Origin of the sequence: Actinomadura sp. SCN-SB, from assembly GCF_043906805.1 — a bacterium.
Classification (GTDB): Bacteria; Actinomycetota; Actinomycetes; order Streptosporangiales; family Streptosporangiaceae; genus Spirillospora.
In genome coordinates this window covers 1-111720 of sequence record NZ_JBIMPP010000017.1, presented here as the reverse complement: position 1 = coordinate 111720, position 111720 = coordinate 1, and the positions used below count along the sequence as shown (strand labels likewise).

The 111720-nt window shown below is 72.9% G+C and carries 109 protein-coding genes (1 of these 109 only partly in view); 68 read left to right on the top strand and 41 right to left on the bottom strand.

The features are described 5' to 3' along the window. From murJ to ACGWYJ_RS14185, 4 genes are all read left to right on the top strand, one after another. Nucleotides 1-117, top strand: the 3' end of a protein-coding gene (murJ, locus tag ACGWYJ_RS14200; protein ID WP_395106391.1) for a murein biosynthesis integral membrane protein MurJ. Its footprint begins 1587 nt before the window's first position; only the last 117 of its 1704 coding nucleotides appear in the window; the start codon falls outside the window, past its left edge; the stop codon is at nucleotides 115-117. Next, complete coding sequence (locus ACGWYJ_RS14195) at nucleotides 114-1319, top strand: glycosyltransferase family 4 protein (protein ID WP_395106390.1); 1206 nt, start codon at nucleotides 114-116, stop codon at nucleotides 1317-1319. Before murJ ends, ACGWYJ_RS14195 begins: the two co-directional genes overlap by 4 nt. A gap of 188 nt (nucleotides 1320-1507) precedes the next feature. After that, nucleotides 1508-2485, top strand: a complete 978-nt coding sequence (locus ACGWYJ_RS14190; RefSeq protein ID WP_395106409.1) for a TerC/Alx family metal homeostasis membrane protein — start codon at nucleotides 1508-1510, stop codon at nucleotides 2483-2485. A gap of 84 nt (nucleotides 2486-2569) precedes the next feature. Beyond that, nucleotides 2570-4768: an acyl-CoA dehydrogenase gene (locus tag ACGWYJ_RS14185; RefSeq protein WP_395106389.1), complete on the top strand. Its 2199-nt coding sequence runs from the start codon at nucleotides 2570-2572 to the stop codon at nucleotides 4766-4768. Nucleotides 4769-4790: 22 nt separating this feature from the next. Here ACGWYJ_RS14185 and ACGWYJ_RS14180 read toward each other — a convergent pair whose 3' ends face one another. Then, complete coding sequence (locus ACGWYJ_RS14180) at nucleotides 4791-5138, bottom strand: hypothetical protein (protein ID WP_395106388.1); 348 nt, start codon at nucleotides 5136-5138, stop codon at nucleotides 4791-4793. 212 nt (nucleotides 5139-5350) lie between these two features. Here ACGWYJ_RS14180 and ACGWYJ_RS14175 point away from each other — a divergent pair, with 212 nt between their 5' ends. Further along, complete coding sequence (locus tag ACGWYJ_RS14175; RefSeq protein ID WP_395106387.1) at nucleotides 5351-6253, top strand: AAA family ATPase; 903 nt, start codon at nucleotides 5351-5353, stop codon at nucleotides 6251-6253. A 2-nt stretch (nucleotides 6254-6255) separates the two neighbouring features. Further along, the gene (locus ACGWYJ_RS14170; RefSeq protein WP_395106386.1) at nucleotides 6256-7701 is read left to right on the top strand and encodes a VWA domain-containing protein; all 1446 of its coding nucleotides are present in this window, start codon (nucleotides 6256-6258) and stop codon (nucleotides 7699-7701) included. On the opposite strand, the gene ACGWYJ_RS14165 is transcribed toward ACGWYJ_RS14170, so the two are convergent. Beyond that, a complete protein-coding gene (locus ACGWYJ_RS14165; RefSeq protein WP_395106385.1) occupies nucleotides 7682-9100 on the bottom strand; it encodes an MFS transporter in 1419 nt (472 codons plus the stop codon). The two genes, ACGWYJ_RS14170 and ACGWYJ_RS14165, sit on opposite strands and share 20 nt — an antisense overlap. Before the next feature lie 106 nt (nucleotides 9101-9206). Here ACGWYJ_RS14165 and ACGWYJ_RS14160 point away from each other — a divergent pair, with 106 nt between their 5' ends. After that, entirely contained in the window at nucleotides 9207-9707 is a 501-nt protein-coding gene (locus tag ACGWYJ_RS14160) for a winged helix-turn-helix transcriptional regulator (RefSeq protein WP_395106384.1), read from the top strand. Between the two features lie 45 nt (nucleotides 9708-9752). Continuing rightward, nucleotides 9753-11360: an adenylate/guanylate cyclase domain-containing protein gene (locus tag ACGWYJ_RS14155; RefSeq protein WP_395106383.1), complete on the top strand. Its 1608-nt coding sequence runs from the start codon at nucleotides 9753-9755 to the stop codon at nucleotides 11358-11360. Between the two features lie 7 nt (nucleotides 11361-11367). On the opposite strand, the gene ACGWYJ_RS14150 is transcribed toward ACGWYJ_RS14155, so the two are convergent. Beyond that, nucleotides 11368-11892, bottom strand: a complete 525-nt coding sequence (locus ACGWYJ_RS14150) for an AAA family ATPase (protein ID WP_395106382.1) — start codon at nucleotides 11890-11892, stop codon at nucleotides 11368-11370. 168 nt (nucleotides 11893-12060) lie between these two features. Then, nucleotides 12061-12726, bottom strand: coding sequence for an MBL fold metallo-hydrolase (locus ACGWYJ_RS14145; protein WP_285698197.1), 666 nt, complete (start codon nucleotides 12724-12726; stop codon nucleotides 12061-12063). A gap of 200 nt (nucleotides 12727-12926) precedes the next feature. Between ACGWYJ_RS14145 and ACGWYJ_RS14140 the strand changes: the two genes are divergently transcribed. From ACGWYJ_RS14140 to ACGWYJ_RS14110, 7 genes are all read left to right on the top strand, one after another. Continuing rightward, nucleotides 12927-13454: a hypothetical protein gene (locus tag ACGWYJ_RS14140; RefSeq protein ID WP_395106381.1), complete on the top strand. Its 528-nt coding sequence runs from the start codon at nucleotides 12927-12929 to the stop codon at nucleotides 13452-13454. A 42-nt stretch (nucleotides 13455-13496) separates the two neighbouring features. Next, nucleotides 13497-14309 carry an MBL fold metallo-hydrolase gene (locus ACGWYJ_RS14135; RefSeq protein ID WP_395106380.1) on the top strand — a complete coding sequence of 271 codons (813 nt, stop codon included), beginning with the start codon at nucleotides 13497-13499 and terminating at the stop codon, nucleotides 14307-14309. A gap of 237 nt (nucleotides 14310-14546) precedes the next feature. Beyond that, complete coding sequence (uvrA, locus tag ACGWYJ_RS14130; RefSeq protein ID WP_395106379.1) at nucleotides 14547-17411, top strand: excinuclease ABC subunit UvrA; 2865 nt, start codon at nucleotides 14547-14549, stop codon at nucleotides 17409-17411. Between the two features lie 127 nt (nucleotides 17412-17538). After that, the gene (locus ACGWYJ_RS14125) at nucleotides 17539-17979 is read left to right on the top strand and encodes a T3SS (YopN, CesT) and YbjN peptide-binding chaperone 1 (protein WP_395106378.1); all 441 of its coding nucleotides are present in this window, start codon (nucleotides 17539-17541) and stop codon (nucleotides 17977-17979) included. A gap of 9 nt (nucleotides 17980-17988) precedes the next feature. After that, entirely contained in the window at nucleotides 17989-18444 is a 456-nt protein-coding gene (locus tag ACGWYJ_RS14120; RefSeq protein ID WP_395106377.1) for a trypsin-like peptidase domain-containing protein, read from the top strand. 95 nt (nucleotides 18445-18539) lie between these two features. Continuing rightward, nucleotides 18540-18959, top strand: a complete 420-nt coding sequence (locus tag ACGWYJ_RS14115; protein WP_395106376.1) for a sarcosine oxidase subunit gamma family protein — start codon at nucleotides 18540-18542, stop codon at nucleotides 18957-18959. Nucleotides 18960-19026: 67 nt separating this feature from the next. Next, nucleotides 19027-19509, top strand: a complete 483-nt coding sequence (locus ACGWYJ_RS14110) for a Rieske (2Fe-2S) protein (protein WP_395106375.1) — start codon at nucleotides 19027-19029, stop codon at nucleotides 19507-19509. Here the strand turns inward: ACGWYJ_RS14110 and ACGWYJ_RS14105 are convergent. Continuing rightward, entirely contained in the window at nucleotides 19496-20698 is a 1203-nt protein-coding gene (locus tag ACGWYJ_RS14105) for a mechanosensitive ion channel family protein (RefSeq protein ID WP_395106374.1), read from the bottom strand. The two genes, ACGWYJ_RS14110 and ACGWYJ_RS14105, sit on opposite strands and share 14 nt — an antisense overlap. A 41-nt stretch (nucleotides 20699-20739) precedes the next feature. Between ACGWYJ_RS14105 and uvrC the strand changes: the two genes are divergently transcribed. The 10 genes from uvrC (at nucleotide 20740) to ACGWYJ_RS14055 (ending at nucleotide 31821) form a co-directional block, all read left to right on the top strand. Then, nucleotides 20740-22737 carry an excinuclease ABC subunit UvrC gene (uvrC, locus tag ACGWYJ_RS14100; RefSeq protein ID WP_395106373.1) on the top strand — a complete coding sequence of 666 codons (1998 nt, stop codon included), beginning with the start codon at nucleotides 20740-20742 and terminating at the stop codon, nucleotides 22735-22737. Between the two features lie 41 nt (nucleotides 22738-22778). Beyond that, entirely contained in the window at nucleotides 22779-23612 is an 834-nt protein-coding gene (gene rapZ, locus ACGWYJ_RS14095; RefSeq protein WP_395106408.1) for an RNase adapter RapZ, read from the top strand. 70 nt (nucleotides 23613-23682) lie between these two features. After that, complete coding sequence (gene yvcK / locus ACGWYJ_RS14090; RefSeq protein ID WP_395106407.1) at nucleotides 23683-24645, top strand: uridine diphosphate-N-acetylglucosamine-binding protein YvcK; 963 nt, start codon at nucleotides 23683-23685, stop codon at nucleotides 24643-24645. Nucleotides 24646-24710: 65 nt separating this feature from the next. Then, the gene (whiA, locus tag ACGWYJ_RS14085) at nucleotides 24711-25691 is read left to right on the top strand and encodes a DNA-binding protein WhiA (RefSeq protein WP_285698185.1); all 981 of its coding nucleotides are present in this window, start codon (nucleotides 24711-24713) and stop codon (nucleotides 25689-25691) included. 122 nt (nucleotides 25692-25813) lie between these two features. Further along, nucleotides 25814-27622, top strand: a complete 1809-nt coding sequence (locus ACGWYJ_RS14080; RefSeq protein ID WP_395106372.1) for a hypothetical protein — start codon at nucleotides 25814-25816, stop codon at nucleotides 27620-27622. A 153-nt stretch (nucleotides 27623-27775) separates the two neighbouring features. Further along, complete coding sequence (gene gap / locus ACGWYJ_RS14075) at nucleotides 27776-28783, top strand: type I glyceraldehyde-3-phosphate dehydrogenase (protein WP_395106371.1); 1008 nt, start codon at nucleotides 27776-27778, stop codon at nucleotides 28781-28783. 73 nt (nucleotides 28784-28856) lie between these two features. After that, nucleotides 28857-30044: a phosphoglycerate kinase gene (locus ACGWYJ_RS14070; RefSeq protein WP_395106370.1), complete on the top strand. Its 1188-nt coding sequence runs from the start codon at nucleotides 28857-28859 to the stop codon at nucleotides 30042-30044. 3 nt (nucleotides 30045-30047) lie between these two features. Further along, nucleotides 30048-30842, top strand: coding sequence for a triose-phosphate isomerase (tpiA, locus tag ACGWYJ_RS14065; protein WP_395106369.1), 795 nt, complete (start codon nucleotides 30048-30050; stop codon nucleotides 30840-30842). Nucleotides 30843-31082: 240 nt separating this feature from the next. Beyond that, on the top strand, nucleotides 31083-31325 hold the full coding sequence (gene secG / locus ACGWYJ_RS14060; RefSeq protein WP_285698176.1) for a preprotein translocase subunit SecG: 243 nt from the start codon (nucleotides 31083-31085) through the stop codon (nucleotides 31323-31325). A gap of 121 nt (nucleotides 31326-31446) precedes the next feature. Further along, nucleotides 31447-31821, top strand: a complete 375-nt coding sequence (locus ACGWYJ_RS14055; RefSeq protein WP_395106368.1) for an RNA polymerase-binding protein RbpA — start codon at nucleotides 31447-31449, stop codon at nucleotides 31819-31821. Between the two features lie 10 nt (nucleotides 31822-31831). On the opposite strand, the gene ACGWYJ_RS14050 is transcribed toward ACGWYJ_RS14055, so the two are convergent. Then, nucleotides 31832-33139 carry an acyltransferase family protein gene (locus tag ACGWYJ_RS14050; protein WP_395106367.1) on the bottom strand — a complete coding sequence of 436 codons (1308 nt, stop codon included), beginning with the start codon at nucleotides 33137-33139 and terminating at the stop codon, nucleotides 31832-31834. A 274-nt stretch (nucleotides 33140-33413) separates the two neighbouring features. Between ACGWYJ_RS14050 and glyA the strand changes: the two genes are divergently transcribed. Continuing rightward, entirely contained in the window at nucleotides 33414-34694 is a 1281-nt protein-coding gene (gene glyA, locus ACGWYJ_RS14045) for a serine hydroxymethyltransferase (RefSeq protein WP_395106366.1), read from the top strand. On the opposite strand, the gene ACGWYJ_RS14040 is transcribed toward glyA, so the two are convergent. Then, entirely contained in the window at nucleotides 34661-35491 is an 831-nt protein-coding gene (locus tag ACGWYJ_RS14040) for a class I SAM-dependent methyltransferase (RefSeq protein WP_395106365.1), read from the bottom strand. The genes glyA and ACGWYJ_RS14040 overlap by 34 nt on opposite strands. 69 nt (nucleotides 35492-35560) lie before the next feature. Here ACGWYJ_RS14040 and ACGWYJ_RS14035 point away from each other — a divergent pair, with 69 nt between their 5' ends. Continuing rightward, nucleotides 35561-36259: a carboxymuconolactone decarboxylase family protein gene (locus ACGWYJ_RS14035; protein ID WP_395106364.1), complete on the top strand. Its 699-nt coding sequence runs from the start codon at nucleotides 35561-35563 to the stop codon at nucleotides 36257-36259. 38 nt (nucleotides 36260-36297) lie between these two features. After that, nucleotides 36298-37716 carry an NAD(P)/FAD-dependent oxidoreductase gene (locus ACGWYJ_RS14030; RefSeq protein WP_395106363.1) on the top strand — a complete coding sequence of 473 codons (1419 nt, stop codon included), beginning with the start codon at nucleotides 36298-36300 and terminating at the stop codon, nucleotides 37714-37716. On the opposite strand, the gene ACGWYJ_RS14025 is transcribed toward ACGWYJ_RS14030, so the two are convergent. Continuing rightward, a complete protein-coding gene (locus ACGWYJ_RS14025; RefSeq protein WP_395106362.1) occupies nucleotides 37703-38026 on the bottom strand; it encodes a winged helix-turn-helix transcriptional regulator in 324 nt (107 codons plus the stop codon). The two genes, ACGWYJ_RS14030 and ACGWYJ_RS14025, sit on opposite strands and share 14 nt — an antisense overlap. A gap of 92 nt (nucleotides 38027-38118) precedes the next feature. On the opposite strand from ACGWYJ_RS14025, the gene ACGWYJ_RS14020 reads away from it, so the two are divergent. From ACGWYJ_RS14020 to ACGWYJ_RS14000, 5 genes are all read left to right on the top strand, one after another. Further along, the gene (locus ACGWYJ_RS14020; RefSeq protein WP_395106361.1) at nucleotides 38119-38994 is read left to right on the top strand and encodes an NAD(P)-dependent oxidoreductase; all 876 of its coding nucleotides are present in this window, start codon (nucleotides 38119-38121) and stop codon (nucleotides 38992-38994) included. Between the two features lie 101 nt (nucleotides 38995-39095). Then, complete coding sequence (locus ACGWYJ_RS14015; RefSeq protein ID WP_395106360.1) at nucleotides 39096-39599, top strand: DUF1992 domain-containing protein; 504 nt, start codon at nucleotides 39096-39098, stop codon at nucleotides 39597-39599. Nucleotides 39600-39624: 25 nt separating this feature from the next. Continuing rightward, nucleotides 39625-39951, top strand: a complete 327-nt coding sequence (locus ACGWYJ_RS14010) for a MerR family DNA-binding protein (RefSeq protein WP_395106406.1) — start codon at nucleotides 39625-39627, stop codon at nucleotides 39949-39951. Between the two features lie 139 nt (nucleotides 39952-40090). Next, entirely contained in the window at nucleotides 40091-41797 is a 1707-nt protein-coding gene (locus ACGWYJ_RS14005; protein WP_395106359.1) for a formate--tetrahydrofolate ligase, read from the top strand. Beyond that, nucleotides 41794-42387, top strand: a complete 594-nt coding sequence (locus tag ACGWYJ_RS14000) for a cyclodeaminase/cyclohydrolase family protein (RefSeq protein WP_395106358.1) — start codon at nucleotides 41794-41796, stop codon at nucleotides 42385-42387. Before ACGWYJ_RS14005 ends, ACGWYJ_RS14000 begins: the two co-directional genes overlap by 4 nt. On the opposite strand, the gene ACGWYJ_RS13995 is transcribed toward ACGWYJ_RS14000, so the two are convergent. After that, the gene (locus ACGWYJ_RS13995; RefSeq protein WP_395106357.1) at nucleotides 42388-42792 is read right to left on the bottom strand and encodes a cupin domain-containing protein; all 405 of its coding nucleotides are present in this window, start codon (nucleotides 42790-42792) and stop codon (nucleotides 42388-42390) included. A 356-nt stretch (nucleotides 42793-43148) separates the two neighbouring features. Here ACGWYJ_RS13995 and ACGWYJ_RS13990 point away from each other — a divergent pair, with 356 nt between their 5' ends. Next, entirely contained in the window at nucleotides 43149-43937 is a 789-nt protein-coding gene (locus ACGWYJ_RS13990; RefSeq protein ID WP_395106356.1) for an NAD(P)-binding domain-containing protein, read from the top strand. A gap of 113 nt (nucleotides 43938-44050) precedes the next feature. Here ACGWYJ_RS13990 and ACGWYJ_RS13985 read toward each other — a convergent pair whose 3' ends face one another. The 13 genes from ACGWYJ_RS13985 to tkt all read right to left on the bottom strand — a co-directional run bounded on the left by ACGWYJ_RS13985 (nucleotide 44051) and on the right by tkt (nucleotide 60284). Then, entirely contained in the window at nucleotides 44051-44650 is a 600-nt protein-coding gene (locus ACGWYJ_RS13985) for a HEAT repeat domain-containing protein (RefSeq protein WP_395106355.1), read from the bottom strand. A gap of 221 nt (nucleotides 44651-44871) precedes the next feature. Then, nucleotides 44872-45666: an ABC transporter permease gene (locus ACGWYJ_RS13980; protein WP_395106354.1), complete on the bottom strand. Its 795-nt coding sequence runs from the start codon at nucleotides 45664-45666 to the stop codon at nucleotides 44872-44874. Next, nucleotides 45663-46595: an ABC transporter ATP-binding protein gene (locus ACGWYJ_RS13975; protein WP_395106353.1), complete on the bottom strand. Its 933-nt coding sequence runs from the start codon at nucleotides 46593-46595 to the stop codon at nucleotides 45663-45665. Before ACGWYJ_RS13975 ends, ACGWYJ_RS13980 begins: the two co-directional genes overlap by 4 nt. A gap of 89 nt (nucleotides 46596-46684) precedes the next feature. Continuing rightward, nucleotides 46685-47392: a response regulator gene (locus ACGWYJ_RS13970; protein WP_395106352.1), complete on the bottom strand. Its 708-nt coding sequence runs from the start codon at nucleotides 47390-47392 to the stop codon at nucleotides 46685-46687. Between the two features lie 10 nt (nucleotides 47393-47402). Then, on the bottom strand, nucleotides 47403-48596 hold the full coding sequence (locus tag ACGWYJ_RS13965) for a sensor histidine kinase (protein ID WP_395106351.1): 1194 nt from the start codon (nucleotides 48594-48596) through the stop codon (nucleotides 47403-47405). A 69-nt stretch (nucleotides 48597-48665) separates the two neighbouring features. After that, entirely contained in the window at nucleotides 48666-49862 is a 1197-nt protein-coding gene (locus tag ACGWYJ_RS13960; protein ID WP_395106350.1) for an Ig-like domain-containing protein, read from the bottom strand. A 102-nt stretch (nucleotides 49863-49964) separates the two neighbouring features. Next, nucleotides 49965-50747, bottom strand: coding sequence for a 6-phosphogluconolactonase (gene pgl, locus ACGWYJ_RS13955; protein WP_395106349.1), 783 nt, complete (start codon nucleotides 50745-50747; stop codon nucleotides 49965-49967). Next, on the bottom strand, nucleotides 50744-51772 hold the full coding sequence (locus ACGWYJ_RS13950) for a glucose-6-phosphate dehydrogenase assembly protein OpcA (protein WP_395106348.1): 1029 nt from the start codon (nucleotides 51770-51772) through the stop codon (nucleotides 50744-50746). The genes pgl and ACGWYJ_RS13950 overlap by 4 nt, the downstream gene beginning before the upstream one ends. Before the next feature lie 12 nt (nucleotides 51773-51784). After that, nucleotides 51785-53311 (bottom strand): glucose-6-phosphate dehydrogenase, encoded by a 1527-nt coding sequence (zwf, locus tag ACGWYJ_RS13945; RefSeq protein WP_395106347.1) that lies wholly within the window; start codon nucleotides 53309-53311, stop codon nucleotides 51785-51787. 236 nt (nucleotides 53312-53547) lie between these two features. Beyond that, nucleotides 53548-55191 carry a phosphoheptose isomerase gene (locus ACGWYJ_RS13940; protein ID WP_395106346.1) on the bottom strand — a complete coding sequence of 548 codons (1644 nt, stop codon included), beginning with the start codon at nucleotides 55189-55191 and terminating at the stop codon, nucleotides 53548-53550. 167 nt (nucleotides 55192-55358) lie between these two features. Next, nucleotides 55359-57077, bottom strand: coding sequence for a glucose-6-phosphate isomerase (locus ACGWYJ_RS13935; protein WP_395106345.1), 1719 nt, complete (start codon nucleotides 57075-57077; stop codon nucleotides 55359-55361). 28 nt (nucleotides 57078-57105) lie between these two features. Next, a complete protein-coding gene (gene tal, locus ACGWYJ_RS13930) occupies nucleotides 57106-58215 on the bottom strand; it encodes a transaldolase (protein WP_395106344.1) in 1110 nt (369 codons plus the stop codon). A 17-nt stretch (nucleotides 58216-58232) separates the two neighbouring features. Further along, the gene (tkt, locus tag ACGWYJ_RS13925) at nucleotides 58233-60284 is read right to left on the bottom strand and encodes a transketolase (protein WP_395106405.1); all 2052 of its coding nucleotides are present in this window, start codon (nucleotides 60282-60284) and stop codon (nucleotides 58233-58235) included. A gap of 563 nt (nucleotides 60285-60847) precedes the next feature. Here tkt and ACGWYJ_RS13920 point away from each other — a divergent pair. The 3 genes from ACGWYJ_RS13920 to ACGWYJ_RS13910 all read left to right on the top strand — a co-directional run bounded on the left by ACGWYJ_RS13920 (nucleotide 60848) and on the right by ACGWYJ_RS13910 (nucleotide 64198). Further along, nucleotides 60848-61873, top strand: coding sequence for a heme o synthase (locus ACGWYJ_RS13920; protein WP_395106343.1), 1026 nt, complete (start codon nucleotides 60848-60850; stop codon nucleotides 61871-61873). 72 nt (nucleotides 61874-61945) lie between these two features. Further along, entirely contained in the window at nucleotides 61946-63136 is a 1191-nt protein-coding gene (locus tag ACGWYJ_RS13915) for a PrsW family intramembrane metalloprotease (RefSeq protein WP_395106342.1), read from the top strand. A gap of 66 nt (nucleotides 63137-63202) precedes the next feature. Further along, complete coding sequence (locus tag ACGWYJ_RS13910) at nucleotides 63203-64198, top strand: heme A synthase (RefSeq protein ID WP_395106341.1); 996 nt, start codon at nucleotides 63203-63205, stop codon at nucleotides 64196-64198. A gap of 30 nt (nucleotides 64199-64228) precedes the next feature. Here the strand turns inward: ACGWYJ_RS13910 and polX are convergent, their stop codons facing one another. The 5 genes from polX to ACGWYJ_RS13885 all read right to left on the bottom strand — a co-directional run bounded on the left by polX (nucleotide 64229) and on the right by ACGWYJ_RS13885 (nucleotide 69567). After that, a complete protein-coding gene (polX, locus tag ACGWYJ_RS13905; RefSeq protein WP_395106340.1) occupies nucleotides 64229-65953 on the bottom strand; it encodes a DNA polymerase/3'-5' exonuclease PolX in 1725 nt (574 codons plus the stop codon). Nucleotides 65954-66017: 64 nt separating this feature from the next. After that, nucleotides 66018-66857, bottom strand: coding sequence for a proteasome subunit beta (prcB, locus tag ACGWYJ_RS13900; RefSeq protein WP_395106339.1), 840 nt, complete (start codon nucleotides 66855-66857; stop codon nucleotides 66018-66020). A gap of 105 nt (nucleotides 66858-66962) precedes the next feature. Further along, nucleotides 66963-67856: an EamA family transporter gene (locus ACGWYJ_RS13895; RefSeq protein ID WP_395106338.1), complete on the bottom strand. Its 894-nt coding sequence runs from the start codon at nucleotides 67854-67856 to the stop codon at nucleotides 66963-66965. After that, a complete protein-coding gene (locus tag ACGWYJ_RS13890) occupies nucleotides 67853-68629 on the bottom strand; it encodes an ABC transporter permease (protein WP_395106337.1) in 777 nt (258 codons plus the stop codon). The genes ACGWYJ_RS13895 and ACGWYJ_RS13890 overlap by 4 nt, the downstream gene beginning before the upstream one ends. Next, entirely contained in the window at nucleotides 68626-69567 is a 942-nt protein-coding gene (locus ACGWYJ_RS13885) for an ABC transporter ATP-binding protein (RefSeq protein ID WP_395106336.1), read from the bottom strand. Before ACGWYJ_RS13885 ends, ACGWYJ_RS13890 begins: the two co-directional genes overlap by 4 nt. Before the next feature lie 517 nt (nucleotides 69568-70084). On the opposite strand from ACGWYJ_RS13885, the gene ACGWYJ_RS13880 reads away from it, so the two are divergent. The 9 genes from ACGWYJ_RS13880 to ACGWYJ_RS13840 all read left to right on the top strand — a co-directional run bounded on the left by ACGWYJ_RS13880 (nucleotide 70085) and on the right by ACGWYJ_RS13840 (nucleotide 77657). Beyond that, a complete protein-coding gene (locus tag ACGWYJ_RS13880) occupies nucleotides 70085-70882 on the top strand; it encodes a helix-turn-helix transcriptional regulator (protein WP_395106335.1) in 798 nt (265 codons plus the stop codon). Continuing rightward, nucleotides 70879-72291 (top strand): Fe-S cluster assembly protein SufB, encoded by a 1413-nt coding sequence (sufB, locus tag ACGWYJ_RS13875; protein WP_395106334.1) that lies wholly within the window; start codon nucleotides 70879-70881, stop codon nucleotides 72289-72291. Before ACGWYJ_RS13880 ends, sufB begins: the two co-directional genes overlap by 4 nt. Continuing rightward, nucleotides 72291-73514 (top strand): Fe-S cluster assembly protein SufD, encoded by a 1224-nt coding sequence (sufD, locus tag ACGWYJ_RS13870; RefSeq protein WP_395106333.1) that lies wholly within the window; start codon nucleotides 72291-72293, stop codon nucleotides 73512-73514. The genes sufB and sufD overlap by 1 nt, the downstream gene beginning before the upstream one ends. Beyond that, the gene (locus tag ACGWYJ_RS13865; RefSeq protein WP_395106332.1) at nucleotides 73511-73873 is read left to right on the top strand and encodes a non-heme iron oxygenase ferredoxin subunit; all 363 of its coding nucleotides are present in this window, start codon (nucleotides 73511-73513) and stop codon (nucleotides 73871-73873) included. The genes sufD and ACGWYJ_RS13865 overlap by 4 nt, the downstream gene beginning before the upstream one ends. Nucleotides 73874-73903: 30 nt before the next feature. After that, the gene (sufC, locus tag ACGWYJ_RS13860) at nucleotides 73904-74668 is read left to right on the top strand and encodes a Fe-S cluster assembly ATPase SufC (protein ID WP_395106331.1); all 765 of its coding nucleotides are present in this window, start codon (nucleotides 73904-73906) and stop codon (nucleotides 74666-74668) included. Further along, entirely contained in the window at nucleotides 74665-75945 is a 1281-nt protein-coding gene (locus tag ACGWYJ_RS13855; RefSeq protein WP_395106330.1) for a cysteine desulfurase, read from the top strand. Before sufC ends, ACGWYJ_RS13855 begins: the two co-directional genes overlap by 4 nt. Before the next feature lie 96 nt (nucleotides 75946-76041). Then, nucleotides 76042-76497 carry a Fe-S cluster assembly sulfur transfer protein SufU gene (gene sufU, locus ACGWYJ_RS13850; RefSeq protein WP_395106329.1) on the top strand — a complete coding sequence of 152 codons (456 nt, stop codon included), beginning with the start codon at nucleotides 76042-76044 and terminating at the stop codon, nucleotides 76495-76497. Next, nucleotides 76494-76883 carry a metal-sulfur cluster assembly factor gene (locus ACGWYJ_RS13845; protein WP_395106328.1) on the top strand — a complete coding sequence of 130 codons (390 nt, stop codon included), beginning with the start codon at nucleotides 76494-76496 and terminating at the stop codon, nucleotides 76881-76883. Before sufU ends, ACGWYJ_RS13845 begins: the two co-directional genes overlap by 4 nt. A gap of 3 nt (nucleotides 76884-76886) precedes the next feature. Beyond that, the gene (locus ACGWYJ_RS13840; protein WP_395106327.1) at nucleotides 76887-77657 is read left to right on the top strand and encodes a class I SAM-dependent methyltransferase; all 771 of its coding nucleotides are present in this window, start codon (nucleotides 76887-76889) and stop codon (nucleotides 77655-77657) included. Here ACGWYJ_RS13840 and ACGWYJ_RS13835 read toward each other — a convergent pair. Then, entirely contained in the window at nucleotides 77632-78255 is a 624-nt protein-coding gene (locus ACGWYJ_RS13835) for a hypothetical protein (RefSeq protein WP_395106326.1), read from the bottom strand. The genes ACGWYJ_RS13840 and ACGWYJ_RS13835 overlap by 26 nt on opposite strands. 151 nt (nucleotides 78256-78406) lie before the next feature. Here ACGWYJ_RS13835 and ACGWYJ_RS13830 point away from each other — a divergent pair, with 151 nt between their 5' ends. Together ACGWYJ_RS13830 and ACGWYJ_RS13825 are read left to right on the top strand one after the other, a co-directional pair. After that, nucleotides 78407-79597 (top strand): sensor histidine kinase, encoded by a 1191-nt coding sequence (locus ACGWYJ_RS13830; protein WP_395106325.1) that lies wholly within the window; start codon nucleotides 78407-78409, stop codon nucleotides 79595-79597. After that, nucleotides 79594-80226 (top strand): response regulator, encoded by a 633-nt coding sequence (locus ACGWYJ_RS13825; RefSeq protein ID WP_395106324.1) that lies wholly within the window; start codon nucleotides 79594-79596, stop codon nucleotides 80224-80226. Before ACGWYJ_RS13830 ends, ACGWYJ_RS13825 begins: the two co-directional genes overlap by 4 nt. Here the strand turns inward: ACGWYJ_RS13825 and ACGWYJ_RS13820 are convergent. Together ACGWYJ_RS13820 and ACGWYJ_RS13815 are read right to left on the bottom strand one after the other, a co-directional pair. Further along, entirely contained in the window at nucleotides 80218-80601 is a 384-nt protein-coding gene (locus ACGWYJ_RS13820) for a hypothetical protein (RefSeq protein WP_395106323.1), read from the bottom strand. The genes ACGWYJ_RS13825 and ACGWYJ_RS13820 overlap by 9 nt on opposite strands. After that, nucleotides 80574-81341: an AIM24 family protein gene (locus ACGWYJ_RS13815; RefSeq protein WP_395106322.1), complete on the bottom strand. Its 768-nt coding sequence runs from the start codon at nucleotides 81339-81341 to the stop codon at nucleotides 80574-80576. Before ACGWYJ_RS13815 ends, ACGWYJ_RS13820 begins: the two co-directional genes overlap by 28 nt. A 109-nt stretch (nucleotides 81342-81450) precedes the next feature. On the opposite strand from ACGWYJ_RS13815, the gene ACGWYJ_RS13810 reads away from it, so the two are divergent. The 7 genes from ACGWYJ_RS13810 (at nucleotide 81451) to ACGWYJ_RS13780 (ending at nucleotide 87195) form a co-directional block, all read left to right on the top strand. Beyond that, nucleotides 81451-81846 carry an ABC transporter permease gene (locus tag ACGWYJ_RS13810; protein ID WP_395106321.1) on the top strand — a complete coding sequence of 132 codons (396 nt, stop codon included), beginning with the start codon at nucleotides 81451-81453 and terminating at the stop codon, nucleotides 81844-81846. Between the two features lie 112 nt (nucleotides 81847-81958). Further along, nucleotides 81959-82624: an EAL domain-containing protein gene (locus ACGWYJ_RS13805; RefSeq protein WP_395106320.1), complete on the top strand. Its 666-nt coding sequence runs from the start codon at nucleotides 81959-81961 to the stop codon at nucleotides 82622-82624. Continuing rightward, the gene (locus tag ACGWYJ_RS13800; RefSeq protein WP_395106319.1) at nucleotides 82624-83277 is read left to right on the top strand and encodes an AIM24 family protein; all 654 of its coding nucleotides are present in this window, start codon (nucleotides 82624-82626) and stop codon (nucleotides 83275-83277) included. Before ACGWYJ_RS13805 ends, ACGWYJ_RS13800 begins: the two co-directional genes overlap by 1 nt. A 5-nt stretch (nucleotides 83278-83282) precedes the next feature. Next, the gene (locus ACGWYJ_RS13795; RefSeq protein WP_395106318.1) at nucleotides 83283-84044 is read left to right on the top strand and encodes an AIM24 family protein; all 762 of its coding nucleotides are present in this window, start codon (nucleotides 83283-83285) and stop codon (nucleotides 84042-84044) included. Between the two features lie 142 nt (nucleotides 84045-84186). Further along, the gene (locus ACGWYJ_RS13790) at nucleotides 84187-85785 is read left to right on the top strand and encodes an ABC-F family ATP-binding cassette domain-containing protein (RefSeq protein ID WP_395106317.1); all 1599 of its coding nucleotides are present in this window, start codon (nucleotides 84187-84189) and stop codon (nucleotides 85783-85785) included. Between the two features lie 116 nt (nucleotides 85786-85901). Further along, entirely contained in the window at nucleotides 85902-86114 is a 213-nt protein-coding gene (locus ACGWYJ_RS13785; RefSeq protein ID WP_021596738.1) for a helix-turn-helix domain-containing protein, read from the top strand. A gap of 175 nt (nucleotides 86115-86289) precedes the next feature. Further along, nucleotides 86290-87195 carry an enoyl-CoA hydratase/isomerase family protein gene (locus ACGWYJ_RS13780; protein ID WP_395106316.1) on the top strand — a complete coding sequence of 302 codons (906 nt, stop codon included), beginning with the start codon at nucleotides 86290-86292 and terminating at the stop codon, nucleotides 87193-87195. Nucleotides 87196-87204: 9 nt separating this feature from the next. Here the strand turns inward: ACGWYJ_RS13780 and ACGWYJ_RS13775 are convergent, their stop codons facing one another. Further along, nucleotides 87205-89115, bottom strand: coding sequence for a Xaa-Pro dipeptidyl-peptidase (locus ACGWYJ_RS13775; protein ID WP_395106315.1), 1911 nt, complete (start codon nucleotides 89113-89115; stop codon nucleotides 87205-87207). Nucleotides 89116-89366: 251 nt separating this feature from the next. Between ACGWYJ_RS13775 and ACGWYJ_RS13770 the strand changes: the two genes are divergently transcribed. Together ACGWYJ_RS13770 and ACGWYJ_RS13765 are read left to right on the top strand one after the other, a co-directional pair. Beyond that, complete coding sequence (locus ACGWYJ_RS13770) at nucleotides 89367-91274, top strand: ABC transporter ATP-binding protein (RefSeq protein ID WP_395106404.1); 1908 nt, start codon at nucleotides 89367-89369, stop codon at nucleotides 91272-91274. Between the two features lie 187 nt (nucleotides 91275-91461). Then, nucleotides 91462-91635 (top strand): hypothetical protein, encoded by a 174-nt coding sequence (locus ACGWYJ_RS13765; RefSeq protein WP_285698055.1) that lies wholly within the window; start codon nucleotides 91462-91464, stop codon nucleotides 91633-91635. On the opposite strand, the gene ACGWYJ_RS13760 is transcribed toward ACGWYJ_RS13765, so the two are convergent. After that, nucleotides 91619-92563, bottom strand: a complete 945-nt coding sequence (locus ACGWYJ_RS13760; protein WP_395106314.1) for a sulfotransferase family protein — start codon at nucleotides 92561-92563, stop codon at nucleotides 91619-91621. The two genes, ACGWYJ_RS13765 and ACGWYJ_RS13760, sit on opposite strands and share 17 nt — an antisense overlap. A 132-nt stretch (nucleotides 92564-92695) precedes the next feature. Between ACGWYJ_RS13760 and ACGWYJ_RS13755 the strand changes: the two genes are divergently transcribed. From ACGWYJ_RS13755 to ACGWYJ_RS13740, 4 genes are all read left to right on the top strand, one after another. Then, nucleotides 92696-93460 carry an NAD-dependent deacetylase gene (locus ACGWYJ_RS13755; RefSeq protein WP_395106313.1) on the top strand — a complete coding sequence of 255 codons (765 nt, stop codon included), beginning with the start codon at nucleotides 92696-92698 and terminating at the stop codon, nucleotides 93458-93460. 173 nt (nucleotides 93461-93633) lie between these two features. Continuing rightward, the gene (locus ACGWYJ_RS13750) at nucleotides 93634-94788 is read left to right on the top strand and encodes an LD-carboxypeptidase (protein ID WP_395106312.1); all 1155 of its coding nucleotides are present in this window, start codon (nucleotides 93634-93636) and stop codon (nucleotides 94786-94788) included. Continuing rightward, nucleotides 94785-95678, top strand: coding sequence for a hypothetical protein (locus ACGWYJ_RS13745; RefSeq protein WP_285698049.1), 894 nt, complete (start codon nucleotides 94785-94787; stop codon nucleotides 95676-95678). Before ACGWYJ_RS13750 ends, ACGWYJ_RS13745 begins: the two co-directional genes overlap by 4 nt. Nucleotides 95679-95692: 14 nt before the next feature. Beyond that, nucleotides 95693-96859, top strand: a complete 1167-nt coding sequence (locus tag ACGWYJ_RS13740; protein ID WP_395106311.1) for a glycerate kinase — start codon at nucleotides 95693-95695, stop codon at nucleotides 96857-96859. Nucleotides 96860-96862: 3 nt separating this feature from the next. On the opposite strand, the gene ACGWYJ_RS13735 is transcribed toward ACGWYJ_RS13740, so the two are convergent. After that, nucleotides 96863-97516: a YitT family protein gene (locus tag ACGWYJ_RS13735; protein ID WP_395106310.1), complete on the bottom strand. Its 654-nt coding sequence runs from the start codon at nucleotides 97514-97516 to the stop codon at nucleotides 96863-96865. Between the two features lie 105 nt (nucleotides 97517-97621). Here ACGWYJ_RS13735 and ACGWYJ_RS13730 point away from each other — a divergent pair, with 105 nt between their 5' ends. After that, a complete protein-coding gene (locus ACGWYJ_RS13730; protein ID WP_395106309.1) occupies nucleotides 97622-99112 on the top strand; it encodes a PLP-dependent aminotransferase family protein in 1491 nt (496 codons plus the stop codon). 32 nt (nucleotides 99113-99144) lie between these two features. Here the strand turns inward: ACGWYJ_RS13730 and ACGWYJ_RS13725 are convergent, their stop codons facing one another. The 5 genes from ACGWYJ_RS13725 to ACGWYJ_RS13705 form a co-directional block, all read right to left on the bottom strand. Beyond that, nucleotides 99145-99579 carry a CBS domain-containing protein gene (locus ACGWYJ_RS13725; protein ID WP_395106308.1) on the bottom strand — a complete coding sequence of 145 codons (435 nt, stop codon included), beginning with the start codon at nucleotides 99577-99579 and terminating at the stop codon, nucleotides 99145-99147. A gap of 142 nt (nucleotides 99580-99721) precedes the next feature. Continuing rightward, entirely contained in the window at nucleotides 99722-100639 is a 918-nt protein-coding gene (locus ACGWYJ_RS13720; protein ID WP_395106307.1) for an alpha/beta fold hydrolase, read from the bottom strand. A gap of 72 nt (nucleotides 100640-100711) precedes the next feature. Beyond that, a complete protein-coding gene (gene fdhD, locus ACGWYJ_RS13715) occupies nucleotides 100712-101539 on the bottom strand; it encodes a formate dehydrogenase accessory sulfurtransferase FdhD (RefSeq protein WP_395106306.1) in 828 nt (275 codons plus the stop codon). A gap of 60 nt (nucleotides 101540-101599) precedes the next feature. After that, nucleotides 101600-101782, bottom strand: coding sequence for a DUF3099 domain-containing protein (locus ACGWYJ_RS13710; RefSeq protein ID WP_395106305.1), 183 nt, complete (start codon nucleotides 101780-101782; stop codon nucleotides 101600-101602). Nucleotides 101783-101840: 58 nt separating this feature from the next. Continuing rightward, a complete protein-coding gene (locus ACGWYJ_RS13705) occupies nucleotides 101841-102641 on the bottom strand; it encodes an AMP-binding protein (RefSeq protein WP_395106304.1) in 801 nt (266 codons plus the stop codon). 194 nt (nucleotides 102642-102835) lie between these two features. Here ACGWYJ_RS13705 and ACGWYJ_RS13700 point away from each other — a divergent pair, with 194 nt between their 5' ends. Next, on the top strand, nucleotides 102836-103120 hold the full coding sequence (locus ACGWYJ_RS13700; protein ID WP_395106303.1) for a GlsB/YeaQ/YmgE family stress response membrane protein: 285 nt from the start codon (nucleotides 102836-102838) through the stop codon (nucleotides 103118-103120). Between the two features lie 37 nt (nucleotides 103121-103157). On the opposite strand, the gene ACGWYJ_RS13695 is transcribed toward ACGWYJ_RS13700, so the two are convergent. Together ACGWYJ_RS13695 and ACGWYJ_RS13690 are read right to left on the bottom strand one after the other, a co-directional pair. After that, a complete protein-coding gene (locus ACGWYJ_RS13695) occupies nucleotides 103158-105038 on the bottom strand; it encodes a propionyl-CoA synthetase (RefSeq protein WP_395106302.1) in 1881 nt (626 codons plus the stop codon). Between the two features lie 121 nt (nucleotides 105039-105159). After that, on the bottom strand, nucleotides 105160-106608 hold the full coding sequence (locus ACGWYJ_RS13690; protein ID WP_395106301.1) for an MFS transporter: 1449 nt from the start codon (nucleotides 106606-106608) through the stop codon (nucleotides 105160-105162). A gap of 254 nt (nucleotides 106609-106862) precedes the next feature. Between ACGWYJ_RS13690 and ACGWYJ_RS13685 the strand changes: the two genes are divergently transcribed. The 4 genes from ACGWYJ_RS13685 (at nucleotide 106863) to ACGWYJ_RS13670 (ending at nucleotide 110956) form a co-directional block, all read left to right on the top strand. Further along, entirely contained in the window at nucleotides 106863-108251 is a 1389-nt protein-coding gene (locus ACGWYJ_RS13685; RefSeq protein ID WP_395106300.1) for a GTP-binding protein, read from the top strand. A gap of 114 nt (nucleotides 108252-108365) precedes the next feature. Next, on the top strand, nucleotides 108366-109559 hold the full coding sequence (locus ACGWYJ_RS13680) for an RtcB family protein (protein ID WP_395106299.1): 1194 nt from the start codon (nucleotides 108366-108368) through the stop codon (nucleotides 109557-109559). 96 nt (nucleotides 109560-109655) lie between these two features. After that, nucleotides 109656-110645, top strand: coding sequence for a GTP 3',8-cyclase MoaA (moaA, locus tag ACGWYJ_RS13675; RefSeq protein WP_395106298.1), 990 nt, complete (start codon nucleotides 109656-109658; stop codon nucleotides 110643-110645). Nucleotides 110646-110695: 50 nt separating this feature from the next. Further along, nucleotides 110696-110956 (top strand): DUF6457 domain-containing protein, encoded by a 261-nt coding sequence (locus tag ACGWYJ_RS13670; protein WP_395106297.1) that lies wholly within the window; start codon nucleotides 110696-110698, stop codon nucleotides 110954-110956. Between the two features lie 37 nt (nucleotides 110957-110993). Here ACGWYJ_RS13670 and ACGWYJ_RS13665 read toward each other — a convergent pair whose 3' ends face one another. Then, nucleotides 110994-111230 carry a hypothetical protein gene (locus tag ACGWYJ_RS13665; protein WP_395106296.1) on the bottom strand — a complete coding sequence of 79 codons (237 nt, stop codon included), beginning with the start codon at nucleotides 111228-111230 and terminating at the stop codon, nucleotides 110994-110996. Nucleotides 111231-111364: 134 nt separating this feature from the next. Between ACGWYJ_RS13665 and ACGWYJ_RS13660 the strand changes: the two genes are divergently transcribed. Continuing rightward, nucleotides 111365-111720: MFS transporter (locus tag ACGWYJ_RS13660; RefSeq protein WP_395106295.1), on the top strand; the 356-nt coding region annotated here is incomplete at its 3' end.

Below are 111720 nucleotides of genomic sequence, written 5' to 3'. Positions count from 1 at the left end.
ATCGGTGTGGCGGCGCTGGCCGCCCTGACCGCCGCGGCGGTGTTCGCGGCGCTCGCGTTCGTGATCGACGGCCGGGATCTGCGGGCCGTCCTGAGCCGGAAGGTCGCGCGACAATGACGGAATCGGACATGGCCGCCCGGGGGAGCGCCGCCCCGAGAAGCGCGGGCAGGGACCTGGACGGCCTGCGGGTGGCGCAGGTCCTCGGCACCAGCGCGGGCGGGGTGGGCCGGCATGTGCGGTCCGTCGCGGCGGGGCTGGTCGGTCGCGGGGCGCGCGTGGTGGTGTGCGGTCCTGCCGAGACCGAGGCGACGTTCGGGTTCGAGCGCCAGGGTGTTCGGTTCGCGGCGGTGGATCTGGCCGACCGCCCCCGTCCCCTGAACGACGCGAAGGCCGTGGCGCGGCTGCGCGCGCTGCTGCGCGGTGCCGACGTGGTGCACGCCCACGGCCTGCGCGCGGGAGCTCTGGCGGTCGCAGCCTGCGCCAGGGTCGCGCCGGGGCCGCTGCGGTTCGCCCCCGGCGGCCCTCCGCTCGTGGTCACGCTGCACAACGCGCTCATCGCGGACGGGCGTACGGCGCTGGTGTACGGGGCACTGGAGCGTGCCGTCGCGTACGGCGCGGACGAGGTCTTGGGCGTGTCCCCCGACCTGGAGGAACGGATGCGCGCGCGCGGTGCCCGCTCGGTGGGGCACGCCCTGGTCCCGGCGCCGGTCCCGCGCACGCGCCCGGGTGCGGCGGCCCGCGCCGACCTGCGGGACGAGCTGGGCGTGGGGGAGCGCCCGCTGATCCTGACCGTGGGGCGGCTGGCGGAGCAGAAGGGCCTGCCCACCCTGCTGGACGCGTCCGAGGGGTGGGGGCGGCGCACCCCGCCGCCGCTGGTCGCGATCGTGGGGAACGGGCCCCTCGAAGAGCGGTTGCGGGCCCGGATCGACGCCGAGGACCTGCCGGTGCGGCTGCTGGGCCGCCGCGGGGACGTCCCGGCGCTGCTGGCCGCCGCCGATGTGGCGGTGGTGCCGAGCGTGTGGGAGGGGCAGCCGCTGATCGTCCAGGAGATCCTGCGCGCGGGCCGCCCGCTGGTCGCCACGCGCGTCGGCGGGATCCCCGGGATGGTGGACGACGCGGCGCTGCTGGTGCCTCCCGGTGACGCCGCCGCGCTGGAACGGGCCGTGAACGACGTCCTGGACGATCCGGCGCTGGCGGCCCGGCTCGGCGCCGAGGCGGCGCGGCGCGGGGCGGACCTGCCGACCGAGGCGGACGCGGTGGACCAGCTCGCGGGCATCTACCTCCGGCTCGCCGAGAACAGGCCCGCCAAGAAAAGGTGAGGATCGTGGAACGTGTCCGCCGCGTTCCACGTTGGCCCGGGTAGTGGAGGGGAGTATCCCCGCGCGCCCGCTTCGTCAGCACGGCCGGTCCGTACCGGCCCGGGGCGGCGGCCCGGGCGCGCTCGCGGGCGTTCCCAGGCGGGAGAGACCTCCGGCGTAGCCGCGTGTCGACCGCCGGAGGTGTCGCCTTGCACGTCCCCGCCTGGGTGTGGGCCCTGACCGTGACCGGGATCCTCGCCGTGATCGCGGTGGATCTGCTGGTGATCCATCGTGGCGGGCATCGCGAGTTCACCACCCGCCGGGCGGCCTTCTGGTCCGCCGTCTACATCGGCCTGGCGACGGTGTTCGGAATGGGCGTGTGGGCGTTCTCCGGTCCCCGGTACGCGGGCGAGTACTTCGGCGGGTTCGTCACCGAGAAGAGCCTGAGCGTCGACAACCTCTTCGTCTTCATGGTGATCCTGTCGCGCTTCGCCGTGCCCAGGCAGGCGCAGCACCTGGTGCTGATGGTGGGGATCGTCATCGCGCTGGTGCTGCGCGCGGCGTTCATCGCCGCGGGCGCCGCCGCCCTGCACGCCTTCACCTGGGTGTTCATCGTCTTCGGCGTCTTCCTGGTCTGGACGGCGGCCGGGCTCGTCCGCGGCCACGGGGGCCAGGAGAACGCGGGGGACAACGCGCTGATGCGCTGGGCGCGGCGGGTGCTGCCCACCACGGACCGGTACGACGGCAACCGCATGGTCGCCCGGGTGGACGGCCGCCGCGTGGTCACCCCGCTGTTCCTGGTGGTCCTGGCGATCGGGTCCACCGACGTGATGTTCGCGCTGGACTCCATTCCGGCGATCTTCGGGCTGACCACCGAGCCGTACCTGGTGTTCACCGCCAACGCGTTCGCGCTGATGGGCCTGGTGCAGCTGTACTTCCTGCTGGGCGGGCTGGCGGTCCGGCTGGTGTACCTGGGGCACGGGCTGGCGGCCATCCTCGGCTTCATCGGCGTGAAGCTGATCCTGCACGCGCTGCACGAGTACGGCGTCTCGTGGGCGCCGGACATCCCGATCCCGCTGTCCCTGTCGGTGATCGCGATCACGCTCGTGGTGACCACCGTCGCGAGCCTCGCCGCCGCCCCGCGGGGCGGCCGGGCGGGCTCTCCCGCGGAAGTTACTGAGACGTAACTCACGCTTCCGCTCCACCTCTCGGCCCGGGACCGAATCCTGTTCTAGAATCGGGGTCCTCAGCGCTCTGAAAGAGGGTGACGCATGGCCATCGGGCTGACCGAAGAGCACGAGGCGCTCGCCGAGTCCGTCCGCGGGTTCGCCGAACGCAACGTCCCCGCGACGGCCGTACGCTCCGCGCTCGACGCGGACGAGGAGACCCGGCCCGGCTTCTGGCAGGCCCTCGCGGAGCAGGGCCTGACGGGGCTGCACCTGCCGGAGGAGCACGGCGGGCAGGGCTTCGGCCTGCTGGAGCTCGCGGTCGTCCTGGAAGAGCTGGGACGGGCCATGGTCCCCGGGCCGTTCCTGCCGACCGTGCTGGCGTCCTCCGCGGTGAACGCCTCCAGCAACGCCAAGGCCCGTGCCGAGCTGCTGCCCGGCCTGGGCGACGGGTCCAGGACCGGCGCCCTCGCCCTCACCGCCGACCTGACCGGGCGCCGCGACGGCGGCGCGCTGGTGGTCTCGGGCACGGCCCGCACGGTGCTGGGCGCCGCCCTCGCCGACGTGCTGGTGCTGCCCGTCACGACCGGCGAGGGCGCCCGCGAGTGGGTGGTGATCGACGCGGCCGACGTGAGCGTGACGCCCGTCCAGAGCCTGGACAGGACGCGCCGCGTCGCCACGGTCGAGGTGCCCGGCGTGGCGGTGGGCGCCGGCCGTGTCCTGGACGGGCTCACCGACGCGGCCGTGCGCGACCTGGCCGTCACGCTGATGGGCGCGGAGGCGGCCGGGACGGCCTCCTGGTGCGTCACCACCGCCGCCGAGTACGCCAAGGTCCGTGAGCAGTTCGGCCGTCCCATCGGGCAGTTCCAGGGCGTCAAGCACAAGGCGGCCCGGATGCTGATCGCCCTGGAGCAGGCCCGCGCCGCCGTGTGGGACGCCGCCCGCGCCCTGGACGACGCGGCGCCGGACGCCTCCTTCGCCGCCGCGGTCGCCGGGGTGATCGCGCTGGACGCCGGCGTCCAGACCGCGCGCGACGCCGTCCAGATCCTCGGCGGCATCGGGTTCACCTGGGAGCACGACGCCCACCTGTACGTGCGCCGCGCGTCGACGCTGCGGGCGCTGACCGGGCCAGCCAAGGGGTACGCGGCCGAGGTCGCCCGCGCCGCGCTGGCGGGCGGGCGCCGCGCGGTCGAGGTGGAACTGGACGAGGACGCCCAGCCGCTGCGCGAGACCATCCGCGCCCAGGTCGCCGAGCTGGCCGCCATCGAGGACAAGGGCGAGCGCAACCGCACAATGGGCGACGAGGGCTGGAGCGTGCCGCACATGCCCAAGCCCTGGGGGCGCGGCGCCTCGCCGGTCGAGCAGGTCCTCATCCAGCAGGAGCTGAAGGCGGCCAAGGTCAAGCCGCCGAACCTGGTGATCGGCGCCTGGCTGGTGCCGTCGCTGGTCGCCTACGGGACGCAGGAGCAGAAGGAGCGCTTCCTGCGGCCGACGCTGCGCGGCGAGCTGGTGTGGTGCCAGCTGTTCAGCGAGCCGGGCGCCGGCTCCGACCTGGCGTCGCTGTCGATGCGGGCCGAGCGGGTCGAGGGCGGCTGGAGGCTGACCGGCCAGAAGATCTGGACGTCGGTGGCCCAGTACGCGCAGTGGGGGTTCTGCCTGGCCAGGACCGATCCCGACGCCCCCAAGCACGACGGCATCACCTACTTCCTGGTCGACATGAAGGCGCCCGGCGTCGACGTGCGGCCGCTGAAGGAGATGACCGGCGAGAGCCTGTTCAACGAGGTGTTCCTCGACGGGGTGTTCGTCCCCGACGACCAGGTGGTCGGCGAGGTGAACAAGGGCTGGCAGGTCGCCCGCAACACCCTCAGCAACGAGCGGGTGTCGCTGTCGACCGGCGGCGGCCTGGGCATGGGCGTGCCGGAGCTGCTGACGTTCTTCGCCGAGCGGGACCTGGACCCGATCGCCGAGGCCGAGGTGGGGCGGCTGGTCGCGCAGGGCCAGTCGATCGACCTGCTCGGGCTGCGCACCACCCTCAAGCAGCTGAACGGGGTGGAGCCCGGGGCGGAGGCGAGCGTCCGCAAGCTGCTGGGCGTCCAGTTCAACCAGGACGTCGCGGACTACTGCTGGGCGGCGCAGGGAGCGGAGGCGGCCACCGAGGTGCCGTTGCAGGGCAGCGGGATCGTGGCGCGGGCGATGCTGTTCAGCCGGGCGATGACGATCTACGGCGGCACCACCGAGGTGCAGCTGAACATCATCGGCGAGCGCATGCTGGGCCTGCCCCGCGACCCCGAGCCCGGGAAATGACCGGCTGACGCGGCGCCGGGGCTCAGCGCCGCAGGACGCCGAAGACGATGTTGACCAGGACGATCCCCACCCAGGCGATCAGGAGCCCCGGCAGCCCGGCGGTGCCCACCCCGATGCCGCTGAGCGGGATGGCCGTCAGCAGGGAGACGATGGCCAGCGTGAGGGTGCCGTCGCCCTGGCCCTTGGCACGCGGCTCGCCGGCGGGTTCGCGCTTGGACCGGCGCGCCGTGTCCTTCTGCCGTGCCGCCAGGGTCTCCTCGATCCGGTCCACCAGCGTCTCGATGAAGGCGTCGTCGTAGTCGGGCCCCAGCTCGCGCCGGGCCGCCAGCGCGGCGGCGAGGTCGTCGCGGGGCAGACCTGGAGTCTCCATCCTTCGTTTATAAGCAGTGGCCGCGCGGATGGCGTCCCTCCTGGGAAGGAGAACAGCCGTACGCCCCAGGGACGAGGACCGGGAACAACGCCGGAGATGCAACGATGATCCGTGACCGGTGGCCCTGGCCGCGAAGGTCGTGACATGAAGGCGCACGCATGAAGGAAGGCGCACGCGGAGATGAAGGCGTTCGCGTACGAGAAGGCGCACGTATGACCGCCGAGGGCACCGGGGAGCTCGCAGCGCACGGATTCGCGGGGTTCGCCTCGCCCGCCGACGTCGTCCGCGGGCTCGCCGGGATCGGCTACCTGGCGGACGAGGCCATCGCGACCACGGTGTTCCTGGCCCAGGCGCTCGGCAAGCCGCTGCTGGTGGAGGGCCCGGCGGGGGTGGGCAAGACCGAGCTCGCCAAGGCCGTCGCCGCCGCCACCGGGGCCGAGCTGATCAGGTTGCAGTGCTACGAGGGCCTGGACGAGGCCCGCGCGCTGTACGAGTTCAACTACAAGAAGCAGCTGCTGGCGATCCAGGCGGCCCCCGGCGACCAGGGCTGGCAGCGCACCCACGACGACATCTTCTCCGAGGAGTTCCTGCTGGAACGGCCGCTGCTGGCGGCGATCCGGCGCACCGGCCCGACCGTGCTGCTGATCGACGAGGCGGACAAGGCCGACGTCGAGGTGGAGGGGCTGCTGCTGGAGGTGCTGTCGGACTTCCAGGTGACCATCCCCGAGCTGGGCACGGTCAGCGCGACCCGCCGCCCGTTCGTGGTGATCACCTCCAACGCGGCGCGGGAGCTGTCGGAGGCGCTCAAGCGCCGCTGCCTCTACCTGTACCTGACCTATCCCGAGCCGGAACGGGAACGGGAGATCGTGCTGTCGCAGGTGCCGGGGATCGAGGCGGCGCTGGCCGAGCAGCTGGTGCGCACGGTCGGCACGCTGCGCGAGCTGGAGGTCAAGAAGGCCCCGTCGATCGCCGAGACGGTGGACTGGGCCCGTACCCTGCTCGCCCTGGGCCTGGACGAGCTGGACGAGGACGCGGTCGCGCGCACGCTGGGCGTGGTCCTCAAGCACGCCTCCGACCAGGAGCGCGCCGTGAAGGAACTGGGGCTGCGGGGCTGATCGTGCGGGACGACGGGGCACGGGACGACGGGGCACGGGACGACGGGGCACGCCGGTCGCTGGTGGACCGCCACACGGGCTTCGTGGCGGCGCTGCGGGAGGCGGGGCTGCCGGTGTCGGTCGCCGAAGGGCTGGACGCGGTCCGCGCGATGCGGGTGATCGACCTGGTGGACCGGGAGGGGCTGCGCGCCGCGTACGCGGCGACGCTGGTCAAGCGGCCCGCGCACCGCGCCACCTTCGACACCCTCTTCGACCTGTGGTTCCCGGCCGCGCTCGGGGACGGCGCCGCGCACGCGGCCGACCCCTCCGCGCGCCGTCCGGCCGCCCGCGAGCCGGGGGAGCGCCCCCTGCCGCCGCCGCTGGACCCGGAGGTGCAGGCGCGCCGCCGCGAGCTGTTCCGGTTGCTGCTGTCCGGGGACGACGCGGGGCTGCGCCAGTTCGCCCGGACGGCCGTGGCCGAGTACGGGCGGACACCGGGACAGGAGTCGTGGTTCTCCTCGGGCGTGCTGCGCGCCATGTCGCCCGAGACGCTGATGGCGGGACTGCTGAACGCCGTCCTGAACGGGGAACGCGGCGAGCTCGCCGAACGGGTGGCGCGGCGGACCTTCCGGTCGCGCATCACCGCGTTCGAGGAGATGGTCGCCACCGAGGTGCGCCGCCGCATCGCCGAGGACACCGGTGTCGAGCGGACCGCCCGCATGGCCGTGCGCCCCCCGCTGGAACGGCTCGACTTCGGCCGTGCCGCGCGGGCCGACCTCGCGGCGATGCGCCGCGAGGTCTACCCGCTGGCGCGGCGGCTGGCGACCCGGCTCCAGCAGAGGCAGCGCGCCGGGAACCGCGGACGGCTCGACTTCCGGCGGACGGTCCGGGCGTCCCTGGCGACCGGCGGCGTCCCCCTGGTGACCCGGCACCGGCCGCGCCGCCCGCACCGTCCCGAGCTGGTGATCCTGTGCGACGCCAGCGACTCGGTGTCGGCGTTCGCGCACTTCACACTGCTGCTGACGTTCGCGCTGAGGGAACAGTTCAGCAAGGTGCGGGCGTTCGCGTTCATCGACGCCACCGACGAGATCACCCGGTTCTTCGCGCCCGGCGTGGACGTGGTGGACGCGATGACCCGGCTGGCGCGGGAGGCCGACCTGGTGTGGATCACCGGGCGCAGCAACTACGGCCACGCGATCAAGATGTTCGACGAGCGGTACGGCGACGCGGTCACGCCCCGGGCCTCGCTGCTGGTCCTGGGCGACGCCCGGTCCAACTACGGCGAGCTGTCGCTGCCCATCCTGCGTGACATCGCGGGCCGGGCGCGGCACGCGTACTGGCTCAACCCCGAGCCGCGCTCCCAGTGGGACACCGGCGACTCGGCCGCGTCCCGGTACGGGGAGATCATCCCGATGTACGAGTGCCGCAACCTGGTCCAGCTCACCGAGTTCATCGAGGAGCTGGCGTGAGGGCCTGGGCCGCCCGCGCGGGCTCGCGGACGACGAAGGCGAAGACCGCCCCGAGCGCGGTGAGGGCCGCGCTGACCAGCATCGCGACGTTGGCGCCGTGGGCGAACGCGTCGGCGGGGGAGGCGTGCGCGTTCCCCGTGCCGGTCACGATGGCCCCGACCAGCGCCACGCCCAGCGCGGCGCCGATGTAGCGGGCGGTGTTCCCCGCTCCCGAGCCGAGGCCGGCGCGGTCGGGCGGGACGCTCTCCACGGCCAGCCGCGCCAGCATCGAGTTGCCGAGCCCGCTGCCCACGCCCGCCACGACCAGCCCGGGGACGAGCCGCCACCAGCCTGCGCCGGGCCCGAGGCCCAGCATCGCGGCCTCGCCCACCGCGCTCAGCGCCAGCCCGGCGGCCAGCAGCCGTCCGGCCTGGAACCGCGCGGGCAGCCGCCGCGCCTGGATCGCCACGACGAACGACAGGCCCGACCAGATGGCCAGCAGTAGCGCGGCGTCGAGCGCGTCCATCCCCAGCACCACGCCCAGGACGGTGGGCAGGTAGCTCATCACGCCGATGATCCCCAGCCCGGTGAGCAGCGACCCGACCACCGACAGGAGGAAACCGGGCCGCCGGAACAGGGCGAGGTCGAGCATGGGCTCCCGTGACCGCGCCTCGACCGCCACGAACGCGGCCAGCAGCACGACGCTCGCCGCCAGCAGCCCCAGGGTCGCGGGATGGGTCCAGCCCGTCCGGCCCCAGGTGATCGCGGCGAGCAGGGCGGCGCCGCCGAGGCTCATCGTGAGCACCCCCGGCAGGTCGAGGCGGTGGCGGCGCGCGGCCCGCGACTCCGGAAGGAGCCGGGCGGCGGGCACGGCCAGCGCCAGGGACGCGGCGACGGTGACCCAGTACCAGAGCCGCCATCCGGCGAGCTCGCCCATCCCGGCCGCCGCGATCGGGCCGAGCGCGATGCCCAGCCCGAGCATCGCCCCCCACACGCCGGTGGCGTGCGACAGCCGGGGGCCCGGGGGGAAGGCGGCGCCGATGATGCCGAGACCGGCCGCGATCAGCGCCGCGCTCGCCGCGCCCTGCACGATCCGCCCGGCGATGAAGATCGTGGCGTCCGGCGCCGCGGCGCAGACCGCGCTGGAGACCGCCAGCAGCACCGCGCCGCCGGTGAACATCCGGCGGCGGCCGTGCCCGTCGGCCAGGCTTCCCGCGGTGATCAGCGCCGCGGCCAGGCCGAGGCCGATCGAGCTCATCACCCAGATCTGCGCGATCGGGCCCGCCCGCAGGCCGGCGGCGGTGTCCGGCAGGGTCGCCAGAGGCGCCGTGTAGTTCATCAGGGCCAGCAGGGTGGCGGCTCCGGGGAGGGTCAGCGCCGGGGAGGCACCGGCGGTCCGGGGGGCTGCCGATGAGGTCATGCGTCTCCGCCTTTCGAGCAGGGTGAGTTCAATGAACGAACCAGAACTCGGCCGACTCTAGCACGCGTGGTTCGTTCACTGAACTCCGGATGGGTAGGGTGGGCGCATGGCACTCGGCAAGGACTATGTGAAGCAGGACTGCTCGCTCGCCCGCGCGCTGGAGGTCGTGGGCGAGCGGTGGACGCTGCTGATCGTCCGGGACGCCCTCTACGGTGTGCGCAGGTTCGGGCACTTCCTGACCCATCTGGAGATCCCCCGCGCGGTGCTGTCGACCAGGCTCCAGTCGCTGGTGGAGGCCGGCGTCCTGGAGAAGGACGGCCAGGACTACGTCCTCACCGCCGTCGGCCGCGAGCTGTGGCCCGCGCTCCACATGCTGGCCCGCTGGGGCGAGCGCAACTACTCCGGCCGCGGCCCGTGCCGACTGTTCTTCCACGTCCCCTGCGACACGCGGATCGGGGCGGACGGCGTCTGCCCGGCCTGCGCGATCCCGGCCCCGCTGGAGGAACTGGAAGTGCGCCCCGGCCCCGGGATGAACCCCGAGAAGGACGACCCGATCAGCGTCGCGCTGCGGCGCCCGCACAGGATGCTCGCCCCGTTCGACGGCTGACCGGCCGTCGCGAGGCGCTAACCTGCACGTCGATGGACGGTGTCGATGCACGCTGATGCCACCGAGGCGCTCGGCGGCCCTTCCCGCCGCGGCCCCCTCGGCCCCTTACGGCGCCTGATCGACGGCTGGCCGGGCGACTCCAGGGCGAGCATCGCCCGCCGCGCCAGGCTTCTGGTCACCGCCGCCACCGGGCTGGCCAACGTGGGCGGCGCGCTGGTGGTCCTGCTGTTCACGATCATGGTGCCCGACCCCGGCACCGGGATCTCCGAGCGCGTCCGCACCGTCAACTACCTGGTCTTCACCGCGTACGTGATCGCGGCCGCCCCGGTCGGGCTGCTGATGGGCGAGCGGTTCTTCCGGCGGGTGCGGCGGCTGGCCGAACGGCACGGCGCCCCCGACCGGCGGGAGCGCTCCCTGCTGCTGTACGGGCCGCTGCGGCTGATGTCGCTGCACCTGACCCTGTGGGGGATCGGCACGGTCGGCTGGGTGCTGATCAACCTGCCGTTCTCGGTGCTCCAGGCGGTCAAGGTCGGCCTCACCAGCCTGCTCGGCGGGCTGACCACGTGCACCGTCGTCTACCTGCTCACCGAGCGGCTGCTGCGGCGCGCCATCACCACCGCGCTGGCCGCCGAGATGCCCCGCCGCACCGGGCTGCCCGGCGTCGTGGCGCGCTCCGTGCTGGCCTGGGCGCTGGGCACCGCCGTCCCCATCCTCGGGCTGATCGTCCTGGCCATCGGCTCCTTCGTGATCGCCGAGGTGACGGTGCGCGACTTCGCGGTGGCCGTCCTGCTGCTCGGCTCCACCGCCCTGCTGGTCGGCTTCGGCGTCACCTACTTCGCCGCCCGCGCCATCGCCGACCCCGTCGAGTCGGTACGGCTCGGGCTGGCCAGGATCGAGCGCGGCGACCTGGACGCGCAGGTGCCCGTCTACGACGCCAGCGAGGTGGGGCTGCTCCAGGCCGGGTTCAACCACATGGCCGCCGGGCTGCGCGAGCACGCCCGCCTCCAGGACCTGTTCGGACGCCAGGTCGGCGAGGACGTGGCCAGGGTCGCCCTGGAACGCGGCATCGACCTGGGCGGCGAGCTGCGCGAGGTCTCGGTGCTGTTCGTCGACATCATCGCCTCCACCCGGCTCGCCTCCGACCGCCCGCCCACCGAGGTGGTCAGGCTGCTCAACGACTTCTTCGCCGTCGTGGTGGAGACCGTCGGCGAGCACGGCGGCTGGATCAACAAGTTCGAGGGCGACTCCGCCCTCGCGATCTTCGGCGCCCCGCTGGACCTGGACGGCTCCGCCGCGCGGGCCCTGGCCGCCGCCCGCGCCCTGGCCGAACGCCTGCCACGGGACGTCCCGTCCCTGCGCGCCGCGATCGGCGTGTCCGCAGGCGAGGCCGTCGCCGGGCACATCGGCGCCGAGGAACGCTTCGAGTACACCGTCATCGGCGACCCGGTGAACGAGGCCGCCCGCCTCACCGAGCTCGCCAAGGCCACCGAGGCGCGGGTGCTGGCCGCCGGGTCGCTGGTGGAACGGGCCGCCGGGGAAGGGGCGGAGGGCGCGGAGGAGGCCCGGCACTGGCGCCTGGACGGCGAGGTCACGGTCCGCGGCCGCACCGAGCCGACCCGGCTCGCCGTCCCCGCAGAACCCTGCGAGCCGTAGCGCGCGGTCAGCCCAGATGGATCGCGCGCAGGCCGTCGGCCCGCGCGCGGTCGAGGAGGGTGACCGTGGCGGCCGGCGGGACGGCGCCCGCGCGAGCGCGCCGCACCAGGGGCCCCCACCGGCGGACGTGCCGGGCGAACGTCACCGTGGTCACCACCCGGCCACGGGCGACCTGCCCCGCCAGGGCGGTGCCGGGATCCACGTCGATCAGGACGAGGTGCACCTGGGAGCCGTGCCTGCGCGCCATCCACGCGAACAGATGCAGGATGTGCGGCCAGGTGCCGCGGGTGTGGGCGACCACGCCGTCACCGCGCAGGACGGCGCGCGCGATCCAGCACACATGCGTCGCGTTCACCAGGGGCACCCGTGCGCGGGCCGGAACCGGCCGCAGCAGCCGCGCCCAGCGGTTACGGGCCTGCCGCGAGTCGATCACCCATCCGCCGTCGATGCGGACCGGCCCGCATTCGTCACCGCGCAGCCGGTAGAGCCGTTCCAGAAGCGTGCTCTTGCCCGCGCCGGGCAGCCCCGCCACCAGCACGAGGGACCCGGCCGGATAGCGCAGCTCGGCGCCCGTCGCACCCGCCCCCTGTTCGGACTCCGCCCTCTTGAGCTCGCGGATTATTCCTCTCCCGGTGTAGCGCCCCCGTGAACACTGCCGGTCGGAAGAACGAACACCCGCCGCCAGTGGTTCCTGGGGCGCTCACCAGCCGCGCGAGCGCCATTCCGGCAGCGAGGGGCGCTCGCGGCCGAGGGTGGAGTCCTTGCCGTGGCCGGGATAGAACCAGGTGGCGTCGGGAAGGCGGTCGAAGACCCGCTCCTCGACGTCCGACAGTAGCTGCTTGAACCGTACGGGATCGCCCCAGGTGTTGCCGACCCCGCCGGGGAAGAGGCTGTCCCCGGTGAACAGGTGCGGCCGCTCGGCCAGCTCGCCGCCGGCGTCGTACAGCAGGGCGATCGAGCCGGGCGTGTGGCCGCGCAGGTGGATCGCCTCCAGCGTCGCCTCGCCGACGCGGACCGTGCCGCCGTGCTCCACCGGCTCGGTCACCGGCTCCGGCAGCGCCTCCGCGTCGAACGGGTGCGCCACCACGGCGGCGCCGGTCGCCCGGACCACCTCGCTCAGCGCCTCCCAGTGGTCCTGATGCCGGTGGGTGGTGACCACACGGGCGAGCGGGCCGTCCCCGACCAGCTCCAGCAGCCGGGACGCCTCGTTGGCCGCGTCGATCAGCACCTGTTCCCCGGTGGCGGTGCAGCGCAGCAGGTAGGCGTTGTTGTCGTAGGGTCCCACCGCCAGCTTGGTGACGGTGAGCCCGGGCAGCTCCCGGCGGTCGGGAGCGCCTCCGACCTCGACGTTTCCCGTGTAGCCCATGTGCGCCTCCGCGGTAGCGGCAGTGATCTCAAGGGACCATCTTCCCCCATCGGCCCCACCCCATGAACGCGGGGCGCCCGGGAAAACCCCGACCGGGAATGCGTCAGCCGACTCATCTCAACCGTGTCGTGCGGGACGGAAGTTCCGGGCGTCCGGTCCCACCATCGAAGTGCGACGGCACGATCGAAGTGGAGGGCGCCTTGGTCACGACGTCACGTTCCGGTGCTCCGCGCCGCGGTCCCGACCGCGGGCCGGGCACCGGAGCACCCGAGGACCTGCTCGGGCACGCCTGCGCGCTGCTCCGGCTGTGCGGGCAGGACGCGGCGATCGCCGCGGTGCTGCTGTTCCTGGTGGCGATGGGGACGGTGACGCAGCTCGCCTACGCCGGCTGGCCGTCCCTGCTCGCCCAGCTTCCGCTGGTGGCGGTCACCGGCGCGTTCGCGACGTCGGCCTCGCTGGCGGTGCGGTCCCGGCGCACGCTGGTGTCGGCACTGGGCTCGGTACGGGCGGCTACGGGAGCGCCGCTCGACCCGTCGGTGCCGTGGACGCCGATCGGCCTGGCCGCGTCCCTGGACACGGGCCTGCGGGACGCCGAGCTGCGCAGGCTGCTGGGCGCCGCGCACCGCTGCGCCGACCTGGCCTGGCAGGCGGTCGTGTGGGGAGTGGTCACGGCCGTGCTGTTCGCGCTGTGGTCGCTGGTGATGGCGGCGGCCGGTCCGGGCGGGTGACCCGAGGGCGAACGGAAGGCGGGCGGGGGCAGAATGATCTCCATGAGTCACCCCATCTGCGTCACCTGTGGCGTCCAGTACGCCGAGGCCAGGCCCGACTGCCCCATCTGCGACGACGAGCGCCAGTACGTCGGCTGGGGCGGGCAGCGCTGGACCACGCTGGCCGACCTGCGCGCCGCCGGGCACCGCGGCCGGGTCGAGGAGGAGGGGCCGGGGATCGTCGGGATCGGCGCCGAGCCCAAGACCGCCATAGGCCAGCGGGCCCTGCTGGTGCGCACCCCCCAGGGCAACGTCCTCTGGGACATGATCACCCACCTCGACGACGACCTGGTGCGCCAGGTGCGCGACCTGGGCGGCGTCGCCTCGATCGCGATCAGCCACCCGCACTTCTACGGGACGATGATCGAATGGTCGCGGGCCTTCGACGCGCCGGTCTTCATCCACGAGGCCGACCGGCGGTGGGTCGCCCGTCCCGACGACGCGGTGACCTTCTGGACGGGCGACACCCTGGAGATCGCCGACGGGCTCACGCTCATCAACGCCGGCGTCCACTTCGCCGGCGGCCAGGTCCTGCACTGGCGGGACGGCGAGGACGGGCGGGGCGCGCTGCTGTCGGGCGACATCCTTCAGGTGGTCATGGACCGCGACTGGGTGAGCTTCATGTACAGCTACCCCAACCTCATCCCCGAGCGGCCCCGCGTCGTGCGCCGGGCGCTGCGCCTGCTGGAGCCGTACCCGTTCGCCCGCGTCTACGGGGCGTTCTGGGGACGGGTCGTCCAGGCCGACGGCAAGCAGGCCGTGCGCCGCTCCGCCGACCGCTACCTCGAACACGCCCTGGACGACGGGCCGGTCTGACGCTCCGGGTGGCGGTAGATCTTCGAACACGTGTACGGTTTCCGGTGCGCCCGTCACTCCGGGGAGGCGAGTGACACGTGATCACCTGGGAAATGCGGTGGCGGGCGCCGCTGTTACATCCACGTTGGAGATCCAGGGACACAGATCCAGGGACGCGGGAGCGGGGGCCGCGGGGACGACCGGAACCGTCCGACCTTCCGGCTAGCCTGTGACCGCGCCGGCATCATCGCCGCGCCCATGAAGAGGAACCGGAACGACGCCGTGCATGACCGACTCATCGTGCGTGGAGCACGCGAGCACAACCTGAAGGACGTCTCGCTCGACCTGCCGCGGGACTCCATGATCGTGTTCACCGGGCTGTCCGGTTCCGGCAAGTCCAGCCTGGCCTTCGACACGATCTTCGCCGAGGGCCAGCGCCGGTACGTGGAGTCGCTGTCGGCCTACGCCCGCCAGTTCCTGGGCCAGATGGACAAGCCCGACGTCGACTTCATCGAGGGCCTGTCCCCGGCGGTGTCCATCGACCAGAAGTCCACCAGCAAGAACCCCCGCTCGACGGTCGGCACCATCACCGAGGTCTACGACTACCTGCGGCTGCTGTACGCCAGGATCGGCCACCCGCACTGTCCCGAGTGCGGCCGCCCGATCAGCCGGCAGGCCCCGCAGCAGATCGTCGACCGGGTGCTGGAGCTGGAGGAGGGCACCAGGTTCCAGGTGCTGGCGCCGGTGATCCGCGGCCGCAAGGGCGAGTACCTGGAGCTGTTCCGGGAGCTCCAGTCCAAGGGCTACTCGCGGGCGCTGGTCGACGGCCAGATGATCAGGCTGGACGAGCCGCCCCGGCTGAAGAAGCAGGAGAAGCACGACATCTCCGTGGTGGTCGACCGGCTCGCGGTCAAGGAGTCGGCGCGGCAGCGGCTGGCCGACTCGGTGGAGACCGCGCTGGGCCTGTCCGGCGGCACCATCGTGCTCGACTTCGTGGACCTGCCCGAAGACGACGAGCACCGCACCCGCATGTTCTCCGAGCACCTCTACTGCCCCTACGACGACCTGTCGTTCGAGGAGCTGGAGCCCCGCTCGTTCTCGTTCAACTCGCCCTACGGCGCCTGCCCGGAGTGCACCGGCCTGGGCACCCGCATGGAGGTCGACCCCGAGCTGGTCGTCCCCGACCCGACCCTCACGCTGGGCGAGGGCGCGATCTCCCCGTGGTCCAACGGGCATGTGAGCGAGTACTTCCTGCGACTGCTGTCGGCGCTGGGCGACGCCATGGGCTTCGACCTCAACACCCCGTGGGAGAAGCTGCCCGCCAAGGCGCGCAAGGCGATCCTCAACGGCCACAGCACCCAGGTACACGTCCAGTACAAGAACCGGTACGGCCGCACCCGCTCCTACTACACCTCCTACGAGGGCGTGATCCCCTACATCCAGAGGCGGCACGCCGAGTCCGAGAGCGACTCCACCCGGGAGAAGTTCGAGGGCTACATGCGGGAGATCCCCTGCCCCGCCTGCGGCGGCGCGCGGCTCAAGCCGGTGATCCTGGCGGTCACCATGGGCGGCCGGTCCATCGCCGACGTGGCGGCCATGCCGATCGGCGAGTGCGCCAAGTTCCTGCTGTCCCTGGAGCTGAACGAGCGGGAGCGGCAGATCGCCGAGCGGGTGCTCAAGGAGATCAACGCGCGCCTCGGGTTCCTGCTGGACGTCGGCCTCGACTACCTGACCCTCGACCGCGCGTCCGCCACGCTGGCCGGCGGCGAGGCGCAGCGCATCCGGCTGGCCACCCAGATCGGCTCCGGCCTGGTCGGCGTCCTGTACGTGCTGGACGAGCCGTCCATCGGCCTGCACCAGCGCGACAACCACCGGCTGCTGGACACGCTGCTGCGGCTGCGCGACATGGGCAACACCCTCATCGTCGTCGAGCACGACGAGGACACCATCCGCGCCTCGGACTGGGTGGTCGACATCGGCCCGCGCGCGGGCGAGCACGGCGGCGAGATCGTGGTGTCGGGCACCGTCGACGACCTGGTCGCGTCGGAGCGGTCGCTGACCGGCGCGTACCTGTCGGGCCGCCGGGAGATCGCGGTGCCGCGCATCCGGCGTCCCCGGCAGAAGGGCCGCGAGGTCACCGTCAAGGGCGCCCGGCAGAACAACCTGCGCGACGTCGACGTGACGTTCCCGCTCGGCGTGTTCACCGCCGTCACGGGGGTGTCGGGCTCGGGCAAGTCCACCCTGGTCAACGACATCCTCTACAACTCGCTGGCCAAGCAGCTGCACGGGGCCCGCACCGTGCCGGGCAAGCACCGCCGGGTCACCGGCGTCGACCTGCTCGACAAGGTGGTGCACGTCGACCAGTCCCCGATCGGCCGCACGCCCCGGTCGAACCCGGCGACCTACACCGGCGTGTTCGACCACATCCGCAAGCTGTTCGCGCAGACCACCGAGGCCAAGGTGCGCGGCTACCAGCCGGGCCGGTTCTCCTTCAACGTCAAGGGCGGCCGCTGCGAGAACTGCTCGGGCGACGGCACCATCAAGATCGAGATGAACTTCCTGCCGGACGTCTACGTCCCCTGCGAGGTCTGCCACGGCGCCCGCTACAACCGGGAGACGCTGGAGGTCCACTACAAGGGCAAGACGATCTCCGAGGTGCTGGACATGCCGATCGAGGAGGCCACCGCCTTCTTCGAGCCGATCAGCGCCATCCACCGGCATCTGAAGACCCTCAACGACGTGGGGCTGGGCTACGTCCGGCTGGGGCAGCCCGCCCCGACCCTGTCGGGCGGCGAGGCCCAGCGCGTCAAGCTGGCGTCCGAGCTGCAGCGCCGCTCCACCGGCCGCACCATCTACGTGCTGGACGAGCCGACCACCGGCCTGCACTTCGAGGACATCCGCAAGCTGCTGGACGTGCTGAACGGCCTGGTCGACAAGGGCAACACGGTGATCGTCATCGAGCACAACCTGGACGTCATCAAGACCGCCGACTGGATCGTCGACATGGGCCCGGAGGGCGGTTCCCGCGGCGGCACCGTGGTCGCCACCGGCACGCCGGAGGACGTGGCGGCGGTCGAGGCCAGCCACACCGGCCAGTACCTCGCCAAGATCCTGGGCACCTGAGCGTTCGGGCCTCCCGGGCGATCCTTCTTTGGTAGCGTCGGCGCCTGCCGATTGGGGGCGTTCGGTTGTTTCGCGTCTTCCACGGCCTTTCTGGTGAACCCCGCCCGGCGCGAAGGAGAGATGGCCGATGGCCAGCCGCGAGATGACGATGGCCTACGTCGAGAAGATCCTCAGGAACTACCTGGGCGTCGACGATCTGGTGCTGGACGAGAACGGCGACGTCCCGATCCGCCGTGGCAGCGCCCTGTACTTCGTGCGGGTGTCCAGGAACGAGCCGTACCACGTCGTGGTGAACTCCACGGTGCTCAAGGGGGTCGAGGAGAGCCTGGAGCTGTACCAGGAGCTCAACAAGATCAACGCCACCACCTACGGCGTCCAGGCGTACTTCGAGAACGGGCGGGTCATCCTCAGCGCCGACATGCTGGCGGACTCGTTGCAGCCCGACGAGCTGGAGCGGGCCTGCCGCAGCATCAGCTCCGGCGCCGACAGGTACGACGACGAGCTGCAGGCGAGGTTCGGCGGGGAGAAGACCTTCGCCGACGACGGCGACGACTCCGTGGACGTCTGAGGGCTCGTCATGCGGTTTCCTCCCGGTGAGGGCATCGATCCCGGTCAGGAGCGGGCGGTGCCCTCGCTGCTGTGGCGGCTCAGCGACGAGCTCGCCGGGCTCGTCGCCCGGGTCCTGCCGTCCGTGGTGGCCATCTGCGGCTCCAAGGACGAGGCGTTCGGCTCCGGTTTCCTGATCGACGGCGACGGCCATGTGGTGACCAACCACCATGTCGTGGCCGGCGAGGACACGCTGCGTGTGACGCTGCGCGGCCATCCGCCGCGGGACGCGGAGCTGCTGGGCTCGGACGCGGCCCTGGAGGTCGGTGACGTGCTCCTCACCATCGAGGGCACCGAGGTGGAGGGCCGCGCCGCGCTCTACGACCATCTGGGCCGCGAGAGCATCGGCAAGCCGCTGACCCTCGAGGCGCTGCGCGACGACGCGGTGGTCGAGCTCACGGTGACGGCGATGGCGCTCGACGACTGACCAGCTCGTCGAGCGCGGCCTCCAGCCCGGTCTACAGCGCCGGCGCCGAGGAGCCGAACGCCTTCGTCCAGGTCGAGTCCGGGCCGGGCGAGCCCATGGTGAGGGCGACCCGGCTGGAGGCTTACGACGGTTCTCCGGACGCGTCCGAGGCGGGCCGGTTCCTCGGCCTGCGCCTGCCCGGAGCCGGGCACGCGGCCGGTGACGGCGAGCCCTACGTCCTGTGGCTGGGCCCGGGCTGGTACCTGGTCGTGGACCGGTTGGGCGATGAGACGGAACTGCTCGCGGGCCTGCCGGACGCCGTCGTGGTGTCGGCGGCGCGCACCGTCCTGGAGCTGTCCGGGCCCGGCGCCCGTGACGCCCTCTCCCACGACTGCCCGCTGGACCTGCATCCCCGCGTCTTCGGCCCCGGCCGCCGCGCCCGGACCCGGCTGCGTCTCCTCCGCAGGCTCCTGGCGTCCACGACCGAGTACCTCCAGGTCGCGCCTAGACTGCGGCCGTGCGCCGGGGGCAGGTGAACCCGCGCAAGCGATCATACGTTCCCCCGGTGACGGAACGAAGCGTACGGAACACGGAGGAGACCGCATGGCACAGGCGCCCGCTTCGCGGACGGACGGATCCGAAGCGGCGGACGACGCCGACCCCGCTCCCGGCGGCGAGACCCGCCGCGGACTCCTGATCGGCGCCGGGCTGGCCGGCGTCGCCGGGCTGGCCGCGGCGTGCGGCGGCGGGGGCGGAGGCGACGACTCCGGCGGCGGTGACTCCGGTGGCGGCGCGGCGGGGACCGTGCTGGCGCGGACCAGCGAGATCCCGGTCGGCGGCGGCAAGATCTTCAAGGACCGCAAGGTCGTCGTGGTGCAGCCCGTCCAGGGCCAGTTCAAGGCGTACGAGGCGACCTGCACGCACCGTGGCTGCTCGGTCGAGAGCGTCGCCGACGGCATGATCGACTGCCCCTGTCACGGCAGCAAGTTCAAGATCACCGACGGTTCGGTGGCCAGCCCGCCCGCCGACGAGCCCCTTCCGGAGAAGGGGATCAACGTCCAGGGCGACCAGATCATGCTGGCCTGAGCCCCGGGGACGAGGCCCTGGACGGGTCCGCACCGGGCCCGTCCAGGGGGCCGGATCCGGCCGGGTCCCCGTTGGTGAGCTCGGCCCGGAAGCGCGGCAGCGCCCCGGGATGGTTCTCGCGGATGTAGTTCACCAGGTGCTCGCGGACGTCGCACCGCAGGTCCCAGGCGCTGGCGGAGTCGGCCGCGCTCATCGTCGCGCGCAGTTGCAGCAGCCCGTTCGGCAGCACCTCGGTGACCTGGAGGATCCACTCGCGCCTGTCCCACAGCGGGTTGTCGCGCAGCATCGAGTACAGCTCCGAGCGCAGCTCCTCCACCGGCACCGACCAGTCCACGTGCAGCAGCACCGAGCCGATCACCCGGCTGGTGTGCCGGGTCCAGTTCTCGAACGGCTGCTCGGTGAAAGAGGAGACGGGCAGGATCAGCCTCCGGTCGTCCCACAGGCACACCACCACGTACGACAGGGTGAGCTCCTCGACCCTGCCCCACTGGCCCTGCACCACCACGACGTCGTCCAGCCGGATCGCGTCGCTGAAGGCGATCTGCAGCCCGGCGAACATGTTGCCCAGCGTGGGCCGCGCCGCGATCCCGATCACCAGCCCGGCCACCCCGGCGGAGGCCAGCAGCCCGGCGCCCAGCGTCCGCACCGCGGGGAAGGTGAACAGCGCCGCGCCCACCGCCACCACCACGACCGCGGCCGCGGCGATCCTGCGCAGGAGCAGGAGCTGCGTCCGCGTCTTGCGGGCCCGCCGGTTGCGCTCGCCCTCGATCCGCATCAGCCGCGCCAGCGCCGGATCGGTGATCGCATAGGAGATCCGCAGGATCAGCCAGGTGGTCACGGCGATCGCGGCGATCCGCAGCAGCTGGTCCACCACCCGGTGCGCCGGGCCGGTCAGGGCGTCCTGCGGCAGCGCGACGACCGCGCTGATCACGATGGCGAACGCGAACGCGGGCGCCGCGCACCGGCGCGCCGCCTCCCCGGCGCTCGGCCAGCGCGCCGACAGCCGCCGCCCCGCCAGCAGCCGGCGGCCGGCCTCCACGACGATCACGGCGAACGCCACCGTGACCGCCGGCACGATCCACTCCCAGAACGCGGACACCGCCGTCTCGACCTCCTCGTCGTGGCCGGGCTCGATGATCCCCAGCCTTGCGTTTCCCGGCGCCCGGCGCCAGAACGAGACCTGTGTCACCCGTGGTGGGTTTGTCTGCCGCCCCTACTAGGCTTTCAGGCGTGGCAGACCCTGCGACCTACCGGCCCGCGCCCGGCTCCATCCCGGAGTCACCAGGCGTCTACCGATTCCGTGACGAACACGGACGGGTCGTCTACGTCGGCAAGGCCAAGAACCTGCGGTCCCGGCTCAACTCCTACTTCGCCGACTTCGCCGGGCTGCACCCCCGCACGCAGACCATGCTGCAGACCGCCGCCCGCGTCGACTGGACGGTGGTGGGCACCGAGGTCGAGGCCCTCCAGCTCGAATACTCCTGGATCAAGGAGTTCGACCCGCGGTTCAACGTGCGCTACCGCGACGACAAGTCCTATCCCTATCTGGCGGTGACCCTCGACGAGGAGTACCCGAGGGTGATGGTGATGCGCGGCGCGAAACGCAAGGGCGTGCGCTACTTCGGGCCGTACTCCCATGCCTGGGCGATCCGGGAGACGGTCGACCAGCTGCTGCGGGTCTTCCCCGTCCGCACGTGCCGTCCGGGGGTGTTCAAGCGGCAGCGCCAGCTCGACCGGCCCTGTCTGCTCGGCTACATCGGCAAGTGCTCGGCGCCCTGCGTCGGCCGGGTCACGCCCGAGGAGCACCGGGGCCTGGCCGAGGACTTCTGCGACTTCATGGCCGGTGAGACCGGCCGGTTCATCAAGCGCCTCGAACGCGAGATGCGCGAGGCCGCCGCCGAGCTGGAGTACGAGCGGGCCGCCCGGCTGCGCGACGACATCCGCGCGCTGGAGCGGGCCCTGGAGAAGCAGACGGTGGTGCTGGGCGACCGGACCGACGGCGACATGATCGCGCTGGCCGAGGACGAGCTGGAGGCGGCCGTCCAGGTGTTCTACGTGCGCGGCGGCCGCATCCGCGGGCAGCGCGGCTGGGTGGTCGACAAGGTGGAGGACGTCACCACCTCCGACCTGGTCGAGCACTTCCTCATCCAGATCTACAGCGAGAGCGAGTCGGTGCCGCGCGAGGTGTTCGTCCCCGAGGCGCCGCCGGACGAGGCCGCGATGACCGAGCTGCTCAGCGAGCAGCGCGGCGGCCCCGTCCACCTGCGGGTGCCGCGGCGCGGCGACAAGAAGGCGCTGCTCGACACCGTCGCGCGCAACGCGATGGAGGCGCTCAAGCAGCACAAGACCCGCCGCGCCAGCGACCTGACCACCCGCAGCCGGGCGCTGCGCGAGCTCCAGGACGCCCTGGAACTGCCCGAGGCGCCGCTGCGGATCGAGTGCTACGACGTCTCCAACCTGCAAGGGTCCAACGTCGTGGCCTCGATGGTGGTGTTCGAGGACGGGCTGGCCCGCAAGGGCGAGTACCGCCGCTTCACGATCAAGGGGGTGGAGGGGCAGGACGACGTCCGCTCCATCCACGAGGTGATCACCCGCAGGTTCCGCCGCTACCTGGCCGAGAGCGAGAAGTTCGGCGAGCTGGACGCGATCGGCGAAGACCCCGGGGACTCGGCCGCGCAGGCGGCCGCGCACCAGCCGATCGACCCCGAGACCGGCAAGCCGCGCAAGTTCGCCTACCCGCCCAACCTGGTGGTGGTCGACGGCGGCCCGCCGCAGGTCGCCGCCGCCCGGCGGGCGCTGGACGAGCTGGGCATCGACGACATCGCGGTGTGCGGCCTGGCCAAGCGGCTGGAGGAGATCTGGCTGCCCGGCGACCCCGACCCGGTGATCCTGCCGCGCAACAGCGAGGGCATGTTCCTCGTCCAGCGGGTACGCGACGAGGCGCACCGGTTCGCCATCACCTTCCACCGGCAGCGGCGGTCCAAGGCCATGACGGTGAGCGAGCTCGATGACGTTCCGGGGCTCGGGCCCGCGCGGCGGGCTGCCCTGCTGAGACACTTCGGGTCGGTGAAGCGGTTGAGGGAGGCGACGCCCGAGCAGATCGCCGAGGTCCCCGGCATCGGCCTGAGCAGCGCGAACCGGATCGCCGCCGCGCTGCGCGGGGGGACGGCGGGCGATCCGCGGGCCGCGCGGCGGAGCCGCGGCCACCACGGGGGAGAGACGAGTTGACGACAGAGACCCAAGTACCCGACATCGTGATCGTCACCGGAATGTCCGGTGCGGGGCGCAGCACGGCCGCCAAGTCCCTGGAGGACCTGGACTGGTTCGTGGTCGACAACCTGCCGCCCGCCCTGCTGGCCACCATGGCCGACCTGGGCGGCCGGGTGAAGGACGCGGTGCCCAGGATCGCCGTCGTGGTGGACGTGCGCAGCCGCGCGTTCACCGACGACCTGCACTCGGCGATCGCCGAGCTGGAGGCGCGCGGCGTCCATCCCCGGGTGGTGTTCCTGGAGGCGGGCGACGCCGACCTGGTCCGCCGGTTCGAGAGCGTCCGCCGCCCGCACCCGCTGCAGGGCGACGGCCGGCTGGTCGACGGGATCGCCCGGGAGCGGGAGCTGGTGCGCGAGGTGCGCGCCGAGGCCGACCTGGTGATCGACACCAGCGGGCTGAACGTGCACGAGCTGCGCGCCAAGATCGTCGGCTTCTTCGGCACCGACACCGGCGAGTCGAGCCTGCGGGCCACCGTCGTGTCGTTCGGCTACAAGTACGGCCTGCCGGTGGACGCCGACCTGGTCGTCGACTGCCGCTTTCTGCCCAACCCGCACTGGATCCCCGAACTGCGCCCCAAGACGGGCCGCGACGCCGCCGTCCGCGACTACGTGCTGGGCCAGCGCGGCGCCAAGGAGTTCCTGGACGCCTACACCGAGGTGTTGCGGCTGCTGGCCGAGGGGTACGAGCGCGAGGGCAAGCACTACGTGACGCTGGCCGTGGGATGCACCGGCGGCAAGCACCGTAGTGTGGCCATGGCGGAGCAGCTCGCCGCCCGGCTGAGGGATGAGGGCATCGAGGTCCAGGCCACCCATCGCGACCTCGGCCGTGAGTGAGCTCGGGAGGCGTGATCCAGGTCCAGCGAACGCTCCGGGTGGTGCCGTGGTGAGCCGGTCCGGGCCCGAGGTGGTGGCGCTCGGCGGCGGGCACGGCCTGTACGCGTCGCTGTCGGCGCTGCGCCGGGTCACCGGCCGGCTGAGCGCGGTGGTGACGGTCGCCGACGACGGCGGCTCCAGCGGCCGGCTGCGCCGCGAGCTGGGCGTGCTGCCGCCCGGCGACCTGCGGATGGCGCTGGCCGCGCTGTGCGGCGACGACGAGTGGGGCCAGACCTGGCGCGACGTCGTCCAGCACCGGTTCCGCAGCCAGGGCGAGCTGCACGACCACGCCGTGGGCAACCTGCTGATCGTGGCGCTGTGGGAGCTGCTGGGGGCGGCCGCGCAGGACTCCGGGCCGGGCAGGCCCGGCTCCACGGTGGCGGGGCTCGACTGGGTGGGGCGGCTGCTGGGCGCGCAGGGCCGGGTGCTGCCGATGGCCTCGGTGCCGATGGACATCGTCGCGGAGGTGCGCGGCGCCGACCCGTCCCGGCCCCACGAGGTGACGCGGGTGAAGGGGCAGGTGGCCTGCGCGAAGACGCCTGGTACGGTGCTGGGCATCGACCTGGTCCCGGCCGATCCGCCGGCCTGCCCCGAGGCGGTGGAGGCGGTGCGGTCCGCGGACTGGGTGGTGTTCGGCCCGGGGTCGTGGTTCACCAGCGTGCTGCCGCACCTGAAGGTGCCCGAGCTGGCCCGCGCGCTGGTCGCCACGCCGGCCCGCCGGGTGGTCGCGCTGAACCTCGCGCCGCAGCCGGGGGAGACCGACGACTTCTCGCCGCAGACCCACCTGGAGGTGCTCCAGGCGCACGCACCCGACCTGCGGGTGGACGTGGTGCTGGCCGACCGGGGGGTGGTGGAGGACCCGGCGGCGCTGGACAAGGCCGTCCAGGACCTCGGGGGCCGCCTGGTGCTGGCCGACGTCGCCGCCGACGACGGCTCGCCGCGTCACGATCCGGCCCGGCTGGCCCAAGCCTTCGTGAAGATTTTCGGTGACTGACCTCGGGCGGGGCCGCCATCGGCCACACTGCTGGCGAGGCCAGGTCCTAGGGGGAGGGTGCGTTCATGGCGATGACAGGGGTGGTCAAGGACGAGCTGAGCCGGCTGCCGGTGCTCAAACCGTGCTGCCGGAAGGCCGAGGTGTCGACGCTGCTGCGGTTCGCCGGTGGACTCCATCTGGTCAGCGGGCGGATCGTGATCGAGGCCGAGATCGACACCGGGTCCGCCGCCCGCCGGCTGCGCCGGGACATCGCCGAGGTGTTCGGCCACAGCTCCGACGTCGTGGTCCTCGCGCCCAGCGGGCTGCGCAAGGGCAACCGGTACGTGGTGAGGGTGTTCCGGGACGGGGAGTCGCTGGCCCGCCAGACCGGCCTGATCGACAACAACGGCCGCCCGGTGCGGGGGCTGCCGCGGCATGTGGTCGCGGGGGCGGCCTGTGACGCGGAGTCGGCGTGGCGGGGGGCGTTCCTGGCGCACGGGTCGCTGACCGAGCCGGGCCGGTCGATGTCGCTGGAGGTGACCTGCCCCGGCCCGGAGGCCGCGCTGGCCCTGGTCGGCGCCGCCCGCCGGCTGAAGATCCACGCCAAGGCCCGCGAGGTGCGCGGCGTCGACCGGGTGGTGGTGCGCGACGGCGACGCGATCAGCGCGCTGCTGACCCGGCTCGGCGCCCACGACAGCGTGCTGGCCTGGGAGGAGCGGCGGATGCGCCGGGAGGTGCGGGCCACCGCCAACCGGCTGGCCAACTTCGACGACGCCAACCTGCGCCGTTCGGCGCGGGCGGCGGTCGCCGCCGGCGCCCGGGTGGCGCGGGCGCTGGAGATCCTCGGCGACGACGCGCCCGAGCACCTGGTGAGCGCGGGACGGCTGCGCCTGGAGCACAAGCAGGCGTCCCTGGAGGAGCTGGGCCAGCTCGCCGACCCGCCGCTGACCAAGGACGCGATCGCGGGACGGATCCGGCGGCTGCTGGCGATGGCCGACAAGCGCGCCCAGGACCAGGGCATTCCGGGCACCGACGCCAACCTGACCGCCGACATGCTCGCGCCCTAGCCGCGCGCTCCCCGGAACTTTGTGGTGTTTCCGCTGGTGACGCGGCGCATGACATCGGCCTGACGGCGGGCCGCCCAGCCCCGTTCACAGGTCCGTAACCCGCCCGCCGTTGGATTCGGTGGATGCGTGCCTACCTTGCGATCTCGGTGAGCGACCGCGGGAACGTGATCCCCGGTCACGTACGGGACGCCGCCCGCGCGGCGATCGCGGACGCGGTGCCGGTGCCGCCGGACCGGTGGCGGACGGCGGAATGGTTCTCGCCGGACGGCGGTGTCGCGCTGCTGGGCTGGTCCAATGAGCCGGACGAGCCGCCGTTCCCGCCGCCGCTGCGGTCCGCGGGCGGCCGCGTCCTCGGATACTGCGGCTACCTGGCCGGTGAGGACGACGCCCGCGTGCTGCTGGAGGCCGACGACCCGGGCAAGGCGTCGGACGGGCTGGGCGGCTGCTTCTCGGGCTTCCGCGCCGACCCGTCCGGGTTCGTCGCGCTCACCTCGGTGACCAGGGCGTGCCCGGTGTACTACGCGGAGGCGGGCGGGATGCGGTTCGCCGCCTCGCGCGCCCTGCTGGCGCACCTGCCCGCGCGCGCCGCGGTGACCGGGCTGGTCCGGCCCGAACCGGCCTACGACGTGCCCGCCCTGCACGTGATCGTCCGGCACGGCTTCTTCACCTCCGACCACACCCCGTTCCAGGGCGTGGCGGCGGTGCCCAACGCGGGCACGCTCACGGCCCCGGTCGGCGGGCTGCTCCGGGTCGCCGAGCGCCCGCTGCCCGAGCAGGGCGAGATGCCGCGCGGCCGGCGCGACGCCGCCCGGCTGATCGCGCCGCTGGCCGAGGCGATGACCGAGGCCGTGCGGCCGTTCACCCGGCACGACCGCCCGATGCGGCTGGCGCTGTCGGGAGGGCGCGACAGCCGCCTGATCGCCGCCGCCTGCCACGCCGCCGGGGTGCCGTTCTTCGGCGCCGTCCACGGGCTCGCCGACGACCCGGACGTGCGGATCGCCGAGCGGGTCGCGGGCGTCCTGGGCGTGGAGTGCCAGGTCACCCTGGACCGGCGGGAGCACGGCGCGGTGGTCGTCCCCCACCCGCTGCGCCGCGCGCACGGGATCGTCCGGACGTGCGAGGGCATGAACTCCGCGTACGAGAGCGTGAACGGGTGGGCGCCGTTCGACCCCGAGCCGCGCAGTTCGGGCAGCGGCGGCGAGCGGCTGCGCGGCGGGTTCCTCACCGACCAGAGGGACCTCACCCCCGACGGCGTCCGCCGCAGGCTCCAGACGATCTTCCTGGCGCAGCGGGCGCTGCTGAGCCCGGAGAGCAACGCTGCGGCCCACAAGAGCTACGAGCACTGGTGCGCCAGGTACGCGGACGAGGGCATCGGCGTCCTGGACCGCCTGCACATGTACTACAAGACCGGCCGCTGGCTGGCGGGCTCCCACACCGCGACCCTCATGAACTGGGCGTACTACCACCCGTTCCTGGACAACCGGGTGGCGCGGGCCGCGCTGGCGCTGCCCGTCGAGTGGCGGCTCGGCGAGGAGCCGGTGGCGATGCTGATCAAGATGTTCGCGCCCGCGCTGCACGACGTCCCGCTGGAGGGGCGCCGCTGGCGGTACGAGCGGCGGCGGCCGGCCGGGGTGCTGGAGCTGCCGGGCTGGTGGCGCCGCGCCACGCCGCGCGCCCACCGCACGCCCGGGTTCAACTGGCGCCGCTCCTACGGCAAGGACATGGCGGACCTGATGCGCGAGGAGATCATGTCCGCGCCGGCCGAGCTGCTGGAACTCGTCGACAAATCGGTGCTGGAGACACGGCTGGCGGAGGTACCGCCCCGCCGGCCCCACCAGGCATGGGCCCTGCTGACGCTCAAGACGCTGCTGTCCAACGCCTGGCGGGAGCCCGCCCCGGACCTCCCCGAGATCACGGTCCCGGTGACGTGATCATCACCCGTCCGGGGGAGCGGCGGACCACCCGCTCCTCACCTCGCGCCGGTGTCGGGACGGGGCCGGGCATTCGATAGGGTCGGAAGCCGGGGAACCCACCCCGTTCCAGGTGAGAGACACGTCGAGACACGTCATGAGGAGAGCCGTTCCGTGACCATCCGAGTAGGCATCAACGGGTTCGGCCGGATCGGCCGGAACTTCTACCGCGCGCTCAAGGCGAGCGGTGCCGACATCGAGGTAGTGGCGGTCAACGACCTGACCGACAACGCCTCCCTCGCGCAGCTGCTCAAGTACGACAGCATCCTGGGCCGCTTCCCCGAGGAGGTCACCGCCACCGCCGACGAGATCGTCGTGGGCGGCACGCCGATCAAGGTGTTCGAGCAGCGCGACCCGGCCAACCTGAAGTGGGGCGAGCTCGGGGTCGATGTCGTGGTCGAGTCCACCGGGTTCTTCACCGACGCCACCAAGGCCAAGGTGCACGCCGACAACGGCGCCAAGAAGGTGATCATCTCCGCGCCCGCCAAGAACGAGGACGTGACGCTGGTCCTCGGCGTGAACGACGACGCCTACGACCCGGCCGCCCACACGGTGATCTCCAACGCCTCCTGCACCACCAACTGCCTGGCTCCGCTGGCCAAGGTCCTGAACGACGCGTTCGGCATCGAGAAGGGCCTGATGACCACGATCCACGCCTACACCCAGGACCAGAACCTGCAGGACGCGCCGCACAAGGACAAGCGCCGCGCCCGCGCCGCCGGCATCAACGTCGTCCCGACCTCCACCGGCGCCGCCAAGGCGATCGGCCTGGTGCTGCCGGAGCTGAACGGCAAGCTGGACGGCTACGCGCTGCGCGTCCCGGTGCCGACCGGCTCGGCCACCGACCTGACCGCCACGCTGTCCCGCGAGGTCACCGTGGACGAGGTCAACGCCGCCTACCGGGAGGCCGCCGAGAGCGGGCCGCTGAAGGGCTACCTGACCTACACCGAGGACCCGATCGTCTCCGCCGACATCGTCACCGACCCGGCCTCGTGCATCTTCGACTCCGGGCTCACGAAGATCATCGGTGACCAGGTGAAGGTCGTCGGCTGGTACGACAACGAGTGGGGTTACTCCAACCGCCTGGTCGACCTGGTGAAGCTGGTCGGCTCGTCGCTGTAGCCCAGGCTCGACCGCCGTGGCCGCGCCGGCGCGCGGCCACGGCGGTCCCGTCTCCGGAAGGACATCGCACTCGATGCGTACCATCGACGACCTGGACGTGGCCGGGAAGAGGGTGCTCGTCCGGGCCGACCTGAACGTTCCCATCGAGGACGGGCGGATCACCGACGACGGGCGGATCCGGGCCGGCCTCCCGACGATCTCCACGCTGCGGGAACGCGGCGCCAAGGTGATCGTCTGCGCGCACCTGGGCCGTCCCAAGGGGGAGCCGAAGCCCGAGTTCTCGCTGGCCCCCGTCGCCGCCCGGCTCGGCGAGCTGCTCGGCGCGGAGGTGGCGTTCGCGTCCGACGTCGTCGGCGAGTCGGCCCGCGCCACCGCCGGGGGCCTCGCGGACGGCGCGGTCGCCCTGCTGGAGAACCTGCGCTTCGAGCCGGGCGAGACCAGCAAGGACGACGCCGAGCGCGGCGCGTTCGCCGACCGCCTGGCCGCCCTCGCCGAGCTGTACGTGGGCGACGGGTTCGGCGCCGTGCACCGCAGGCACGCCAGCGTGTTCGACGTCCCGAAGCGGCTGCCGCACGCCGCCGGAGGGCTCATCGCGACCGAGGTGGCCGTGCTGAAGCGGCTCACCGAGGACGTCGCGCGCCCCTACGCCGTGGTGCTGGGCGGGTCCAAGGTCTCCGACAAGCTCGGCGTGATCGACAACCTGCTCGGCAAGGCCGACCGGATCCTGGTCGGCGGCGGGATGGTCTTCACCTTCCTCAAGGCGCAGGGCCACGAGGTCGGCGGCAGCCTCCTGGAGGAGGACCAGCTCGACACGGTGCGCGAGTACCTGTCGCGGGCGCGGGAGGCGGGCGTGGAGTTCGTCCTGCCCGTCGACATCGTCGCCGCGACCGCCTTCGCCGCCGACGCCCCCCACGACGTGGTCCCGGCCGACGCGATCCCCGCCGACCGGCTCGGGCTCGACATCGGCCCCGAGTCCGGCAAGCTGTTCGCCGCCCGCCTCGCCGACGCCGCCACGGTGTTCTGGAACGGCCCGATGGGCGTGTTCGAGATGGAGCCGTACTCGCACGGCACCCGCGCCGTCGCCCAGGGTCTGGTCGACTCGGGCGCGTTCACGGTCGTCGGCGGCGGCGACTCGGCCGCCGCGGTCCGGCGGCTCGGCTTCGCCGAGGACGGCTTCTCCCACATCTCCACCGGCGGCGGCGCCAGCCTCGAATACCTCGAGGGCAGGGCGCTCCCCGGTCTGCAGGCCCTGGAGGACTGACACATGGCACGGCCCGCACCGTCCAGGAAGCCGCTGATGGCCGGCAACTGGAAGATGAACCTCAACCACTTCGAGGCCATCAAGCTCGTCCAGCAACTGGCCTTCGCGCTGAAGGAGGCCGACTTCGACGCCGTCGACGTGGTCGTGCTGCCGCCGTTCACCGACCTGAGGTCGGTGCAGACGCTGGTGGACGCCGACAAGCTGCGCATCGCCTACGGCGCGCAGGACATCTCGCCGCACGCGCACGGCGCCTACACGGGCGAGATCTCCGGCGCCATGCTGGCCAAGCTCGGCTGCTCGTACGTCGTGGTCGGCCACTCCGAGCGCCGCCGGTACCACCACGAGGACGACGCGCTGGTCAACGCCAAGGCCAAGGCCGCCATCGCCAACGACATCACCCCGATCATCTGTGTCGGCGAGGGCCTGGACGTGCGCAAGGAGCAGCGGCATGTCGCCCACACCCTCGCGCAGGTCGACGGCGCCCTGGAGAAGATCCCGGCCGACAAGGTGCGCGAGTTGGTGATCGCCTACGAGCCGGTGTGGGCGATCGGCACCGGCGAGGTCGCCACCCCCGACGACTGCCAGGAGGTCTGCGCGGCGATCCGCGGCCGGGTCGGCGAGCTCTACGACGCCGAGGTGGCCGGGCAGACGCGTATCCTGTACGGAGGCTCGGTCAAGGGCTCCAACGTCGCCAAGATCATGGCGCAGTCCGATGTGGACGGCGCGCTGGTCGGCGGCGCCAGCCTGGACCCGGGTGAGTTCGTGAAGATCTGCCGTTACCGGGATCTTCCGCTCTGAACCCGGCGCCAGACCGGCCGAACGCCCGAAAATGCCCAAACAGGACGGATTCGGGCGGGATCGGGGCCGATCAGGGCAAGAGTTCTGATCGATTCGGTCGCGGTCCGGGTGTTCTCGCCTAACCAGCGGGAAAGTCGTCGTACTCTTCGGTGTGCGACGGGACCCGCCGTCCGCCCCCTCGTCCACCGCACATGTCCGACCGCACAGTCCCCTGACCTACGTGAGCTAAGAGGCACAACCGTGATCATCGCAACGTCCGCCGTGCTCATCATCACCAGCGTGCTGATGGTGATCCTCGTCCTGGCCCACAAGGGCAAGGGTGGCGGCCTGTCGGACATGTTCGGCGGCGGCGTCACCTCGTCCCTGGGCGGGTCCTCGGTGGTCGAGCGCAACCTGGACCGGCTGACGATCGCCACCGGCCTCATCTGGTTCGCCTCGATCATCGTGCTCGGGCTGCTGTTCAAGAGCAAGGGCGTCGGCTGAGCCCCTCGCGGGGCGAACGGGCCCGGCGCGCCGCCGAGACGGGGCGGTCCGGCCAGACAGAGATGTGAACGACCCCGCCGCGGGTGCGTGCGGCGTGGGGCACACGAGCAAGGAGTGATCCGTGGGTAGTGGCAACGCGATTCGGGGCAGCCGTGTCGGGGCCGGTCCGATGGGAGAGGCCGAGCGCGGCGACGCGGCTCCCCGGGTCTGGGTGACCTTCTACTGCGCCAACCGGCACGAGACGCGGCCCAGCTTCGCGACCGACGTCGCGGTGCCCGACACCTGGGACTGCCCCCGCTGCGGGTTCCCGGCGGGCCAGGACGCCGACAACCCCCCGGCGCCGCCGAAGACCGAGCCGTACAAGACGCACCTGGCCTACGTCAAGGAGCGCCGCAGCGACGAGGACGGCGAGGCCATCCTCGAAGAGGCGCTGGCCAAGCTGCGGGAGAAGCGCGCCGCCGTCAAGGCCGCGATGGAGTCCGCGGGACGCGCGTAAGCGGCAGGGCTCAGGCCCGGTTCCCCGCGGGGGAGCCGGGCCTCACGCGTTGCCGCCGGGCGAGGCGGCGGCCGAAGCGCTGGCAGGGCGCCTCGGCGTACCGGTAGGTGACGTTGCTGATCACCAGGACCGCCACCAGGTACGGGACCAGCATCAGCGGCGTGTCGGTGGAGGGCCGCCCGAGGGCGATGTTGAAGATCGTCAGCACGACGGGGTGCACCAGGTACACCGAGTAGCTGATGAGGCCGAGCCGCAGCAGCCAGCGCGGGAGCCGGCGGTTCCGCAGCGCCATCCCGGCGGCGAACGCCAGCCCGGCGACCGCGATCCCGATCACCCAGGAGCGCTGCAGCACCTCCTCGGTCTGCCCTGGCGCGTACACCTCGATGTGCCACAGCCCGCCGCCGATCAGCGCGGCGGCCACGGCGGTCACGGCGACGGCCGCGGCGCGGACGGAGAGGTGGCCGCGCTCGGCCCGGTGGATCGCGGTGCCCGCGAACATCACCGCCAGCAGGCCGAGCCCCTGCCAGACCGGCACGCGGCTGTTGCCGAGCACCAGCACGGCCGCGAGCAGCCCGCCGAGCGCGGCGCCCGTGCGCCACAGCCAGGGACGGGACGCGCAGGCCAGTCCGATCGCCAGCGCCATGATCCCGGCGGCGGTGAGCGCGACCGGGGTGACGCCGAAGCGCCCCGACAGCGCGGCGGCCGGCAGCACGGCCGCCACGGTCAGCGCGCCCACCGACAGCGCGGTGGCGATCGTGGCCGAGTGCCGGTCGAGCCGTCCCAGCGCGAACAGCGCCACCACCAGCAGGTAGAACACCATCTCGTACGACAGCGTCCACAAGACGTTGATGGCGTTCGGCACCGCCAGCAGATCCTGCATCATCGTCAGGTGGGCGGCGACGGCCGCCGACGGGTCGTAGGACGCCAGCGTCCCCGCGCGCAACGGCTTGAGCCCGGCGCGGTCCAGCAGCAGCATCACGGCCAGCACCAGCAGCAGCAGCGGATAGATCCGGAACACCCGGCCGATCCAGAACCGCCGCACCGATCCCGCGCGCTCCAGCGAGGCCGGGATGATGTAGCCGCTGACCAGGAAGAACAGCAGGACGCCGCAGTCGCCCGGGTCGATGAACCGCAGGATCTCATGCCGGAATCGAGGCAGGTACTCCGAGCTGCCGTGGTGGAAGGCCACCACCAGCGCCGCGATGCCGCGCAGGGCGTCCAGCCATTCCAGCCGTGGCGCCGCGGCCGGGGCGTCGGGAAGGGGAGCCGACAGGACAGGGGGAGACGAGGCGGAGGGCGTGGGATGTCCTGTTTTCATTATCCGGAGACCCTATTGGATGGGGATCGCCTGAGCTGCCCGGATGCGAGCGATCTCGCCGGACCTTCAGCGAACTCCCAGCCGGCACCGAGCACGCGGGGAGGACAGGACGGCCGGTATGCTGGCCGGACGCGACTGGCGCGATCAAGGTGGAGGCGACCACCGGGGAGCGACGTTAGTCCGCACACCGCGCGCCTGGGTGTACGGACCCCGCACGCCGGGGTTCGCGCATGCGAGATGGCTCCGGCGACGACGTGAAGCCGCGGAGGCCACCATGCACGACCCGTCCCTGTCCCATCTCACCGGCCAGGACCCCGAGCTGGCCGGGCTGGTCGAGGCCGAGGCCCGGCGCCAGCACGACAAGATCAGGCTGATCGCCTCGGAGAACTACGTCTCGGCCGCCGTCCTGGAGGCCACCGGCTCGGTGCTGACCAACAAGTACTCCGAGGGGTACGCGGGCCGCCGCTATTACGAGGGCCAGCAGAACATCGACCCGATCGAGACGCTGGCCATCGAGCGCGCCAAGGCCCTGTTCGGCGCCGAGCACGCCAACGTGCAGCCCTACTCGGGCTCGCCGGCCAACCTGGCGGTCTACCTGGCGTTCGCCGAGCCGGGCGACCCGGTGATGGGCCTGTCGCTGCCGATGGGCGGGCACCTGACGCACGGCTGGTCGGTGTCGGCGACCGGCAAGTGGTTCACCCCGGTCCGGTACGAGGTGCGCGCCGACACCGGCCGTATCGACATGGACCAGGTGCGCGACCTGGCGCGCAAGGAGCGTCCCAAGGTGATCTGGTGCGGCGGCACCGCGATCCCCCGGACCATCGACTTCGCGGCGTTCGCCGAGATCGCCCGGGAGGTCGGCGCGGTGCTGGCGGCCGACATCGCGCACATCGCGGGGCTGATCGCGGGCGGCGCCCATCCGTCCCCGGTGGGCCATGCCGACGTGATCACCACGACCACGCACAAGACGCTGCGCGGCCCCCGCGGCGCCATGATCCTCTCGACCGCGGAGCACGCGGCGGCGGTCGACAAGGCGGTCTTCCCCGGCCTCCAGGGCGGCCCGCACAACCACACCACCGCCGGGATCGCGGTCGCCCTGCGCGAGGCGGCCCGGCCGGACTTCACCGACTACGCGCACCTGGTCGTCGCCAACGCCAAGGCGCTGGCGGAGGCGCTGCTGGAACGCGGCTACGACCTGATCTCCGGCGGCACCGACAACCACCTCATCCTGATCGACCTCACCGGCAAGGGCGTCCCCGGCAAGCCCGCCGCGCAGGCCCTCGACCGCGCCGGGATCGAGCTCAACCACAACGCGGTCCCGTTCGATCCTCGCAAGCCCTTCGACCCGTCCGGCCTGCGGCTGGGCACCGCGGCGATCACGACCCGGGGCGTCACGCCCGACCGGATGCCGCGGATCGCCGAGTGGATCGACGACATCGTGCGGGCCACCGCCCGCGGCGAGGACCAGGCGGAGAAGGAGGAACGGCGGGTCGCGGCCGAGATCCGCGAGCTGCTGGCCGGCTACCCGATGCCGGGCTGGGCGCCGGTCCCCTGATCCGGCCGTCCGCCGCCCCGCGCCCGCCGGAAGACCGTGATCATCCGCCAGGCGTCGGGGTCGGTGAGGGCGACGTCGCCGAAGTCGCCGTACCGCGCGACCGGTTCCAGCGCCCCCGACAGCCGGACGGCGGCGTCCAGTTCGGTGGCGCTCCAGAAGCGGTAGGGGACCACGTCCTGGATGATCCGCGCGGGCCCGGCGCCCTCGGTGATGGTCACCGTGACATGGTCCGCGGAGATCTGGGTGACCGGGTCGAGCCGGTCGGACGGCTCGCCCCAGCGGACGGTGGCGCGCGTGCCGCCGCGTTCCACCGTCCACCCGGTGCTGGTGGTGGGCTCGTCGCCGAGACGGTCGCGCGGATGCGACATCTCGACGACGTACAGCCCGCCGCCGGACAGGTGCGCCGCCGCCCGGTCGAGGTGGGCGACGAACGCGTCCAGGTCCATCAGATGGGACGTGGAGTCCAGCATGGTCACCACCAGGTCGAACCGGCGGCCCAGATCGAAGGTGGTCATGTCGTCCTGGACCACCTCCAGCGCCACGCCCTCCTGCCCGGCCCGTTCCGCCGCGTACTTGCACATCGCGGGGTGCAGGTCCAGCGCGGTCGCCGCGATGCCGCGCCGGGCGAACTCGCGGGCGTGCTCGGCGGGGCCCGCGGCCAGCTCCAGCACACCGCCGGGACGGGACGTACCGTGCCGGTCGCACCAGCCGAGCAGCACGTCCACCTCGGCCGCCACGTCACGGAACGAACAGGCCAGCTCGTAGGCCCAGGGGTCGTCATAGATGCCGGTGGTCACCGGTCGATTCTGACGCACCCGAGGGGGCGCTGCTTGAGGCGCACCCGCCGACCGCCTAGCGTGCGGTGGGTGATCGACCCAGTGAACGCCGACCTCGGCGACCCCGTGACAGACGACGCCCTTCCTCCGCGGGACGCGGAGCCCGCCGACTCCGACTCCGGGCGCGAGGGCGTCCGCCTGCCGCTGCTGCGACCCGGACTGCTGAGCGAGGAGCAGCGGGAGGTGTACGAGGCGGTCACCGGCGGGCCGCGCCGCGACGGGCCCTCGCCCATCCGGTACATGGACGACGAAGGCCGCCTCCTGGGCCCGTTCAACGCGATGCTCTACAGCCCGGCCGTGGGCATGCCGCTGCAGGAGCTCGGCGCCGCGCTGCGGTTCCGGACGGCCTTCACCAAACGGGAATGCGAGATCGCGATCCTGGTCGTGGCGGCCGGGCACCGCGCCCCCTACGAGTGGTACGCGCACGAGCGGATCGGCCGCCGCGCCGGCCTCACCGAGGACGAGCTGGACGCGCTGCGCACCGGCGTCGCCCCCATGCTCGCCGACGTGCGGGAACGGGTGGTGTACGAGGCGGCGCGCCAGATGGTCGTGGACGGCGACCTCAGCGATCCCGTCTACGCCGAGGCGGTCGCCACGCTCGGCCGCGCCGCCGTCGTGGAACTGGTCGCCATCGTGGGGTACTACTCGGCGCTGGCCCTCCAGATGCGGGTGTTCCGGGTGGGCCTTCCCGAGGGGGAACCCGAGCCGCGGTGGGGCCAAGATGCCTGACGTGCTGCGAAGCCCTCGGCGTTAGATCAGGATGAGGCATGGACTCGCAACACGCCCCGCTCGCCCCCGGCTTCGGCAACGGGGGCGTGTCGTACTGGTACCGCGACGCGGGTGGCGTTCCGTCCCCCGGTGAACGCCTGCCCGGACCCCGCTCGGCCGACGTGTGCATCGTCGGCGCCGGCTTCACCGGGCTATGGACCGCGTACTACCTCAAGCGCGCGCAGCCCGACCTGGACATCGTCGTGCTGGAGAAGGAGTTTCCCGGGTACGGCGCGTCCGGCCGCAACGGCGGCTGGGTGGTGGGGGAGGTGGCCGGGTCCCATAAGCGCTACGCCCGCCGCCATGGGCGTGCCGCCGCGATCGCGTTGCAGCGCGAGATGTTCTCCACCATCGATGAGATCGTCCGCGTCGCGAAGGACGAGGGCATCGAGGCGGGACTGCTGAAAAGCGGCGTCCTGTACGTGGCGCGCAACCAGGCGCAGCTCGCCCGGCTGCACAAGCAGGTCAAGCGGCTCCGTGAGTGGGGCTGGACCGGCGAGGACGTCACGCTCGACGCGGACGGCCGTGTCAACGTCGAGGGCGCCGTGGGCGCGGCGTGGAGCCCGCACTGCGCCCGTGTCCAGCCGGCCGCGCTCGTCCAGGGCCTGGCCCGCGCGGTCCGCGGCCTGGGCGTCGAGGTGTACGAGCGCACACCGGTGCTGCGCATCCGGCCGCGCTCCAGCGTCTCGCCCGCCGCTGCCGCCACCCCGTACGGGACGGTCGCCGCCGAGTACGTCCTGCGCGCCACCGAGGGCTTCACCCCCGACCTGGAAGGCCACCACCGGGACTGGCTCCCGATGAACAGCTCCATGATCGTGACCACGCCGCTGCCCGCCGAGACGTGGCAGGACATCGGCTGGGACGGCGGCGAGCTGCTCGGCGACATGGCGCACTACTACGTCTACGCCCAGCGCACCGCCGACGGCCGCATCGCCTTCGGCGGGCGCGGCAAGCCGTACCGGTACGGCTCCCGCGTGGACGGCTCCGGCCGCACCCACCCCGGCACCGTGGACGCCCTGTGGCGCACACTCGTCGGCATGTTCCCCGCCGCCGCGTCCGTTCCGGTGGCGCACGCCTGGTCGGGCGTCCTCGGCGTCCCCCGTGACTGGTGCTCCGCCGTCACCCTCGACCACCGCACCGGCCTCGGCCACGCGGGCGGCTACACCGGCACCGGCGTGGCCACGTCCAACCTGGCCGGGCGCACGCTCCGCGACCTGCTCCTCAAGCGGGACACCCCGCTCACCCGGATGCCGTGGGTCGGCTGGAAGGCCCGGCACTGGGAGCCCGAGCCCCTGCGCTGGCTGGGCGTCCAGGCCACCTACGCCCTTTACCGCGCCGCCGACGCCCACGAGCGGGCCTCCACCTCCCGCCGTACCTCACCCCTCGCCCTGGTGGCGGACGCGATCACCGGGCATTGACCAGGTGCCGCTGCCCCCACTCGCCCAGCGGCCTCAGCGCCTCGTTCAGGGACACGCCCCGCAGGGTCAGGCTGTACTCGACGCGCGGCGGCACCTCGTCGTACACCTCGCGGTGGACGATGCCGTCCGCCTCCAGCTCCCGCAGCGAGGACGCCAGCACCTTCTCCGTGATCCCGGGCAGCAGGCGGCGCAGCTCACCGAACCGCCGCGCCCGCCCGTCCAGCGCCCACAGGATGCTCGGCTTCCACCGCCCGGCGATCACGTCCATCACCGCGTCGATGCCGCAGTGCCGCGCCCCTGGCCGTTCCATGCGCCCTCCCGCCCGATGACTCACCCCAGGGTAACCACCCACTTCGAAGTGCGTACTTCCAGCTCGTGGAGCGATCGACCAACCTGATCGCCATGGATGAGAAGACACCGCTGACCCTTCTCGGGCTCGGCGACATGGGAACCGCCCTCGCCCGGACCTGGCTCGCCGCCGGGCACCCCCTGACCGTCTGGAACCGCACCGCCGCCCGTGCCGAACCCCTCGCCGCCGAGGGCGCGCGGATCGCCGCCACCGCCGCGGAGGCCGTCGCCGCCAACGCCCTCATCGTGGCCTGCCTCCTCGACGACGCCTCGGTCGGCAGCGTCCTCGACGGCACGGACCTGTCCGGCAAGGACCTGGTCAACCTCACCACGACCACTCCTGGCCGGGCGCGGGACCGCGCACGCTGGGCGCAGGAGCGCGGCGCCCGCTTCCTGGACGGCGGCATCATGGCGGTCCCGCCCATGATCGGCGTTCCGGAGTCCGGCGGCCACATCTTCTACAGCGGCTCCCGCGGCCTCCTGGACGACCACCGCGCCACCCTCGCCGTCCCCACCGGCGTCACCTACGTCGGCGAGGACGCCGGCTTCGCGGCCCTCCACGACGTGGCCCTCCTGAGCGCGATGACGGGCATGTTCGCCGGGATGAGCCACGCCTACGCCCTGATCCGCAACGAGGACATCGCCCTCAAGGACTTCGCTCTCCTCCTCCAGGGCTGGCTCACGACCATGGCGGGCTCCGCCGTCCAGACCGCCGTCCAACTGGAGAGCGGCGACTACAAGAGCGGCGTCGTCTCCAACCTCGCGATGATGGTCGAAGGCAACGCGACCCTGCTGCGCACGGCCGAGGAGCAGGGTGTCAGCCCCGAACTGCTGACCCCGTACATGGACCTGATGTCCCGCCTTCTGGCCGACGGGAGTCCCGACGAGGGTGCCGCGGGAGTCGTCGATCTGCTCCTCCGTCACGACTGAAACTCAGCCCACGCGCGCGGCCTCGAACCGGCCGAGATCCTGCTCCGGGAACGGCCGCATACCCTGGTAGGAGGCCGTCGTTTGGGGGAGAAGGGCCGCGCATGACCGAGCGCAAGCCGCCTGGGATGAACTTCGAGACGTGGGTCGACAGGCAGATCCGCGAGGCGGAGGAGCGCGGCGCGTTCGACGAGCTGCCGGGCGCGGGCAAGCCGCTCCCCAAGAGCGATCAGCCCTTCAGCATGGAGCGGTGGGTGGCGGACTGGGCCCGCCGCGAAGGGCTGGACACCGGGGCGATGCTGCCGGAGCGGCTGCGGCTGCGCAAGGAGATCGACCGGCTCCCCGAGACCGTCCGCGACCTGCGCTCCGAGCGGGCGGTCCGGGACGTGGTGGACGATCTCAACCAGCGGATCAAGGACTCGCTGCGGCGCCCGTCCGAACTGCCGATCATGGTGTTCCCGGTCGACGCCGAGGCCGTGGTGGAACGATGGCGGAAGGCGAGACAGGCCGCGGCCCCCGCCACGGAACCCGGCAGGCCACCCACCCCCGAGCGGACGGAACGCAAAGGCCGTTTCCGCCGGCTGCGCCGGATCATCCGGCGCTCTTGAGGCGCGCGGCCGGACGGTCCCTGCCCTGGTCGTCACCCCCATCGACCGCACCCCGGGTGGACGCCGCCGCTACCACCGGCTCGACCTGGAATGGATCACCGTCCGCACCCGGCTGCGGGCCACCGGTATGCCGATCAAGACGATCCGGCGCTACGCGCAGCTCGTGTCCGCAGGGCACGGCAACGAACGGGAACGGCTCGCCCTGCTGGAAGAACACCGCGCCAACGTGGCGGCCAGGCTCGCCGAGATCCGGGACAACCTCAGGCTCATCGACCACAAGATCGGTGTCTACCGGGGCCGGCTCGCCGCCGGCGACGCCGATCGGCTGTGGGCGCCCGTCCGCCGGGACTGAGGGTCCCCCGGGCAAGGCCCCGGTCGTGACGGCGGCGGGGACTCGCCTTCCATTGCATGGGATCGGCGATGCTCCTGGGAAGCGGCCCCTCCACCATCGAGATGACCGGCTTCACATCCGGAATCTCTGGAGGCGTGCCTTGGTAGCCGAAACGTTCCCCTCCGATCTCAGCATCGCCCGCCAGGCGTCCCTCAAGCCGATCGAGGACATCGCCGGCGAGATGGGACTGAGCACCAACCTTCTGGAGCCGTACGGCGAGACGGTGATGAAGATCAAGCTGTCGGCGATCGACGAGCTCGCCGAGGCGCCCAAGGCCAAGTACGTGGTGGTCACCGCGATCACCCCGACGCCGCTGGGAGAGGGGAAGACGACCACCACGGTCGGGCTGGGACAGGGCTTCAAGCACATCGGGAAGCGGGCCACGGTCGCGATCCGGCAGCCGTCCATGGGGCCCACGTTCGGGATCAAGGGCGGGGCGGCGGGCGGCGGCTACAGCCAGGTGGTGCCGATGGAGGTGCTGAACCTGCACCTCACCGGCGACATGCACGCGGTGACGGCGGCGCACAACCTGCTGGCCGCGATGCTGGACAACCACCTGCACCAAGGCAACGAGCTGGGCATCGACCCGCACGAGGTGACCTGGCGGCGGGTCCTGGACGTCAACGACCGCGCCCTGCGCAACATCGTCATCGGGCTGGGCGCCCGCGCCGACGGGGTGCCGCGCCAGACCGGCTTCGACATCACCGCCGCCTCGGAGGTGATGGCCACCCTCGCGCTGGCCGACTCCCTGGACGACCTGAGGGCACGGCTGGGACGCATCGTCGTCGCCTACACCCGTTCAGGCACCCCCGTCACGGCCGAGCAGCTCGGGGCCGCGGGGTCGATGGCGGTGCTGCTGCGCGAGGCGATCAAGCCGAACCTGCTGCAGACCCTGGAGAACACGCCGGTGCTGGTGCACGCCGGGCCGTTCGGCAACATCGCCACCGGGAACTCTTCCGTGGTGGCCGATCTCGTCGGGATCCGGTCGGGGGACTACCTGATCACCGAGGCGGGGTTCGGCGCGGACATGGGCGCCGAGCGGTTCTTCAACATCAAGTGCCGCACGTCCGGGCTCACCCCGGACGCCGCCGTGGTCGTCGCCACCGTCCGCGCGTTGAAGGCCCATTCGGGCAAGTACGCCATCGTGGCCGGGCGCCCGCTGCCCCCCGAGCTGTTCGAGGACGACCCCGGCGACGTCGAGGCCGGCGCGGCCAACCTGCGCAAGCAGATCGAGAACGTGCGGCTGCACGGGGTCACCCCGGTCGTGGCGATCAACGCGTTCCCGTCCGACCACCCGTCGGAACACCGGGTGATCCGCCAGGTGGCCGAGGAGATGGGCGCCCGCGCGGCGGTCTGCACGCACTTCACCGACGGCGGACGCGGCGCCGCCGAGCTCGCCGAGGCCGTCGCCGACGCCGCCGAGGAGCCCAGCGACTTCCGGATGCTCTACCCCGACGGGGCGAGCCTCCGCGAGAAGATCGAGACGATCGCCACCAAGGTGTACGGGGCCGCGGCCGTCGACTACTCGCCCACCGCCTCCCGCCAGCTCGACACCTACGAGCGTGCCGGGTTCGGGGGGCTGCCGGTGTGCGTGGCCAAGACCCACCTGTCCATCTCCTCCGACCCGTCCCTCAAGGGCGCCCCCACCGGGTGGACGCTGCCGGTCCGCGAGGTCCGGGCGTCGGTCGGCGCCGGATTCGTCTACCCGATCTGCGGGGAGATGCGTACCATGCCGGGCCTGGGCAAGCGACCCGCCGCCACCCGCATCGACCTGGACGAGAACGGCGAGATCGCGGGTCTGTCGTGACGTCTCCTCCGCCTGCCGGACGCCCCGCCTACCGCGACATGACCGTCGCGGGCTGGCTGGACGCCGTCGCCGCCGCCGAGCCCGCGCCCGGGGGCGGCGGCGCCGCCGCGTTCACCGCCGCCCTCGGCGCCGCCCTGGTCGCGATGGCGGCCCGGTTCGCCCCCGCGTCCTACGGCCGCGCCGGAGACATCGCCGCGCGCGCGGACGCGCTGCGCGAACGCGCCCTCACCCTCGCCGAGGAGGACGCGACCGCCTATCGCGCCGTCCTGGAGGCGTACCGGCTGCCCAAGGACACCGAGGGCCGCCGCGACCGGATCGGGAAGGCCCTCGCGCGGGCCTGCGAGGTCCCCCTGGAGATCGCGGAAGGGGCCGCCGAGGTCGCGGCGCTGGGCGCGGACATCGGCGAGCACGGCAACCCCAACCTGATCGGCGACGCCGCCACCGGAGTCCACCTGGCCGTGGCCGCCGTCCGCTCCGCCGCCGGGCTCGTACGGATCAACGCCCGGCTGGGCGACCTGGGCACCGGCCCCGGCGACCGCGCCCGCGCGCTGCTACGGGCAGCCGAGTCCGCCGCCGGCCGGCTCGGGTAGTCACCGCCGGCCGTACTCCTCGTCGGTGACGGGGGCGCCCCATTCGTTCTCGGCGCCCTGGTCGGCGCCGCTGAGCCCTTCCCACATGGACAGGTGGGTCATGAAGTTGTCGGGGGTCGCGCCGTGCCAATGCCATTCGCCCGGCGGCGTGTACACGGTGTCGCCCGGGTGCATCACCATGACATCGCCGCCCCGGGACTGCACCAGCCCGATGCCGTCGGTGACGTACAGGGTCTGCCCGAAGATGTGACGGTGCCAGACGGTGCGCGAGGAGGGGGCGAAATGGATAAGGGTCGCCCGCATCCGGGACGGCTCGGCGGCCGTGATGATGACGTCCATCCAGACGTCACCGGTGAACATCTCGGCCGTGCCCTTGCCGGACGGTTGCTTCGGCAGAAAATCCATGGCGCGCTCCCTCCCAAGTGACCGTCCGCCCGCGACGAACCCGGAGAGGGAACGCGCGGACGTACAGGACCCGCCGCGTAGGTCGCTCGTGATCGATCCACGCGGGGGATACCCGGCAGCCCGGCCACAGCAGTGGGCGGAGGAAGAGATGACCGGCCGCGAACCGAACTTTCGGGGCGGGTTGACCTCAAGCCCGGTTGAGTTCCTAGCGTGGTCCTCGCTCCGCGATCCGAGGAGGACGGCATGACGGCCGGCGACATCGACGGCACGGTCCAGAAGGCGAGCGTCGCCGTGATCGGGCTCGGCGAGAGGGCACTGCCCTCGCGCAAGCGGTGCTGAACGGCGGACACCCCACCATGGTGTGGAATCGGACTCCGGCCAAGGCCGCGGCACTCGTCGAACTAGGAGCCCGCCAGGCCGCGACCGTCCACGACGCCGTCGGCGCGGCGCAACTCGTCATCGTGAGCGTGAAGGGGAACGCCACGGCGCGTGACCTGCTGGAAGGGGCGCGGGACGTGCCGGCCGGGCGCGCCGTCCTGAACCTGACGGACGGAACGTCGGCGGAGGCGCGGGACATGGCGGCGTGGGCCGCCGAGCGGGACGCCGCCTACCTGCACGGGCAGATCATGACGATCGCGCCGGGCGTCGGCCATCCCGACGCCGTGGTCTTCTACGGGGGCTCCAAGGACGTCCACGACGAGTTCCGCGGCGTGCTCGACTTGCTGGGTGGCCGAGGAAGCCTCGTCTCGGACGACGCGGGCGTTCCGGCCCTGTATGGGATGGCCGTCCACGACACGATGTGGGGCACGCTCAACGGCCTGCTTCACGCCGCCGCGCTCCTGGAGAGCGCGGGCATCGAGGCGGAGCGGTTCCTGACGGACGCGCGCCCTTCGATCACGGCCCTGCTGGGCTTTCTGCCCGGGATCGCGCACGAGGTCGACCGGCGCGAGCACGCCGTCGAGTACGGCGCGCTCAAGCACCACCTGCCCTCGGTCGACGACCTCGTACGGGAAAGCCGGGCACGCGGAATCGACGAGGAATTCCCCGCCTGCACACTGTCGCTCGTGAGCCGGGCCGTGGAGCAGGGCCATGGCGGTGACAGTTACTCGCGCCTGATCGAGCATTTCCGTGGCGGCTCGGGGTGAGGTGAAGCCGCGACCTGAAGGCCCTTGGCCTCGATCTTCTTGTAGATGGCGGAGAGGGTGCGCCTGTCGCCCTCCACCATCTCCAGCATGGCCTCGTTCCATCGCCGGGCGGGCTAGACCTTCACGCCGTCCATCGAACGCAGCGTGGCGGCGGCGCGGTCGCGCAGAAACTCTTCCTCGTCCTTGTCGGCGATGGCGCGCAGGCCGGGCAGCAGCGCCTCGTACCGGGTGTAGGAGGCGGCGAAGATCGAGGCGTAGCGGACGCGGGCGTCCTGGTCGGCCAGGGCGGTGCCGATGCGCTTGACGACCTGCTGGTCGGGTTTGGCGGGGGCGGCCAGGCCCAGGCGGAGCGCGGCCTGGCCGCGGGCGCGGGGGTCGCCGGACTGGTCGAACGCCTGGCACAGTTCCTCGACCGTCCAGGGGTCGAGGACCTGCGCGGCGTTCGCGGCGAGGGTCTCCACGAGGCCCTTCGGCCTGCCGGTGAGGTAGTAGTAGCCGATGCCGAACATGGCGTCCTGCACGTAGTGCAGCGACCCGGCCTTGAGGACCTGCTTGCCCAGCGTGTGCCCGTCGGCCTGCCAGACGACCTCGCCGTCGGTGCCGGACTCCCGGTCGCGTTCGGTCACGCCGACCATGGGCCAGTGAGCGCCCTTGGCGAACTCGTCGACATGCTCGACCGTCGTCTCGGGGCGGAGGACGCGTCGCCGCGTCACGAAACGATCATCTGTACGAGACATGCGGGGCATTGTCCTGGGCTTTGTCACCGTTCGCCACCGGAATGACGCATTTGGTGCGCTGATCACGTTTCAGGCTCGGTATGGGTTCGGTAAGGGATCGGTGACCGCTCAGCGTGCTGGGCCGGCGCCGGGCCGTCACCGCCGGGCTCTGGACGGCGGTGGGGGGTTCCGGTGCCGGCCTCGCGCGGGGCGCGGCGTCACTTCACCTCGCGGCGGACGAGCCGGATCGTGCCGATGAGGAGGGGGAGGAGCACCCACACGGCCACCGACGTGCCGACACGGGCCCATTCGACGCCCGTGACGTCGGGTGAGGCGAGGGACTCCAGTGTCTTGTTGGTGTCCAGCCAGCGGGCCGGGCCGGTGAGCCGCCTCACCATCTCGCCGAGCGTCGTCCACAGGGTCGGCAGGACGAAGTACAGCACGATCGCCGACGCCGGGCTGCCCAGGACCAAGCCGAACGCCACGCCCATCACGACGAGGACAACCGAGGTCAGCAGGGTCTGGCCGACCAGCTCGGGCGGCAGCGACCAGGACCCCTCCGACCGGCCGGTCGCGCCGCCGATCGCGCGGGCGGCGACCGAGCCCGCCAGCCCGATCCCGACGAACACGGCGGCCGGCAGCGCGCAGGCGGGCAGCTTCGCCGCCAGCACCCGGCGCCGGTGGGGGACGAGCGCGAACGTGGTCAGCGCCGTGCGCTGCGACCATTCGGAGGTGACCGACAGGATGCCCAGGACGGGCAGCAGGATCATCGGCCCGGCCTGCGAGGCGATGAACAGCTCCCGCAGCGTCTGCTCCTCCGCCGGCATCGTGAACAGGATCAGCGGCATCAGCGCGGGCGTGCACAGCGCGATGACGATCAGCAGCCAGCGTCCCGACCGGGTGTCGACGGTCTTGCGGAACTCGATCAGCGTCAGCCGCACCAGGGACGGGGCGGGCGGGTCGTCCACGACGGGGGGAGTGGCGTCGCGGGGAGCGGTCACGGTCGCGGTCATCGGGCCACCTCCACGGCGGGCACGGGCGAGTCGGGCACGGGAGCGGCGGCCGAGGACGCGGTGAGGGACAGGAACAGCTCCTCCAGTCCGCCGCCGGACGCCTGGCGCAGTTCCAGCAGGACGACCCCGGCCGCGGCGGCCGCGCGTCCCACCGCCTCGGCGGTCCCGTCCACCGCGAACGTCCCGTCCTCCTGGGGGCGCGCGGTCAGGCCCGCGGCGGTCAGCGCATCGCGGAGCGCGGCGGGATCCAGGCCGCGCACCAGCATCGGCCCGGGCGCGGACAGCAGGTCCTCCTTGGCTCCCTGGGCGACGATCCGGCCTCCCGCGATCACCACGAACCGGTCGGCCACCGCCTCCACCTCGCGCAGCAGGTGCGACGACAGCAGCACCGTCCCGCCCCGGTCGGCGAAGTCCCGCAGGAGCGACCGCATCCAGAAGATGCCCTCCGGGTCCAGCCCGTTGGCGGGCTCGTCCAGGACCAGCACGCTCGGGTCGCCGATCAGCGCCTGCGCGAGCCCGAGCCGTTGCCGCATGCCCAGCGAGTACCCGCCGACGCGGCGGCGGGCGGCCTTGGCGGGCAGCCCGACGCGCTCCAGCATCTCGGTGGCGCGTTCCCGTCCGACCCCGAGGAGCCGGGCGGTCAGGGCGAGGGTCTCGCGCCCGGTCCGCCCCGGGTGCATCGCGGCGGCGTCCAGGAGCACGCCGACATGCCGGCCCGGGTTGGCGATCCGCCGGTACGGGACGCCCTTCACGGCGGCGGTGCCCGAGCTCGGCGGCGTCAGCCCGCAGATCATCCGCAGGGTCGTGGACTTGCCCGCGCCGTTGGGGCCGAGAAAGCCGGTGACGGTGCCGGGTTCGCAGCGGAACGACACGTCGTCGACCGCCACGACCTCCCCATAGCGTTTGGTGAGCCGTTCAACCTCGATCATGCGTCCAGGGTGGCGGGACGCCACCCGCCGCCGCGTCGGCCGATGGTCGAGCGCGCGGCGCCGGAAGTCGACCGCCCGGCGCCGGTCGTCTACGGCGTTCCCGTGGCCTCGCCGTCCCGCTCGCCCGCGTCGTGGACGAGCAGCGCGATCTGCACCCGGTTGTTCAGCTCCAGCTTGGTCAGCAGCCGCGACACGTACGCCTTGACCGTCGCCACGCTCAGCGACAGCTCCCTGCCGATCTCGCCGTTGGTACGGCCCCGCCCGACCAGGGCGGCCACGGCCCGCTCGCCCTCGCTGAGCCGTCCCAGCAGCTCGCGGGCCCGTTCGCGGCGCGGGTCGACGCCGGTCCCGGCGACGTACGACATCATGCGGCGCAGCACCGCGGGGGACAGCATCGGCTCGCCCGCCGCGACCTGCCGGATGGCGCGGATGATGTCGGGCGGCGGCGTGTGCTTGAGCAGGAACCCGCTGGCCCCGGCGCGCATCGCGCGCAGGATGTGGTCGTCGGTGTCGAACGTGGTCAGGATGATGATCTCGGGCGGGTCGCGGCGCGCGCGCAGCAGCTCGGTGGCCGCCAGCCCGTCCAGGCGCGGCATCCGGATGTCCATCAGGACCACGTCGGGGCGGTGCCGGTTGACCGCGGGCACCACCTCGGCGCCGTCGGCCACGTCCGCGACCACGCGCAGGTCGTCGGCGGCCGCCAGCATCATCCTCAGTCCCGCGCGGACCAGGGCGTCGTCGTCCACGATCAGGACGCTGATCGGCGGTGTCCCGGTGGGGGCGCTGGCGGATTCCATGGTCACAACCCTAGGAGCCGACGGGCGGGGGAAGCGTGGCGTGGAGGCGGAACCGGCCGTCCTCGGTGCGGCCGTGCTCCAGTTCCCCGCCGAGCATGGTGACGCGTTCACGCAGGCCCACCAGGCCCATGCCCGCCCCGGGCAGGCCCGTGCCGTTCACGGCCGGTCCCGGCGGGAGCGGGTTGACGATCTCGACGCTGAGCCCGCCCGCGCCGGTGGCCGCGACGGTCACCCGCACCAGGGCGCCGGGGGCGTGCTTGCGGGCGTTGGTCAGCCCCTCCTGGACGATCCGGTACGCGTGACGCCCGATCCTCGACGGCACCTGGTCCGGGTCGGGCACCCGCTCGTCCAGCGTGACGTGCGTCCCGGCGCGCCGCGACTCCTCGATCAGCGCGGGCAGGTCGGTCAGGGTGGGCTGCGGCCGCTCGGCGGTGTCGCCCGTGCTCTCGGGCGGCGTGTCCCGCAGCATGCCGATCACCTGGCGCAGGTCCTCCATCGCCTCGTACGCGCCGCGCCGGATGATCCCGGCGGCCTCCCTCTGCTCGGCGGGCGCGTCGGCGTGGAACTCCAGCGCCCCGGCGTGGACGGCCAGCAGGGAGATCCGGTGGGCCAGCACGTCGTGCATCTCCCTGGCGATCCGCTCCCGTTCCAGGTGCCGCGCCTCCTCGACGCGCAGCCGCTGTCCCTCCTCGGCCTGCCGCGCCCGTTCCCTGAGCGACTCGATGAGCTGCCTCCGCGAGCGGATCAGGAGCCCGGTGGCGACCAGCGCCACGTACATGGACAGGAACACCGCCATCGACTCGACCCGCTCCTGATCCCCCATTCCGGGAACCACGGTGAACGCGAAGACGATGAACCCCCCGTTGAGGGCGGTCACCAGGGCGGTCGCACGCCACGAACAGTGCAGCGCGACGGTGAACACGCCCATCGCCGGCGTGCCCCACGCCGACCCGGAGAAGACGGCCATGACGGTCAGGACGAGGGTGACCGCCACGGGGCGGCGCCGCCGGAACAGCAGCAGGATGAGGCAGGCGACGATCCCGATCACCAGGTCGCGCACGGACTGCGCGGTGGAGGGGTGCGGACGGGTCTCCTGCGCGCCGAGGAAGGCCAGGGACCCGATGCACGCGGCGACCGCCACCACCGACACGTCACGCGCCGCCTGGGCCAGGACCGGGCTGCGCAGGGGCGAGCGGAACCTCACCGGATCAACGGTAGCCAGCACCCGGCCGGCACCGGGAGCGCCCAAAGTCGAGTGGCCCGTCTACTTTGGTCACTTCAGCGGGAGGCCCTTGACGGGGGCGCCGAGCGCGCTGCCCTTGACCCAGTCCTCCCAGGACTTGGCCCACGGCGTGGGGCCGTTGCCGAATTGCAGCTTGCGGGTCGTCCCGGTCACCTCGATGATGTCGCCGCGGTTGGTGAAGTGGTAGAACCACTTGGCGTCGGCCGGGGACGCGTTGACGCAGCCGTGGCTGACGTTGGCGCTTCCCTGCGCGCCGGTGGACCAGGGCGCCGAGTGGACGAACGTGCCGCTGTAGGTCATCCGGACGTTCCACTTCGTTGGGGTCCGGTACTCGCCGGGGTTGCCGGTGGTGGCCGAGTCCATGACCATGTCGGCCACCTTCTCCTGGGCGATCATCTTCCCGGAGTAGCTGTCGTCGCCGGGCTTGCCGAGGCTGACCTTCATCGTGCGGACGGTCCGGCCGTTCTCGGTCACCGTCGCCCGGTACTTCTTCGCGTCGATCAGGGTGATGTGCCGTGGCCCGACGGTGAACGTGGCCGTGCGGTCCTTCACGCCCCACAGGCCCTCCCCGGCCCGCACCCCGGCCAGGTGGGCGATGACCTTGACCTTCTGCCCGGTGGGCCAGTAGTCGCGGGGACGGAAGTTCACTTCCTTGTCGCTGATCCAGTACCAGGCGCCCTCGACGGGCTTGGACATGCGCACTTCCAGCGACCGCTCGACGTTCCGCTTGCCCTGTTCGGTGGTGACCGGCTTGGACAGCAGCAACTGGATGGGCATGCCCACGCCGACCTTCTCGCCGTCCAGCGGCGCCATGCCGCTCTCCAGCTTGGCCGTGGGCGTCAGGGTGGTGAAGGTGGACGTGGCGGTGGCCGCCTTACCGTCCGGGGCCGTGCTGCGGGCGGTGACGGTGTAGGTGGTGGCCGGCTTCAGGCCCCATGACGAACGCCACGAGGTGCCGTCGGCGGCGAGCTTGCCCTCCGCCTCGCGGCCCTTGCCGTCGGCGAGCGTGACACCGGCCAGCTTGCCCTTGTCGACCTTGACCACGACGGGCTGGTCGGGCGCCACGCCCTTGGCCCCGTTCGCCGGGGTGATGGCGAGTTCCGGAGGAGCGGCCTCCGCCTCCTTGCCGCCTGGTGTGCCGCCGTCGCCGGAGGAACACCCGGCGACCGCCAGTACCAGCGCGGCCGCCACCGCCGTGAACGCCCCGATCGCCCGACCCTGGAGCACCTGTGACCCTCCTCGCCATGGGATGCCGTGCACCCGCAAGGGGACATTCCCCAGGAAGTCACAATATTCGGGCAAAGGCCAGGCTATGACCAGGGCCGGGCGTCAAGGCGAGCCGACGCGGTCCATCCCCGGCGGCAGCCGGGACGCCGCCGCGCGGTCGAGCAGGAACAACGTGCGCTGGCGGCCCCGCGCGCCCGCCGCCGGCACCTGCACCGGCCCGGCGCCCGACAGCGCCATCCGCACCGCCGTGGCCTTGGACTCGCCCGCCGCCAGCACCCACACCTCGCGCGCCGCCCGGATCGACGGCAGCGTCAGCGACAGCCGCGTCGGCGGCGGCTTGGGCGCGCCGCGAACCGCCACCACGGGACGCTCGTCGTACAGCGCGGGCATCTCCGGGAACAGCGACGCCACATGCGCGTCCGGGCCGATCCCGAGCATCAGCACGTCGAAGGACGGCACCGGCCCGTGGTCCTCGGGACGGGACGCGGCGCGCAGCTCCTCGGCGTACCGCCGCGCCGCCGCCTCGGGATCGTCGCCGTCCGGGCCGTCGGACGCGGGCATCGGATGCACGCGGGCCGGATCGGCGTCCACCTTGTCGAGCAGCGCCTCACGGGCACCGGTCTCGTTGCGCTCGGCGTGGCCGGACGGCAGGAAACGCTCGTCGCCCCACCAGATGTCCAGGTTCCGCCAGTCGATGGCCTCCCGCGCGCCGGACGCGGCCAGCTCCGCCAGCACGGCCGTGCCCACCCCGCCGCCGGTGAGCACCACCGACGCGGTGCCGCGCGCGGCCTGCACGTCCACCAGGCGGGTCACCAGCCGCGCCGCGGCGGCCTTGGCCAGCAGCGACTGGTCGCTGTGGATCAGCACTCCCGGCGTGGCGCTCATGGAGCCTCCGTGCCGCCTTCGAGACCGGGCACCGGGTCCTCGGGCAGCTCGGGCGTCGCGCCGGAGGTCTCGGCCGCCTTGGCGCCCGGCGGCACCTCCGCCTGCGCGGCCACGGCCGCCAGGTCCTTGGCGAAGCGGGCCGCCGCCTCGTGATAGACCTCGTCGGGGTCGAGCCTGCGCAGCTCCTCGGCCAGCAGCTCCGGCAGCGGCCGCCGCATCAGCGACACCTGCCGGTCGGGCTGGTCGGGACGCGACAGCGTCGCCACCCGCCCGTCGGGCCGCGTCACCGTGATGTCGCCATCGGCCGTGACCAGCCGCACGCCGGTGATGCCGGGGCCGTCGGAGGCCGACCGCGCGAACGGGACGCCCAGCCGTAGCGACAGCCAGGCCGCCAGAAGCTCGGCGCTGGGACTGTCCGGCTCCGCCGTCACCTCGCCCGCGGTGATCTCCGCGTGCTCCTGGTCGAGCGCGGCGGCCAGCAGCGACCGCCACGTGGTGAGCCGGGTCCAGCTGAAGTCGGTGTCGCCGGGTTTGTAGACCTCCGCCAGCCGGGCCAGCGTGCCCAGCCGGTCGGGCGCGGCGTAGGCGTCGGTGACCCGGCGCTGCGCCAGCCTGCCCAGCGGATCCTTGCTGGGCGCCTCCGGCACCTTGCCGCCCGGCCACCAGGTCACCACCGGCGTGTCCGGCATCAGCAGCGGCACCACCACCGAGTCGGCGTGCAGCGCCAGCGGCCCGTACATCCGCAGCAGCACCGTCTCGCCCGGCCCGGTCTCGCCCAGCCGGATCTCGGCGTCCAGCCTGGAGGTGTTGCCCCGCGAGTCCCGCGAGATGACCGTCAGCACCCGGCAGGGATGCTCACGGGCCGCCTCGGTCGCCGCGCGCACCGCGTCGTACTGCGCCGACTCGTCCGTCACGATGATCAAGGTGAGCACCATGCCGACGGCGGGGCCGCCCATCAGGTGCCGGGCCTGGGTCAGCGCGTCCTGGATCCGGCGCGTGGTGGTGTTGGTGAGGTCGATGTTCACGTGTTCTCGCTCCTAGAGCCGCCGCCAGGAGCGGCCGTCGCGCGCCATCAGCCTGTCGGCGCTTTCGGGCCCGTAGCCCCCGGACTTGTACTGGTCCATCCCCGGGGTCGCCGCCCAGTGCTCGGTGATCGGGTCGAGGATCCGCCAGGACAGCTCGACCTCCTCCTGCCGGGGGAACAGGGGCGGGTCGCCGATCAGCACGTCCAGCAGCAGCCGCTCGTACGCCTCGGGTGAGGCCTCGGTGAACGACTCGCCGTAGGCGAAGTCCATGTTGACGTCGCGGATCTCCATCGAGGTGCCCGGCACCTTCGAGCCGAACCGCACCGTGATGCCCTCGTCCGGCTGCACCCGCATCACCAGCGCGTTCTCGCCCAGCTCCTCGGTGTCGGTCTGCGAGAACGGCAGGTGCGGCGCCTGCTGGAACACCAGCGCCACCTCGGTCACCCGGCGGCTGAGCCGCTTGCCGGTGCGCAGGTAGAACGGCACCCCCGCCCAGCGCCGGTTGTCGATCTCCAGCTTGATGGCGGCGTAGGTCTCGGTCCTGGAGTCGGCGGGGATGCCGTCCTCCTCCAGGTAGCCCCGCACGCTCACGCCGCCCTGCCAGCCCGCCGCGTACTGGCCGCGGGCGGTGGAGGCGTCCAGGTCGCCCGGCACCCGCACCGAGGACAGGATCTTGGCCTTCTCCGCCCGGACCGCCTCCGCGCTGAACGAGGTCGGCTCCTCCATCGCGGTCAGCGCCAGCAACTGGAGGAGATGGTTCTGGATCACGTCCCTGGCGGCGCCGATCCCGTCGTAGTAGCCGGCCCGCCCGCCGATGCCGATGTCCTCGGCCATGGTGATCTGCACGTGGTCGATGTACGAGCGGTTCCACAGCGGCTCGAACATGGAGTTGGCGAACCGCAGCGCCAGGATGTTCTGGACGGTCTCCTTGCCCAGGTAGTGGTCGATCCTGAAGATCGACTCCTCGGGGAAGACCTGGTGGACGGTGTCGTTGAGCTCCTTGGCGCTGGCCAGGTCGTGCCCGAACGGCTTCTCGATGACCACCCGCCGCCAGGACTCGTCGCCGTGGTCGGCCAGCCCGGCGCGCTGCAGCTGCTCCACCACCTGGGGGAAGAACTTCGGCGGGATCGACAGGTAGAAGGCGTAGTTGCCGCCGGTGCCGCGGACGACGTCCAGCTCCTTGACCGCCATCGCCAGCGCGTCGAACGCGCCCGGGTCGTCGAACTCGCCGGGGACGAAGTGCATGCCCTCCGACAGGTGCTTCCAGACGTCCTCCCGGAACGGCGTCCGGGCGTGCTCCTTGACCGACTCGTAGGCGATGTGCCGGAAGTCCTGGTGGTCCCAGTCGCGGCGGGCGAACCCCACGAGCGAGAACCCCGGCGGCAGCAGCCCGCGGTTGGCCAGGTCGTAGATGGCGGGCAGCAGCTTCTTGCGGGCCAGGTCCCCGGTGACACCGAACAGCACCAGCACGCACGGCCCCGCCACCCGAGGCAGCCGCTTGTCCCGGGGATCCCGGAGCGGGTTGGGTGTCTTGGTCACGTGAGGGCCCCCTCTTTCCAGATCATCGATGCCGTCCAGCCGACGGCCGCGCCGACCCGGTCGCCGTCGCGGACGCGTCGTCGCTCAGCGGTACGCACGTGCGGCCGCCGTATCCTCACCCCGCCGCTCGGCGTTCCCTATCCCATAGGGGTATACGCCACCGCCGAGGTGATCATTCCCGATCCCGGGCCGCTCGTCGGATGCCTGCCCCCGATCGCGCCCGACGAACACCGGCGTCATGCCCACGCCGCCGTCCCGGCGGCCTCGGACAGGCGCCGCGCGCCCTCCACGGGGTCGCGCAGATGCAGCCGCACCACCGGAAGCCCGCGGCGCCGCAGCGCCCGCGTCTCGGCGATGGCGCGGGCCAGCCGCAGCCTCGCCAGGCTGTAGGGGCGGCCCGCCACCGGCTCGACGGCCAGCGGGTCGCCCGCGGGCGGGTCGCCGCTGACGATCAGGAACGCGCCGGTGCCCGGCCCGTCCAGGTGGACCGGGGCGGTGGCGTGCAGGTGCGCGGGGCCCGTCCCGTAGGTCACCGGGCGGCCCGACCGGCGGGCCAGCCCCGGCGCCGGCTCCCGCCCGGTGAAGCCGCCGGTGACGTACGAGGAGACCGACAGGTAGCCGTCCCAGGGGACGCCCTCCACCAGCGCCTCCAGCGTCATCGGGAGGTCGGCGCGGCCCACCCCGCCCGGCCAGACGAAGTCGGCGTGGATCTCGATGTCGCCGTCCACGTACGCGGGCCGCTGGTCGGGCAGCGGGCCCGGCCCGGCCGCCCGGAGCATCGTCACCGCGTCGTCCTCGATCTCCCGCGCCATCGCGCCGGCCGGCTCGAACGGGTTCACGCCCATCAGCCAGCCCGCCACCGCCGCGGCGTACTGCCAGAGCAGGAACTGCGCGCCCAGCGGCGCCCACACCGAGGTGTCGGCCTCCGAGGGCCCCTCCCGCGGGTTGATCTCCAGCGTGTGCGCGTCGGGGATCGGGCCGGGGCCGCCCGGCGGCTCGAACGCCAGCAGCCCCCGCCCCTGCCGCCCGGTGGCGCAGGCCAGCAGGTGGGTGATCCAGGCCGACAGGGGACCGCCGCCCGGCGGCTCGTGCAGGATCAGCTTGTCCTGGGGCCGCCCGTCGGCGCCGCGTTGCGCGCAGCCGCCGAGGATGGCGCCGAGCAGCAGTCCCGGGTTGTCGTCGTCCTTGGACAGCGACGGCAGCAGCGTCGCCGCCTCGTCCAGCAGCGTGTGCGCGTCCGCGCCCGCCAGGACGGCCGGGACCAGCCCGTACGCCGACAGCGCGCTGAAATGGCCGGGCAGGTTCGGGTCGGTCAGGCCGATGCGGAACGCGCTCTGCTTGGCGTACTCGTGCAGCGGGCTGCCATGGTCGGTGATCACCAGGAACCGGCCGGCGATCTCCTGCTCGGACATCCCCAGCGCGCGGAACGCCTCGGAGAGGATCCGCCGGTACGCGTCGCCTTCCAGGGACACCCCGGACTTGCTGGACAGCACCACCAGGGTCCGGTCCAGCCGCTCCAGCGCCCGGCCGAGCGCGGCGGTGTCACCGCCGTCCAGCACCGTCAGCCGGGAGGCCGCGGGCCCGCCCGCCATGATCGCCTTGGCGGCCAGGCTCTCGGCGCCCAGCCCGATCAGCACGATGTGGTCCAGCCCCGTGTAGCGGATCTCCGCGACCAGTCCCTCGATCTGGTCCAGCAGCCCGCGGGAGGTGAACGGCAGGTCGAGCCAGCCCAGCCGGCCGTGGTCGACCGCGCGCCGCCCCCACAGGCGCGGATCCTTGGTGGCGAGGGCGGCGGGCACGCCGCAGCTCACGAGGTGGTCCCGTGCCTGCAGTGCCGCGTCCAGCACGTCGCCGCGCGTCAGTACGTCGAATCCGGACACCGTTCCCTCCCGGCCTCCTATGGTTCCAGGAGTGAACGGGCGTCCGCGACCCTCTGGGCGATCCTGTGCGATCTTCTGGTTCCGGACCGTGAGGAGCGCCACGCTCCCCGCCGGGCTCGGGGGCCGATTCAAGGGGCGGGTTCAGGGGCCGGGTTCAGGGGCCGGGTTCAGGAGGTGAGGGCCTTGGCGAGCTGCGCCAGGCCGTCCACCCGGTCCCTGAGGTGCAGCCGGACGGCGGGACGCCCGAGCGAGCGCAGCACCCGCAGATCGCCGAACGCCTGCGCCAGATGCAACTGCCCCAGCGTGTACGGGCGGCCGGGCACCGGGATGTCCGCGGCGGCGTCACCGGTGATCACCAGGAACGCCCCGTTCGGCGGCCCGCCCTTGTGGTACTGGCCGGTGGTGTCCAGGTACCGGGGCCCCCATCCGAAGGTGACCGGGACGGGGTTCTTGCGGACGACGGCGCCCCGCCCGGCCAGCAGCGAGCGCAGCCCGGCCGCGTCCGCGTCGCCCCGCCGGTCGAGGTACGCCAGCACGGCCAGGTAGCCGCCGTCCGGGACCGACGACAGCAGCTCGTCCAGGGCGGCCGGGAGCGACCCCGCGCCCTTGAGCGCGCCCTTCAGCAGCTCTCCCGGGTCGTGGACCTCCACGGCACCCGCCACCATGGCGGGCGCGCGCCCGATCACGGTCGGGGCGCCGCCCTCCTCGGCGCGCAGCAGCGCGGCGGTGTTGCGCGCCGACTCCCGGACGTCGGGACGGTCGAACGGGTTGACGCCCGTGACGCGGGCCGCGACCGCCGTGGCGTACTCCCACAGCAGGAACTGCGCGCCCAGCGGGCCCGCGACGCCCAGCTCCGCGTCCTCCCGCGCCCCGTGCTCCCCGGGACGGTCGCCCAGCATGATGCGGCACGCGCCGTCGGCGGCGCCGAATCCGGGCGCCTCCACGCCCTCGACGACGACCGGCAGCGGTCCCTTGCCCTGCTTCCCCATCGACTCGGCGATCAGATGCTCCGCCCAGCCGCCCAGGCCCGCCTCCTGGTCGGCGATGACCAGCGCGCCGTGGCCCGTGCCGCGCCCGGGCGAGGCGGCCGAGACCGCGCCGAGGGCGGCGCCCAGGGTGAGCGCCGGGTTGTCGAAGGGCTGACCCAGCGCGGGGGCCAGCGCGGCGGCCTCGTCCAGCAGCCGCGCCACGTCCGCGCCCGCCAGCGCGCTCGGGACGAGCCCCGTCGCGTCGAGGGCGCCGTAGGGGTCCGGCACGCCGGGGCTCGCCTCGACGAGCCGGTGACCGGACTCCTCCGCCAGCCTCGCCAGCGGCGATCCCGGCTCGGTCACCACCAGGAAGCGGCGGGCCAGCTCGGGCCCGGTGATCCCGGCCCGCGCGAAGGCGCCCTCGAAGATCCGCCGGTGGGCGTCCACCACCAGGTCCGAGCCGTCCCGGCTCGACAGGACCACCAGCGTGCGCGCCAGCCGCCCGTCGGCGAGGACCGCGCCGGCCTGCCGCGGGTCGGTGCCGTCCAGGACGGTCAGGTCCGCCCCCGCGTGCCGGCCGATCACCTCGGGCGCGGTCGCGCCGCCGCCCGTCGCCACCAACACCAGCCGGTCCAGCCCGGCGCCGCGGGCCTCGCCGGCGATCCCGGCGAGCCGCGCGAGCAGCCCTTTGGACCGTTCCGGCAGGTCGAGCCAGCCGAGCCCCCGCTCGGCGGCCGGGGCCGCGTCGGGCCCCCACAGCCGGAACGCGCGGCACCCGCCCCCCGGACGGGACGCGCCCGGCCGCAGCCCGGCGGGGACGCCGTCGGAGACCAGACGTTCCAGAACCGTCTCGCCCGCCTCCACGACGGCGCCCCGCATGGTGACCGAGATCCCCCCGGCGGTCACCACGGACGTCATGCGCTCCCCCGATACGCTCCCGTGCGGGCTAGCGCTCCTTGTCCTTCAGCTCGCCCGCGATCGAACCGAGCAGCTCGTTCCAGGAGGTGGCGAACTTCTCCACCCCCTCGTCCTCCAGCACCCGGACGACGTCGTCGTAGTCGACGCCGACCCGCTTGAGGGCGTTCATGTGCTCGCGGGCCTCATCGTAGGCCCCCTGGACGGTGTTGCCCGGGACCTCGGCGTGGTCGGCCGCCGCGTCGAGCGTCGCCTCCGGCATGGTGTTCACCGTGTTCGGCGCGATCAGCTGGTCGACGTAGAGGGTGTCGGGCAGGTTCGGGTCCTTGACCCCGGTGGACGCCCACAGCGGGCGCTGCGCCCGCGCCCCGGCGTCCTTGAGCGCCTTCCAGCGGTCGGTGCCGAACTTCTCCTCGTACAGCGCGTACGCGAGCCGGGCGTTGGCCACGCCCGCCTTGGAACGCAGCGCCTTGGCCTCCGGCGAGCCGATCTTGTCCAGCCGCTTGTCGATCTCGGTGTCCACCCGGCTGACGAAGAACGAGGCGACCGACGCGATCGAGGACAGGTCGCGCCCGTTGGCGCGGGCCCGCTCCAGGCCCTCGAAGAACGCGTCGATGACCTCGCCGTACCGGGCCAGCGAGAAGATCAGCGTCACGTTCACGCTGATGCCCTCCGACAGCGCCTGGCTGATCGCGGGCAGCCCCTCGCGGGTCGCGGGGATCTTGATGAACAGGTTGGGCCGGTCCACCAGCCACCACAGCGCCCGCGCCTCGGCCACGGTGCGCTCGGTGTCGCGGGCCAGCCGCGGGTCCACCTCCAGCGACACCCGCCCGTCCTTGCCCTCGGTGCGGTCGTAGACGGGCCGTAGCACGTCGCAGCCCCAGCGGATGTCGTAGGTGGTGATGGCGCGGGCCGCCTCCTCCACGTCCACGCCGCGGACCGTCAGGTCGCGCACCTGGTCGTCGTACGCGGAGCCCTTGCTCAGCGCCTTGGAGAAGATGGTCGGATTGGAGGTGACCCCGACGACGTGCCGCTCCTTGACGAGCTGTTCGAGGTTGCCGGTGCGCAGCCGCTCCCGGCTGATGTCGTCCAGCCAGATCGACACGCCCTGGTCGGAGAGCCTCTTCAAGTTCTCGGTCATGGCCTCGTCTCGCTTTCTCAGTTGCCCGTGGTCTCGCCGCGGCCCGCGCCGTGCACCCCCGCGTTGATCAGACTGGCGTGCGCGGCGGCCACCACCCGCTCGGCGGTGATGCCGAACTGCTGGAACAGCGTCTTGTAGTCGGCCGACGCGCCGAAGTGCTCCAGGCTCACCGACTCGCCGGCGTCCCCCACGTACCGGCGCCAGCCCAGCGCGACCCCCGCCTCCACCGACACGCGGGCCCGCACCGACGGCGGCAGCACCTCCTGCTTGTACGCCTCGTCCTGCGCCTCGAACCACTCCACGCACGGCATCGACACGACCCGCGTGGGCGTGCCCTCGGCCTCCAGCGTCTCCCGGGCCTCCAGCGCCAGATGCACCTCGCTGCCCGTCGCGATGATGATCACCTCCGGGCGGCCGTCGCTCGCGTCCGCCAGGACGTACCCGCCCCGCGACACGCCCTCGGCCGACGCCAGGCCGTCGCCCCGGTCCAGGGTCGGCAGCTTCTGCCGGGTCAGCGCCAGGCCCGCGGGACGGTCGGTGTGCTCCAGGATCGTCCGCCAGGCGTGGGCGGTCTCGTTGGCGTCGGCCGGCCGCACCACGTCCAGGCCGGGGATCGCGCGCAGCGCCCACAGGTGCTCGACCGGCTGGTGGGTGGGGCCGTCCTCGCCCAGGCCGATCGAGTCGTGCGTCCACACGAACGTCACCGGCAGCTTCATCAGCGCGGCCAGCCGCACCGCCGGGCGCATGTAGTCACTGAAGATCAGGAAGGTGCCGCCGTAGGGGCGGGTGCCGCCGTGCAGGGCGATCCCGTTGCAGATCGCGCCCATCGCGTGCTCCCGCACCCCGAAGTGCAGCGTGCGGCCGTACCGGTGGCCGGGGAACTCCTTGGTCTGGAACTCCTCGGGGATGAACGACGGCTCGCCCTTCATCGTGGTGTTGTTGCTCTCGGCCAGGTCGGCCGACCCGCCCCACAGCTCCGGCAGCACCGGCGCCAGCGCGCCCAGGATCTGCCCGGACGCGGCGCGGGTCGCCAGGTCCTTGCCGGGCTCGAACTCCGGCAGCGCCGAGGCCCAGCCGTCCGGCAGCCGGCGCGCGGAGATCCGGTCGTACTCGGCGGCGCGCTCGGCGTTGGCCTGCCGCCAGCCCTGGAAGGTCTTCTCCCATTCCGCGTGCAGGGCACGGCCCCGGTCCGCCACGGCGCGGGCGTGCTCCAGGACGTCCTCGGGCACCTGGAAGCTCGTGTCCGGATCCATGCCCAGGATCCGCTTGGTGGCCGCGACCTCCTCGGCGCCCAGCGCCGAGCCGTGGATCTTGCCGGTGTTCTTCTTGTTCGGCGCCGGCCAGCCGATGATCGTGCGCAGCGCGATCAGGGACGGCCGCTCGGTCTCGGCCCTGGCCGCCTCGAACGCCGCCGCCAGCTCCGCGACGTTCTCCTCGTAGTCGCCGCCCGCCGTCCAGTCGACATGGTGGACGTCCCAGCCGTAGGCGGCGTAGCGGGCGCGCACGTCCTCCGACAACGCGATCGCCGTGTCGTCCTCGATGGAGATGTGGTTGTCGTCGTACAGCAGCACCAGGTTGCCCAGCTTCTGGTGCCCGGCCAGGGCGGACGCCTCGTGGCTGATGCCCTCCTCGATGTCGCCGTCGGACGCGAACGTCCAGATGGTGTGGTCGAAGGGGGACTCGCCCGGCGCCGCGTCCGGGTCGAACAGGCCGCGCTCGCGGCGCGCCGCCATCGCCATGCCCACGGCGTTGGCGATGCCCTGGCCCAGCGGGCCCGTCGTGGTCTCCACGCCCGCGGTGTGGCCGTACTCGGGGTGGCCGGGGGTGAGGCTGTTCCACTTGCGGAGCGACTTGAGGTCGTCCAGCGTCAAGGGGTACCCGGACAGGTAGAGCTGGATGTACAGGGTCAGGCTCGAATGCCCGCAGGAGAGCACGAACCGGTCCCGGCCGGGCCAGGTGGGATCCGTCGGGTCGTGCCGAAGGAACCGCTGGAAGAGCAGGTAGGCGGCCGGGGCGAGGCTCATCGCCGTACCGGGGTGGCCGGAGCCCGCCTCCTCGACCGCGTCCATGGCGAGGGCGCGGATCACGTCCACCGCCCGCCGGTCCAGATCGGACCATTCAAACGTGCTGATGTCCCCACTCACGGAACGCCAGGCTCCTCTCGAACCGAATCGTCTTCCCGTCTGCCGGGGTGTACGGCTCCCTGCGCCCCCATGGCCGAACCCCGCGCTCGGCTGAACGTGATCTCGCGGGCGTGTCTTCCCCGATCGCCCCGTGCACGGCCGCTTCGAGCGGACCCGTTGAAGATCATGCCTTGCCCTTCCGACCCTATCGAACGGGGCAGCGGCGCTCGGGGGACCCGCTGTAGACGACCCTTGCCCAGAGCGTTTCGCGACTAACCCCCCGCAGGGGTGAACCCTGGGGGGAGAAGCGGGCACCCCGTCCTGGCGACGCGCGTGGGGGTGCCCCGGTGCACGGCCGCGGCGAGGGCGGGACTACAGTGATGGCGCGGCCGGGAGAGAGAGACAAAGGCCGTAGCAGAACCCCTAATCCGAGGTGGCGGCCAAATCGCGCGGGGGCACCGCCGAAGTGGTACGCGATTTCTCATGCCTAGTTGGACGTGGACCCGATTGTGACGGTGCTCAGTAACAAGCGCGCGGTCGATCTCGACGACCTCGCCGACGCGGTGCCCGACGCGCCCCCACCGCCGGCGGCGGCGGGGGCGGGGGCGCCGGACGCGGCCCGCGCCGCCAGGCGTCCGGTGGGCGGGCTCGTGCGCGCCTACGTGGCGCTGACCAAGCCGCGCGTGATCGAGCTGCTGCTGATCACGACGCTGCCGGTGATGTTCCTGGCCGCCGGGGGCGTGCCGCCCGCCGGGGTCGCGCTGGCCACGCTGGCGTTCGGCACCCTGTCCGCGGGCGCGGCCAACGCGATCAACTGCTACATCGACCGCGACATCGACGCCAAGATGCGCCGCACCCGCCGCCGCCCGCTGGCCCGCGCCCAGAGCGGGACGCGGCAGATCAGCCCCGCCGAGGCGCTGGTGTTCGGGGTGGTGCTGGCGGCGGCGTCCACGGCGGGGTTCGCCCTGGCCGTCAACGCGCTGGCCGCGGCCCTGTCGCTGTTCGCGATCCTGTTCTACGTCTTCGTGTACTCGCTGCTGCTCAAGCGGCGCACGTCGCAGAACGTGGTCTGGGGCGGCATCGCGGGCTGCATGCCCGTCCTGATCGGCTGGGCCGCCGTCACCGGGCGGCTGGACTGGACCCCGTTCGTCCTGTTCGGCGTGGTGTTCCTGTGGACGCCGCCGCATACCTGGACGCTGGCCATGCGCTACCGCGAGGACTACGCCGTCGCCAAGGTCCCGATGCTTCCCGTCGTGGCGACCGAGACCCGCGTGATCGTGGAGAGCCTGCTGTACACGTGGGCCACCGTCGCCTGCTCCCTGCTGCTGTGGCCGGTCGCGGGGATGAGCGTCGTGTACGGGGCGCTCGCGGTCGCCCTGGGCGCCGTCTTCCTGCTGGAGGGGCACCGCCTGCTGCGCGCCTCCCGCGCGGGAGTGACCGGTGTGCACCTGAGGCCGATGCGGTTCTTCCACCTGTCCAACGTCTATCTCGCCCTGCTCTTCACGGCCGTGGCGCTGGACCCCATCTTCACGTAGGCCCACTTCACCTGGGCCGCGGCCGGGGGGTCGTCCTTACGGCCGGGAGGCGGATCCGGTTACGCTCGCGGAATGACAGGCGTAGATCCGAAAGCGGTGCTCGAGGGGCGTGTCGCCGGGCGTCCTCCGATCGGGCTCATCGTGGGGATCACCATCTCGGCGGTGTGCGGCATCCTCGCCCTCCTCGTGGACGCCATCGACGGCGGCCCGGGGTTCTGGGCGGGGCTCGCCCTGGCCATCCTCCCCATCCCGCTGCTGATCTCGCTGGTGCTGGCGCTGGACCGGCTGGAACCCGAACCGCCCAGGATGCTCGTGTTCGCGTTCGCGTGGGGCGCCGGCGTGGCCGTGCTGGGCGCGCTCGTCCTCAACACCCTCGGCCTCATCTACATCACCACGCCGATCTTCGGTGAGACCGAGGCCCATTACGTCAGCGCCACGTTCGGCGCCCCGCTGATCGAGGAGACCCTCAAGGGCTCGGTACTCTTCGGCATCCTGTGGTTCCGCCGCAACGAAATCGACGGGATCGTCGACGGGATCATCTACGCCGCCATGGTGGGCTTCGGCTTCGCCATGATGGAGAACATCACCTACTACTCGCGCGCGTTCGACGAGCAGGGCGCCGCGGGGCTCCAGGCCACCTTCGTGCTGCGCGGCGTCATCGCGCCCCTCAGCCACCCGCTGTTCACGTCCATGACCGGGCTGGGCGTGGCCTGGGCCGCGACCCACCGGCGGTTCCGCGCCGGCGCCGTCCTGCTGGGCCTGTTCGGCGCGATGCTGCTGCACGGCCTGTGGAACGGGTCCACCGCGCTCGGCGCCGGCGGGCTGCTGCTGGTGTACGTGCTCGACCTGCTCATCCTGATCGTCCTGGTGATCATGATCCTGGTGGAGCGGCACGGAACCGTCCAGCGGATCCGCTCCTACCTGCCGATGTACGGCAACACGGGACTGGTCACGCCCGCCGACGTGCGAATGCTGGGCAGCATGCACGCCCGCCGCGCCGCCCGCCGCTGGGCCCGCCGGGTCGGCGGCCAGGGCGCCGCCCGCGCCATGACCGACTACCAGCTCGCCGCGACCGAGCTGGCGCTGCTCCACAAACGCGCCGAACGCGGCGTCGCCGACCCCCGCTGGTTCGAGAGCCGCCGCGACGCCCTCCTCGGCCTCATGGCCCTGGCCCGCCAGGCGTTCCTGCGCACCCCGCCGGTCGGCGCCCCGCCCTGGGCCCGCCAGGGCCCTTCGGGCTTCATGCCGCCCCCCAGCCATTGACCCCCGGACGTTGGCCCAGGGGCTTGCCCGGGGGGCGAATCCGGGTTACGGGACACCGCCCATACGATGAATGCCGTGGCTGAAGGAAATCCCCTGACGCGCGTGCGCGACGCCGTGTGGCGGCCGACGCCCGCCTCGATGCGGGTGCTCGCCCTGCTCGGCGTGATCGGGAACGCGGGCATCATCGGCACCGGAGGCGCCGTCCGCGTCACCGAGTCCGGCCTGGGCTGCCCCGAATGGCCGCGCTGCACGGGGGACAGCCTGGTGCCGACGCACAGCCCCGAGCATCCGGCCGTGAACATGGCCATCGAGTTCGGCAACCGGATGCTGACCTTCCTCGTCCTGGCGGTGGGCCTGCTGGTGTTCATCGCGGCGCTGCGCCTGGCGCCGCGGCGCCGCGGGCTGGTATGGCTGGCCGCCGCGCAGCCCGCCAGCGTGGTCGCCCAGGCCGTCATCGGCGGCATCGTGGTGCTGACCAAGCTCCATCCCACGTCGGTGTCGCTGCACTTCCTGGTGTCGCCCGCGCTGCTGATCTTCTGCGTGGCGCTGTGGGTCCGGGTCGGCGAGACCGACGAGCCGCCGCGCCGCGTGGTGGGGCCCGCCGTGCGCCGGCTGGCCGGCGCGCTGGCCGCGGCCACGGGGCTGGTGCTGGTCGCGGGCACGGTCGTCACCGGCACCGGCCCGCACGCGGGCGACGCGGAGGCCCGCCGGTACGGTTTCAACATCGAGGACGTCACCCGCGTCCACAGCTCGCTGGCCTGGGTCACCGTCGCCCTGACGGTCACGCTCCTGGTGGTGCTGCACCGCGTCCGGGCCCCCGCCGGGCTCCGGCGCCGCGCCCTGGAGCTGTTCGCGCTCGAACTCGCCCAGGGCCTGATCGGCTACGTCCAGTACTTCATGGGCGTCCCGGCGGCCCTAGTCGTCCTGCACATGCTCGGCGCCGCCCTCATGTGGATCGCCGCCCTGCGCGTCGTGCTCGCGACACGCACCCGGGGACCCGTCTCCCCTGCGCCCGAGCCGAGGTTGCCGCGTCGCAAGGCCCACCAGGTCCTGCCCGCCTAGACGGGCCGCGGTCGGGAGCGGGCGGGCCTCTCAGCGTGCCGGCTTCTGAAGGAAGGCGCGGAGCCTGTCCAGCGGCCAGGTGTTGATCACGTCGTCGGGGGTGAGCCAGCCCCGCTGGGCGGTGCCGATGCCGTAGCGGATGTTGCGGTGGTGGGCCACGGAGTGGGCGTCGGTGTCGACGGCGAACTTCACGCCGTGGCGCAGCGCGCGGCGGATCAGGTCGGCGGGCAGGTCGAGGCGGTCGGGGAACGAGTCGATCTCCAGGGCGGTGCCGGTGCGGGCGGCGGCCTTGAAGACCTCGTCCCAGTCGGCGTCCACCGGACGGCGCCTGCCGATCGACCGGGCCGTGGGATGGCCGATCACGTGGACGTGCGGGTTCTCGCAGGCGCGGACGAGACGGCGGGTCATCTCGTCCTGGCCCTGGGTGAAGTGCGAGTGGATCGAGGCGACGCAGATGTCGAACCCGGACAGGAACTCGGCGTCCCAGTCCACGTCGCCGTCCGGGTCGATGTTCAGCTCGGTGCCGTGCAGCAGGGTCAGCCCCGGGTGCCTCTCCTGAAGCGCCCGGACGCGCTCGCGCTGGGCGAGCATCTTCTCGTCGGTCATCCGCTGCATGAACAGGTTGGGCGCGTGATCGGTGATCGCGTAGTACTCCAGGCCGCGCCGCTCGGCGGCCTCCACCATCTGCTCCAGGGACGCGGTGCCGTCGGTGAGGTCGGTGTGGGAGTGCAGGTCGCCCCTGAGGTCCTCGACGGTGACCAGGCGGGGGAGGGTGCCGTCGAGCGCGGCCTGGATCTCGCCGGCGTCCTCGCGCAGGACGGGCGGGATCCAGGGCAGGCCGAGCCGGGCGTAGACCTCCTCCTCGGTCTCGGAGACGATCAGCTCGTTCGACTCGGCGTCGAACAGGCCGTACTCGGAGAGCTTGAGCCCGGCGCGTACGGCGATCTCGCGGGTGCGGATGTTGTGCGCCTGCGAACCGGTGAAGTACTGCAGGGCGGCGCCCCAGGACTCGGGCGGCACGACCCGCAGGTCCACCTGAAGGCCGCGGGACGTGCGCACCGAGGTCTTCTTCTCGCCGCTCGCGATCACCTCGGTCACGTACGGCAGCGCGGTGAACGCCTCCATGATCGGGCGCGGGTCGGAGGAGGCGGCCAGCACGTCGATGTCGCCGATCGTCTCCCGCATCCGCCGCAGCGACCCCGCGTACGTGCAGCGGCGGCACCCGGTCACCGCCGACAGCGCCGTGACGATCTCGTCGGCGAGGCCGGCCGCCACGTCCAGCAGGACGCGCTCGCCCGACTGCTGCATCAGCTCGATGCCGTGCAGGATGTTCTCCTCGGTCTTGGCGCCGAACCCCTTGAGCCCGCGCAGGCGGCCGTCGCGGATCGCGTCGGCCAGCTCGGGCACCGAGGAGATGCCCAGTTCCTCGTACACCGCCAGCGCCTTCTTGGGGCCGAGGGTGGGGATCGTGGTCAGGGTGCGCACGCCCGCGGGGATCTGGGCGCGCAGCTCCTCCACCTGCCGGATGGTGCCGGTGGTGTTGTAGTCCACCAGCTTCTTGGCGATCGCCTCGCCGACGGAGGGGATGCGCCTCAGCCCGGCCAGGTCCATCGTGGAGATGTCGTCGGGATAGCCCGCGATCGCCCGTGCCGCCTTCTCGTACGCCCGTACCTTGAAGGCGTCCCCGCCCGTGATCGACAGCAGGTCGGCCAGCTCCTGGATGAGGGCCGCCGCCTCCTCGTTCGCCCGTGCCATAGGCGCGAGTCTAGGCGGCGGGTACGACGTTCTCCCGTGGCGGCCGCCCGCGCCCCGCCGCTGGTCAGCGCAGCGGCGCCACCGGGCCGTCGGGGCGTTCGAGCCGGTCCCGCATGACCGCCTCGGAGATCCGCGCGACCTCCTCGCCGGGCAGCCTGCGGTAGCCGTCGGCGGTGACCACGGAGATCACCGGGTACAGGCCGCGGGAGCCGTCCGGCAGGCCCGTCGCGGTGTCGTCCTCGGCCGCGTCGTAGAGGGCGTGGACGGCCACCGTGGCGGCGTCCTCGGCCGACAGGTCGCGGCGGTAGAGCTTCTTGAGGGCGCCGGTCGCGTACGGGGAGCCCGATCCCTCGGCGTGGAAGTCGCGGGCCTCCTGCGGCGAGCCGGTGATGTCGTAGGTGTAGATCCTGCCCTCGTCCGCGTCCGGGTCGTACCCGGCGAACAGCGGCACCACCGCGAGGCCCTGGAGTGCCATGGCGAGGTTGGCCTGGACGACGGCGCCGAGCCTGCGGGCCTTGCCCGGCAGGGACAGCGGCATCGTCTCCATCTTCTCGTAGTGCTCCAGCTCCACCTGGAAGAGCCGCATCATCTCCAGCGCGAACCCCACCGCCCCGGCGAAGGCGACCACGGAGTACTCGTCGGCGCGCTGCACCTTCTCCAGTTCGCGATAGGCGATCTGGTTGCCGCGCACGGCGCGGCGGTCACCGGCCATGAGCACCCCGCCGGGGAACGTCATGGCCAGCACGGTGGTGCCGTGCGGGAGGTCCGGCGCTGTGGCGCCGTCCTCCAGCCGGTTCACCGGCAGCATGTCCGGGGAGTGGAGGCGCAGGAAGTCGACGAAGGACGGCGTGCCCGCCTCGAAGTACTCGGGCGGCAGCCCCTGTTCCTGTGGCCGGCCGGTCACGGTGACCCCTCTCCGATGTCGCTTGCCCGATGATCCTTCCACGTCCGCGGCGGCGGCCGCCACACGAGCCCCGGGACGAGCGGGGGCACGAGCGCGGGCACGAGCCTAGGGCTCCGGCGCGGCCGGGCGCGGCCTCTCGGGGCCGAGGGTGGCGCCCGCGCAGGCCACGACGACGCACACGATCGCCAGCCACTGGCGGAGGTTCAGGATCTCGCCGAGCAGCACCACGCCGACCAGGGCCGCCACCGCGGGCTCCAGGCTCATCAGGATCCCGAACACGCGGGCCGGCATGCGGCGCAGCGCCTCCAGCTCCAGGGAGTACGGGATCACCGACGACATCAGGCCCACGCCGGCGCCCAGCGCCAGCAGCCGCGGGTCGAGCAGGGCGCCGCCGCCCTCGACGACGCCGGCGGGCAGGACCGCGACCGTGCCGACGACGCTGGCCAGGGCCAGCCCCGACGACCCCGCGAACCGGCGCCCCGTGGCGGCGCTGAGCAGGATGTAGGACGCCCAGCAGGCCCCGGCGGCCAGCGCGAACGCGATGCCCACCGGGTCGGCGTGCCCGCCGCCGCGGGACAGCGTGACCACGCCCGCGCCCGCCAGCACCGCCCACAGCAGGTCGCGCGGGCGCCGGGACGCCGCGATCGCCACCCCCAGCGGGCCGAGGAACTCGATCGTGACCGCCATGCCCAGCGGGATCCGCGAGAACGACTGGTAGATCGAGAAGTTCATGACCGCCAGGGAGAGCCCGAAGCAGGCGGCGACGCCCAGGCTCCCGCGGTCGTGGTCGCGCAGCGCTCCGCGCAGCGCCTTGCGCGCCACGAAGCCCAGCACGATCGCCGAGGTCAGCAGCCGAAGGAGCACCATCGCGCTGGGCGGCATCCGGTCGAACAGGTGCTTGGCCAGCCCGGCGCCGGCCTGAAGCGACAGGATGCCCATGAGGATCAGCGCGGGGGGTGGCAGCGCCACCCGATCCCGGACCGTCCCCGGGCGGCTCATTCCCAGCGGAAGAAGCGCGCGGCCAGCACCGTCCCCGCGACCGCCCAGACGGCCAGGACGAGCAGGGGGCCGCCAGGGAACGCCACACCGTCCTGGAGCACCCGGCGCAGGCCGTCGGCCAGGGCGGAGATCGGCAGCAGCTCCAGCGCGGCACGCACCGCCGAGGGGAAGCGGTCCAGCGGGAACACCACGCCGCCGGTCGCCAAAAGCAGGACGTACACCAGGTTGGCGGCGGCCAGCGTCGCCTCGGCGCGCAGCGTGCCCGCCATGAGCAGCCCGAAGCCGCTGAACGCCGCGGTGCCCAGGAGGACCGGCGCCAGCGCCGACAGCGGGTCGCCGTCCGGCCGCCAGCCCATCGCCAGCGCGACCGCGCAGATCAGGACGGCCTGGAGCGCCTCCACCACGAGCACGGTGAGGGTCTTGGCGGCGACCAGCCCGGAGCGGGGAAGGGGGGTGGCGCCCAGCCGTTTCAGGACGCCGTAGCGGCGCTCGAACCCGGTGCCGATGGCCTGGCCGGTGAAGGCGGTCGACATCACCGCGAGCGCCAGGACGCCGGGTGTGAGGAAGTCCACGCGCGGACCGGGACCCAGGTCCAGCAGGGACGTCCCGCCGAACAGGAGCAGCAGCACCACCGGGATGATCAGGGTGAGCAGCAACTGCTCGCCGTTGCGCAGCAAGGTGCGCAGCTCGTATCCGGCCTGTGCCGCGATCATCCGGGGCAGCCGGGCCGCCCCCGGCGCCGGGCTCAGATCGAGCGAGGGCGTGGCGGTCATGGCCTCAGCTCCCGGCCGGTCAGCTCCAGGAACACGTCCTCCAGGGTGCGCCGCTCGATCCGCAGCTCCTCGGCCATGACGCCGTGCGAGGCGCACCAGGCCGTGACCGTGGCCAGGAGCTCCGGCCCCACCTCGCCCTCGACCACGTAATGGCCGGCCGGGGACTCCTTCGCGGCGCTGCCCACGGGCAGCGCGGACAGCAGCTCATCCAGGCCCAGTCCCGGGCGCGCCCGGAACCGGAGCTGGCGTTCGGCGCCCGCGAGCTCGGCCGGGGTGCCCTGGGCGACGACCGTGCCGTGGTCGACGATGACGACCTGGTCGGCCAACCGTTCGGCCTCCTCCATGTAGTGCGTGGTGAGCACCACCGACGTCCCGGCGGCGCGCAGCTCCTCGATCAGCTCCCAGGTGGAGTGCCTGGCCTGCGGGTCGAGCCCGGTGGTGGGCTCGTCCAGGAAGACCAGCTCGGGCCTGCCGACCAGGGCGACCGCCAGGGAGAGGCGCTGCCGCTGCCCGCCCGACAGACGCCGGATCGGGACGCGGGCCTGCGCGGTCAGCCCGAGGCGCGCGAGCAGCGCGGCGGGGTCGAGCGGGGTGCTGTGGAAGGAGGCGACCAGCCGCAGGAACTCGCCCGCGCGGGCCGTGCCGGGGACGCCCTCGGACTGCGGCATGACGCCGACCCTCGCCTTGAGCGCCCGGCCGTCGGACACCGGGTCGAGGCCGAGGACCCGCACCGTTCCCGAGTCGGCGCGGCGGAAGCCCTCGCAGATCTCGATCGCGGTGGTCTTGCCGGCTCCGTTGGGGCCCAGCAGCGCGGTGACGGCGCCTTCGGCGGCGCGCAGGGAGAGCCCGTCCAGGGCGGTCGTGGCGCCGTAGCGCTTGACCAGTTCGGTGAGCTCGACCGCGGCGCCTCCGTTCGCGCCGCCCGCTGGGGGTGCCATGGCGACGAGTCTAGGTCCGCGCCGCGCCTGTCCCGCCGCCGCCCCGGCCAAGGTCAATAATTGGACAGGAACGGCAAAAGCCAATAAACCATCTCTGTCATCTGTATTGGGGGGCCGGGATGGGGCTGTCGGCGGACGAGCTTCGCGTGCTGAACGAGATAGCGATGCGCACCGCCGAGGAGGATCCCGCCTACACCCGGCGCATGATGTCTTACGAGCGTCCCAAGGGCGTTCGGAGGCCGCGCTCGGAAATCCGTGACCGCGCGAGGGCGCGCCGTAGGTCCCATCGTTCTCAGCCGTTGCCTTCGCCGCTCGCGTCGCGTCCGGCGCTCATGCTCGGGCTTTTCCTCATCGTCGCTCTATTGACGATGTTCGGGGTGGCCGTCCGGAGCTTGGGGCACACGCACCCGGCCACCATCCCGGACGCGGTAGCGCAGATTAGGTAAGCCTTACCTACGTGAGCCATGACATCCGTGACGCCTTGGCCACCGGGAAGGAATTAAGGCACACTGATGTTGTGAAAAGCGTGGGCGAGAAGACGACGGGGGTGACCGAGCGCGACACGCGCGCCCGGGTGGCCCGGCTCGTCCTCGAACACGGTCCCATCACCGCCTCGGCGCTGGGGGAGCGGGTCGGCCTCACGCCGGCCGCGATCCGGCGCCATCTGGACGCGCTGCTCGCCGAGGGCATGATCGAGGTCCGGCGGACCCGTCCGCAGCCGCGGCGCGGGCGGGGGCGGCCGGCCAAGCGCTTCGTCATCACCGACGCCGGGCGCAGCGCGTTCGTGCACGCCTACGACGACCTGGCGACCAGCGCCCTGCGGTTCCTCGCCGAGAAGGCGGGCTCGCGGGCGGTGACGGAGTTCGCGCGGCGGCAGATCGCCGACCTCGAACGCCGTTACGGGCCCGTGGTGCAGGAGGCCCCGCAGCACCAGCGCGTGCGCAAGCTCGCCGAGGCCCTGTCGGGGGACGGCTACGCGGCCGCGGCCGCCAAGGGGCCACGGCCCGGCGGCGGCGAGGAGCTGTGCCAGCACCACTGCCCGGTCGCGCATGTCGCCGCGGAGTTCCCGCAGTTGTGCGAGGCCGAGACCGAGGCGTTCAGCCGGTTGCTGGGCACACCCGTCCAGCGGCTGGCGACGATCGCGCACGGCGACGGGATCTGCACCACCCACGTCAGCCCGCCCTCGCTGGGAGCGGGCGGCGCCGCGGGCGATGCCGCCGAGAGCGGCACCGGCACGGCGCGCGGCGACGCGCAAGGCAGCGATCGAGAAAGCGACCGAGAAAGCGACGAGGAGTCCGGGAGGACCTCCCTATGACTACGGCAGCCCACCCGGAGCTGGAAGGGCTCGACAGGTACAGGTTCGGCTGGTCCGACCCCGACAAGGCCGGGGCCTCGGCGAGGCGCGGCCTGAACGAGGAGGTCGTGCGCGACATCTCCGCCAAGAAGGGCGAGCCCGAATGGATGCTCGACCTGCGCCTCAAGGGGCTGCGGCTGTTCGACAGAAAGCCCATGCCGACCTGGGGATCGGACCTGTCGGACATCGACTTCGACAACATCAAGTACTTCGTCCGGTCCACGGAGAAGCAGGCGGCGTCCTGGGAAGAGCTCCCGGCCGACATCAAGAACACCTATGACAAGCTCGGCATCCCCGAGGCCGAGAAGCAGCGGCTGATCGCCGGTGTCGCGGCCCAGTACGAGTCCGAGGTCGTCTACCACAAGATCCGCGAGGACCTGGAGGAAAAGGGCGTCCTGTTCCTGGACACCGACACCGGGCTGCGCGAGCACCCGGAGATCTTCCAGGAGTACTTCGGCTCGGTGATCCCGGCCGGTGACAACAAGTTCGCCGCGCTGAACACCGCGGTGTGGTCGGGCGGCTCGTTCATCTACGTCCCGCCGGGTGTGCACGTCGAGATCCCGCTGCAGGCGTACTTCCGGATCAACACCGAGAACATGGGCCAGTTCGAGCGGACGCTGATCATCGCGGACGAGGGCTCCTACGTCCACTACGTCGAGGGCTGTACCGCGCCGATCTACAAGTCCGACTCGCTGCACTCGGCCGTCGTGGAGATCGTGGTGAAGAAGGACGCCCGCGTCCGCTACACCACCATCCAGAACTGGTCGAACAACGTCTACAACCTGGTGACCAAGCGCGCCGTCGCCTACGAGGGCGCCACCATGGAGTGGATCGACGGCAACATCGGCTCCAAGGTCACCATGAAGTACCCGGCGGTGTACCTGCTCGGCGAGCACGCCAAGGGCGAGACGCTGTCGATCGCCTTCTCCGGCGAGGGCCAGCACCAGGACGCGGGCGCCAAGATGGTGCACGCCGCGCCCAACACCTCGTCCACCATCGTGTCCAAGTCGGTGGCGCGCGGCGGCGGCCGCACCAGCTACCGGGGCCTGGTGCAGATCCAGGAGGGCGCGCGGCACAGCAAGTCGACGGTGAAGTGCGACGCGCTGCTGGTCGACCAGATCAGCCGGTCCGACACCTACCCCTACGTGGACGTCCGTGAGGACGACGTGGAGATGGGCCACGAGGCCACCGTCTCCAAGGTGTCGGAGGACCAGCTGTTCTACCTGATGAGCCGGGGCCTGAACGAGGACGAGGCCATGGCGATGATCGTGCGCGGGTTCGTCGAGCCGATCGCGCGCGAGCTGCCCATGGAGTACGCCCTGGAGCTGAACCGGCTGATCGAGCTGCAGATGGAAGGAGCCGTCGGCTGATGGGGCTGGAGACCGGACCGATTTCCGCCCTTCGGGCGAAGCCCGGGGGGTCTGGGGGTCCGCCCCCAGAGGCGACTCTGACGCTGCACGAGAGGGCGTCGTTCGAGGTGGCCGACTTCGACGTGCCGACGGGCCGGGAGGAGGAGTGGCGGTTCACGCCGCTGCGCCGGCTGCGCGGCCTGCACAACGGGAAGGCCCAGGCCGACGGCAAGGTCCTCCTGGAGGTCGACGCGGCGCCCGAGGTGACGGTCGAGCAGGTCGGGCGCGACGACGCCAGGCTCGGCACGGCCTACACCCCGTCCGACCGGGTCAGCGCGCAGGCGTGGGCGTCGTTCACCCAGGCCACCGTGGTGACCGTGCCGAAGGAGACGGTCGCGTCGCGGCCGACGATCCTGCGGCTGCGCGGCGAGGACGCCTCCGCCGCCGCCTTCGGGCACACCACCGTGATCGTGGAGCCGTTCGCCGAGGCCACCGTGGTGCTGAGCCACCATGGCCCGGCGACCTACGCCGACAACGTGGAGTTCGTGGTCGGCGACGGCGCCCGGCTGTCGGTGATCAGCCTCCAGGACTGGGCGGACGACGCCGTGCACGTGTCCCACCAGCACGCCAGGCTGGGCCGGGACGCCCGGTTCGTCTCGCACAACGTCAGCCTGGGCGGCGATCTGGTGCGGATCTCCCCGTCGGTGTCCTATGACGCCCCCGGCGGCGACGCCGAGCTGTACGGGGTGTACTTCGTGGACGGCGGCCAGCACCTGGAGCACCGGCTGCTGGTCGACCACGCGCAGCCGCGCTGCCGCAGCCGCGTCGACTACCGCGGCGCGCTGCAGGACAGGGACGCCCACGCGGTCTGGATCGGCGACGTGATCATCCGTGCCGAGGCCGAGGGCACCGACACCTACGAGCTCAACCGCAACCTGGTGCTGACCGACGGCACCCGGGTCGACTCGGTGCCCAACCTGGAGATCCTCACCGGCGAGGTCGCCGGCGCGGGGCACGCCTCGGCGTCCGGGCGGCTGGACGACGAGCACCTGTTCTACCTGCAGGCGCGCGGCATCACCCGCGACGACGCGCGCCGCATGATCGTACGCGGCTACCTCGGCCAGCTCATCGAGCGGATCGAGGTCGAGGAGATCCGCGCCGGGGTGGAGACCGCGATCGAGGCGGAACTCGACCGGGGGGCCAGGGAACAGGAAGCCGGGAGCCAGGGAGCCGGGGAACGATGACCGCGACGAACGAGACCACGCACGGCGACGGCGGCGCCGCCCGGTTCGTGAAGGTGTGCAGTCTCGCCGAGATCCCCGACGAGGGGGCGCTCGGCGTCGAGGTGGGCGACACGCCCGTGGCGCTGGTGCGCAGCGGCGAGGACGTGTTCGCGGTGAACGACATCTGCTCGCACGCCGAGGTCTCCCTCTCCGAGGGCGAGGTCTACGACGGCACGATCGAGTGCTGGCTGCACGGGTCCTGCTTCGACCTGCGCAGCGGCAAGCCCACCAACCCGCCCGCCACCCAGCCCATCGCCACCTACAAGATCAAGGTCGAGGACGGCGATGTGTACGTCTCGCTGGACGCGGCCGACGACTGAGCGACGACGAAGACTGAGAGATACGAGACCATGACCACCCTAGAGATCCGTGACCTCCACGTGAACGTCGCCGAGGGGAGCGACGGGACGAAGGAGATCCTGCGCGGGGTCGACCTGACCGTGAAGGCGGGCGAGATCCACGCGCTCATGGGCCCCAACGGGTCCGGCAAGTCCACTCTGGCGTACGCCATCGCGGGCCACCCCAAGTACGAGGTGACCCGGGGCTCCGTCACCCTGGACGGCGAGGACGTCCTGGGGATGAGCGTCGACGAGCGCGCCCGCGCCGGGCTGTTCCTGGCGATGCAGTACCCGGTCGAGGTGCCGGGCGTGTCGGTGTCGAACTTCCTGCGCTCGGCGGTCACCGCCGTCCGCGGCGAGGCGCCCAAGCTGCGCGAGTTCTCCAAGGAGATGCGGCAGGCCATGCAGGCGCTGTCGATCGACCCCGCGTTCGCGCAGCGTTCGCTGAACGAGGGCTTCTCCGGTGGTGAGAAGAAGCGCCACGAGATCCTCCAGCTGGAGCTGCTCAAGCCCAAGGTGGCCATCCTGGACGAGACCGACTCCGGCCTGGACGTGGACGCGCTCAAGGTCGTGTCGGAGGGCGTCAACCGGTTCGGCGGCTCCGGCGACACCGGGATCCTGCTGATCACCCACTACACCCGCATCCTGCGGTATGTGAAGCCGCACTTCGTGCACGTGTTCGCCGGTGGCCGCGTGGTGGCCGAGGGCGGCCCCGAGCTGGCCGACGAGCTGGAGGACCAGGGGTACGAGAAGTACCTGAAGGCGGGCGTGGCATGAGCCTCGGAGAGCGGACGGGACTGCTCCCCGAGGAGCTGAGGAAGGACTTCCCGCTGCTGCAGCGCACCGTGCGCGGCGGCCGTGACCTGGTGTACCTCGACTCGGGGGCGACCTCGCAGAAGCCGCTGCGGGTGCTGGACGCCGAGCGGGCGTTCTACGAGCGGCACAACGCGGCCCCGCACCGCGGCGCGCACCTGCTGGCCGAGGAGGCGACCTCGGAGTACGAGGCCGCCCGCGCCACCATCGCCTCGTTCATCGGGGCGGTGCCCGGCGAGATCGTGTTCACCAAGAACACGACCGAGGGGATCAACCTGGTCGCGTACGCGATGAGCAACGCGGCCACGGCGGGCCCGGAATCGGAACGCTTCACGGTCGGCCCCGGCGACGAGATCGTGGTCACCGAGATGGAGCACCACGCCAACCTGGTGCCGTGGCAGGAGCTGTGCCGCCGCACCGGGGCGACGCTGCGGTGGTTCGGGATCACCGACGACGGCCGGCTCGACCTCGCGGAGCTGGACTCGATCATCAACGAGCGGACGAGGCTGGTCGCGCTCACCCACCAGTCCAACGTGCTGGGCACCGTCCCGCCGATCGACCTGATCGGCGCGCGGGCGCGCGCGGTGGGGGCGCTGGTGCTGCTGGACGCGGCGCAGTCGGTGCCGCACCAGCCGGTCGACGTGACGCGGCTGGACGTGGACTTCCTGGCCTTCTCCGGGCACAAGATGCTCGGCCCGACCGGCATCGGCGTCCTGTGGGGCCGCAGGGAGCTGCTGGAGGCGATGCCGCCGTTCCTCACCGGCGGGTCGATGATCGAGGTCGTGCGGATGGAGGGCACCACCTTCATGCCGCCGCCGCAGCGGTTCGAGGCGGGCGTGCCGATGACCGCGCAGGCCATCGGCCTGGCCGCGGCCTGCGACTACCTGTCCGAGGTCGGCATGGACCGCGTCCACGCGCACGAGGAGGCGCTGGTCGCCCACTCGCTGGAGCGGCTCGGCGAGATCCCCGGCGTGCGGGTGATCGGCCCGCTCAGCACCGACGCCCGGGGCGGCGCGGTGTCGTTCACGGTGGAGGACATCCACCCGCACGACGTCGGCCAGGTCCTGGACGAGCTGGGCATCGCGGTCCGGGTCGGGCACCACTGCGCCTGGCCGATCTGCCGCCGCTTCGGCATCCCCGCGACCACCCGGGCGACCTTCTATCTCTACAACACCCTCGCCGACGTGGACGCGCTCGCCGACGGGGTGCGGCAGGCACAGAAGTTCTTCGGCACCCACTGACCGGCCGCGCGGCCGGAGGGCCGTCCCGGAACAGCGCGGGCGGTTCGCCGGTTCCAACCGGAGAGGGAGCCGCGAGACAGCGAGGAAAAGGACGACATGCAGCTCGAGGCGATGTACCAGGAGGTCATCCTGGATCATTACCGCAACCCCCGGAACAAGGGGCTGCGGGAGCCGTACGGGGGCGAGGCGCACCACGTCAACCCCACCTGCGGCGACGAGGTGACGCTGCGCGTGCGCCTCGAGGGCGAGGGCCAGGACGCCCGGGTCGCCGACGTCTCCTACGACGCCATGGGCTGCTCGATCAGCCAGGCGAGCGCGTCGGTGATGAGCGAGCTGATCATCGGCAGCTCGGTCAAGGAGGCGATGGCGGTCGGCGACGCGTTCCTCGCGCTGATGCAGTCGCGCGGCCAGAGCGAGCCGGACGAGGACGTGCTGGAGGACGCCGTCGCCTTCGCCGGGGTCTCGCAGTACCCCGCCAGGATCAAGTGCGCCCTGCTCGCCTGGATGGCGTGGAAGGACGCGACCGCCCGAGCGCTTGGAGAGGCATCATGAGCGACACCCCCGCGAACACCGCAGAGGCCACCGCCGCCGAGCGGGAGCCCACCGAGGCGCAGACCGAGACCGGAGCGCAGAGCGAGACCGAGGCGGAGATCCTCGAAGCCCTGCACGACGTGGTGGACCCCGAGCTGGGCATCAACGTGGTCGACCTCGGGCTGGTCTACGGCGTGCACCTGGACGGCGACGTCGTCACCCTGGACATGACGCTGACCAGCGCGGCCTGCCCGCTCACCGACGTGATCGAGGACCAGGCCGCCAGCGCGCTGGACGGGCTGGTCAAGGACGTCAAGATCAACTGGGTCTGGCTGCCGCCGTGGGGCCCGGACAAGATCACCGAGGACGGCCGCGAGCAACTGCGCGCGCTCGGCTTCAACGTCTGAGCCGTGCGCGCCACGCCCCCCGGCTGGGATCCCGACCTGGCGGCGCGGCGCGCGTCGTCCTTCGGCGCCAGCGCCCGCGCCTACGCCGCCGAACGCCCCGACTATCCCGCCGACGCCGTCCGCTGGGCGCTGGAACCGGCGGGGCCCTCGCCCCGCGTCCTCGACCTGGGGTCGGGCACCGGCAAGCTCACCGAAATGCTGGCGCGGATGGACGTGCGGGAGCTGACCGCCGTCGAGCCCGACCCGGACATGCGGGCCGAGGCCGAGCGGCGCGTCCCCGGCGTCCGCCCGCTGGCGGGAAGCGCCGAGGACATCCCGCTGCCCGGCGGATCGGTGGACGCGGTGCTGGCGGGCCAGGCCATGCACTGGTTCGACCTCGACCGCGCCCTGCCCGAGATCCACCGCGTGCTGGCCCCCGGCGGCGTGGTCGGCGCCCTGTGGAACCTGGACGACGACCGCGTCGGCTGGGTCGCCGGTCTCCAGGAGGCCGCGCGCAGCAGCGTCTCCCTGCGGCACTGGCGTCCCAGGACCATCCCGTCCACCCCGTACTTCCCCGAAGTGGAACGTGCCGAGTTCCCGCACTCCCAGCGCCGCACGGCCGAGTCGCTGGTGGCCACCATCGCCACGCACTCGCACATCCTGGTGCTGGACGAGCGGGAACGCGCCGCCGTCCTGGACCGCGTCCTCACCTACCTGCGCGGCGTCCCGGAGACCGCCGAGGGCGAGTTCGACCTTCCGATCGTCACGCTCACGCTGCGGGCCCGCAGGGCCTGACCGGCTCCGTGCCGGGCTCCGTGTCCGGCTCCGTGTCCGGCGCTGCCGTCTTCTCCGTCTTCCCGGCCTTCGGCTTGGGGGGCCACAGCGTGGCGCTGATCGGCCAGATGGACCAGATCGCCAGGACGTGCAGGAGGCGGCCGACCCAGGCCCAGAGCTGCTCGGTGCGCGACGGGGCTCCCACGAAGACGATCATGGAGATCAGCACGCCGCAGGCGATGGCCGTGGCGAGGGCGGCCTTGCCGAACTCGCGCCACTCGTAGCGGGTCCTGGCCCGGCCGTACTTGGGCTTGCCGCGAGGGGGCGGGCCGCCGGCGTAGCGGTGCGCGAAGCGTTCGTCGGCCCACCGGATCATGCCGCGGCCGAACGCGACCGAGTAGCCGAGGTAGGCGGCCGACAGGCCGTGGGTGAAGTCGGCCGTGGCGCCTCCGCGCAGGTCGATCGCCGTGACGGTCAGCAGCGCCACGTCCAGCAGCGGGAGGCACATCAGCAGCGCGGCGCCGAGCCCGCGGCGGCGCAGCAGGTAGCGGGCCGACAGGCCGGCCGACAGCAGCACCCAGAAACCGATCTCGCAGGCGGCGATCATCACGAGCAGCATCGCGTCCCCTCCCGTTCTCCGGTTCGATGGTCGCGCCCGCGAGGGCGCGGCGCGTCGTCGCGAATGCCGAACGCGGGGTCGTCCGAAGGATGTACGGGCCGCCGTCACGACGGGCGAGGCGGCGCGCCCGCGGCGGTGGTGAGATGGGATCATGCCGAGGATCAAGCGTCCGCCCGCCACCCGGACGGACGGCCTGCTGGCGCTGGCGGCGCTGGCCGGCGGCGTGCTGCTGATCGCGGCCAGGGGGTACGCGATCTGGTGGGGCGACGCCGACCCGGGGCGCGGCTGGCGGCTGGTCCCGCTGCTGGGGCTGGCCGCGATGGTCCCGTTCCGGCGGACGGCGCCCCGCACCGCGCTGGCGCTCGCGACCCCGTTCGAGCTCGCCGACGTGGTCATGGGACCCGGGTTCGTGCCCGCGGTGGTCTACGGCGACCTGCTGTACGCGGCCGGGCTGTACGGGCGGCGGCGCACCGCCGAGCGGTTGCTGGCCACGACCACGGCCGTGGCGCTGATCGTGACGGTGAGCGTCGGCGTGGCGGTGTCGACGGTCAGCGGCGCGGTGATCGCCGGGGCGATCGCGGTGGTGTCCTGGGTGCTGCCGGTGCTGAGCGCGATGGCGGTGCGCGAGCACCGGCTGACCGCCCGCGCGGAGCGGGCGCGCGCCGAGCAGGTCGCGCGGCTGGCCGAGCTGGACCGGCGCAGCGCGGTCAGCGCCGAGCGCGCCCGGATGGCCCGCGAGCTGCACGACGTCATCGCCAACCATCTGAGCGCCGTGGCCCTGCACTCCTCGGCCGTGCTGAAGATGCCCGATCTGGACCGGGACGGCGTCACCCGGGCCATGGAGGTCATCAGGGAGAACAGCGTCCAGGGCCTGGACGAGATGCGCCGCATGATCGGCCTGCTGCGCGAGGGCGAGGCCGAGGATCCGCGGGCGGAGCCGCGGCTGGACGGGCTCGACCGGCTCGTGGGGCAGGCGTCCCGCGCGGACCTGACCGCCGAGCTGAGGATGGAGGGCGAACGGCCGGAACTGCCCGCGGCGGTCGAGCTGGCCGCGTACCGGATCGTGCAGGAGTCGCTGACCAACGCGCTCAAGCACGGCGGGCGGGGCACGGCCCTGGTGCGGGTCGCGTTCTGTCCCGGCCGGGTGGTCGTCGAGGTGACCAGCCCGCTGGGACCGGACGGCGCGCGGCTGCCCGGCGCGGGCGCCGGGCTGATCGGGATGCGCGAGCGCGCCGCCATGGTGGACGGGACGTTCGAGGCCGGGCCGGAGGGCGGCGAGTGGCGGGTCCGCGCGGAGCTGCCGACCGGGCCGCGGACCGCGGTGGAAGGGGATGACCCGTGATCAGGGTGCTGGTGGCCGACGACCAGGCGGCGGTGCGCGCGGGACTGGTGCTGATCCTGGACGGGGCGCCGGGCATCAGCGTGGTCGGTGAGGCGGCCGACGGGGAACGCGCGGTGGAGCTGGCCCGCGCGCTGCGCCCCGACGTGGTGCTGATGGACATCCGGATGCCGCGCCTGGACGGCGTCTCGGCCACCCGGGAGATCGCCGGGTTCGCGGACGTGCTGGTGCTGACGACCTTCGACGTGGACGAGTACGTGTTCGGCGCGTTGCGGGCGGGGGCGGCCGGGTTCCTGCTCAAGGACGTGGACGCCGACCGGCTGGTGGACGCGGTGCGCACGGTCGCGGCGGGGGAGGGGATCATCGCTCCGCGGGTGACCCGCAGGCTGATCGGCGCGTTCGCGGCCGGGCCGGCGCCGGTCCGGGCCCGGCCGCACGGGCTGGACGAGCTGACCCCGCGCGAGCGGGAGGTGTTCGCGTGCCTGGGTGAGGGCCTGTCCAACCAGGAGATCGCGGCGCGCCTGGACATGGCGGAGACGACCACCAAGACGCATGTCAGCCGGATCCTCAACAAGCTGGGGCTGCGCAGCCGCGTCCAGGCCGCCATCCTGGCCCAGGAGACCCTAGGGTGACAGGCCGCGGATCAGGTCGGCGACCCGGACGATGCCGAGGCAGCGGCCGACCTCGTCGGTGACGACCAGGTCGTCGTAGACGCGGTCGCCCTCCTGGCCCGCGGCCCGCAGCGCCGCGACGGCCGGGACGGTGCGCGGCACCAGGCGGGGCGGGTCCGCGAGGAGCGATGCGGGCTTGTGCGCGTACAAAGCGTGGCCGTAGGCGCCCGACAACCGCAACAGGAACCGGGTGCGGTCCACGGTCGCCAGCGGGCGCTGCCGGCCGTCGATGAGCACGACGCTGGTGGTGCCGGTCTCGGCGTTGAGGACGTCCAGGACCTCGTCCGCGGTGGCGTCGTGCCGTACCGTCACGGCGGGCAGCGTGAACTCCGACACCCGCGGCCCGAGGGTGTCGCCCGGACGGCCCCGCCGGGGCTCCTCGCGGGCGGCGACCGGCACCGTGACGCGCATGCCCGGCCGCCATTCCGGCGGGGCCAGCGCCGGTCCCTGGACGAGCCGTACGCCCAGCTCCCGCTGGCGCAGCACCTGTTCCTCTGGTACTGGAACTGGACGCTCTCGCCCGACCCCTGTCCCAGCACGGTCCGCCAGTTGACGTCGGTCACCACGCTCTGCTGCAACTGGCCGTGGTGCGCGACGTAGGCGTGCGGGTCGACGCACAGCGGCATCTGCGGCGTCACCTCCAGCGCGATCGCGGGGCCCTCCGACAGGATCGCGACCATGCCGTGACCGCTGACCTTGGTGGTCGCCAGGCCCTGGCCGGTGCCCATCCCGCGCAGCCCGAGGAACTCCACGCCGGTCTGCAACTGCCCGTCCAGGGCCAGCAGGCTCTCCGACTCCACGAACAGCGTGTCGCCGTGCAGTTGGACGAGCGTGACCTCCGTGGCCTCACTGGCCAGGTAGACGGTGCCATGCCCGGAGACCTCCATGAGGGTCATGCCCTCGCCGGCGATGCGGCGCTTGAGCGCCCCGCGCAGCCCCTCGCCTCCGGTCATGCCCTGCCGTTTGAACGCCATCTGCCCCTCGTAGGCGACCATGGACCCGTTCAGCGCCCTGACGGTCTCGCCCGCGAGATCGACGGCCAGCATCTTCGAGCCGTTCAATCGGAATCGCGTCACAGCGCCACAAGATACCGGCCGGAGGCCGCGCGCACCGTGGTCGCGGCGCGGCGACGGTGCACGACGCGTGCCGTCGCGCGTCCCGGCCGGATCGGGAAAGATGTCGGCCATGTGGATCGCCCCCGACAACCACAGCCCTCTCCGCTGGGCCGTGCCCGCGCTCGTTCTCGCCGCCGGAGCGGTGGTGGCCGCGGCGCTGGCCGCCGAGGGCCGCGCCGGCACCGGGCTGGTCGCGCTGGCCGTGCTGGCCGGGTACGCCGCCGCGCTGGCCTACCGGCGCAACGAGCCGGCGCTGACGATCAGCGAGGGGTTCGGCAGCGGGCACCGGGCACGGGCCCACCTGCGCGCCGCCGCGATGACCGGTGACGTGCTCACCTGCGCCGTGGTCGCCGCGGTCGTGGTGCAGGGGCTGCGCGGCGCCGACATCACCCCGTACGTGTGGCTGGCCGCGCTCGGCGGCGGGACGTACCTGCTGTCGGCGATGGCGGCGGGCCGCCCGTTCTGAGCCCCGCCTCCTCCGTGCCACCCGCCCCGGCGGGGCCGGACACAGAGGAAGTGTGCGTGAACATCTCCTGACAACTACGGTTTCGTCCGGATTGAGGCGGCATGATGCGGATGTGTCAGCCGTTGACGTCCTTCTTCCCGCGCGGGCGGTCTTCCAGCCGGTGGTCGATCTCGACACCGGCACCGTCGTCGCGGTGGAGACGCACACGGGACCTCCGGACCCCGTGGAGGCCGACGCCGGGCATCCCGCCCTGGGCGCCGACCCCGCGGCCGAGGACGTCCGGCGCGCCATCGGCTGCGCCCGCGCCATCGCCGGCCTGGGCACCCCGCTGCCGTTGCAGATCGGCCTGCGCGCCGAGACGCTGACGCACGGCGAGGGGCTGCTGCACGACCTGCACAACGGGTTCACCGGGACCGGCCGCCGGCCCCACGAGATCATCCTGTGCGTCCACGGCGGTTTCGCGCCCGCGCTGCGGCCCGCCGTGGCGTACTCGCTGCGGCGGCTGAGGCAGGCGGGCTACCTCATCGCGCCGGCCGGGCTCGGCGCCGCGCACGCGCCGCTGGACCTGCTGGTGGACGCCGTCCCGTACCTGGTCAGGCTCGATCCCGAGCTGGCCCGCAGGTCCGGGTCGGATCCGCGCCGTGCCGCGCTGGTCGCCTCGCTGGTCGACCTGGCGCACCGGCTGGGCACCCACGTCCTGGCCCCCGGCCTGGCCACCGAGGGACAGGGGCTGGTTTACGTGCAGCCGGCCGAGCGCGGCGGGATTCTGGAGATCTGATGCCCGGATACGAGTCGATCAACTCCAAGATGCTCCAGGTGACGATCGCGCCCGGACAGGAGGTCTACAGCAAGCGCGGCGCGATGCTGGCCTACACCGGACGGGTGTCGTTCGCGCCCACCGCCACCGCCGGGCAGGGCATCGGCGGCACGCTCGGCCGCGCCATGGCGGGCGAGCACAGCGCCATGATGCACGTCACCGGGCAGGGCACCGCGCTGTTCGGGCACGCGGGGCTGGACGTCGAGGTCGTCGACCTGGTCCCCGGCGAGACCCTGGTCGTGGAGGCCGACCGGCTGCTGGTGTACGACGCGACCCTCCAACTCGGGACGCTGTTCATGGGCGAGCAGGGCGGGATGCGGGGCGTGATCCGCGGCGCGGTCAGCGGTCAGGGACTCTTCACCAGCACGCTGAACGGGCAGGGCTCGTGCGCGCTGCTGTCGCACGGCGGGGTCATGGAGCTGCCGATCACCCCCCAGAGTCCCGTCCACGTCGACCCCCAGGCGTACGTCGCGCACCGCGGCCAGGTGCAGAACAAGCTCACCACCGCCGTCGGGCTGCGCGACATGATCGGACGCGGTTCCGGCGAGGGCTTCCAGCTGGAACTGTCCGGCTCCGGCGTCGTCTACGTGCAGGCCAGCGAGAGAAAGATCTGAGACCCGTGACCACTCCCACACCGACGCCCACGTTCAACGCGATGACGCTGCCGTCCAACGACAACGTCAACCCCTACTGCTTCAGCGTGGACCTCAACGGCCAGTGGTTCACGCAGAAGGGCAAGATGATCGCCTACTACGGGCGGATCTCGTTCGAGTCGCTGTCGGCCGGTCCGCTGGACGCCCTGGTCGCGGCCAGCTTCCACTCCCCGCTGTACGCGCACGACTGGATCGTCGCCTCAGGCCAGGGCAGGCTGCTGCTGGCCGACCGCGGCTTCGACGTCAACTCCTACGACCTGGACGACGGCAACCTGACCATCAGGGCGGGGAACCTGCTGGCCTTCGAGCCCGGCCTGGAGCTCAAGCAGTCGATCATCCCGGGCTTCCTCACCCTCATCGGGACGGGCCGGTTCGTGGCCGCCTCCAACGGGCCGGTGCACTTCGTGGAGCCGCCGATCCGGGTGGACCCGCAGGCGCTGCTCGGCTGGGCCGACTGCCCCTCGCCCTGCCACCACTACGACCATTCCTACATGCGGGGCGTGCTGGGCGCGGCCCGCATGATGTTCGGTGTCGGCGGCACGTCCGGCGAGGAGCACCAGTTCGACTTCACCGGGCAGGGCACGGTGCTGATGCAGTCCTCGGAGGTCGTGGCCGACGAGGACACGCTGCTGCGCGACCTGGAGGGCCAGGTCGGCATGCTGGGCGTGGGCGGCCTGCGACGCCTGCACCAGACCATCGGGCAGCGGCTGGCCGCCGAGCGGCAGTGACGGCCCTCGCGCGGCGGGGAATCACGCTCCTCCGGGCGGCGTTCACATCTCACGTACACTGATCACGGCGCGTCGCGGTCGCGGACCGTGACGCGCTTGTTCGTGCCCGCCGCCGTGTCGACGTCCAGGGAAGCCCCTCACCGTGATCATCGCCAAAGACATCGAGCTGCGCGCCGGCTCGCGGCTGCTGATCGAGTCCGCCTCGTTCCGGGTCAACCCGGGCGACCGGGTGGGCTTCGTCGGCCGCAACGGCGCGGGCAAGACGACCCTCACCAAGGTCCTGGCCGGGGAGGCGCTGCCCGCGCAGGGCGAGGTGACGCGCTCGGGCACGGTCGGCTACCTCCCGCAGGACCCGCGCGACGTCGACCTGGAGGAGCCGGCGCGCGACCGCATCCTGTCCGCGCGCGGCCTGGACGAGGTCCTCGCCGAGCTGCGGGAGGCCGAGGAGCGCATGGCCACGGCGTCCGGCGCCGAGCGCGACAAGGCCGTCCGGCGGTACGGGCGGTTGGAGGAGCGGCTGCACGTGCTGGGCGGCTACGCCGCCGAGGCCGAGGCCGCCTCGATCGCCTCCAGCCTGGGCCTGCCCGACCGGGTGATGACCCAGCCGCTGGGCACCCTGTCCGGCGGGCAGCGGCGCCGGGTGGAGCTGGCCCGCATCCTGTTCTCCGGGGCCGACACGCTGCTGCTGGACGAGCCCACCAACCACCTTGACGCCGACTCGATCATGTGGCTGCGCGACTTCCTGAAGTCCCACCAGGGCGGCCTGGTGGTGATCAGCCACGACGTGGACCTGCTGGACGCGGTGGTCAACCGGGTCTTCCACCTGGACGCCAACCGCTGCGTGATCGACGTCTACAACGTCGGCTGGAAGACCTATCTCGCGCAGCGCGAGACCGACGAGCGGCGGCGCAAGCGCGAGTCGGCCAACGCCCAGCGGCAGGCCGCGGCGCTGCTGTCGCAGGCGGACAAGATGCGGGCCAAGGCGACCAAGGCCAAGGCGGCGCAGCAGATGGACCGGCGTGCCCGGCAGCTACTGGCCGGGGTCGAGGGCGAACGGCAGAAGGACAAGGTCGCCAGGATCCGGTTCCCCGAGCCCGCGCCGTGCGGCAGGACCCCGCTGACCGCGACGGGCCTGTCGAAGTCCTACGGCTCGCTGGAGATCTTCACCGATGTGGACCTGGCCATCGACCGCGGCAGCCGGGTCGTGGTGCTGGGCCTGAACGGCGCCGGAAAGACCACGCTGCTGCGGCTGCTGGCCGGGATCGACAAGCCCGACACGGGCACCGTGGTGGCCGGGCACGGGCTGCGCATCGGCTACTACGCCCAGGAGCACGAGACGCTGGACACCGAGCGGTCGGTCCTGGAGAACATGCAGTCCGCGGCGCCCGGCCTGGCGCCGGTCGAGGTCCGCAAGATCCTCGGCTCGTTCCTGTTCTCCGGCGACGACGTGGACAAGCCCGCGGGGGTGCTGTCGGGCGGCGAGAAGACCCGGCTGGCGCTGGCCATGCTGGTGGTGTCCAGCGCCAACGTGCTGCTGCTCGACGAGCCGACCAACAACCTCGACCCGGCCAGCCGCGCCGAGATCCTGGCGGCGCTGCGCACCTTCACCGGCGCCATCGTCCTGGTGACGCACGACGAGGGCGCCGTGGAGGCACTCCAGCCGGAAAGAGTGATATTGCTCCCCGATGGTGTGGAAGACATCTGGAGTGACGAGTTTTCCGATCTGGTGGCGCTGGCGTGACCTGCGGGGCGTTCCAAGCAGATCTTTTCTGGTGGAGTGGGTAGCCGAACGCGCGGGAATGACTGATCATGGCGGGGGATAACGCAGCGGTCACCACATCACTACGGGAGGTACTCGTGGCCGAGACCCTGAAGAAGGGCACCCGCGTGACCGGTGCCGAGCGCGACAAGCTGGCGGCGGATCTCAAGAAGAGGTACGACTCCGGCGAGAGCATCCGCGCCCTGGCAGCCGCCACCGGCCGCTCGTACGGTTTCATCCACCGGATTCTCACCGAGTCCGGCGTCAACCTGCGCGGTCGCGGTGGGGCGACGCGCGGCAAGAAGTCCTGAAAGGGCATCGACCCCCGAATGAGCGCACCGCCTGACCCGCCGCCGCCACCGTCCGAATAGGATTCGGTAGTGGCGGCGGGCAGGCCGCGGGGAGACCCGCTCCTCCTCCCCCTCCTCCTCGCCGCGCCGCCGGTGCGCGGGCACCGGCCACGGCCCCCGTGCGGAAGGAAAGCGGATGGCGGATGGACGTGTCGACGCGGGTGACGATGTGAAGGGCGCCGCGCCGGGACCGGAACCGGTCACGGCCGAAGCAGGGGGCTCGCGCCCCCGGAACGGAGAAGCCCGGGGAACGGCCGGGGAGGGACCGGTCCCCGGGGCCGAGGCGCTGGGGCCCCGCCTGGAGGAGGCGGGGCTTCGCCTGCTGGTGGACGGCGCGGTCGCGACCATCACGCTGAACCGCCCGGAGCGCCGCAACGCCATGACGTTCGCGATGTGGCGCACCCTGGCGGAGATCGGCGCGAGCCTGCCCGGCGGCGTGCGCGTCGTGGTGATCCGCGGCGAGGGGCCGTCCTTCTCGGCCGGCATCGACCTGGCCATGTTCTCCGCCCCCGGAGCCGGGGGGCCGAGCGGTTCCGACCCCGAGGGGGACGACCGCTTCATCGCGGACCTCCAGGCGGGCTACACCTGGCTGCGCCGCCCCGAGATCGTGTCCATCGCGGCGGTGCACGGCCACGCCATCGGCGCGGGATTCCAGCTCGCCCTCTCCTGCGACCTGCGCGTGATCGCGCCGGACGCCAAGTTCTGCATGAAGGAGCCCGCGCTCGGCCTCGTGCCCGACCTGACCGGCACCAAGCCGCTGGTCGACATCGTGGGCCTGCCGCGCGCCCTGGAGCTCTGCCTGACCACGCGCACCGTCGAGGCCGAGGAGGCGGCCCGGCTGGGCCTGGCCGAGATCGTCGCGCCCGAGGGCGGCCTGGACGGCGCCGTGCGCGGCCTGGTCGACGCGCTGCTGGCGGTGGACCCCGGGGCCGCCGTGGCGACCAAGCGCCTGCTGCGGCAGGCCCCGGGGAACACGCTGGAGGAGCAGGCGGCGGCCGAACGGCGGGAGCAGATCGGCCGCCTGCGCGCTCTCAACCGGTAGCCGGCACCGTCACCGCCCGAGGGCCTCCGCGCCTCCGGGCGCCACCGGCAGCCAGACCTTGCTGCTTCCCGGCTTCAGGGCGAGCCTCGTCCCGGCCGGGTAGCGCAGCGTGAAGTCGTGGTCGGTGGACAGGACGATCACACCGAGCCGGTGGCCGGGCTTGACGACGTAGTCGGTGGGTTCGAGGTCCCAGCGGAAGTCGTACATCGTTCCCGGAGCGATCGGCTCGGTGCGGCTCGGGCTGTGCCGGTTGCGGGCGTCCAGCCAGCCACGGGTGATGATCTTGAACGGGGCGGTCTCGGTGCGGTGCGCCTGGCGGGTCGTGCAGCCGTCGTCGCCCTCGACGCCCTGGCCGAAGCAGACCCGTTCACCGGTGTCGACGCGGGCGCCGGTCGGGCGGGTGTCGGTGCCGTAGTCGACCAGCAACGCCGTCAGGTACGGCGAGCGCCCGTCCAGGGACGCCCGGACGGCGGCCTTGGGGATGCCGTTGATCCGGACCGGCTCCTTCAGCGCCGGGGTCAGGAACGCCAGGCGGTTGGGATCGGCCTGGGTCTCGTTGACCAGCAACTGCTCGGCGGTGCGGGTGCGGCCCGCGTCCACCAGGGACTGGGTGGCCCCTGGACGCGGCCTCGGCGACAGGTCACCGGGCTGCGCGGCGCCCCGGCCCGCGTTCAGGCTCAGCGGGACGTGCCGGGTGCCGGGGACGGGCCAGTCGCGTGCGGTCTCCCACCGGCCGGGGGCGCGCTCGATGTCGACCCGCGGCTCCCTGGTGATGCCGTTGTCGATGTCGTACAGCCAGCGGTCGAACCAGTGGTGCGTCTGCCGCAGCCATTCCTCCAGCCGCCAGCGGAACGGCGTGGCGTGGTTGGCCTGGTGCAGCCACAGCTTGCGCGGCACGCCCGCCTGCTTGAGCGCGTTCCACCACTGGACGGAGTTCTTGACCTTGACGTTCCAGTCGTTCAGGCCGTGCACGACCATCACCGCGGTGCGCACCTTGCGGGCGTCGTCCACGTAGTCGCGGTCGGACCAGACCCGGCTGTAGTCGCCGGTGACCCGGTCCTGGGTGGCGGTCAGGTCGTCGATGACCTTCTCGCAGACCTCCGGGTTCCGCCGGGTGAGGACGACCCGGACCAGGATGTCCAAATCCTCGCCCTGGAAGCCGCCGGGCGCGACGACGCCGCCGTTGGCGCGGTAGTAGTCGTACCAGCTGGAGATCGCGGCGATCGGCACGATCGCCTTCAGCCCCTTGACGCCGGTGGCCGCGGCCATGTTGGGCAGCGTCCCGTTGTAGGACTGGCCGATCATGCCGACGTTGCCGGTGGACCAGGTGGCCTTCACCGGCGTCCCGTCCGGCGCCCACCCGCGGGCGCGGCCGTTCAGCCAGTCCACCGCCGCCTTGGTGCCGAGCTGCTCGGCGCGGTCGCCGGAGGTGGGGCAGCCGGTCGAGCCGCCCGTGCCGACGCTGTCCAGGTTCGCCACCGCGTAGCCGCGCGGCAGGAAGTAGTTGTCGTAGTAGCCGGGGAAGATCTCCGCCAGGTTCCGGTTCACGACGGCGCCGGACTTGGCCTGCGCGCCGTCGATGTCCACCGGGTACAGCGGGATGTCGTGCGTCCCGGCCCAGTACGGGCTGGGCTCCAGGATGGTGGGCACCTTGAGGCCCCGCTCGGTCTCCTTGGGACGCATGATGCGCATCTGCACGCGGTCGCGGACGCCGTCGGAGTCGCTGTCCACGGTGGTCTCGATGCTGACGGTCTGGGTGATCGCCTCGGCCCGGGAGAAGACGGGCTGGGTCTCGCCGTTCTCGACCATGATCCTGGGTGTGGACGGCGGTGCCGCCGCCGAGGGGAGCGCGGTGGTGGCGAGCAGCGCGGCGACGAGGGTGATCACGCCGGCGCCGCCTCGCAGGAGGCGTCGTGTCACGAGGGCTCCTGGGGGTGATGAGCCGAAAGATGTTGATCACTTTTACCGCCGCCGGGGCAAGGCGTCCAGGGGGATCCGGCCATCGAGGAGCCGCGCGCACGCGAGCGCCCCGGGCCGCGGCATTTCGCCCTGAGCGGAGCGGGGAAGCGACGGGGCCGGGGATGTGTTCATCATGGCGCACTGAGATGCTTACTTGATTACGCGACAAGCCGGGGGCGGAGAGTCGGAGGCAGGACGTGGGGATGCCGGGGATGCCGGCCAACGGCTGGCAGGTGATGGCCTCGTTCCGGCGGGACGGTTCGGTCACCCAGCAGCGGCTGAAGCCGGGCACGGTCAAGCGGATCGCGGGCTACGCCCGCCCCTATGTGCGCGAGCTGGTGGTGTTCCTGGCGCTGAACTCGCTGGCCGCGCTGATCGTGGTGGCCAACCCGCTGCTGCTCAAGGCGATCATCGACCGCGGCATCGTCCCCGGCCGCCATGACCTCGTGGTCTACCTCGCCCTCGGCGTGGCGGGGCTGGCGCTGGTGGAGGCGGTGCTCGGCCTGGCCCAGCGCTGGTACTCGGCGCGGGTGGGGGAGGGCCTGATCTACGACCTGCGGACGCAGGTGTTCGGGCACGTGCAGCGCCAGCCGGTGGCGTTCTTCATGCGGGCGCAGACCGGCTCGCTGGTCAGCAGGCTCAACAACGACGTGATCGGGGCGCAGCGCGCCCTCACCACCACGCTCTCCTCGGTGGTCTCCAACGTGATCAGCCTGGTGCTGGTGCTGGTCACGATGGTGATCCTCTCCTGGCAGGTGACGCTGATCGCGTTGCTGCTGCTGCCGGTGTTCGTGCTGCCCGCCAAGTGGGTGGGCAAGCGGCTGTCGCGGATCAGCCGCGAGCAGATGCAGCTCGACGCCGAGATGAGCTCGCTGATGACCGAGCGGTTCAACGTGGCCGGGGCGATGCTTGCCAAGCTGTACGGGCGGCCCGCCGAGGAGGAGGAGAACTTCTCCGACCGCGCCGCCCGGGTCCGCGACATCGGCATCGTGTCGGCGATGTACGGCCGGGTCTTCTTCACCGCGCTCACCCTGGTCGCCGCGCTGGCCACCGCCATGGTGTACGGGGTCGGCGGGTTCCTGGTGGTCGACGGCGCCTTCGAGCTGGGCACGCTGGTCGCGCTGGCGACGCTGCTGACCCGCATGTACGGCCCGCTGACCGCGCTGTCCAACGTCCATGTGGACGTGATGACCGCGCTGGTGAGCTTCGACCGGGTCTTCGAGGTGCTGGACCTCAAGCCGCTGATCGCCGACAAGGACGGCGCCGAGGCGTCGCGCTCCGCCGGGGCCGGGGCGCCCTCGATCGAGTTCGACGACGTGGTGTTCGCCTACCCCTCCGCCGAGGAGGTGTCGCTGGCCTCGCTGGAGTCGATCGCGCGTCCCGACACCGCGCCCGGCCGCCAGGTCCTGCACGGGGTGTCGTTCACGGTGGAGCCGGGGCAGATGGTCGCGCTGGTGGGGCCGTCGGGCGCCGGCAAGTCCACCATCACCCACCTGGTCTCCCGGCTGTACGACGTGACGGGCGGCGCGGTCCGCGTCGGCGGGCAGGACGTCAGGGACGTCACGCTGGAGTCGCTGCGCGCCCAGGTCGGCGTGGTCAGCCAGGACGCCCACCTGTTCCACGACTCGATCCGCGTCAACATGCGCTACGCCCGCCCGGACGCCACCGACGAGGAGATCATGGAGGCGCTGGAGGCCGCGCAGATCGGCGGGCTGGTGGCCGAGATGCCCGAGGGCCTGGACACGATCGTCGGGGACCGCGGCTACCGGCTGTCGGGCGGGGAGAAGCAGCGCCTGGCCATCGCGCGGCTGCTGCTGAAGTCGCCCTCGGTGGTGGTGCTGGACGAGGCCACCGCGCACCTGGACTCCGAGTCCGAGGCCGCCGTCCAGCGGGCGCTGCGGACCGCGCTGGCCGGGCGCACCTCGCTGGTGATCGCGCACCGGCTGTCCACCATCCGGGAGGCCGACCAGATCCTGGTGATCGACGGGGGCCGGGTGGCCGAGCGGGGCCGCCACGAGGACCTGCTGTTGCAGGGCGGCCTGTACGCCGAGCTCTACCGGACCCAGTTCGCCCGGCAGGCCGAGAGGCTGACCCTCTCCAAGACCTCCCAGGGTGACTGAGGGGACGCGAGGAGTGATCTCCCCTCTCCGGGGAAGCATCCGTTGATCCGCGCTCGGGTGGACGGTCTCCCGGTCTTCCTCTGGGCGCGCCGGTCCGGCAACCCGGCGGCCACCCGAGCGCGTCACGCTCCCCGTGAACCCGTGAGCCCGCGGTCACGGGGCTCGCGCGTCGTCGAAGGAGGACAGAATGCGTCCGACGATCGGCCGTCCCGTGCCGAACCCGGCGCGGATGATCCAGCGGCTGGGCAGGAACGCCCCGGCCCGGTACACCGTCATGCTGGTGGGCCTGGGCGCCACCGGCGTCGCCATCGGATGGCTCGGGCCCCGGCTGTCGCCCGCCGCGGTCACCCGGAGGCGCTGAGCGGGTAGCCCAGCCGGCCCAGCTCGGCGCCGGCGACCCGTTCCACCTGGGCGAGCTGCCGCGTGGTCAGCCGCTTGCGCCAGCCGCCCACCTTGGCCGCCCCGATCTCCCTCTTGCCGTTGGTCAGGGCGAGCTTGGAGATCTGCGTCCCCAGATACTCCGACACGCCGTCCGCGGTCGCGCCCGGCGACCGGACCAGATCCTCGTACCGGACGGTCAGGAGCTGCTCCTCGGGCGTCTGGGCGCGCAGCCGGGCGCTGAGCCGGACCGAGCCGCGCCAGCGCAGGGCGCACTTGACCGCGGCCGCCGCCTTCGGCCAGCGGGCGCGCTCCACGTCCTCCTCCACGCCCAGGAACGGGTTGGGGAACACCTCGTCCAGGTTGGCCAGGCCCGGCTTGAACCAGGCCAGGCAGCGCTCGTCGGCGAGCATGTCGGCGACCACGTCCCGGCCGTCCCTGATCACCTGGAGCAGCTGCGCGTCGGGAAAGGCGTCCAGCAGCACGTCCGCGCTGTAGAGCAGGTCGGGGGAGGCGTCGCCGAAGCGGTCCACGCCGCGCGGCTCCACGCAACGGGGCGGCTCGGCCCCCTCGTGCCCGCCGCCCCGCGGCGGCCGGCGCAGCCCGGCGGCCCGCCAGCAGTCGTCCGGGCACTCCGCGCAGCCGTGCCCGGAGATCCGCCACGCGTCGGCGTAGGCGTCCCGCAGCACCCGGGCGGCGCCGCGTCCCCGCTCGGCGGCCAGCGACGGCCGCCGCGCGAAGGCGTAGGTGACGCGGAGGACGCCCGGGCGGCCCATGGTCAGATGGAACCCCGCCGAGCGCTTCACGGCCCGCGCCAGCAGCTCGGCACCGGAGTGCGGTGATCCCAGGATGAACACCGGGCGCCGGACCTTGGTCCCGTTGACCACGAGGATGTGCGGCGTCGCCTTCATACCACCGCCCAGTTTCTCATCTCTCGTCGTGGCGCGCGTCCGGGCCGGGCCAGAGCCATGGCGATCATGGCCCGTAGCTTGCCAGGATAATTCTGGGCAGAACCGGTGTTCCGCACCTTAGCCTGGGTGTTCATGAGCGCGATGACCCTGGCCCAGTGGCTGCCGGAGGCGGCGGCGATCACCGTGCTGACCGGCGCCGGGATCAGCACCGACAGCGGGATCCCCGACTTCCGCGGGCCGCGGGGCGTGTGGACCAGGGACCCCGGCGCCGAGGCGATGTCCACGATCGGCGCCTACCTGGCCGACCCCGACGTGCGGCGGCGCGCCTGGCGGTCCCGCCTGGACCACGCCGCCTGGGACGCCGAGCCCAACGCCGGCCACCGCGCCCTGGTGGACCTGGAGCGGGCCGGCCGGCTGCGCGCGCTGATCACCCAGAACATCGACGGGCTGCACCAGCGGGCCGGGTCCGGTGGCGAGCTGGTGATCGAGATCCACGGGAACATCCGGGACGCCGAGTGCCTGTCGTGCGGGCGGCTGACCCCGATGCGCGAGGTGCTGGACCGGGTGGAGGCCGGCGAGGAGGACCCGCCCTGCGCGGCCTGCGGCGGCATCCAGAAGTCGGCCACGATCTCCTTCGGCCAGGCGCTCAAGCAGGAGGTGCTGGACGCCGCGATCACCGCCGCCCGCTCCTGCGACCTGTTCCTGGCCGTCGGCACCTCGCTGACCGTCCAGCCCGCCGCGGGCCTGTGCCTGGAGGCGGTGGAGCACGGCGCCCGGCTGGTCATCATGAACGCCCAGGCCACGCCGTACGATGAGCTGGCCGACGCGGTGCTGCGCGAGCCGATCGGGACCTCCCTGCCACGCCTGGTGGAGCTGGCCCTCGGCGCCCCGCGCTGACCGCCCGGCCTGACGCGGGGTGTCCATGAAGTGATCGGGTGGTCATCGATTGGCCATACAGTGGTGACCCATGGGGCGCCGGTTTGTTGGCGGGTCGTGACTTGGGCCCCCTTCCCCTGGCGGCGCAATCCTGACAAGCTCTATCCGTTACGGAGCAAGGAGGGATCGGGTTGGTGAGCGGGGTGTCCCGCACCGGGCGGCGGCCGGGCCGCCGGGGCGCGTCCGACCGGCCTCTTGACAGCGGGGCCGGAGGGCTGTCCGAAACCGACCCCGATCGCCCCCGGCGCTTCGGCCGGCTGGCGCCCGGCGACCGGGTGGCCGTGGTCGCGCCGAGCGGCCCCGTCGACCCCGTCCGGCTGGAGAAGGGCTGCGGCATCCTGCGCGAGCTGGGCCTGCGGGTCACCGTCGCCGAGCACGCGCTCGCCGACACCCTGCTTGCTGACGCCGGGCTCACTGACGCCGGGCAGGCCGAGGCCGGCCCGTCTGCGGAGGCGGGCGCGGCGCGCGAGGGCCGGCAGCGGATCGCGGGCGCCGACGCCGACCGGGCCGCCGACCTCACCGCGGCCTGGTGCGACCCCGGCGTGCGCGCCGTCCTGTGCGCCCGCGGAGGCTACGGCGCCACCCGCGTCCTCGACCACCTGGACTGGGACCGCCTGGCGGCGCCGCCCGGCGGGACCGCTCCAAAGATCCTTCACGGGTCCAGCGACATCACCGCCCTGCACATGGCGTTCGGGCGGCGGCTGGGCGTCACCACCTCCTTCGGGCCGATGGTGGCGAGCGAGCTGTTCACCGAGGGGACCGACGGCGGCACGGCCGACGACGACTGGCACCGGCGGTCCCTGGAGCACTTCCGCGCCGTCCTGTTCGGCTCGGCGAGCGCCGCTGACGGCCGTACCGGCACGGAGATCACCGGCACCCGCGTCCTGCGCGAGGGAACGGCGGAGGGCCCCCTGACGGGCGGCACGCTGTCCCTGCTCGCGGCGCTGACGGGCACCCCCTACGCGCCGCCGCCCGCCACGGGCCGGATCGTCTTCCTGGAGGACGTCGCCGAGGCCCCGTACCGCGTCGACCGGATGCTGACCCAGCTGCTCCAGGCGGGCTGGTTCGACGGGGCGGCGGGGATCGCCCTGGGAGCGTGGCCGGGCTGCGGCGACCCCGCCGAGCTCGACGCCGTCTTCGCCGGGCGGCTCGGGCCGCTCGGCGTGCCGATCCTGGCCGGGCTGCCCGTGGGGCACGGGCCGCGCCAGCTGACCCTCGAGCTGGGCGCCCCGTACCGGCTCGACACCCACGCGCGGACCCTGGACGCGCAGCCAGGAGGAGTGCGATGAGCGGCAGGCACGCGCGTCCCGACCCGGCGGACGACGGCACCCTGGACTCACTGCTGGTGCTGGTCGCCGAGAGCCTGGGCTACGCCTCCCGGCGGGTGCCGGGCGACGTGATGCTCTTGGAGGGCGCCAACCGGCTGCACGTCAGCATGCGCAACCTGCGGCAGCTCGCCCGGCTGGTGCCGCGCGACGACTGGCCCGCGCTGGTCTCCGACCATGTCACCACGATCGTCACCGCGATCGAGGAGCCGCTCGACCTGAGCGACTTCGACCTGGCACAGCACCTGCTGCGCACCCGGATCTACCCGGCCGAGGCCGACAACGGCGTGCTGGCCGCGCGGCCGTTCGCGCCCGGCCTGATCGAGGTCGTGGTGGTCGACACGCCCACCACGGTCCGCACGGTCACCACCGAGGAGATGGAGGGCTGGCCGGTCTCCGGCGACGCGCTGTTCATGCTGGGCCGCGCCAACGTCCGCGCCGACGGCCCCCTCCAGATGGAGGAGCAGGACCTCGGCGGCGTGCGGGTCGCCGCCCTGCACGGCTGGACGTTCTACGCCGTCACCCATCTGGCCTGGCTGGAGGAGTACCTGCCGATCGGGCCCTACGGTGCGCTGGTGATCGCTCCCAACCGCAGCCTGATCGTCGCGCACCCCATCCAGCCCGCCCATGGCGAGCCGCCCAGGGCCCGCTACCGCGCCGCCGTCGCCGCGGCCCGCGAGCTCCAGAGCCAGGCCCACACGGCCTACGAGGAGGGCCCGGGGTCGCTCAGCCCGCACCTGTACTGGTGGCGGGCCGGCGAGCTCACCCTGCTGGAGACCCGGTACGAGGACGACGCGCTGGTGCTGCCCACCGAGTTCGCCTCCGTGCTGACGACCCTGACGGCCGAGCCCTGACCAAGGTGAGCACCGTGGCCCAAGACTCCGCGAGCGGCGGCCGGCCCCGGCCGCCGCGGATCGTCGTGGCGCCCGACTCGTTCAAGGGCAGCCTCGACGCCGTCGAGGTGTGCGAGGTCGTCGCCGAGGGCGCGCGCCGCGCGATCCCCGGCGCGGTCGTCGCGTCGGTGCCGATGGCCGATGGCGGGGAGGGCACGCTGGACTGCTTCCTGGCGGCGCTCGGCGGGCAGGAGATGGTCCTGGACGTCCAGGACCCGCTGGGACGCCGCGTCCCCGCCCGGTACGCGCTGTCGATCGACGGGCGCTCCGCCGTGGTGGAGCTGGCCTCGGCGTCCGGGCTTCCGCTGGTCGCCGACCGCGAGCCGGACCCGCTGCGCGCCGACACCACCGGAACCGGCGAGCTGATCGCCGACGCCGTCGAGAACGGCGCCCGCGACATCCTGGTCACCATCGGCGGCAGCGCCAGCACCGACGGAGGCACCGGGCTGCTGCGCGCGCTCGGGGTGCGGTTCCTGGACGCGCAGGGGGCCGAGCTGCCGCCCGGCGGGGGCGCGCTCGCCAGGATCGCCTCGATCGACGCCTCGGGCATCCCGGACGGCGTGCGCGAGGCCAGGTTCCGGGTCGCGTGCGACGTGACCAATCCGTTCATCGGGCCCAAGGGCGCCGCCGAGGTGTTCGCGCCGCAGAAGGGCGCCTCGCCGGCCCAGGTGAAGGAGCTGGACGCGGCGCTGGCGCGGTTCGCCGACGTCCTCGCCGAGACCACCGGCGTGCGCGTCCACGACCTGCCGGGCGCGGGCGCGGCCGGAGGCGTCTGCGGGGGCATGGTGGCCCTGCTCGGCGCCGAGCCCGCGCGGGGCGCCGAACTGGTGGCCGAGACGGTCGGGCTGGGCACCGCCCTGGCGGGCGCCGACCTGGTCGTCACCGGCGAGGGACGGGTGGACGCGCAGAGCGCCGGCGGCAAGGTCGTGTCCGTGGTGGCGTCGATGGCCCGCGAGCGCGGCATCCCCGTGGTCGCCCTGGCGGGCAGTGTCGCGGGGCCGCTGGAGCCCCTGCACGCGATGGGCCTGACCGCCGTCTTCAGCCTCGCCGACGGGCCCCGCACCCTGGACGAGCTGACCGGCTCGGCGGACCGCCTGCTGGCCGGTCTCGCCGAGCAGGTCGTCCGGCTGCGCTTCGGCTGACCGTCATGGGCCGGTCGTCACCGGCCGGTCGGCCGGTTCGGGTTCGGGGACGGGCGTGCCGTCGTCGCCCGCCCCCGGCTTCTCGATCGCCAGCATGGGGAGGAAGACGTGCGCGAGCGGCCCGATCGTCAGCGCGTACAGGATGGTCCCGATGCCGACCGTGCCGCCCAGCAGCCAGCCGGCCGCCAGCACGGTCACCTCGATGCAGGTGCGCACGACCCGGATGGAGTGGCCGCGCGCGGCCAGCCCGGTCATCAGCCCGTCCCGCGGTCCCGGCCCGAGCCCCGCGCCGATGTAGCAGCCGGTCGCGAACCCGCCCACCACGATCGCGGCGAGCAGGAACCCCCAGCGCGCCGCCAGGTGGCCGGGCGTGGGCAGCAGCCACAGGAACAGGTCGGTGAACACGCCCACCAGCACGACGTTGCTGATCGTGCCGAGGCCGGGCCGCTGCCGCAGCGGGATCCAGGCCAGCATCACCGCCGCGCCGACGATGACGATCCAGGCCCCGATCGACAGGCCGAATCGCCGGGACAGCCCTTGGTGGAACACGTCCCAGGGATCGTTCCCCAGCATGGACTCCACTTGCAGGGCGATGCCGAGCCCGTACGAAGCCAATCCCGCGTAGAGCTGGACCAGTCTCCGCGCCATCAAGGCCATTGACGCACCTTTCCGCCGTGTTCTCATCGAATTCGCCGTGCGATGTGGCCAGTCTGGCGGGATTTGGCCTGTTAGGTGGAGGGCCAATGTGCGAAAGTGGCTTGTATGAGCACGAACATGCGCTATGTCAACGGCACCCAGCTGGCGCGCCTGCTGGGCGACGTGCCCCAGGAGCGGCCCTACTACCTGGCCATGGCCCGTGCCGTGCGAGCGCTGGTGCTCGATGGACGGCTCGCCCTGCGCACCCGGCTGCCGGCCGAACGCGACCTGGCCGCCGCGCTCGGCGTCAGCCGCACCACGGTCACGGCCGCCTACGACCGGCTCCGCGACGAGGGGTACGTCGAGAGCCGCCAGGGCGCGGGGAGCTGGACGGCGCTTCCGCCCACCACCATGTCCGGCTCGGCGCCGCGTCCGGTCCCGGCGCGCACGCGCGGGGGAGCGGGGCCCTCGTTCGGGATGGCGCACGCGCCCGCCGCCGACGCCGGGTTCATCGACCTGGGCTGCGCCACGCCGGGCGTGCCCGCGATCTTCGACGAGGCGGTCGCGGCGGCGGTCGCCGAGCTGCCCCGCTACACCTCCGGTCCCGGCTACGAGCCCGCCGGGCTCGTCACGCTGCGGGAGGCGATCGCCGACCGCTACGCGCGGCGCGGCGTGCCGACCCGTCCCGACCAGATCGTGGTGACCACGGGCGCGCAGCACGCGCTCACGCTGCTGGCCCACCTCATGGTGGACCCGGGCACGCCCGTCATGGTCGAACGGCCCACCTACCCGCACGCCCTGGACGCGCTGCGCAGGGCCGGAGCCCGGCTGGTCCCGGTCGGCGTGAACGAGGGCTGGGACGTGGAACTGGCCGCCGGCGGCATGCGGCAGGCCGCGGTGCGGCTCGCCTACACCATCCCCGACTTCCACAACCCGACGGGACGGCTGATGGGGGAGGAGGACCGGGCCGCGTTCATCGATGCCGCCCGCCGCGCCGACGCGCTGGTGGTGGCGGACGAGACCTTCGCCGAGCTGGCCCATGACCTGGGGAAGGAGCCGGTGCCGCCGATGGCCGCGTTCGACACCGGCGGCCGGGTGATCACCATCGGCTCGGCGTCGAAGCTGATGTGGGGCGGGATGCGGATCGGGTGGATCCGCGCCACGGCGCCCCTGGCCCGGCGGCTGACGGTGGCGCGCGAGGCCACCGACATCGCCAGCCCGGTGATCGACCAGCTGATCGTGCGGGAGCTGATGGAGCGGATCGAGGAGGTCCGCGCCGAGCGCGCCCGGAATCTGCTGCGCTCGCGGGACGCGCTGGCCGCCGCGCTGCGCGAGCTGCTGCCCTCATGGGACTTCGTCCTGCCGGACGGCGGCATGTCGCTGTGGGCCAGGCTGGGCGCCCCCGTGTCCACGCCGCTCGCCGAGGCGGCCGAGCGGCTGGGCGTCCGGATCGTCCCCGGCCCGGTGTTCGGCGCGGACGGCGTCCTGGAGGACTACGTGCGGCTGCCGTACGTCCTGCCGCCCGGCACGCTGCGCGAGGCGGCCGAGCGGCTGGCGAGGGCCTTCGCCGAGGTGCGGTCGGCGCCGCCGGCCCGCCCGCTGCCCGCCTATGTGTAGGGCCTGGGTGTAGGGCCTGGGCGCGAGGACGGCTACTGGGCGTTCTGGATGTAGCCGACCAGGTACTCGCGCTCGCTCTCCAGCTCGTCGATGGCGCTCTTGACCACGTCGCCGATGCTGACGATGCCGGCGAGCCGCCCGTCCTCGACGACCGGCAGGTGCCGGATGCGGTGCTCGGTCATGGTGCGCCGCAGGTCGTCCACGGCGGCGCCGGGATCGCAGGTCCGCACCTCCGCGGTCATGATCTCCGAGACCGGCCGGCCGAGCAGCCCGGCGCCGTGCTCGTGCAGGCGGCGCACCACGTCGCGCTCGGAGGCGATCCCGGCGATCGTGGCGCCGTCGGCGGAGACCACCACCGCGCCGATGTTGTGCTCGGCCAGCGTGGCCAGCAGGTCCCTCACGGTCGCGTCGGGAGGCACGGTCGCGACCGCCGTCCCCTTTCCGCGCAGAAGCTCGCGTATCCGCATGACATCACACTCCGGTGCCGGTTCGGACGCCGCCCGGGAAGGGCCGCGGTGGGCCGTGCGCCGGGCTCCTGCTGCCAAGGTGGCATGACTCGCCAGGCGGGAAAACCCCTGCGCGGGTACGAAATCGGGTGCCCGGCCGGTATCAGGGGCGCACTGCGCGTGACCTGGCGTTCCGGACCCCGACGGCGTGCTCGGCGATCCAGGCCGCGATCACGCCGGGGTGGCTGCGCGGCACCCAGTGCCCCGCCGCGATGGCGCGCAGCGACAGGTTCGGGACGCGGGCCGCCAGCCCCTCCACCAGGTGGGGCGAGACGAACAGGTCCTTGGTCGGGACGATGACCTGTGTGGGCACGCCGGTCCTGCGGTCCCGCGGGCGGCGCAGCCGTTCGCGCATGTTGGCCCGGTAGAGGCCCACCCCGTCGGCGCCGTCGCGCGCCAGCGTCCGGGCCGGATGGCCGGGACGGGGACGCACGCCCTCGCCGATCTCCAGCGCCCGGGTGAACAGCCCGCCCCTGCCGTACCGCCAGAGCAGCTCGGGCAGCATCGGCATCTGGAAGAAGGAGATGTACCAGGACCGCGCCCACTGTCCCGCCAGGCGCCTGAGGGCGCGCGGCGTCCGCCGGGCCAGCGCGCGGCGCGTCCAGTGCCCGACGTGGTCCAGGCACGGCCCGGAGATCGAGGTGAACGAGGCGAACCGCTCCGGCATGGTGCAGACCGCCTCCCACGCCTGGATCGAGCCCCAGTCGTGCCCCACCAGATGCACCGGCCGGCCGCCGGACACGGCGTCCAGCACGGCCCGCAGGTCGGCCATCAGATGCTCGAAGGCGTAGCTCCGGGTGTCCGGCGGCCGGGACGACGCGCCCGCCCCCCGCACGTCGTACCGGATCACGTGGAAGTCGCCGGCGAGCTCGTCGGCGACCTCGTCCCATACCGCGTGGGTGTCGGGGTAGCCGTGCAGGAGCAGCACGGCCGGGCGGGACGGCTCGCCCTGCTCGTAGACGGCCAGGTCGGCGCCGTCGCTCTGGACCCGCCGCCGTCTCGGGCCGGAGTCATTGGACACGCCGTCAATCATCCTGGACGGTGATCGCCGGTCAAGCCCTCCGGACGTGACCCCCGCCACGGAGGGCGAACGTCACATCACGGGCGCGTCCGCCTCGATCCGGTGCGCGCCCGTGTAGACGTTCATGGTCTCGCCGCGCAGGAACCCTATCAGCGTCATCCCGGCGTCCTCGGCCAGCTCCACCGCCAGGGACGAGGGCGCCGACACCGCAGCGAGCACCGGGATCCCCGCCTGCGCCGCCTTCTGCGTCAGCTCGAAGGAGGCGCGGCCGCTCACCATCAGCACATGGCCGGACAGCGGGAGCAGCCCCTTGGCGAGGGCCCAGCCGACGACCTTGTCCACCGCGTTGTGCCGTCCCACGTCCTCGCGCAGGACCAGCAGCCCGCCGGACGCGTCGAACAGCCCGGCCGCGTGCAGCCCGCCGGTGCGCTCGAACACCCGCTGCGCCTCCCGCAGGCGGTCCGGCAGCGCGGCCAGCGACACCGGGGTCAGGCGCACCTGGTCGGAGGCGATGTCGTAGGGACGCCGTACCCGCAGCGCCTCGATGCTCGCCTTGCCGCACACCCCGCACGCGCTGGTGGTGGCGAAGGCCCGGCGCATCAGCTCGGAGGGCGGCTCGACGCCGTCCGCCAGGGCCACGTCGAGGGTGTTCTGCTCGGTGGCGTCGGCGCAGTAGCGCATCGCCAGCAGATCGTCCGGCCGGGCGATGACGCCCTCGGCGGCCAGGAACCCCGCCACCAGCTCGAAGTCGTCACCCGGCGTGCGCATGGTGATCGTCAGGGGCCGGCCCGCCACCCGGATCTCCAGCGGCTCCTCGACGGCGAGCGTGTCGGGCCTGCGGCCGCGCACACCGGCCGTGCCCACCTTCACAACCGGCCTGCGCACGGTGATGCGACCCATACGGCCGACGCTACCCACGCGGGCCGCTCTCAGTCGTGTTCCCTTCCGGCCGTGTCGCCTTCAGTCGTGGCGCTCGACGTTCCAGTTGGCCACGATGACGGCGAACGGCGGAATGATCATCGCGACCACCGACATGGCGAGGGCGGCCGCCACCGAGAACCGCCACACCAGCGTCCAGGCCAGCACGAACAGTGCCAGGCAGACGCCCATCATGATCCCGTACGCGACCTTGCGGCGCCTCATGACCGGGCCATTCCCGGCGCCCGCCGGTCCGAACCGGAACCCGCGGGCGCCGGCCGCCTCAGGAGGCGTACAGCGTGTCCAGGACGTCGGTGTACTTGGAGTGGACGATCCGCCGCCGCAGCTTCAGCGTGGGCGTGAGCTCCTCGCTCTCCGCCGTCCACTCCGCCGGCAGCACCCGCCACTTCTTCACCTGCTGGACGCGGGCCAGCCGCGCGTTGGCCTCCTCGACGGCGCGCCCCACCTCCTCCAGGACCGCCGGGTGCGACGCCAGAGCGGCCACGTCGGTGTCGTCCAGGCCGTGGGCCGCCGCCCACACCGGGGCCACCTCCCCGTCCAGGGTGATCAGCGCCACCACGTCCACGACGATGATCCGGCTCAGGCCGGGCAGCCGGTCCAGCGCGGGCAGCCAGCGATCGAGCTGGTCGCGTCCGTCCAGGACGGCGTACCGGGCCGCGCAGTCGGCGGCGACGAAGGCGATCTGGTCGGCGGCCAGCGTCGCGTACACGGTGGTGGGCGTGCCGCCCGCGTGCATCGCGCCGAGGTCGGCCAGCACGTGCTCGGAGCGGTTGGGCATCATCAGCGCCACCACGTCGCCGGGCACCAGCCCGAGCGCGGCGAAGGCGGCGGCCGTCTCCAGCGCGCGGTGCCTCAGCTCGCCCCAGGTGAGGGTGTGCCACTCGCCGTCGCCGCCGCGGTCGGAGTAGGCGGGCAGGCCGCCGTGGCGTTCCGCGGTGGACGCCAGCTCGGTGGCGACCGTGCGTCCCGCCGGCTCCCGCTCCAGCTCCGCCCGTCGCCGCAGGATCTCGTCCCGGTCCGTCGCATTGCCGTCCGTCACCTTGCCGTCCGACCCGCCGCTCATGACACCGTCCATGCGTTGCCCTCGCCGTCCGTCGCACTGAAGTAAGTGTGCACTTGCACGGCCGGTATCGCACCACGTCCGGACGCCGGAGGCAAGGGGTCGCGCCGGAGCTACCGGTGATTGCGCTGGTCGTGTGGCATATGTCCACTCTGGGTATTCCTGCGGTGACGCATCACCCTAGGAGGGGAGCGCACATGACCATCGGGGGGATCATCACCGCGATCATCTTCGGTGCGATCATCGGCTCGCTGGGCCGGCTGATCGTGCCGGGCAAGCAGGACCTGCCGGTCTGGCTGACGATCGTGGCCGGCATCGTCGCGGCCTTCGTGGGCACCGCCCTGGCCCACGCCTTCGACCTGGAGACCCGGGGCTGGAACTTCTGGGAGACGCTGTTCCAGATCGGCGCGGCCGTGATCATCGTCGCGGTGCTGGCCGCGCTGTGGCCGAAACGGAGGGCCGGAACGGACGCCCGGCGCTGACGCGGGCGCCCATGCCCGCCGGCGCGGCGCGCCTTGGTCACCCGGACCGCAGGATCGGGCGCAGCGCGTCGAGGACGGAAGGATCCTCGATCGTCGACGGCACCGGCACGTCCCGGCCGTCGGCGATGCCCCGCATCACCCCGCGCAGGATCTTCCCCGAACGGGTCTTGGGCAGCGCCGGGACCACCGCGACCTCCTTGAACGCCGCGACCGGCCCGATCTGCCCGCGCACCATCGCCACCAGCTCGTCCCGGAGCGCCGCGGGGTCGGCGTCCACACCGCTCTTGAGCACCACGAAGCCGCGCGGCACCTGCCCCTTGAGCTCGTCGGCCACCCCGATCACCGCGCACTCGGCCACCGCCGGGTGCGCCGCGATGACCTCCTCCATCGTCCCGGTGGACAACCGGTGCCCGGCCACGTTGATGACGTCGTCGGTGCGCCCCATCACCCAGACGTAGCCGTCCTCGTCGATGCGCCCGCCGTCCCCGGTCAGGTAGTGGCCGGGATGGCGGGTGAGGTAGGACTCCACGAACCGCTCGTCGTCCTGCCACAGCGTCGACAGGTTGCCGGGCGGCAGCGGCAGCCGCAGCACGATGTCGCCGTCGGTGCCCGGCGGCACCGGCGCGCCGTCCGGGCCCAGCACCCGCACGTCGTAGCCGGGGACGGGCACCGAGGGCGACCCCGGCTTGATCTCCATGGGCTCCAGCCCGCGGGGGTTCGCCACGATCGGCCAGCCGCTCTCGGTCTGCCACCAGTGGTCCACGACCGGCTTGCCCAGCACCCGTGTCGCCCAGTGGTAGGTGTCGGGGTCGGTGCGCTCCCCGGCCAGGAACAGCGTGTCCATGGACGACAGGTCGTGCCCGGCGAGCAGCGCGCCGTCCGGGTCCTCCTTCTTGATGGCGCGGATCGCGGTGGGCGCGGTGAACAGCGCCTTCACCCGGTGCTGCGCCGCCACCCGCCAGAACGCGCCCGCGTCGGGCGTGCCGACCGGCTTGCCCTCGTACAGGACGGTGGTGCAGCCGGTGAGCAGCGGGCCGTACACGATGTAGGAGTGCCCGACGACCCAGCCCACGTCCGAGGCGGCCCAGAAGACGTCGCCGGGACCGACGCCGTAGACGTTCTCCATCGACCAGCGCAGCGCCACCGCGTGCCCGCCGTTGTCGCGCACCACGCCTTTGGGACGTCCCGTGGTCCCCGACGTGTAGAGGATGTAGAGCGGGTCGGTCGCCGCCACCGGCACGCACTCGGCGGGTTCCGCGCTCGCGACCGCCTCGTCCCAGTCGGTGTCGCGCGGGCGCACCAGGTCGGCGTGCAGCTGCGGGCGCTGCCGGATCACGCAGCGGTCCACCTTGTGCGAGGCCAGCTCCAGCGCCCGGTCCAGCAGCGGCTTGTACGGGACGACCCGCGAGACCTCGATGCCGCAGGACGCCGACACCACGACCTTGGGCCGCGCGTCGTCGATCCGCACCGCCAGCTCGTTGGCCGCGAAGCCGCCGAACACCACCGAGTGGACGGCGCCGAGCCGCGCGCACGCCAGCATCGCGATGACCGCCTCGGGGATCATCGGCAGGTAGATGACGACGCGGTCGCCCCGGTCCACGCCGAGGTCGCGCAGCGCCCCGGCGAACCGCGCCACCAGCTCGGTCAGCTCCCGGTAGGAGTAGGTGCGGACGGTGCCGGTGACGGGGCTGTCGTAGATGAGGGCGGGCTGCTCGCCACGTCCCTCCTCCACGTGGCGGTCGAGCGCGTTGTCGCAGGTGTTCAGCTCCCCGCCGGTGAACCAGCGGTAGAACGGCGGCGCCCCGTCGTCCAGGACGCGGTCCGGCGGGACCAGCCAGCGCACGTCCCGGGCGGCGAGCCCCCAGAAGCGGGTCGGATCGGCGATGCTGCGTTCGTATGCGGCGGCATAGGCGCCCATGGCTTCCTCCGAGGGGCGGGTTCGCTGCCCCAATACCCTATTCGGGGCGCATCCCTATAGGGCATGGCTGAGGGCCGGTTCGTCAAGTGCCCTCGGCGTGGCGTGTCAGTTCGGGGCGCTCTCACATGTGCCCGTGCCGCAGGCCGTGCGTGAACGCGACCAGCGCGGCCAGCACCGCGCCCGTCGCCCCGATCCAGAAGCACACGACGTAGGCGTGCAGCGTCGGGGTCGAGGTCCCCGCGATGGTCAGGCCCGCCAGCACGGCCGAGGTGACGGCGCCCGCGACGCTACCGCCCGCGGTGCGCACCAGCGAGTTGATGCCGCTGGCGATGCCGCTCTCGCCCATCGGGACGTGCTGCACGGCCAGCGTTCCCAGCGCCGCGTAGGCGATGCCGAAGCCGATGCCCTGGATCGCGCTGAACGCCAGGATGTCGGACACGTGGCCGTGCGACACCGCGAGCCACATGTAGCTCACCGCCACGAAACCCGACCCGATCGCCAGCGTGAACGCGGGGCCGATCCGCGCCGAGATCCGTCCCGCCACCACGGAGAACCCGAGCATCGTCACGGTGCTGGGCAGCATGTACAGGCCCACGTCCAGAACGGACCCGCTCAGCCCGTACCCGAACCGCTCGCGCGGGGTCTGGATGAACCCGGCGATGAGCGTGAACATCGCGAACAGCGCGAAGCCCAGCAGCAGCGAGGCCAGGTTCGCCGACAGCGACCGCCGCCCGGTGAGCAGGGCCAGCCGCACCAGCGGCTCGCGCACCCGCATCTCCAGCCACACCCAGGCCGCGCACAGCACGGCGGCGCCGGCGAACAGGCCGATCACCGCGGGCGAGCCCCAGCCCCAGGTGTTGCCCTGGCTGATCGCCAGCAGCAGGCACACCAGCCAGCAGGCCATGAGCGCGGCGCCGGGCAGGTCGGGACGGCCGCCCGCGCGCTCGCCCACCTGGGGCGCGCACAGCGCGATGAGGACCATGCCCGCCGCGGCCAGCCCCCCGGCGATCCAGAACACCGGGGCGTGACTGGTGGTGCGGGCGGCGATCAGGCCGGTCACCAGCATGCCGGCGGCGCCGCCCACGCCCATGGTCGCGCTGACCACGCCGATCGCGGTGGTGATCCGGTCGGCGGGGAAGGCGTCCCTGATCGTCCCGATGGCCAGCGGGATCAGCGACACCGACACGCCCTGGAGCGCGCGCCCGGCGATGAGCGGCGCCAGCGAGTCCGACAGCGCGCACATCGCCGACCCCGCCACCAGCGTGCCGATCGCCAGCAGGATCATCCGCTTCTTGCCGTACATGTCGCCGAACCGGGTGAGCAACGGGGTCGCGACCGCGCCGGCCAGGAGGGACGCGGTGAACACCCAGGTCACCGCCGTCACGCTCGCGTCGAAGGTGGTCATGAGGCCGGGCAGCAGCGGGATCACCATGGTCTGCTGCACCGAGACCACGAGTCCCGCCGTGGACAGCGCCACCAGCGTGAGCGCGGCGCCCGCGGGGCGGGCCGCCGGGAGGGGCCGGGCGGGTGCCGCTGCGGCGGACACCGGACGTCCAAGGCCGGCGGACACGTGACCTCCTGAACCGCGGGGGGCGGGAATCGGCGAACGGCTCGCGGCGACGGCCAGATTCTAATACTTCGTTTAGTTAAGTAACTTGCCAGGGGTCCCGGCCGCGACGCGGGAGCGCCGGGAGAGACGGAGGTCTCACCTCCGCGATCGCCTTTCGCCGCCGGGCCGGGGCTCTCTAGGGTTGTGCGTGACGGGCGGCCCGGCTCCCGGACCGGTCGCCGTGCCGTCGTCCTGGGCTGCCGGGAAGGGAACTGATGCAGGTCGTCGCCACCGCCGGCCATGTGGATCATGGGAAGTCCAGTCTCGTGCGCGCGCTCGCGGGCGCCGGGCCGGGCGGCCCGCCGGGGCGCAGCCTCGACCTCGACGTCGCCTGGGCCGCGCTGCCGTCCGGCGAGCGGCTGGCCCTGGTGGACGTCCCCGGGCACGAGCGGTTCGTCCCCACGATGCTGGCCGGGGTCGGGCCCGTGCCCGCGGTGCTGCTGGCCGTGGCCGCCGACGAGGGGTGGATGGCGCAGACCGAGGAGCACCTGGCGGCGGTCGACGGGCTCGGCGTGCGGCACGGCGTGCTGGCGGTGACCCGGTCCGACCTGGCCGACCCGACGCTGGCGCTGCGCCAGGCCCGTGAGCGCGTGGCCAAGTCGGGGCTGCGCGGCATCGAGGCGGTGACCGTCAGCGCCAAGACCGGTGACGGGCTGGACGCGCTCACCGCGGCGCTCGACCGGCTCGTCGCGCGGCTGCCCGTCCCCGACGAGGGCGCGCCGGTACGGCTGTGGATCGACGACGCGGGCGCGGGCGGCGCGGGCACGGTCGTCACCGGGACGCTCGCCGCCGGGACCGTGGGGGTCGGTGACGAGCTGGTCCTCATGCCGTCCGGGCACCGGGTGCGGGTCCACGGCGCCGAGGTGGCGCGTGAGGGCGTCGAGCGGGTGAGCGGCGTCGCCCGCGTCTCGCTGGAGGTGCGCGGCGTCCCGCGCGGCCGGTTCTCGCGCGGCATGGCGCTGGTGAGCCCCGGCCGGTGGACGCACACCGCCTCGGTGGACGTGCGCACCCGGTTCGGCGAGGCGTCCGGGCGGCTGGCACGGCAGATGACCCTGCACATCGGGTCCGCGGCCGTCCCGGTACGGCTGCGCCCGCTCGGGCCCGACACCGCCCGGCTGACCCTCAACACGCGCCTTCCGCTGCACCTCGGCGACGCCGCCCTGCTGCGCGATCCCGCGCGGCGGGCCGTCGCGGGCGTGACGGTGCTGGACGTCCGCCCGCCCACGCTCGTCCGCCGCGACGCGGGCGCGGCCCGCGCCCGTGAGCTGGCGTCCTGGCCCGACCGTCCCGACGGCGCGCGGATCCTGCGCCGCCACGGCGTGCTGCGCCGCGCCGAGCTGGCGGTGATGGGGTGTGCCGAGCCGCCGTCCGCCGTGGAGATCGACGACGAGTGGATCGCCGATCCCGACCGCTGGGACGAGCTGCGCGGCCGGTTGTCCGCGGAACTGGCCAGGCACCGCGCCGCCAACCCGCTCGCGCCCGGCCTGTCCCTCGAAGCGGCGCGGCTGAGGCTGGGACTGCCCAGCCGCCGTCTCGTGGTCGCCCTCGCCCGGCCGCCGATGCGCGTCCAGGACGGACGCGTGTACGGCCCCGTTTCGCCGTGATGGGCCGGCGTATCCGCGAAAAACAAATTGAACCGGAGTGCCCTTATCTGGCGTCATAGAGCACGGTTTGAAACCGCTTTCGTAATGCACTTCCGTGATGGAGAGGAGCAAGTGGTGCCGTACCAGACGCTCGAGGGCGGCCGCGTCCCCATCCGGATCTGGACCGACCCGGACACCGTCGAGGACGCCGCGCTGGAGCAGCTGCGCAACGTGTCCGGCCTGCCGTGGGTGGAGGGCCTCGCGGTGATGCCCGACGTGCACTACGGCAAGGGCGCCACCGTCGGCTCGGTGATCGCGATGCGCGACGCGGTGTCCCCGGCCGCCGTCGGCGTGGACATCGGCTGCGGCATGACCGCGGTGCGGTCCTCGCTCACCGTCGAGGACATGCCCGACGACCTGGGCCTTCTGCGCGGACGCCTGGAGCGGGCGATCCCCGTCGGCCCCGCGTCCCACAAGCAGCCGGTCGACCCGGCGGGACTGCGCGCGCTGAAGGAGCGCGGCTGGTACGCGTTCTGGAAGGCGTTCGACGACCTGCACCCGGCGGTGCGCAACCGGCTGGGCAAGGCCCGCGGCCAGCTCGGCACGCTCGGCTCGGGCAACCACTTCCTCGAGGTGTGCGCCGACGACGAGGGCGCGATCTGGCTGGTGCTGCATTCCGGCTCGCGCAACATCGGCAAGGAACTCGCCGAGATCCACGTCGAGGCCGCGCGCAGGCTGCCGCACAACCAGGACCTGCCCGACAAGGACCTGGCGGTCTTCCTCACCGGCACCCGGGAGATGGACGAATACCGCCGCGACCTTTTCTGGGCGCAGGAGTACGCGCGCCGCAATCGCGCGGTCATGCTCGCGCTCGCGCAGGACGTCATGACGAAGTTCTTCGGAGCGCGGCTGCGCGCATGGGACGCCCCGATCTCCTGCCACCACAACTACGTGGCGGAGGAGGTCTACGACGGCGTCGAGCTGCTCGTGACCCGCAAGGGCGCGATCCGCGCGGGCGACGGCGAGCTGGGCATCATCCCGGGGTCGATGGCGACCGGCACCTACATCGTGCGCGGGCTGGGCAACCGGTCGGCGTTCAACTCCGCCTCGCACGGAGCGGGACGCAAGATGAGCCGTAACAAGGCGCGCAAGAACTTCACGGTCGACGACCTGCGCGAGCAGACCGCAGGCGTGGAGTGCCGCAAGGACGCGGGTGTGCTCGACGAGATCCCTGGCGCCTACAAGGACCTGGAGAGCGTGATGGCGGCGCAGTCCGACCTGGTCGAGGTGGTCGCGCGCCTCAGGCAGCTCGTCTGCGTGAAAGGTTGATCGTCCAGGGTAGGGGCGACCGCATATGGTGGAGCTTTCCGGGCGGCCGGCCCTGGGGCCACCCCCGGAGCCGAGCACCACCAGAAAGGGGCGCCCTTGCTGGTCGACACTTTCGGTCGTACCGCGACGGACCTGCGCGTCTCCCTGACCGACCGATGCAACCTGCGCTGCACGTACTGCATGCCACCCGAGGGCCTGGACTGGCTTCCCAAGCCCGAGCTGCTCACCGACGACGAGGTGGTGCGGCTGGTGCGGATCGGCGTGGAACGGCTGGGCATCACCGAGGTGCGCTACACCGGCGGCGAGCCGTTGTTGCGCCGGGGCATCACCGGCATCGTGCGGCGCACGGCCGAGCTGCGTCCGCGTCCGCAGATCTCCCTGACCACCAACGGGATCGGCCTGGACCGGCTGGCGGAGCCGCTGGCACGCGCCGGGCTGGACCGTGTCAACGTCTCGCTGGACACCCTCGACCGCGAGGTGTTCCAACGGCTCGCGCACCGGGACCGGCTGGCCGACGTGCTGGCCGGTCTCGCGGCGGCTCGTGACGCGGGCCTGCTCCCGGTGAAGGTCAACGCCGTGCTGATGCGCGGCGTCAACGAGCACGAGGCGGTGCCGCTGCTGCGCTACTGCCTGGACAACGGTTATCACCTGCGGTTCATCGAGCAGATGCCGCTGGACGCGCAGCACGGCTGGACCCGCGCCGACATGATCACCGCGGACGAGATCCTGGCGTCGCTGGGCGGGGAGTTCGCCTTGGAGCCCGCGGACGCCGCCGAGCGCGGCAGCGCGCCCGCCGAGGCGTTCCTGGTGGACGGCGGGCCGGAGCGGGTCGGGGTGATCGCGTCGGTGACCCGCCCGTTCTGTGGCGCCTGCGACCGGGTCAGGCTCACCGCCGACGGCCAGGTGCGCAACTGCCTGTTCGCCACCGAGGAGTCCAACCTGCGGGACGCGATGCGCGCGGGCGCGTCCGACGACGACCTGGCCGCGCGCTGGCGGGCCGCGGTGCGCGCCAAGCGGGCCGGGCACGGCATCGACGACCCGAGCTTCCTGCAGCCCGCCCGTCCCATGTCCGCGATCGGCGGCTGAGGCCGTGCCCTCCGCGGCCCCGTTCACGACACTCACCGGAGGAGCAGCACGTGCTGGAGGAATGGATCGACGCGGTCTGCCTCGAACTGGGTCTCGACCGCGACGACATCGACCGTGACCTGGTGCTCGACCTGGCCCGCGACGTGGCACGCGGCGTGGCCAGGCCGGGCGCGCCGCTGACGGCGTACCTGCTGGGGCTGGCCGTGGGGCGCGGCGCGCCCGCCAGGGACGCCGCCGCGCGCCTCAGCGAGATGGCCGGGGGCTGGGAGGGCGAGCGGGCCTCCTTGCGCAGCAGGCGCCACGAGGTGTGACCTCCCGGCCGCCTCTCGGCGGGTCCTTGGCCGCCGCCTAGCCGGGAGGGGCGTCGCGGTCGGCCACCGGGACGACGTCGCGCAGGAAGCCGCGGCGGTCCAGGAACGCCGACAGGCCCTCCCGGTGCTCCTCGCAGGCCAGCCAGATCTTCCGCCGCTCCGGCGTGTGGATCTTGGGGTTGTTCCAGCGGAGCGCCCACACGGCGTCGGCCCGGCAGCCCTTGGCCGAGCACTGGAGTTCGCCGGCGCCCTCGCTCGCAGTCTGGTCGCTCACCCTGCATACCCTGACATAACCGAATCGGCTCTCGGAACGGGGCGTCGGCCGAGCGGAGGCCGCCGGTCCGCCCGGCCCTTCCGGAGTCCGGGACCGGGTGTTTGCACCCCTTCGCCCCAGGACATGATCAGTCCGTGCGGAGCGAGGGCACGGGCGGCGCGGGGGCGGCCGAGGAGGACGCCGGGGAGAAGCGCCGCCGCTGGCAGGCCCTGTCGGTGTGCCTGCTCGCCGCGTTCATGACCCTGCTGGACATCAGCATCGTCAACGTGGCGCTGCCCTCCATCCGGGAGGGCCTGCACGCCTCCGAGGGCCAGTTGCAGTGGATCCTGTCGGGGTACGCGCTGATGTTCGGCCTGGTCCTGGTCCCGGCGGGGCGCCTGGGCGACGCCCGCGGCCGCCGCGCGGGGTTCATGGCGGGGCATGGGGTGGTCACCCCCGCCCGCCTCCTGGGGGGGGGCGCGCCCCCGCGGGGGGGGGGGCGGTGGTGGGG

What these genes read in the sequence shown, in the direction of transcription:
- ACGWYJ_RS14195 (WP_395106390.1), top strand. Translation starts at nt 114, where the DNA reads ATGACGGAATCGGACATGGCCGCCCGGGGGAGCGCCGCCCCGAGAAGC.
- ACGWYJ_RS14185 (WP_395106389.1), top strand. Translation starts at nt 2,570, where the DNA reads ATGGCCATCGGGCTGACCGAAGAGCACGAGGCGCTCGCCGAGTCCGTC.
- ACGWYJ_RS14180 (WP_395106388.1), bottom strand. Translation starts at nt 5,138, where the DNA reads ATGGAGACTCCAGGTCTGCCCCGCGACGACCTCGCCGCCGCGCTGGCG.
- ACGWYJ_RS14175 (WP_395106387.1), top strand. Translation starts at nt 5,351, where the DNA reads ATGACCGCCGAGGGCACCGGGGAGCTCGCAGCGCACGGATTCGCGGGG.
- ACGWYJ_RS14165 (WP_395106385.1), bottom strand. Translation starts at nt 9,100, where the DNA reads ATGACCTCATCGGCAGCCCCCCGGACCGCCGGTGCCTCCCCGGCGCTG.
- ACGWYJ_RS14160 (WP_395106384.1), top strand. Translation starts at nt 9,207, where the DNA reads ATGGCACTCGGCAAGGACTATGTGAAGCAGGACTGCTCGCTCGCCCGC.
- ACGWYJ_RS14155 (WP_395106383.1), top strand. Translation starts at nt 9,753, where the DNA reads ATGCACGCTGATGCCACCGAGGCGCTCGGCGGCCCTTCCCGCCGCGGC.
- ACGWYJ_RS14145 (WP_285698197.1), bottom strand. Translation starts at nt 12,726, where the DNA reads ATGGGCTACACGGGAAACGTCGAGGTCGGAGGCGCTCCCGACCGCCGG.
- ACGWYJ_RS14135 (WP_395106380.1), top strand. Translation starts at nt 13,497, where the DNA reads ATGAGTCACCCCATCTGCGTCACCTGTGGCGTCCAGTACGCCGAGGCC.
- uvrA (WP_395106379.1), top strand. Translation starts at nt 14,547, where the DNA reads ATGAAGAGGAACCGGAACGACGCCGTGCATGACCGACTCATCGTGCGT.
- ACGWYJ_RS14125 (WP_395106378.1), top strand. Translation starts at nt 17,539, where the DNA reads ATGGCCAGCCGCGAGATGACGATGGCCTACGTCGAGAAGATCCTCAGG.
- ACGWYJ_RS14120 (WP_395106377.1), top strand. Translation starts at nt 17,989, where the DNA reads ATGCGGTTTCCTCCCGGTGAGGGCATCGATCCCGGTCAGGAGCGGGCG.
- ACGWYJ_RS14115 (WP_395106376.1), top strand. Translation starts at nt 18,540, where the DNA reads ATGGTGAGGGCGACCCGGCTGGAGGCTTACGACGGTTCTCCGGACGCG.
- ACGWYJ_RS14110 (WP_395106375.1), top strand. Translation starts at nt 19,027, where the DNA reads ATGGCACAGGCGCCCGCTTCGCGGACGGACGGATCCGAAGCGGCGGAC.
- rapZ (WP_395106408.1), top strand. Translation starts at nt 22,779, where the DNA reads ATGTCCGGTGCGGGGCGCAGCACGGCCGCCAAGTCCCTGGAGGACCTG.
- whiA (WP_285698185.1), top strand. Translation starts at nt 24,711, where the DNA reads ATGGCGATGACAGGGGTGGTCAAGGACGAGCTGAGCCGGCTGCCGGTG.
- ACGWYJ_RS14080 (WP_395106372.1), top strand. Translation starts at nt 25,814, where the DNA reads ATGCGTGCCTACCTTGCGATCTCGGTGAGCGACCGCGGGAACGTGATC.
- ACGWYJ_RS14070 (WP_395106370.1), top strand. Translation starts at nt 28,857, where the DNA reads ATGCGTACCATCGACGACCTGGACGTGGCCGGGAAGAGGGTGCTCGTC.
- tpiA (WP_395106369.1), top strand. Translation starts at nt 30,048, where the DNA reads ATGGCACGGCCCGCACCGTCCAGGAAGCCGCTGATGGCCGGCAACTGG.
- ACGWYJ_RS14050 (WP_395106367.1), bottom strand. Translation starts at nt 33,139, where the DNA reads ATGAAAACAGGACATCCCACGCCCTCCGCCTCGTCTCCCCCTGTCCTG.
- glyA (WP_395106366.1), top strand. Translation starts at nt 33,414, where the DNA reads ATGCACGACCCGTCCCTGTCCCATCTCACCGGCCAGGACCCCGAGCTG.
- ACGWYJ_RS14030 (WP_395106363.1), top strand. Translation starts at nt 36,298, where the DNA reads ATGGACTCGCAACACGCCCCGCTCGCCCCCGGCTTCGGCAACGGGGGC.
- ACGWYJ_RS14025 (WP_395106362.1), bottom strand. Translation starts at nt 38,026, where the DNA reads ATGGAACGGCCAGGGGCGCGGCACTGCGGCATCGACGCGGTGATGGAC.
- ACGWYJ_RS14020 (WP_395106361.1), top strand. Translation starts at nt 38,119, where the DNA reads ATGGATGAGAAGACACCGCTGACCCTTCTCGGGCTCGGCGACATGGGA.
- ACGWYJ_RS14015 (WP_395106360.1), top strand. Translation starts at nt 39,096, where the DNA reads ATGACCGAGCGCAAGCCGCCTGGGATGAACTTCGAGACGTGGGTCGAC.
- ACGWYJ_RS13995 (WP_395106357.1), bottom strand. Translation starts at nt 42,792, where the DNA reads ATGGATTTTCTGCCGAAGCAACCGTCCGGCAAGGGCACGGCCGAGATG.
- ACGWYJ_RS13990 (WP_395106356.1), top strand. Translation starts at nt 43,149, where the DNA reads ATGGTGTGGAATCGGACTCCGGCCAAGGCCGCGGCACTCGTCGAACTA.
- ACGWYJ_RS13980 (WP_395106354.1), bottom strand. Translation starts at nt 45,666, where the DNA reads ATGACCGCGACCGTGACCGCTCCCCGCGACGCCACTCCCCCCGTCGTG.
- ACGWYJ_RS13975 (WP_395106353.1), bottom strand. Translation starts at nt 46,595, where the DNA reads ATGATCGAGGTTGAACGGCTCACCAAACGCTATGGGGAGGTCGTGGCG.
- ACGWYJ_RS13970 (WP_395106352.1), bottom strand. Translation starts at nt 47,392, where the DNA reads ATGGAATCCGCCAGCGCCCCCACCGGGACACCGCCGATCAGCGTCCTG.
- pgl (WP_395106349.1), bottom strand. Translation starts at nt 50,747, where the DNA reads ATGAGCGCCACGCCGGGAGTGCTGATCCACAGCGACCAGTCGCTGCTG.
- ACGWYJ_RS13935 (WP_395106345.1), bottom strand. Translation starts at nt 57,077, where the DNA reads ATGACGTCCGTGGTGACCGCCGGGGGGATCTCGGTCACCATGCGGGGC.
- tal (WP_395106344.1), bottom strand. Translation starts at nt 58,215, where the DNA reads ATGACCGAGAACTTGAAGAGGCTCTCCGACCAGGGCGTGTCGATCTGG.
- tkt (WP_395106405.1), bottom strand. Translation starts at nt 60,284, where the DNA reads ATGGACGCGGTCGAGGAGGCGGGCTCCGGCCACCCCGGTACGGCGATG.
- ACGWYJ_RS13915 (WP_395106342.1), top strand. Translation starts at nt 61,946, where the DNA reads ATGACAGGCGTAGATCCGAAAGCGGTGCTCGAGGGGCGTGTCGCCGGG.
- ACGWYJ_RS13910 (WP_395106341.1), top strand. Translation starts at nt 63,203, where the DNA reads ATGAATGCCGTGGCTGAAGGAAATCCCCTGACGCGCGTGCGCGACGCC.
- polX (WP_395106340.1), bottom strand. Translation starts at nt 65,953, where the DNA reads ATGGCACGGGCGAACGAGGAGGCGGCGGCCCTCATCCAGGAGCTGGCC.
- ACGWYJ_RS13895 (WP_395106338.1), bottom strand. Translation starts at nt 67,856, where the DNA reads ATGAGCCGCCCGGGGACGGTCCGGGATCGGGTGGCGCTGCCACCCCCC.
- ACGWYJ_RS13890 (WP_395106337.1), bottom strand. Translation starts at nt 68,629, where the DNA reads ATGACCGCCACGCCCTCGCTCGATCTGAGCCCGGCGCCGGGGGCGGCC.
- ACGWYJ_RS13885 (WP_395106336.1), bottom strand. Translation starts at nt 69,567, where the DNA reads ATGGCACCCCCAGCGGGCGGCGCGAACGGAGGCGCCGCGGTCGAGCTC.
- sufB (WP_395106334.1), top strand. Translation starts at nt 70,879, where the DNA reads ATGACTACGGCAGCCCACCCGGAGCTGGAAGGGCTCGACAGGTACAGG.
- sufD (WP_395106333.1), top strand. Translation starts at nt 72,291, where the DNA reads ATGGGGCTGGAGACCGGACCGATTTCCGCCCTTCGGGCGAAGCCCGGG.
- ACGWYJ_RS13865 (WP_395106332.1), top strand. Translation starts at nt 73,511, where the DNA reads ATGACCGCGACGAACGAGACCACGCACGGCGACGGCGGCGCCGCCCGG.
- sufC (WP_395106331.1), top strand. Translation starts at nt 73,904, where the DNA reads ATGACCACCCTAGAGATCCGTGACCTCCACGTGAACGTCGCCGAGGGG.
- ACGWYJ_RS13855 (WP_395106330.1), top strand. Translation starts at nt 74,665, where the DNA reads ATGAGCCTCGGAGAGCGGACGGGACTGCTCCCCGAGGAGCTGAGGAAG.
- sufU (WP_395106329.1), top strand. Translation starts at nt 76,042, where the DNA reads ATGCAGCTCGAGGCGATGTACCAGGAGGTCATCCTGGATCATTACCGC.
- ACGWYJ_RS13845 (WP_395106328.1), top strand. Translation starts at nt 76,494, where the DNA reads ATGAGCGACACCCCCGCGAACACCGCAGAGGCCACCGCCGCCGAGCGG.
- ACGWYJ_RS13835 (WP_395106326.1), bottom strand. Translation starts at nt 78,255, where the DNA reads ATGCTGCTCGTGATGATCGCCGCCTGCGAGATCGGTTTCTGGGTGCTG.
- ACGWYJ_RS13830 (WP_395106325.1), top strand. Translation starts at nt 78,407, where the DNA reads ATGCCGAGGATCAAGCGTCCGCCCGCCACCCGGACGGACGGCCTGCTG.
- ACGWYJ_RS13810 (WP_395106321.1), top strand. Translation starts at nt 81,451, where the DNA reads ATGTGGATCGCCCCCGACAACCACAGCCCTCTCCGCTGGGCCGTGCCC.
- ACGWYJ_RS13800 (WP_395106319.1), top strand. Translation starts at nt 82,624, where the DNA reads ATGCCCGGATACGAGTCGATCAACTCCAAGATGCTCCAGGTGACGATC.
- ACGWYJ_RS13780 (WP_395106316.1), top strand. Translation starts at nt 86,290, where the DNA reads ATGGCGGATGGACGTGTCGACGCGGGTGACGATGTGAAGGGCGCCGCG.
- ACGWYJ_RS13770 (WP_395106404.1), top strand. Translation starts at nt 89,367, where the DNA reads ATGCCGGCCAACGGCTGGCAGGTGATGGCCTCGTTCCGGCGGGACGGT.
- ACGWYJ_RS13765 (WP_285698055.1), top strand. Translation starts at nt 91,462, where the DNA reads ATGCGTCCGACGATCGGCCGTCCCGTGCCGAACCCGGCGCGGATGATC.
- ACGWYJ_RS13760 (WP_395106314.1), bottom strand. Translation starts at nt 92,563, where the DNA reads ATGAAGGCGACGCCGCACATCCTCGTGGTCAACGGGACCAAGGTCCGG.
- ACGWYJ_RS13755 (WP_395106313.1), top strand. Translation starts at nt 92,696, where the DNA reads ATGAGCGCGATGACCCTGGCCCAGTGGCTGCCGGAGGCGGCGGCGATC.
- ACGWYJ_RS13745 (WP_285698049.1), top strand. Translation starts at nt 94,785, where the DNA reads ATGAGCGGCAGGCACGCGCGTCCCGACCCGGCGGACGACGGCACCCTG.
- ACGWYJ_RS13735 (WP_395106310.1), bottom strand. Translation starts at nt 97,516, where the DNA reads ATGGCCTTGATGGCGCGGAGACTGGTCCAGCTCTACGCGGGATTGGCT.
- ACGWYJ_RS13730 (WP_395106309.1), top strand. Translation starts at nt 97,622, where the DNA reads ATGAGCACGAACATGCGCTATGTCAACGGCACCCAGCTGGCGCGCCTG.
- ACGWYJ_RS13725 (WP_395106308.1), bottom strand. Translation starts at nt 99,579, where the DNA reads ATGCGGATACGCGAGCTTCTGCGCGGAAAGGGGACGGCGGTCGCGACC.
- fdhD (WP_395106306.1), bottom strand. Translation starts at nt 101,539, where the DNA reads ATGGGTCGCATCACCGTGCGCAGGCCGGTTGTGAAGGTGGGCACGGCC.
- ACGWYJ_RS13710 (WP_395106305.1), bottom strand. Translation starts at nt 101,782, where the DNA reads ATGAGGCGCCGCAAGGTCGCGTACGGGATCATGATGGGCGTCTGCCTG.
- ACGWYJ_RS13705 (WP_395106304.1), bottom strand. Translation starts at nt 102,641, where the DNA reads ATGAGCGGCGGGTCGGACGGCAAGGTGACGGACGGCAATGCGACGGAC.
- ACGWYJ_RS13700 (WP_395106303.1), top strand. Translation starts at nt 102,836, where the DNA reads ATGACCATCGGGGGGATCATCACCGCGATCATCTTCGGTGCGATCATC.
- ACGWYJ_RS13695 (WP_395106302.1), bottom strand. Translation starts at nt 105,038, where the DNA reads ATGGGCGCCTATGCCGCCGCATACGAACGCAGCATCGCCGATCCGACC.
- ACGWYJ_RS13685 (WP_395106300.1), top strand. Translation starts at nt 106,863, where the DNA reads ATGCAGGTCGTCGCCACCGCCGGCCATGTGGATCATGGGAAGTCCAGT.